Source organism: Roseateles sp. P1_C6, assembly GCF_056406315.1.
Genome location: NZ_JBFUAK010000003.1, coordinates 1 through 115111, shown reverse-complemented (window position 1 = coordinate 115111; position 115111 = coordinate 1). Strand labels below are relative to the sequence as shown.

The window sequence follows — 115111 nt, the reverse complement described above, 5'->3', positions numbered from 1 at the left end:
GAGTCGACATTGGCTTCCAGCTCGGCCAGGCCGGCGTCGGCCGCCTTGGCCCGGCGGCCGCCTTCGAATTCGAAGGGTTTGGTGACGACGCCAACGGTCAGGATGCCCATTTCCTTGGCCACCCGAGCAATCACCGGCGCGGCACCCGTGCCGGTACCGCCGCCCATGCCGGCGGTGATGAACAACATATTGGCGCCGGCAATGGATTCGCGAATGCGGCTTTCCGCTTCTTCAGCAGCCGAGCGACCCATTTCGGGTTTGGCACCGGCGCCGAGACCGGAGGTGCCGAGTTGCAGCAATTGATCCGCCTTGGAGCGGTTCAGCGCCTGCGCGTCGGTATTGGCGCAGATGAATTCCACGCCTTGAACGCCCTGGGCGATCATGTGGTCCACGGCGTTGCCGCCGCCACCACCGACCCCGATCACCTTGATTTGGGTGCCTTGGTCAAACTCTTCGATCATCTCGATGGGCATATCAACCTCCTAACTGCTGCAATTGTGCCTTGGCACTGAATGAATGACTAGTTGCTGAAACAAAAAAATCGTGGTTTAGGGGGTCAAAAATTCCCCATGAACCAATCTTTGACCCGGCCCAGCAGGGTTTGCACCGAGCCGGCCTGCTGTGCGGCCTTGAAACCCCGGCTGCGCGACAGCCGGGCCTCCTCCAGCAAGCCCATCACGGTGGCCGAGCGCGGATTGGCAACCATGTCGTAAAGAGCCCCCGAATAGGTGGGCAGGCCGCGCCGGACAGGTTTCAGGAAAATATCCTCGGCGAGTTCCACCATGCCCGGCATGACGGCCGAGCCGCCAGTCAGCACGATGCCGGAGGACAGCAATTCCTCATACCCGCTCTCGCGAATGACCTGGTGCACCAGCGAAAAGATTTCCTCGACGCGCGGCTCGATGACGCCGGCCAGCGCCTGCTTGGACAGCATCCTGGGGCTGCGGTCGCCCAGGCCTGGCACTTCCACCTGGTCGGACGGGTCGGCCAGCAGCTGCTTGGCGACGCCATATTCGACCTTGATTTCCTCGGCGTCCTTGGTGGGCGTGCGCAGCGCCATCGCGATATCGCTGGTGATCAGGTCGCCGGCGATCGGAATGACGGCGGTATGGCGGATGGAACCGCCCGTGAATATCGCCACGTCGGTCGTGCCGGCGCCGATATCCACCAGCGCCACCCCCAGGTCGCGCTCGTCCGCGGTCAGCGCGGCATGGCTGGAGGCGCTGGGATTCAAAACCAGCTGGTCGACCTCCAGGCCGCAGCGGCGCACGCATTTGACGATGTTTTCTGCCGCACTTTGCGCGCCGGTCACGATATGGACCTTGACTTCCAGCCGGCCGCCGCTCATGCCGATGGGCTCTTTGACCTCATGGCCGTCGATGACAAATTCCTGCGGCTCGACCAGCAACAGGCGCTGGTCGTTGGGGATATTGATGGCCTTGGCGGTTTCAACGACGCGGGTCACATCGACCGGCGTGACCTCCTTGTCGCGCACGATGACCATGCCAGTGGAGTTCTGGCCGCGGATATGGCTGCCGGTGATCCCCGTATAAACCCGGGAGATTTTGCAGTCGGCCATCATTTCGGCCTCTTTCAAGGCCTGCTGAATGGACTGCACGGTCGCGTCGATATTGACGACGACACCACGCTTCAGGCCATGCGACGGCGCCACACCCAGGCCGGCAATGCGCAAATCTCCCCCCGGCAAAACCTCGGCCACGACGGCCATGATCTTGGCGGTTCCAATATCCAGCCCGACGACCAAATCCTTGTATTCCTTGGCCATGTCCGTCCTCAACGTTTTCTATTTACGGGTTTACCCGGAGTTTGTGTCGTCACGCCGCGCAGCTTGACCGCGTAGCCGTCGGCGTGGCGCAGGTCGGCCGACAGCAGCGGGCTGCGGTAGGTCGTCGTGACCTGCGTGATGGAATGGGTGAACCGGCCGAAGCGCTCGACGACCTCGGCCTCGCTGCCGCGGCCCAGTTCGACGACGGCGCCGCTGCCCAAGGTGGCACGCCACGAGCCGCGGCCGGACAGATCCAGGCGGTCGATGCTTTCGCCCAGCTTCTCGGCGGCGGGCGACAGCGACCGCCACATCTGCAGCATCGGACCCGCGGCCGCCGCGGGGCCGGCGAGCACGGGCAAGGTCTCGTCCTCGACGTCACCGAGGTTGGCCTGGAAGACTTCGCCGAAGCTGTTGACCAGTGCCCGCTCGGCCGTGGCCTCGGTGGCCGAGTCGGCGCCGTCGGTGCGAGCCTCCCAATACGCGGTGGCGCGGTGCTCCTCCAGATTGACCTTGAGCCGCATCGGCCAGATGCGCTGCAGCTGCGCGTGCCGCACCCAGGGCACGGCCTCGAAAGCGGCGCGGCCATCCTTCAGATTCATGCTGAGGAAGGAGCCGTGCAGGTGCGGCAGCGCATTGGCGCGCAGCGACGCAACGCTGTTGCGGCTGACATCCCCCTCGACCTGGATGGCGCGGAAGTTGAACACCGGCAGGCGCACCACCCAGCGGATCAGCCCCCAGGCCGCCGTCACCAGCAACGCCGCGACGAGCAGCGCCGATACCGCATTCATCAGGCGGATGTCGGGCGGCAGCGCGGCGGTGGCGGCAGCGGAATTCACTGGCTATCCAGCCTCGCTTGGGAAAGCAGCCACAGGCACAGATGCGGGTAATCGACGCCCACGGCCCGCGCGGCCTTGGGCACCAGCGAGTGCGAGGTCATGCCCGGGCAGGTGTTCATCTCTAGCAGGAAGGGCTTCATGTCGGACTGGCGCAGCATCAGATCGGCGCGGCCCCAGCCGCGGCAGCCCAGCAGCCGGTAGGCGTGCAGCACCAGTTGCTGGATCTCCGCCTCCAGCGCGGCGGGCAGCGAGCCGAACAGGTACTGCGTCGTGTCCGTCTCGTACTTGTTCGCGAAGTCGTAGTTGCCGGCCTCGGCGCGGATCTCGATGACCGGCAGCGCGACGGCACCCGCGCCTTCACCGAGCACGGCGCAGGTCAGCTCGGGGCCTTCGATGCACTGCTCGAACAGCAGTTCGTCGTCGAAGCCCAGCGCCAGTTCGACCGCGCCCTGCATCTCCGAGTAGCCGGCCGCCTTGGTGATGCCGATGCTGCTGCCCTCGTGCGGCGGCTTGACGACGACCGGCAGGCCCAGCTCGTCGGGAATCGTGCGGATGCGCTCGCGCGTCAGCTCGGCGCGCGTGAGTGCCAGGTATTGCGGTGTCGGCAGCGCATCGACAGACCACAGCCGCTTGGTCATGGTCTTGTCCATCGCGACGCCGGAGGCCGTCACGCCGGAGCCGGTGTAGGGCAGGCCCAGCCATTCGAGCGCGCCCTGGATCGTGCCGTCCTCGCCGCCGCGGCCATGCAGCGCGATGAAGGCGCGCGCGAAGCCCTCGTCCTTGAGCGCCTGCAGCGGCCGCTCGGCGGGGTCGAAGGCATGGGCGTCGACGCCGATGGACTGCAGCGCGGCGAGCACGCCGTTGCCGCTCATCAGCGACACCGGCCGCTCGGCACTGGTGCCGCCGAACAGCACAGCGACCTTGCCAAGCGACTTGGCGTCAATGTTCAGGTCGATCGGCGTGTTCATGCCGAAGCTCCTTTGAAATGCGCGGCCACCAGCCGCGGCAGAGAACTCATCGAGCCCGCGCCCATGCCGATGACGACATCGCCGTCTCGCGTCAATGCAGCCAGCGCGGCCGGCATGTCGGCCACCGTGGCGACGAAGTTGGGCGTGGCGACGGCCTGCGCCAGCGCGCCGCCGGTGGCACCTTCGATGCGCGCCTCGCCGGCCGAATACACCTCGGTCAGCAGCACGACATCGGCACCACCCATCACACGCACGAAGTCGGCAAAGCAGTCCCGCGTGCGCGTGTAGCGGTGCGGCTGGAAAGCCAACACCAGGCGGCGGCCCGGGTAGGCGCCGCGCGCGGCCGCCAGAACCGCGGCCATCTCGACCGGGTGGTGGCCGTAGTCGTCGACCAGCTCGAACCGGCCGCCATCCGCCGCCGGCCATTCACCATGCTTCTCGAAGCGGCGGCCTACGCCGGAAAAGTTGGCCAGCGCCTTCAGAATGTCGGCTTCGGCGCAGTCCAGCTCGGTCGCGATCGCGATGGCGGCCAACGCGTTGCGCACATTGTGCTCACCGGCCAGGTTGAGCAGCACGTCCATGTCCTGCGCGCCCTCGCGCTGGCAGGTGAAGCGCATCTGCGCGCCGGCCAGCGCCTGCACGTCGACCGCGCGCACGCTGACGCCGGCCGACAGGCCGTAACTGACGACCGGTCGCTCGATGCGACCGAGCACGGCCTGCACGCCGGGGTCGTCCGCGCAGACCACCGCCGCGCCGTAGAAGGGCATGCGGTGCAGGAACTCGATGAAGGCCTCGTGCAGACGCTCGACCGAGTGGCCATAGGTGTCCATGTGGTCTTCGTCGATGTTGGTGACGACGGCCAGCACGGGGCTGAGCTTCAGGAAGGAGGCGTCACTCTCGTCCGCCTCGACGACGATGAACTCGCCCTGGCCCAGGCGCGAGTTGGCACCGGCGGCATTGAGCTTGCCACCGATGACGAAGGTCGGGTCCAGCCCGGCCTCGACGAGGATGGCCGTGACCAGCGAGGTCGTCGTCGTCTTGCCATGCGTGCCGGCGATGGCGATGCCGCGGCGCAGCCGCATCAGCTCGGCCAGCATGACGGCGCGCGGCACGATGGGGATCTGGCGGCCGCGCGCGGCCTGCACCTCGGGGTTGTCGGCGGCCACTGCCGTGCTCGTGACCAGCGCCTGGGCTTCGCCGATGTTGGGCGCCGCATGGCCGATCTCGACGCGCAGACCCAGGGCGCGCAGCCGCTCGGTCGTCGCGCTCTCAACGGCGTCCGAGCCACTGACCGTGAAGCCCAGGTTGTGCAGGATCTCGGCGATGCCGCTCATGCCGGCGCCGCCGATGCCGACGAAATGCAAACGCTGTACCGCGTGCTTCACTTGACCATTCCTTCGATTTCGTCGGCCACGCGCGCCGCGGCGCGCGGGCGGGCCAGCCCGTGGGCTTTCTCGCCCATCGCAAGCAAAGCCGCACGGTCAAAGCCGCTGAGCAACTCATGCAGGCGTTCCGGCGTCAGCTCCGTCTGCGGCAGGTGGATGGCTGCGCCGTGCTGGGCCATGAAGACGGCGTTGTCGCGTTGGTGCGAGGTGGTGCTGACGACCAGCGGCACCAGCACCGCCGCGCAGCCGGCCGCGCACAGCTCGCTGACCGTGATGGCGCCGGCGCGGCACACGACCACGTCGGCCCAGGCCAGCGCCGTGGCCATGTCGTCGATGAAGGGGCGCACCTCCGCCGTCAGGCCGGCGTCGGTATAGGCCTGCCAGACGGCGCCGAGGTGGTCCTGGCCCGACTGGTGCAGCACCTGCGGGCGCTGCTCCTCAGGCCACAGCGCCAGCGCCTGCGGCAGCGCCTGGTTCAGCGCCCGCGCGCCCAGCGAGCCGCCCAGCACCAGCAGGCGCAGCGGCCCGATGCGGTTGGCCATGCGCTCGGCCGGCAGCGGCAGTTCTTCGATCTCGGCGCGCACCGGGTTGCCGCTGACGACGGCACCGGACGTCGAAGCCGCCGCCGCACCGTCGAAGCCGAACGCAATCCGGCGCGCAAAAGGTTTCAACGCGAGGTTGCTCTTCAGCATCGCCGCGTCGGCATTGACCAGCATCAGCGGCCGGCCGGTGAAGGCGGCCATCAGCCCGCCGGGCAGGCAGACATAGCCGCCCATGCCCAGCACCGCGGTGGCGTGCCGTTGTTCATAGACGCGCTTGGCCTGGCCCAGCGACTTGAAGAAGCCGACGATGCCGCGCAGCGCGTGCTTCAGGCCCTTGCCGCGCATGCCGGTGAAGGGCAGCGCGTCCAGCTCAATGCCGCGCGCCGGCACCAGGCGGTTTTCCATGCCGGCCGGCGTGCCTATCCACGACACGGTCCAGCCGCGGCGCTGCATCTCCTCGGCAACGGCCAGGCCGGGAATGACGTGGCCGCCGGTGCCGGCGGCCATCACGACGAGGTGCCTGTTCGTCATGAACGGCCTCCTCTCATCATTTGCCGGTTTTCCAGATCGATGCGGAGCACGACCGCCAACGCCACACAGTTCATGAGGATGGCCGAGCCGCCGAAGCTCAGCAGCGGCAGCGTCAGCCCCTTGGTCGGCAGCGCACCCAGGTTCACGCCCATGTTGATGAAGGCCTGGCCGCCCATCCAGATGCCGATGCCTTGCGCGTACAGGCCCGCGAACACGCGGTCCAGCGCGATGGCCTGGCGGCCGATCAGGAAGCAGCGGCGGGTCAGCCAGAAGAACGCGAGGATCACCACGGCCACTCCCGCAAAGCCCAGCTCCTCGCCGATGACGGCGAGCAGGAAGTCGGTGTGCGCCTCGGGCAGGTAGTGCAGCTTCTCGACGCTGCCGCCCAGGCCCTGGCCGAACCACTCGCCGCGACCGAAGGCGATCAAGCTGTGCGTCAGTTGGTAGGCCTTGCCCTGCGCGTACTTCTCGTCCCAGGGGTTGAGGTAGGCGAAGATGCGCTCGCGGCGGAAGTCGCTGAGGCTGATCATCAGCACGAAGGCACCCATCAGTACCGCGACGATCAGGAAGAACATGCGGCCGTTGACGCCGCCCAGGAACAGGATGCCCATCGCGATGGCTGCGATGACCATGAAGGCGCCCATGTCCGGCTCGGCCAGCAGCAGCAGGCCCACGAAGGCCAGCGAGATCGCCATTGGCGTGACGGCCTGGAAGAAGTTCTCCCGGGCGTCCATCTTGCGCATCATGTAGTTGGCCGCGTACAGCGCGATGCCGAACTTCGCCAGCTCGCTCGGCTGGAAGTTCATGACGCCGAGCGGGATCCAGCGGCGCGCGCCGTAGACGACCTTGCCGATGCCCGGGATCAGCACGCCCACCAGCAGCACCAGCGCGACGACGAAGACCCAGGGCGCCCAGCGCTCCCAGACGGCGACGGGGATCTGCACGGTGACCAGGCCGGCAACCAGCGCAAAGCCGATGGCGACCATGTGGCGCGTCAGGAAATGCGTGGGCAAATACTTGGCGAAGCGCGGGTTGTCCGGCATCGCGATGGACGCCGAATAGACCATCAGCAGGCCGAAGGCCATCAGCGCCAGCACGACCCAGACGAGCGTGATGTCGAAACCCTGCAGCTGCGTGGGCCGGCCGGCCGACGTGGACACCCAGTCGCGCACCGGCACCGGACCGCCGGACTCGTCGCCGTCGCGCTTCCACAGCGATTGCAGCTTGGCGGCGAACCCGGTCAGCACGGCGTTCACAGCGTCACCCTGCGCTCATCGGCCAGCGCCTGCACCGCGGCCACGAAGACCTCGGCGCGGTGGGCGTAGTTGCGGAACATGTCCAGGCTGGCGCAGGCCGGGGACAGCAGCACGCTGTCGCCGGACTGGGCCTGCTGCAGGCACCAGGCGGTCGCGGCTTCCAGCGTCGCGTGGTGTTGCTGCGGCACGCTGGTGTTGGCGAGCGCGGCTGCTATCTGCGCCGCATCGCGGCCGATCAGCGCGACGGCGCGGGCGTGGCGGGCGACACCCTCGGCCAGCGGCGCGAAATCCTGGCCCTTGCCGTCGCCGCCCAGGATGAGCACCAGCTTGGCCGGCGCGCGGTCCGCGCCCAGGCCCGAGATCGCGGCGACCGTCGCGCCGACGTTGGTGCCCTTGCTGTCGTCGAAGAACTCGACGCCGTCGATGCTGCCGATGGGTTCCACGCGGTGCGGCTCGCCGCGGTACTCGCGCAGGCCGTGCAGCATGGGCGCCAGCTCGCAGCCGGCGGCGGTCGCGAGCGCCAGCGCCGCCAGCGCGTTGGCGGCGTTGTGGCGGCCGCGCACGCGCAGCGCGTCGGCAGGCATCAGGCGCTGGATGATCAGCGGTTCAGCGTCATCGCCCTTCTTGCGCTTGATCGTCGGGTCCAGCTCAAGGGCGCGCACCAGCCAGGTCAGGCCGCCCTCGTCGACCAGGCCGAAGTCTCCCGGCGCCTTGGGCGGGTTCAGGCCGAAGCGCACCACCTGGCGCGACACCGTGCGGCCTGGCTTGCCGCGGCTGCCCTTGACGAACACCGGCGCGGGCACCAGGCCTTCGACCTCGGCGTCGTCGCGGTTCGCGACGATGACGCTGTCGCGGCCAAAGATGCGCGCCTTGGCACGACCATAGGCGGCCATGTCGCCGTGCCAGTCGAGGTGGTCCTGCGTCAGGTTCAGCACGGCGCCAGCCGTGGGCTCGAAGCCGGTGACGCCTTCCAGCTGGAAGCTGGACAGCTCCAGCACCCAGACCTCGGGCAGCGTCTCGAACACCGGGCCGCGCGGCGGCGGCGGGTCGATGGGCAGCGGCGTTTCCTCGTCGAGCACTACCTCGGCCACCACCTCGGGCAGCGCCTCGGCTTCTTCGCGGGTCTCTTCGGCCGGCGCGTCTTCGATTTCGGCCGCAACGACCTCGGCCGGCTTCTCCACCGGCGCGGGATCGGGCTCCCTGGCGAGCGCCTCGGTCAGCGTGTCCAGCAGCGTCGGGCCGATGTTGCCGGCGATGGCCACGCGTTTGCCGGCCCGTTCGACCAGCAGGCCGGTCATGCAGGTCGTCGTCGTCTTGCCGTTGGTGCCGGTGATGGCCAGCACGGCGGGTGCATAGCCGTGCTGGGCCTTCGCCGCCGCGAGCGCGTCGGCGAACAGGTCCAGCTCGCCGCGCACGGCCGGGCCGCGGGCGTAGACGGCCGCGAGCCGCGCGTCCAGCGGCGACAGGCCGGGGCTCTTCAGCACCGCGTTGAAGTCGGCCACACCATCTGCCGTCAGCTCACCCGTGATGAACGTGGCCATGTCGCCCAGCGCCGCCAACTGCGGCGGCTGCGCGCGCGAATCCCACACGGTGACCTGCGCACCGAAGCTCGCGCACCAGCGGGCCATCGCGAGACCGGAGTCCCCGAGTCCCAGCACGAGCACGCGCTGTTCGTTGAGTTGCGGCAGGTCCAGCTTCATGCGTTTACCGCAGCTTCAGGCTGGCCAGGCCCACGAGGCACAGCAGCATGGTGATGATCCAGAAGCGGATGACCACCTGGGTCTCGTTCCAGCCGCTCTTCTCGAAGTGGTGGTGCAGCGGCGCCATCTTGAAGATGCGCCGGCCCGTGCCGAACTTCTTCTTCGTGAACTTGAACCAGCTGACCTGCAGCATCACGGAGAGCACTTCGGCCACGAAGATGCCGCCCATGATGCCCAGCAAGATCTCCTGGCGTGTGATGACGGCCAGCGTCCCCAGGCCACCGCCCAGCGACAGCGCGCCCACGTCGCCCATGAAGACCTGCGCCGGGTGGGCGTTGAACCACAGGAACGCCAGGCCCGCGCCGGCCATCGCGGCGCAGAAGATCAACAGCTCGCCGGCGCCCGGGATGTAGGGCAGCAGCAGGTAGCGCGAGAACACCGACGAGCCGGTCACGTAGGCAAACACGCCCAGCGCCGAGCCCACCATGACGACGGGCATGATGGCCAGGCCGTCCAGGCCGTCGGTGAAGTTGACCGCGTTGCTGGTGCCGACGATGACGAAGTAGGCCAGCGCGACGAAACCCCAGACGCCCAGCGGCATGCTGACGGTCTTGAAGAACGGGATCAGCAGGTCGGCCTTGGGCGGCAGCTCGGTCGAGAAGCCGCTGGACACCCAGCGGAAGAACAGCTGCACGACGCCCAGGAACGACGTCTCCGACACGCTGAAGGCGAGGTACAGCGCCGCGACCAGGCCGATCAGCGACTGCCAGAAGAACTTCTCGCGGCTGCGCATGCCTTCCGGGTTCTTGTCGACGACTTTGCGCCAGTCGTCCACCCAGCCCACGGCGCCGAAGCCCATGGTCACCAGCATGACGACCCAGACAAAGCGGTTGCTCCAGTCGAACCACAGCAGCGTCGACACGCCGATGCCGATAAGGACGAGCACGCCGCCCATGGTGGGCGTGCCGCTCTTGGCCAGATGCGCCTGCACGCCATAGGCGCGCACCGGTTGGCCGATCTTCATCTCGGTCAGGCGGCGTATGACCCAAGGGCCAAATGCCAAGCCGATCAAAAGCGCCGTCATCGCGGCCATCACCGCGCGGAAGGTGATGTACTGGAAGACGCGCAGAAAGCCCAGGTCCGGGTAGAGGCCCTGCAACCACTGGGCGAGGCTAAGCAGCATGCGGGTCTCCGGGGTTGTCGTTCTTCTGCAGTGCGGCGACCACTTGTTCCATCTTCATGAAGCGCGAGCCCTTGACCAGGGTCTGGGCCACGCGGGGTTGTTCGTTCAGCGCCGCGATCAGTGCGGCCGTGGTGTCGAAGGCGCGGGCCGTCGGGCCGTAGGCCGTGGCCGTGTCGCGCGCGGCGCTGCCGGCCGTCCACAGGTGGGCGATGCCGCGCTCGGCCGCATAGGCGCCCACCTCGCGGTGGAAGGCCGGGCCGTCGTTGCCGACCTCGCCCATGTCGCCCAGGATCAGCCAGCCGTCGCCGGGCATGCCGGCCAGCACGTCGATGGCTGCGCGCACGCTGTCGGGGTTGGCGTTGTAGCTGTCGTCGATGAGCGTGCGGCCCTGGGCGTCGGTCTTCAGCTCCGAGCGGCCCTTGACCGCGCGAAAGGCTTCCAGGCCCTGCGCGATTGAACTCAGCGGCGCACCCGCCGCCAGCGCGCAGGCCGCGGCGGCCAGCGCGTTGCGCACGTTGTGCTCGCCGGCCATGTGCAGCGCCACCGGCGCGGTGCCGGCGGGCGTGTGCAACTCCAGCGCCCAATGGCTGCCCATCCAGACGGCTGCGCCGGTCACGTCGGCCTCGCCCTGCAAGGCGAAGCTCAGATGCGGACGCGAGCCGGCCAGCTCCAGCCAGATCGGCGCGCAAGCATCCTCGGCGGGGAAGACGGCGCAGCCGCTGGCACCCAGGGCCTCGATCACGGCGCCGTTCTCGCGCGCGACGGCCTCGACGGTGGCCATGAACTCCTGGTGCTCGCGCTGGGCGTTGTTGACCAGCGCGACCGTCGGCTGCGTCATCGCGGCCAGCGGCGCGATCTCGCCGGGGTGGTTCATGCCCAGCTCGACGACGGCCGCGCGGTGGCTGACGTCGTCGTCATGGCGCAGGCGCAGCAGCGTCAGCGGCACGCCAATGTCGTTGTTGTAGTTGCCTTCCGTCGCGAGGGCCGCATCGCCCAACCAGGCGCGCAGGATGCTGGCGATCATCTGCGTCGTGGTGGTCTTGCCATTGCTGCCGGTGACGGCGATGACGGGCAGCTGCTGCTGGCGGCGCCAGGCAGCGGCGAGCTGACCCAGCGCAGCCTTGGCATCGGGCACCAGCAGGCCCGGCAGACCCGCCTCAAGCAGGCCGCGCTCGGCCAGCGCCGCGACGGCGCCCGAGACCTTGGCCTGTGCCAGGAAGTCGTTGGCATCGAAGCGCTCGCCGCGCAGCGCGACGAACAGGTCGCCGGCACGCAGGGTGCGCGTGTCGCTGTGCACGCGGGCAAAGCCGGTCGCACCGTCGCCGACCAGCGTCGAGCCGGGCAGCAGGGCCTGGGCTTGCGCCAAGCTCATGAAGCTCACAGACCCGCCCTTTCCAGCAGCGCCGCGCGCGCCTCGCCGACGTCGGAGAACGGCCGGCGCACGCCGTGCACTTCCTGGTAGTCCTCGTGGCCCTTGCCGGCGATCAGCACGAGGTCGCGCGAACCGGCCTGCGCGATGGCCAGGCGGATGGCTTCCTCGCGCGTCTCGATGATGCTGGCGCTGGGCGCACCGGCGGCGATGTCGGCCAGGATCTGCGCCGGCGCCTCGGTGCGCGGGTTGTCGCTGGTCAGCACGACGCGGGTCGCCAGCCGAGCGGCAATGCTGCCCATCAGCGGCCGCTTGCCGCGGTCGCGGTCGCCGCCGCAACCGAACACGCAGACCAGCTCGCCACCGCGCGCGGCCGCCAGCGTCTGCAGCGCGGACAGCGCCTTGTCCAGCGCGTCGGGCGTGTGCGCGTAGTCGACGACCACCTGCGGCAGCTCGCGGCCATTGCCGACGCGCTGCATGCGCCCCGGCACCGGGGTCACGCGGGCCAGCACGCGCGCTACGTCGGCCAGCGCGTGGCCTTGGGCGCGCAATGCGCCGGCGACGCCCAGCAGGTTGGCGGCGTTGTAGTCGCCGATGAGGCCGGTCTGCACGTCAACCGCCTCAGCACCTTCGTGCAGCGTGAAGGCCAGGCCATCGCCGGTGTAGTGCAGGCCGCGGGCCGCGAGCCGCACGTCGCTGCGCTCGACGCCGGTGGTCCAGACGTCCAGCGCCGCCAGCTCGGCGGCGAGCGCCGCACCCTTGGCGTCGTCGAGGTTGACGACCGCCGCACGCAGGCCGGGGAAGTCGAACAGCGCGCGCTTGGCCAGCCAGTAGGCGTCCATGCTGCCGTGGTAGTCGAGATGGTCCTGCGTGAAGTTGGTGAACACGGCGACGCGGATGGCGCTGCCGGCCAGGCGGCCCTCGACGATGCCGATGCTGGACGCCTCGATGGCGCAGGCCGAGAAGTCCTGGTCGCGCATGCGGGCGAAGGCCGCCTGCAGCAGCACCGGGTCGGGCGTGGTCAGGCCGTTGTAGTCCAGCTTGGGCGGCTCGCCGATGCCCAGCGTGCCGACGACGCCGCAGCGCTTGCCCAGGGCCGCCGAGGCCTGTGCGATCCACCAGGCGGACGAGGTCTTGCCGTTGGTGCCGGTGACGGCGATGACGTCCAGCGCGTCGGTGGGCTTGCCGAAGAACGCTGCGGCGATCTCGCCGGTGCGCGCCTTCAGGCCCGGCAGCGATGCGACGCGCGCGTCGGTGAAGCCGAAGCGCTCGACATCGGCCTCTTCGACCAGGCAGGTGGACGCACCGGCCGCCAGCGCGGCGGCGACGTACTCGCGGCCATCGCGCGCATAGCCGGGCCAGGCGATGAAGGCGTCGCCGGGCTGGACCTGGCGGCTGTCGGTGCGCAGCGTGCCGGTGCACCACTCGGCAAGCCAGCGGGCGGCGGCGTCGGGGGATTTGAGGCGGGTCAGCATCAGAAGCTTTCTTCCACGGCCGTGGCTTTTTGATTCGCGACGATCTGGCTCTTCACATCGAGGTCCGGCGGCACGCCCAGCAGGCGCAGCGTCTGCGCCGTGACCTGGCTGAACACCGGGCCGGCGACCTTGCCGCCGTAGTACACGCCGGCGGTCGGGTCATCGACCATGACGGCGACGACGATGCGCGGCTTGCTGATGGGTGCGATGCCGACGAACCAGGAGCGGTACTTGTGGCTGGCGTAGCCCTTGCCTTCCTGCTTGTGCGCGGTGCCGCTCTTGCCGCCGATGCTGTAGCCGGGCACCTGCGCATCGGGCGCCGTGCCGCCGGGGCCGGCGGCGGCCTGCAGCATCAGCCGCAACTCTCGCGTGACCTCGGGCGAGAACACGCGGATGCCCGCGACCGGGTGGTCGTGCTGCTGGCGCAGCATGCTGACGGGGATGATCTCGCCGTCGCGCGCGAACACCGTGTAGGCGCGCGCCAGCTGGAACAGCGACGCCGACAGGCCGTAGCCGTAGCTCATCGTCGCCTGCTCGATGGGCCGCCAGGTCTTGTAGGGCCGCAGCTTGCCGCTGATCGCACCGGGGAAGCTGATCTGCGGCCGCTGGCCCAGGCCGATGGCCGTGAACATCTCGTGCATCTCGCGCGCCGGCATCTGCATCGCGAGCTTGGTGGCGCCGATGTTGCTGGAGAACTTGATCACCTCGCGCACGGGGATCAGGCCGTGCGGCTTGGTGTCGCTGATGACCGCGCCCTGGAAGGCGTACTTGCCGTTACCGGTGTCCACCAGCGTGTCGGGCGTGCTGCGGCCGCTCTCCATGGACAGGCCGGCGATGAAGGGCTTCATCGTCGAGCCGGGCTCGAAGACGTCGGTGAGCGCGCGGTTGCGCAGTTGCTCGCCGGACAGGTTCTGGCGGTTGCCCGGGTCGTAGCTGGGAAAGTTGGCCAGCGCCAGCACCTCGCCGCTCTGCACATCCAGCACCACGACCGAGCCGGCCTTGGCCTTGTTCTCCGCCACCGCGTCGCGGATGCGCTGGTAGGCGAAGAACTGCACCTTGGAGTCCACCGACAGGTCGATGTCGTGGCCGTTGGCCGCCGGCACGATGTCGCCGATGTCCTCGACGACGCGGCCCAGGCGGTCGCGCAGCACGGAGCGCGAGCCGTCACGGCCCTGCAGCTCCTTCTGGAAGGCCAGCTCGATGCCTTCCTGGCCGCGGTCCTCCACGTTGGTGAAGCCCACCACATGCGCCGCCGCCTCGCCCTCGGGATATTTGCGGCGGTACTCGCGGTCCTGGAAGATGCCCTTCAGGCCCAGCGCCTTGACCTTGGCCGCCGTGTCGTCGTCGGACAGGCGCTTGAGCCAGACGAAACGCGCCTCCGGGTTGAGCTTGGCCTCCAGCTCCTTGTTCGACAGGCCCAGCGCCTTGGCCAGATCCCGGCGCTTGGCCGGGTCGGCGTCCACTTCCTTGGGGATGGCCCAGATCGACGGCACGGCCACGCTGGCCGCCAGCGTCTGGCCCGTGCGGTCGTTGATGCGGCCGCGGCTGGCCGGCAGCTCCAGCGTGTGCGCGTAACGTGCCTCGCCCTGCTTCTGGAAGAAGTCGGTGTTGAGCACCTGCACGTAGACCGCGCGCGCCAGCAGCCCGGCGAAGGCCAGGCCGACGAGCGCGACGAGGAAGCGCGAGCGCCACGGCGGCGTCTTGGACGCCAGCAGCGGGCTGGTGGAATAGCTGACGCCGCGGCCCGAGCCGAGGGCGCGCGCGCCGGCTTTCGGTTTGGTCACGGCGCCACTCCCGACGCCACGACGGCCGGCGAGATCAGCCGCATGCCCAGCCGCTCGCGCGCGACCTGCTCCACGCGCAGGTTCGTGGCCTGAGCATGCCGCTCGGCCTTGAGCCGCTCGGCGTCGGCCGCCAGGCGCTGGCCCTCGGCCTTGGCCTTGTCACGGGCCGCGAACAGGCGGCGCGACTCGTAGGCGCTGTGCACGAGGACGATGCCGCTGGCCAGCACGGCCAGGATGAGCAGCAGGTTGAGCTTCGCCATCTCAGCCCCTGGGCGGCGGCAGCGGCGCATCGGTGCGCTCGGCCACGCGAAGCACCGCCGAGCGCGAGCGCGGGTTGGCCCGCACCTCGGTCTCGCTGGGCTTCATGCGGCCCAGCGACACCAGCGCCAGCTCGGGCGGCGGCGCGAACGGCGCGCGGCGGTCGACCTCGGCCTTGCTGTGGGCGGCGATGAACTGCTTCACGCGCCGGTCCTCCAGCGAATGGAAGCTGATGACCGAGAGCCGCCCGCCGGGGGTCAGCAGATGCAGCGCCGCGCTCAGCCCCTGCTCAAGCTCTTCAAGCTCACCATTGACATGAATCCGAAGGGCTTGAAAGGTACGCGTGGCCGGGTCCTGGCCGGGCTCGCGGGTCTTGACCGTGCGAGCCAGGAGTTCGCGCAGCTCGTCGGTGCGCGTGAGGGGCGCACCGGCTTCTCGGCGAGCAACAACCGCCTTTGCAATCTGGCCAGCAAACCGTTCTTCGCCATAGTCTCGAATCACCCGTGCAATCTCGCGCTCCTCGCCGCGCGCAAGGAAATCGGCCGCGCTTTCGCCGCGGGTCGTGTCCATGCGCATGTCCAGCGGGCCGTCGAAACGAAAGCTGAAGCCACGCGCCGGGTTGTCGATCTGCGGGCTGGACACACCCAGGTCCAGCAGCACCCCATCGACCTGGTGCACGCCGATGGCGGCGAGCTGGTCCGTCATGTCGGCGAAGGCGCTGTGCAGCATGGTGAAGCGCGGGTCGGTGATGGCCGCCGCCGCGGCAACGGCCTCGGGATCGCGGTCGATGCCGATCAGCCGGCCTTGCGGTCCCAGCCGCGCCAGCAACGCGCGCGAATGGCCACCGCGGCCGAAGGTGCCGTCCACGTAGACGCCGTCCGGGCGCGCGAGCACACCATCCACCGCCTCGTCCAGCAGCACGGTGGTGTGGCGGAACTCGGCGTTGTCATCCATCTCGGCGCCCATCAGAAGCTGAAGTCCTTGAGCGCGTCCGGTAGCGGCCCGGCCATGACTTCGGCCTCGTGGGCGGCATGGGTTTCGGCGTCCCAGAGCTCGAAGTGGCTGCCCATGCCCAGCAGCATCACATCGCTCTTCAGCCCGGCGCTCTTGCGCAGCTCGGGCGAGATCAGCACGCGCGCGGCGGAGTCGATGTCCACATCCAGCGCGTTGCCCAGGAAGACCCGCTTCCATCCGGCCGCGGCCATCGGCAGCGCGGCGACCTTGTCGCGGAACTGCTCCCACGTCGGCCGCGGGAACAGCATCAGGCAGCCATCGGGGTGCTTGGTGACCGTCAACCGGCCGCCACACAGCAGCTGCAACACCTCACGGTGGCGAGTAGGCACGCTCAGGCGGCCCTTGGCATCTAAGGCCAAGTTGGAGGCTCCCTGAAAGACGATTTCCGACACTTTTCACCACGAAAGGACACTTCTCCCCACTTTAAGCCCTGCAACCCCCGTGGTCAAGATTGCGCACAAGTTTTTGCAATGAAATCAAGCACTTAGCCATGACTGTGAAAATACCCAGCCCGCAAGAAAAATATCGTTCATAAATAAGGGCTTGCCAAGATATTGAGAAGTGAAGCTTGAGGTATATCCATTTTCGCTGTTGTTGTGCTGGACATCTGCTGGCGATGACAGCGAAAGTCGGATAGCGCGCGATGAACTTGGATAGCGAACCAAGAGTTGGATCGGGGAACTGCCTTCCGCGCTGCCCGACGCGCACTAAAAGCCGGATACAGCTTCCCCGCCCGGTTCCCGGGGTGCCCACGCGCCCAGCCATCTAGTCGGCGCAAAGCGGGTTACACGGTCGAACATGACCGATGAGGGTTGCTGCCTGAGTCATCGACGAGGTGCTCGACCGCGAAACCCGCAACATCGATGCACGGCTGGTCGGCTTCAGTGGCACAGGTGGTGGAGCTCTTCGTGGCAGTTCCTGCAGCGAGCTGCACTCCTCCGCGGCGCGCTTGGCGCCGCTCAACGTCAGCGGGAATCTCGGTTTGGTTCGAGCTTCACGATCGTCCCAATCGGCTCACTCCGAGCACTAGGTCTAGGAAAGAGCACACGCGCGTCGCCAGTTGGCGCTCCCGTTCCTCCATCGGAACCTTAGCGCGGCGCAATGCATCCATGTCGATAGCCAACTCCTGCAGGAAGTAGCCCGAGGCACGCTCGATCGCATCGCGCGCCAGGTCTGCCACCACCTTCGCGTCCGGCCTTGCAGCTTCGGCTTCGAGTTCACGTACGGTGTCCGCGTACCAGCGTTTGCGCAAGGTCAGCGACGGCTTGTCGTATCCGGTAGCGGGATGCAGAAGCAACTTCGAGTAGTACGCCACCTCGGACTTGAGGAAATTGATCCGATCCAGGACGTCCGCCTGCCGCGTGCCGTTCACCACATCGCCGACGTTGTTCTCGTATAAGCGCAGCGCCTCTTCAATGACCTCCGAGTCCGTCCTGGCGGCCAGCGCAGCTTCCTTCGTCAACACGCGCGCGCTCTTCAGAACGACCCGCGCCGGTTCGCTGAGATAAACGACGACCGGCGTGCGGCTGGGCTGATCAGCCATGGCACCGTCGGCATTGCGCATCTGGGCGTCCCAGCGCTGCCTCCGCTCTTTGGCCGTCATCTTGGCGTCTCCGATCGTCGGTCGCCCTCGCTTGGTCATGCGCGCTCCGTGACTTTCGTCCTATGAACTTAAATATTTTGCCTTCGGCGCGCCAAGGCGGGCTTCGCCGCATCGCCGGAATTAAGTTCTAGGAATTTAATAGAAAAGTGGTACCACTATCCAACATCGCGGGCATGCGCTGCCCTGCCTTTCAACTGTTGCCTTCCGACGCACACCTCGGCATGCCCGCGTGCAGGGGCGTGGACCGACCCAGCACACCAGCCGCAGACCGCAGCAGCCCATGGAGCGAGACGAAAAGGAAGCACTTGTGGCAGTGGGTCGACCACTGCCAACACGGTCTCGTCAAGGACAGTGCGCTGAGCGCGTCTGACGCCCAGCAGCCCGCACTCAGAGCAAGGAGGTGCCCCGGCCGCAGCGAACCGTGAGCGTCACGGTTCCAGAACCTCAACCACCCTCTCCAGGTTCTCGCCGTCTGAAAAGCGAAGGGGTCGGGCGCCGTCCTACCGGCGCCAGACCCCTCTTCTCGTCACCAAGTGCGTCACACCAGGTTGCGTGAAGTCTACGGCACCGCCCATCACCGCGAAAGGCTGCTTGGGTGGAGCGGCTCGTACCAACGATCTCGCGCCGCCAAAAACGCACGATCAGTACCAAGAGCCTGGATCTCTCACCGCTTCAAAGAACGGAAGGATCCATGAGTTCAATCACCACCCCCGCGGCACACCTGCCGGCAGCCCACGCCGCAGCCCGCGCACGCCCACTGCAGCCAGCGCTCGCTTGCTTCACCACCACCGGCGTCCCTCGCCTTGAACGGGCTGGAGGTCAGCGATGAGCCGCACGACCAGCAAGTACAGCACCATGTTCAGCCGCAAGCGGCACGAACGCTGGATCAAGGAGGGACGCGGCATGGGCACTGGAGCGGCCTATAAAGGCTGGCTGCAGTACGGCGACTTCCCATCGCTGGGCAATACCTTGCGGCACAAGGAAAGCCGCCATGGCCGCGGCGTCCTGGCGCTGTCGAAGCTCGAGCAGGACTTGCTCGCGGTCCTCGAATGCAACCCGAACGTCGTCGCCATCTACGACCAGGTACCGCTCAATCTCGACGATACGCAGGCCATCGCGACCGAGATCGGCGTCCCGCATCCGGTAGCGGACAGGTCACGCTACCCGTTCGTGATGACGTCGGATTTCCTTATCGACCTGAAGACGCCGGGCGGGATCATTCAGGTGCCCATTCAAGCGAAGTTCGTCGACGACCTTCGAAACCACACTGAGTACCGCAAGGTCGAAATCGAACGAAGGTACTGGCTCGATCGGGGACTGAAGCTGCGACTCGTCACCGAGACGCCGCGGTGCCTGCCAACCATCCTCGTTGCCAACGCCCGTTCGCTGATGGCGCACCGCTTCACAGAGGATCACGACGCTGAGTCCGGCGCGAAGTTGAGTTGGGCGCAGCGCTGCGCCATGGTTCTGCACGCTGTGCACAAGACGGAGCGCCCGACCACGCTCAACGAGCTCGCGCACGGATTGGCGCAACGCACGTCGTCAGCCATCGAGGACTTCACGACTCCGATCCAGCACCTGATATTCACCCACGAGCTTCCCTGCGACCTGAGCAAGCCGAGCCTCCTGCAGCACGACGTGCTCGAAGTTCAGCAACGCATTGAGGTCCGCCGATCGGGATCTGCGCAATGACCGCCGAACCGCTGTACCAAGAGCGTGACGTCCTCGCGTTGCCCGACGAGAGCATCAGCTGGCGCATCCTTCACTGCACGAATGAGCTGACTATCTGGTTCGAGCGCAATCACGAGCTCGCCTTCCCGCAGGGTGACTACACATCGCGGATCACTGCCGACCTCGTCGACGGCAAGCTGATCAAGCTAGAAACTGACGACGATTGCCTGGCCAACGTCAGCGATGCCTCTCGTGCGCATGCGCTGAAAAAGCTGGACGCGTTCAAGTCGATCCTCATGAACCGCAAACACGCGTGGGACGCGATGTTTGAATCAGGTCGAGGGAGCGTCATGGAAGCGCTGAGAGAGACCTACCCGAGGATCACGCACCGGGTGTTTCACAAGGCACTTCGCCAATGGTGGGGAGGCGACGGCACGGCGGCTTCCTTCATCCCGGACTGGCCCAACTGTGGCCGGACGAAGATCGACATCACCAAGCTTGACGAAGAACCGCTTAGCCCGGCCATCGCACACACCCGCGCGCTGGCCGTCGCCGCGGCGTCACAGGAGGTCGAGCCGGCCGACACCCTACCTGATCACAACAAGACAGGACACCGACGAAAGCGAGTTGCACCAGCCAGAGGCACGGCGTTCCCGGTCGACAGGCAAGTGCTGCGCGTGTTCCTCGACTACTACAAGCAGAAGGACGAGGGCAAATCGCTAACGAAGCTTCACACGAAGATGTCGGGGGAGGTATTCGTCAGGATCCACGACGATGGCAGCAAAGAAGCGCTGCCTGAGTCGGCCGTCCCCTCGATTCGATGCTTCCAGGCTTGGTACCAGACGCTGGTCGGCCACAAGCAGCGGCGTATCGCGAAGGTCGGAGAGATTGAGTTCGCGCAAACCGGGCGAGAGCTGCTGTCCAACGAGTACTCGTCGGTGGAGCGCGCCGGCGAGAAAGCCAGCGCCGACGCGACCATCTGGAACGTCGCGGTCATCAGCCGCTTTGCTGGACAACGTGTCGTCGGCCCTCCAGTGGTCTTCCGAATCCGGTGCAAGAAGTCAGGGCTCCTTCTAGGCCTGTCTGTGTCGCTTGAGAACGCCTCGTGGACGGGCGTGGGTGCGGCCATGGTGAACTGCCTTGAGGACAAGGTCGCCTTCTGCGCGAGGTATGGCGTCAAGATCCAGCCCGAGGACTGGCCGGTGCGCGGCTTGCCCGGCCACTGCGAACTCGATCGCGGCGAGTCAGACAACCATCACCCGCAGTCCTTCGTGGAAGAGACGGGCATCGGCATCGAGAACCTTCAAGGCCAGCGTCCTGACATGAAGCCCGGCGTCGAGTCCGACTTCCGCACGCTGCAGGTCTCCCTGAACGGATATACACCGTCCGCCATCGTTAAGACCTGGGCGAACCAGCAGAACACCGAGTGGAAGCTCGAAGCAAAGCTGACGCTGGACCAATTCATCGGACGGCTCCTGCGACACGAGTTGGACCGCATGAAGCAGCCGCGCGCCGGCTTTGAGATGTCCCCCGAGATGATCGACCAGGGGTACTCATCGTCGCCGCTCAATGTCTGGAACTTCTCGCGCCACAACCAGGGCGGCGGCTTGGTCAGCAAGTCGATCAACAAAGTCATGCTGGCAGTCATGCGGCGTGAGCCCGCTTCTTTGACCCCACACGGTCTTGAGTTCAGGGATTGCATCTATCTGGCCGAAGACGTCATCACCAACGAGGACTACTCGAAGGCGCGAGGTAACCACGGGACGATCGAAGTGGCCTTCGATACCCGCCTCGTTGACAAGGTTTACGTCGTCAAGATCGGTGGCAAAAAGGTGCAGCGACCTATTGAATGCACCCTCAGTCCCAAGCGCGCCCACCAACGCGGCTATACCGGAAAGTGCTTCGCTGAAGTGGCCGAACTCAAACGGCAGGAGGCCATCAACGCAGCGAATCACAGAGCTGTGCAGCATGCCTCAGCGCGCGAAACGATGCGGGCCGATCTCGAGGAGAACGCCGAGGTCAAGAGGACCGCAATCCCGGTCTCCGAGAAGGGCAGCAAGGCCAAACAGCTTCGCGAGATTCCGGTTGCACGCAAGGCCGAGATGTACGCCGACGCCCCTGGGCAGGCCTTCAAGCCGGACCTGGGATCTGCGCCAGTACGTGCAGCAGCGCCAGAGCCGGCTCCCCCTCCGCCCACGCCGGCACCGCAGCAGTCCGCGCCCTCACCTGCGGCGACGAAGGCACCGCCCCTGGCACCTGCACAAGAACAGCCGAGGCCGGCGTTTTTCCGTCGAGACGACACCGCCGCTTTCGCGGCTTACATGAACGGCGGCGCGCCCGATCAAGCCTGAGGAATTCAACATGCGACCACAAACCCGAGAGATCAGTTCCACCGTCGAGATCGTGGTCATCGATCGCGATGAGCACTACTACCCGTCCTCCACACCCGAACATCGCGGCAACCCTCTGATCGAAGTCTTCCCGCCGCTAGGCAAGCAACTGATCGCCACCCATTTGCTCACCTCCGACGTGGCCTGCACCGACGAGGATCGCGCTCAGCCACCAGAGGAGCGCATGCGCCGGCTGCGCCGTCTCTTCCACTTCTTCAGGCCGTTCCCTTGGCAAGTGGACTTCGCCATGCAGATGTGGGATGCAATCTGCGACGCCTACCAGCAGTGGAACCCCAAGAAGCCGGCGGCGAGCGTCGCCCTACGTGAACTGTTCGATGGGCTGTCGAGTCGACGGCTCCCGAAGGATGTGCCCCCCACGCTGTCGCAGCTTCCGCATTGCCTGACCTTGATTGGCACACCAGGCTGCGGCAAGACGGAGGTCCCCCTGCGCATCCTGCACAAGCTCTCCCAAGGCGCGGTTTTCAAGCACCTCAAGCACGGCCATATGTACCAGTGCCTCTACGTTTGGGTCGAGGCCCCGACGACGAAGACCGACAAGGCTCTGGCCCTGTCGGTGTACGACAAGCTGTATGAACGGCTGGCCGCGACGGGTACGGCGTATCCGCGTGTCCGAACAAACGCCAGCGCCACACAGCTCGGCATTGAGTGCGCCCTGATCGCACGAAAGTTGAACCTCGGCCTTCTCGGCATCGACGAGATCCAGCACTGGTTCAAGAAAAAGATCGGTCTCGACGAAGATGCCATCTCCTTCCTCACCACCCTGATCGCTCGGGCAAAGTGCGCCGTGCTCGTGGTGGGCACGTGGCAGGCGATACCCATCTTCACTGCGGCCTTGCGACTGGGACGCCGCAGTGTTGTGCCGGGATCGACCTACGCGTGGAAGCTCGAACCCGGCCCGAAGTTCGAGATGTTCCTCGCGCAGCTGTTCAAGAAGCAGTACACCCAGCAGCAGGCTGTGCTCGACTCAGATTTCGTGGCTGCCTTCTATAAGGGCTCACAAGGCATTCCCGACATCGCAATCAAGCTCATGGTGTTCGCCCAGATGGTCGCGATCGCTGACGGCTTCGAGATCATTTCCCCTGAAATCGTCACCTTCTGTGCTGAGGAGTACATGCAGCTCATCTCGCCAGCCCTCAAAGCGATGGCCGGCGGCGCCAAGGAGACGGATCCTGACATCTGGGACGCCGAGCCCGACGACCCCGCGGAATACGCGGATCGTCTGCTGACCGCCCTGGTGGGGAAGCACACTTTCTCGGCCAGCAAGGGCGAGCAGGGCCGGATAGCGCTGGATCTCAAGGCGGCCCAAGCCGCGCAGCACATGACGGACCTGGGCTTAGGCTCTCCGGCTCAGACCCAGAGCGTGGCCCAGTCGCTGGCAGAGGCTCATCCTGCCAAGAGCGTTGCCGAAATCGTTGCGATAGCCATTCAGAAGAGCAAAGCGAGGAATCCGACGCCCACGACGGCTCCGAAGAAGGTGCCCGGTGTGGACCGGTGGCATGAACTGCTCGACCCCGCCGACCTTCGCCGCATCATCTACCAGGCCAACCGCTCCGAACGTGATGTCGAGGCCGCGATCGACGATGCGGGCTACCTGTTCCACCCTGCTGAATTGGAGGCGCCATGAACGTTTCTGACATGGACAGGCTGCCGCGGCCTTATCCGGGTGAACTCTGGTACAGCCTGATCGCTCGCTCGTTGCGCGACTGGGCTGGTTTGCACCATCGTGCTCGCCTCGACCTTCTGCTCGGTCCATTGCCCTCAGTGGTGAACATCGCCTACCCGAACCGGATCTCCCGGCTCATGGCTTTCGCGCACATTGGATCCACGCAGACACCGACCGAATTCGCGCTGGAGCACACCCTGTTGCCCTACTACTTGGCGTTCGATGAGCCGGATGCGCTTGCCGCCGTCATTGATCGGTCGGGACGCGACGACATGCCGTTGGGTTCGCTGCTCGGGCACTTTCGGCCGCCTCACCTCCCCGACCGGCTGAAGTACTGCCGCGCATGCCGGGACTCCGACTCCGTCGAGCACGGCGAGGCCTACTGGCACACGAACCACCAGTTGCCGTACGTCATCAACTGCTATAGGCATGGAGAGCGCCTGTTCAATAGCTTCGTGCCCTACCGGCCGGGCCGCTTCGACTACTCGACCGCTCACCTGTCACGCTGCCCTGATCACGATCTGGCGGCCACCGGTCCGTCAATGTCCCATGCCCTGGCGAACGCTGTAGGCCAGATCAGCATGCGCGCCGCTCGCGACGGTTGGAATGACCGGCATCTGGACGCGGGTGGATATGTCTCGATGCTCCAAGCCTGCGGTTTCGGCACCGCCAAAGGACAGATCGCCAGTCAGGAAGTTGACTCCGCACTCGATGCCTTCTTGAGGACGCACGGCCGTGAGCTGCGAGACCCGCACCGCCGCTTCTGGGCCTGCCTGCTCTACAGACGCCGACACGGTCGGGTCTGGCCGATCCAGCACGTACTGATGCGCATCTTTCTTCGCGAGCGGCTCTGGCAAGTCAGCTCAGCACGACCCGCGCCAACCCAGCACCTGGAGAGACGGCTTGTAGGAGTCGCCGCATGAGCTGGTTTTCCCGCCTTTCCGACACCTGGCCGGGTTGCAGCGCTGCCTTTGAAGACAAGCGGTATCCGATCAGTCGCAACACCGACTTTGAGCGACGCCTTTCATGGCATTCGCGCTTGCATGTATCGAACCTTGCGGCGAGCAGGCTCGAATCGAGCTATGTGACATTAGGTGGTCAGGAGACAGTTTTGGAGCCACTACATCCTTTGACGAGATCGCGGCGTGGATTGGTCGGGCAGGAAGCATTTCGACCGCCGGCGAGGTTGCCCACCGGCTGGGTAGGCGTGTCCATCGTCGGGCTCCCGATAGCGCTTTCATCTTTTGCCCCTTACACGGGCACCACCTCAGCCTTCGCAGACCTTGGACTCCCTCAGGACTTTGGGTCCAACGGCTTGATCAGTGTCCCTATTTCTGGCAAGACGTTGATCGCCTCATCGCTCAATCTCCTGGCCTTCATCGCAATGCCGTCGGCTCTCACCTGGCTGCAGCTCCGCCATCCGCTGAATAGAACCGTGTTCTTGAATCGGCCTTCCGCTGAAGAGGTGCAGATCTGCCGCATCACGGGTTCGGGACGCACCGAATACACGCAGCGAGAACTCGATTGCCTGTCGTTTTGGTTGGAGGACGAGCGCTGTTCGTCTCTCTGGACGGCTATCGAGGGAATTGATCGCCCAGGTTGGACCCTGCAGCTACCTGACCGACAAGAGGTATTCGAGTTCGGAATCGATGCCTACATGCAAGGCGACTTGCTCGTCGTGATGCGCTTCATCATGCCGTTCGAAACGCCGTTCTGGCCGAGGAACGTGCAGCGTATCAGCTTCAGATCACGACGTATGGGCGGCGTCAAGCCAGGCGCAGATGGCACTACGGACTTGACATAGGTGAGGCAGCGCCGTGCCCCCTTAAAGCCCAATGTGGAACTTCGTGTAGTCGAACAGAAGTTCAAGGCTCTTTTGCTTCGAGTTCACTGCCGCCGCCGCCTCGATCTTCGCGGCTTACTTGGGGTCAATGTCTTCAGTCCGGCCCTCTGCACCCGAGGTATGAAGTCGCCGCGTCCACACTTTCAAAGCGCATCCCCAACTGGTATCCCAATAGCCCTTGGTAGCTGCTTCGCGTAGCCTCGCGATTTCGCCGCATGCCTCCGCATCGCCGGCCGACCTGGCCAAGCTCAAGAGCGCATCGATCTCGTCAATCAACTCGACATGCGGATCTATGGTGCGGGTCTTCTGCAGCACGGCGGACAGTGCCGGCGTCATGCATCCAAGGTCGCGCGCCGCAAGCCCCACCAACCCACGTACGCCGCGCGAGAGAGGGTCTCCCTCGACGGACTCTAGGTCGCCGAGGTGGGCCACCAGGTCCCAGTCGCTTTCGACGGCCGTGAAGTGGCATTCGGCCAAGCCCGGCATCTTCAGCAAATCAAAGGCTTCAACAGCCTTTGGATCACGCCAGGCCTTTGGACCCACGGTGAAGCCATCCTGACGCAACCAACGGTGGGCGGCGCCGCCGGCATTGAGGGGCATAGCGAGAAACTGGTGATCAGTGACTTCAACGTCATCCCCACGCAGTCTGTGCACCATATCGATGTCAACGGCATAGATCACGCAACGGCTGTCCGGCTTGGCACCGAGGAGCGCGAAGTACAGCGCGATTTCAGGGGTACCCGTCAGGTCAATCACCGGCGAGCGCAAGATGTAGTGCTGCAGGATCGCCAGGCGATCATGGACGCTACTCACCAGATAGCCTGTGAGCCCAAGTTGCGCCGCGTGCACGAAGCGCCTGCAAATCTCCCACAACGCGCCCCGCGTTTCTTCATCCACATCAGGACGGGTGATCGAAGGCCGAATATCTGGCCAGATCCTGGACTGGCCACGAAACAACACCTGACCGGAGCCGCCGCGACGTTCAAGCATCCACGTCAAGGCCCGTTCACCGCTTGCTACATGTTCTGGCTCGCTCACGTCGACAGTCCTCCTCCAGCCTGACTGTGACCGCGGATGCTGGTGCCGTCATCGACAGTTCAGTGGATGCCCCATCTACGGCGCCGCCGGGCCTGTCACCAGATCCGATAGCAAGCCTCCTGCCGTTCGCGACAAAATGTGCCAGAACATAAAACCAGATGAACCGCGAGGGATGAATGGGGAGCTTCCTGGCGAAGCTGGCAGGTGCCAGCAAGCATCATTCGCATGTCGGGCACCTGCTGTTGACGTCCCTGTTCGTGGCCAGTGCCGTCCATTTGGTCGAACACCAGTTGCCGCTGGACGTACCCGCCCGCAAGCTGGTGAGCCAGTGGGCCGCGGGCAGCATCTCTTCGGGATGGCCGCGCGACGCGGCTGCCGGCGGCGACCTGGCGGTGCTCAAGATCGACCGCGAGCGCTTCGTGTCCTTCTACGGCGGGCAGTCGCCTTTGAGCCGCTGCAAGCTGTATGCGGACATCAAAGACATCCTGGCCGCGGGGCCGCACCTGCGTGACCTTGCCCTCGACTTCGACCTCTCGCCTACGGGGCGGACTGCAGCGCTGAGCCCATCTCACGGCGTGGTCGTGCGAGCCCGCCTGTGTACACGTCGCGCCCACGTGTCATGGGGTCGGGATTGAACAGTTCCGCAGAATGGCGCGCAAGGAGCGAGACTGATGGATGAGTGGATCAAGAAGGGTCGGCGGTTCTTCAGGAGCCTGCGCGGAGACCAACCTGCCGCCCAGCTCGGCGCCGGGCACGTGTCGCTGACAAGCGAATGGCAAGACATCGAAGCTCGCGTCAACGAGTACGTCGACTTCGCCTTCCCGCCAGGCTTCGCGCTGATGATCGACGGCCCTTGGGGCTCAGGAAAAACCCATTTCCTCGATGAGTTCGTCAAGCGGCGCAAAAAGCGCAATCCAGACTTCGTTTGCGCGTACATCAGTCTGTACGGGCTGCAGAGCGCGGCCGACATCAACCGAGCGTTGCTCGGGGCCATTTACCCCATCTTCAAGAACAAGGGGGTGGACGTTGGGAGGAGGTTGTTTACGGGACTTGTCGGCCAGTTCGGAATCAAGAGCGACGTAGGTATTCAAGACATCATCGGCTCGAAGGCCGACCTGTTCGTTTTTGACGATCTCGAGCGCTGCGACATGCCACTGAACGTCGCCCTGGGCTGCATCAATGGCTTTGTCGAACACGCCAAGCAGAAAGTAATCCTCGTTGCCAACCAGAAGGAGATTCCTGACGAGCCGAAGTACGTCCGTATCCGCGAGAAGCTGATCGGCCAGACGATCCACCTGTCCCAGGATCTACCCGCGGCCTTCGCAGACTTCCTTAGCAAGGTGGCCACGCAGGAGGCGAGGGACTACCTGAGCTTCATGGCCGAGGATGTCCTGGACGTCTATCAGATGTCGAAGCTGAAGAACTTGCGCCTGCTTCGTCAGAGCATCTGGGACTTCGAGAAGTACTTCAGGCACGTGCCGGCTGGCCACCTGGAGGATTCCGAATCTATGGCGGCCGTCACCAGGTTCTTCTTCGCGGTGTCGCTTGAGTTGAGGGCCGGAAACATCGAGGAGAAGGACCTCACGACTCGCCAAGGGTGGGACGCCTACTTCCGTCGCAACGGTGAGGAGCGCTCACGATTGGATCTGGCTCAAGACAGGTATCCGACTGTCAACCTGGGCGACATGCGCCTGCCCGTCGAGCCCATGCTGGACCTCATCCTGCGTGGCCGAATCGGGGAGGACATCGCCAACAGTCTTCGCCAATGCACGCTCTTCTTGGAGGCGCCAAAGGAGTCATCCTGGCGGACAGTGTGGAGCACGTTGGAGAGAGAGGAGGAGGACGTACGCGACGCTGTCGTGTCGCTGGCGCAGGAATTCGCTGATCGCCAGTACACGTCCGTCGACGAGATGCGTCACGTGTTTGGTGTGTGGCTTTGGTTGGCCCGGCAGGGAATCTCGGACCGGACGTTGGAGCAGGCGATCGAGGACTGCAAGGCGTACGTCGCGGATGTCGCAGCCAAAGGACTTCTGGATGAAGAGAGCCCGCAATCGCATCGGTCACCGTTGGATGGGGCAAGTGGCTTCGGATTCATGGGGGCGGATACGCCAGAGTTCCAGACGGTCTCGCGAGAGATCAGTGAGGCCCAGGAGAAGCTCTTCACCTCGCGCCTTGCGGACAAGGCGCAGGCGCTCCTGGCGCTCTTGGCCGTGGACAACGAGGCATTCCTGCGGCAACTGGTTTTCGTGCAAGGCAGCGAGTCCTGCCCGTACGCAACCGTGCCGATCCTGCGCTACTTGAATCCGGAGAAGTTCTTGGACACGGTTTTCGCACGCCCTGCATCGACGCATCACTCGACGCTGCTTGTCTTGAAGATGCGCTATGAGAACTTGGTCCCGACGTCACCTCTGCGCGATGAGGTTCCGTGGGTTTCTGGAGTCGCCGAATCACTGCGCCGGCGCATCGCCAAAGCTGATCCCATCAGGGCATATCGCCTCGGCATGTTCTTGAACCACTATGTGTTGCCGCAGCTCAACTACCTGACGGGGCAACACGGCGCTGAGGCGTGAAGAGCGTTCGGCTCGCTTGTCTTCTTCGTGGCGCCAGTCGGCGTACTCAGCCGGCCTGCACCTCTACCGACGTTGCAGCAGCTCGGAGTAAGCGTTGACCGGGTGAGTACCACCCTCGTGTCGCTTTCCGATCTGGTCGGGCGTCACGTCCATGGTCGGCCAGACGTTGCCCACCATGAACGAGTCGGGGTTGAACTGCGCAAGTTCGTCAGAGCGAGATCTGCCGGCGGCTAGCCCGGCGAACGGCGCTCCGTACCGCGTGACGACGCCCGCCACGATGTCCGCAACCTGAATGGACGGCTCGTCTTCTGACGAACAGAAGATCAACTCGCGGATGGGCAGGCGGGCTGGATGCTTGCGGTTGTCATAGCCAATCTCGATGCCATCGAGATGCTCCGACATGAAGAGCTCAAGATCATCTCTCTTAAGCGCAAGCGTCTTTGCGTCGTCGGCCTTCAAAGTGAACCCGTTCGGGTACTGCTTACCCCAGTGATAAGCGAGCGAGAACACTGCGGGAATGATGGGGTCGAGCGACAACTTGTCGTTGCCGTGCAGGACGTCGGAGATGATGCTGCGGCTGGCGGCGATTGGCACCATGAAGTCTTCGAACAGGTGCCGCGTTTTCTCCGGCAGCTCTTGCATCGTCTGATCCACTACCGCGTAGAAGGCAGACACGGACTCTGCGGACGGCAGCTTCAACATCTGGACAAAAGAGTTCAGCAGCCTCGCCTGGCGCTGCGGGTCCAAGAAGGACTCGATCATCATCGTGGCGAGATTGCTCATCGCAATGTTGCCGCCGTCCTTGTACAGATCGATACCCGCCCGATGGGCCAAGTTTTCCACCAGCAGATCGATCATCTTGGACACGACCATGTGCTTCTTGTGGATGACGAACACCGCTATCCGCGCCGGCTGCACCGCAGGGTGCGAGAAGAACCGCGCGAGGCGTTCGATGCCGCCCTTCCGACGAAAAAGCGAAGTACTGTGGATCTCGGCCGCGTTCAATCCAAGGCATGCCAACGCGTCCTGGGCCTCGCCGGGTGAGAGATCAGTCATCGCGTAGGTGAAGATCGGCTGCTCGGGGTCGAGCAAGGCCGGGCCTGTATTGCCAGCCTCGTCACCATAGATCTGCTGTGGGACGGTTTCCATTTGCCCGCAGGGTGCCACGATATGTCGATTCTGCTGCCTTGCAGAAGGGATGACGGCTTCAGGCTCCGGGCTCCACGCGCGCCGAAAATCGAGCGCATTTGTCTACCTGTCCTCGAGCGGACTGGTGGCGGCCTTCGACCACCGGCTCGCTTAACCGAGCGGCTACCCCGTGTGCGAATATTCTTCTATGAACGGCCAGCGCCGCCATCTTCTGCTCTAGTTCAGTCACAGCTGGTAGCGAAGCCGAGCAAGACGCGTTAGCCGACGGACCCGAAGACGGGGAGGTGAATGGACTTCAAGCTCTATTTCGCGGGGAGCCGCGACTACGCACTTAAGCACGCGCCGACGATGTCGGTGGTGCTGTGGCCCGACGAGGATCGCTCACCTGACCTTGGCTATCGCATTCAGGCACGGATGCTCGTTCGAATGCACCTTGCGCCCCACGTCATTCGAACTCCCATTGCGTTCATCGCCCAGGACTTCAAGGACTGTGCAAAGGCCATGGAGCTCGAACTGAAGGGCGGTCAGTTCGTGGAAGTGACTGCCGAGTGGCTGGGTAGCAAGTTCTCCATAGACACACCGCCAAAAGATGGCGACAGCCGACATTGGTTTGCAACCCTCCAGGGCAACATCGACTCATACAGGGAACTGACTAGGGCGTTTGGCCCAGACAGCGCGATTGAGGCGTTGAACGCGGCTCATGATGTCGTCGCCCTGAATCCCAAGTATGTCTCCCCAGGCCTTGCACAACTAGCCATCTCGAGCGACGCGTTTAAGCTCGCAGTTCTGCGTTCTAACGAGAGATATTTTGCTTTTCGTCGGGCAGCTTCGGTGTTGCATGGCAACGAGGCTGAAGCGCTGGAGATGACGGAGGCCAGAGCCACCGTGCGGTTTCATCTCGCCGGCTTTAAAGGTCTTCATGAGGTCACCATCGACTTTCGGCGATCTCAGCTCTTCGACCGGCGCATCAACGTGCTCATCGGAGAGAACGGCGTTGGGAAATCGCAGACGCTCGCTCACATCGTGAGCAGCTTGGCCAAGATGAAGAACGGCGGCAGCATTGCGTCTACCGAGCCATTCAGCAGAGTCATCGCGTTCAGTGCGGTGCCAGGTCAGTCGTCACTTCCGAAGAAGCTGCGAAGCCAACGGACGCTTCTGTATCGCCACTTCGCTCTTTCACCAAGGTCTGATCGCCGCAGGGGCGACAACGAGCTCTCCACGGCATTGATTGATTTAGCGCGCGACGCTACGCGGATTGCCGGCCGTAGCCGCGTTCAGATATTCAAGGAGGCTTTGGAGTCTTGGCTTCCCCTTACACGAATTGGGTTGCGGGTGAAGGCTGAAGCTCAGCATGACGCGTGGCACTACGCGGCGGTCGATGGTCACTTCTACCTCCCGGTCGCTCGACTGCTTGAGCCGTTAGGGGATGGAGCTATTCATCTTTTTGCTGACCTAGACACCACGAAACCTCCGGCGTTCTTCGCGAGGAGGCGGAACTCTGAAGGAGAGTATGAAGATGATGTGGACGATGCGCTTCGGCCAGAGGCTCGCGCGAGCCATCCTCAGTCGTGGGGCCAGCGCCCCTCCGAGCCACGTGGGCTGCAGCCGCTTAGCAGCGGCCAAGAACTGTTTTTTCGGTTCTCGCTCAATCTAAGTACCTTCATTGAAGCCGGAACGCTTGTTCTCATTGACGAGCCAGAGAACCATCTCCATCCGACCTTCATCACACGCTTGATGAGCCTGCTGCGGCAGGTGCTCCAGTCCACTGGGTCCTTCGCCGTGATCGCGACTCATTCGCCATTTGTCGTCCGGGAGGTAACGCGAATGGATGTCTCGATCATGGGTCGGATGCAAGATGGGTCCGCGCTGGTCAGGCACCCGCGGCTCCAAACGCTGGGGGCGAGCGTTGCGGCAGTGTCGGGGTATGTCTTTGGAGATGAAACCATCCCGACCCTCGCGCGCCTGACCGTGGAGGCGATGGCGCAAGCCCGAGAAGGAACTGATCCCAATAGCGAGGAATGGCTGAAGCTGCTGAGTCGGGAGCTGAGTAATGAGGCTGTCGGATACATCCGTGCTGAGCTCATGCGCTCAGAGCGCGAGAGTGAGAACTAGGCATGAAGCGGATCGCCCCTCTGCCTGTCGATGATGTCGCAATCCTGACGCAACTGGCGCAGCGACCAGCCCTGAGTTCTTATCCGCTGCTTGCTGCCTTCCAGTACGACGTCGAGGCTGCGTACGCGGCATATGCGCTTGCCGGGTGGGCCATTCCGGGCCTGCATCCGATTCTGCCCGTCGGACTACAGGATTCGATGCGGAAGCACTACGACAACCAAGTGCGGTCGCTCGAATTCATCGACCAGATTCGACATCAGCTCTCGGCCGGCGTGTGCCCGACCTGCGGGTCGCAGGCGGCCTCAACGGCAGACCACGTGCTTCCAAAGGCAGCTTGGCCGGTCTATTCGTTCTTTTCAAAGAATCTCGTCCCAGCCTGCGACCAGTGCAATCGGAAGAAGAGTGACAAGTTCTTCGCGGAGGTTGACGGTGCTCGGCCAATACATCCGTATTACGACGACTTCCTCCTCGGACGCGTGGTGGTGGCGAAATTGAGCCCGCCTTACGCTAGCCCGCTCGTCGAGATCGTTGGCGTTCAAGGTCTCCCGCTGGAGATCTCAGCGGTTGTCGAGTGGCACCTGGCGGAAGTCGTACGCAAGACCAGCATCGCCGCGACTCTGCTCGAGCGTTGGCTGAACATCTGTCGGGCTCCCGAGATGTCCTATGCGAGCCTGGCCTATGGCGCGACGATGGAGGACGCGGTTCGGGGCGAGCTGCAGGCTAGCGACGTCAGGCATCAAACCCCCAATAACTGGGAATCCATGTTGCAGGCCGGAATCCTCGACGATCAGGGCGCGATTGAATACCTCATGGTGTGCCGCGTAGCTCCGCAGCCGAACCCTGGCTGAGAGCGACCTGATGGCGCGGTTCGTAGGGAGCGCCGCTCCACAGGTCGATTGATCAATCTGCGGCGGCCCACTTTGAAGTCGCGGTCGGAGGAAACCACATCCGCGCACGGGCGGCTCATCGCAGCGCGCTTCTTGTTGCAAGACTTTACATATGGCTAGCGGCCTACGATGATGGCGCGCGCCGAAGAAATCCTCCGCGTCAACGGAGGCGAAACGGGAGGGTGCGTTGAGCGGAATCATCGGTGCGGCGGAGGTCTTGTCCGTCGCGAACAATCCGAAATACTCAGAGAACGGTGGAGGACACGGAGCTAAGGGCGTGGACTTCGCGCGCTGGTGGGCTGTTGTCCGAATGGTGGAGATGGAGAAGGCCAACGAGCCTGACTTCCTGCTCCTCTTTGAGTCCGTTCAGGACGTTGCAGAACTCGATTCGGCAACGGCACCAACGCGAGCGAGGGTGTATCAAATCAAGAAGAAGGACGCCGGCACTTGGACCTGGTCCGTCCTCACCGGAACGGTGGCGCCAAAGGCAGCTTCGAATGGTCCAACTAAGCCGACTAAGCATGCATCCAAAACATTGAAGGCGCCAGACTTCAAGAAGGTTCCGGACTCGGCACTTGGCAAGCTACAACTTAGCTTAAACGCATTTACAGCTCTGCCAGTCGAGGGCGTGTTCATCTCGAACGCTGGATGCGATTTTCCTCTTGCGGGAGGCGGGTCAGCAGCAACTTCGTTGCCCTGCACTCTTGCAGACCTTGCCGCGGATCACGCCAAGCTACTTGCCGATGCTTTCGCCTCATTGTCGACAGGAGGCCCGCCGCCTGACCTGGCTCGTGTGAAGCTTCAGAAGGTGGCAATTCATCCTGACAATCTAAGCGCCCCGGCGATCGCAGCGGCCCTAGAGTTGTTGATTGAACGCAGCCCTTCACACGCGGGTCAGGTAAAAGCGTTCGTAGATTCCCTGGTGATGAAGATCTCACCGCTCACACGCGGAACCAACGCCTGCAAGTCTTTCGACGAGCTCGTCAAGGAGCGTGGTTTCTCTCGAGGCGCTTTCATGGGCGCGCTCGCTGCACTCGAGACCGTGCCTGATCGGGGTGCCTTGCTCAACAGTTTCTTGAGCCAGCTTCAGGCAGAAGGCATGGACTTCATAGCCATCTCGTCGATCCGCGTCGCTGCAGCGCGTGCACAGCAGGACCGACTCATAGGAGGAACTGATGCGTCCCGCGCAATAGACGACTTCAGCGATGCCTGGCTTGCGGCGAATCCGCCCACATCGAGTTTTCGGCCTTATGTCGAGGCCGCACTAGCCGTGCTCAAGGTCAAGTTCAGCGGTTACCGCGACAACGACCTGATGGGGCGGTTTGTCATGAGAGCCATTACGAAATGCGCGGCCCAGAACTGAGACTCCTCGTCAGAAGCCTGAGAACAAAAGACTATGCATCGCTTCCGATTCAAAAACATCTGGCTGCTCTCGCATCGCGAGAAGAGGGCTCGTCACCTGGCTTTCCACCCGAGCAAGAACTTGCTGGTGGGGAGGAACCACACAGGAAAGACGACACTGATCCGGAGCTTGTTTGAGACCTTGGGGGCAACGCCGCAAGGAAAGCTCGAGCAGTGGGACGAGAACGCTGCGTCTCTGGTCGAGTTTTCAGTCGACGGCCAAAGCTACTTCGCCCTACACCAAGATGGACGACGTGCGCTCTTTGATGCGGCGCTCAATTTGCTCATCTCAACGTCAAAATTCGGCGACTGGTCGAAACGCTTCTGCGAGGTAACCAACTTCAACTTGGTGTTCTCCGACAAAAAGGAGGCAGAGGTGGTCCCCGCGGATCCAGCATGCTTCTTTGCTCCGTTCTACGTTAACCAAGATGGAAGCTGGCAGGCTGAATGGAACACGTTCACCGGCATGAAGCGCTTCAGCGCTCCTTTCAAGCCAATCCTTGAATACTTCACCGGCGTCTGCCCGCCGGAGTACTACTCCGCGAGCGCCGAGAAGTCACAGCATTCGAAGGTGTTGGATGAGCACAGGCGGGAGTACCGCTTGCTTGAACGCGCCATCGAACGCTTCAACAAGTCCGTACCGCTGTCTGGACCGAAAGTAGATGCCGGCAACTTTGCTGCAGAGATTGACCAACTCACTAAGGAGGTCAATGAGCTAAATGCTCGACAAGAGGTGGTGCGCAGCATCTCCGTTCGCGAGCAGGAGCTGCTCAAGAGCTTGGATCACCAAATCCACTCGGCCGAGGCTGCTCTCGCCGCTCACGACAGCGATGCGAAGTACCTCATCAAAGAAGGGGCGGCGCCGCTCATCTGCCCAACGTGCAACGCGGAGCACGAAAAGCCATTCATGGATCTTCTGGAGTTTGCAGAAGATGCTCGCGTGCTTCGAGAGCTCGCAGCAAGACTACGGGAGGACGCAGCTGAAGTAAGGAGGCGCACTCAAAAGGCGTTCTCAGAACTCAGCGCCCTCAACGAGAACTACGTTCGCATTTCTCGCATTCTTGATACCCGCAAGGGTGAGCTCAAGTTCAAGGACGTTGTCGGGAGCCTCGGGGCGGAATCCGCGTTTGCGGCATTCGATGCGGAGCGCAAACAGGTTCAGGCAGCAATCGACTCTGTGGTCCTCAAGGTCGACAAGCTTGAAGCAAGGATGAATGACCTTCGCTCCGTAAAGCGTACGAAGGGGATCTTGAGCGAATTTCGCGAGCACTATGCGGCGAGCCGCGTCGCGCTACAACTCCACTCAGTCGCCACCAAGGCCATGCAGCTGCAGTCCCGTCCCTCACTATCGGGCAGCGGAGGGCCACGATCGATCCTGGCCTACTACGCCGCCATCTGGAAAACGGTTCAGGGCAAGGAAGGGACGTACGACATTCCGGTGGTCATCGACTCACCCAATCAGCAGGCCCAAGACGACTTCAATCTCCCGGCCGTGTTGAGCTTCATCGCCAAGGACCTGCCCGATGGCATGCAGCTTATCGTTGGGCTGGAGACGCCAGCGAATCTCGCCTTCGACCGAGAGACTGCTCTAACGGAGAAGTACAGCATGCTCGTCGAAGCTGACTGGCTGTCGACAGAGACGTTGTTGGAGCCGCTGCTTAAGAAGATGTACGACGCCACCCTTGTTAAGAACTAGCGGTCTGTCGCAAAGGTGACTTGACCAGGGCTAAGTGCACCTGTTTGATCAGCCCGCTTTCAGCCTTGATGATCTCAAGCTGATTTGGGCCTGTACCGATTACCGGAAATCTCGGCTCTTGGTCGCCAGACCGCCCAGCAGCGGGGTCCAGTCCTCCATGTGCTTGGCGATGATGTTGCACACGTTGCCGTCGCGCTGCCAGCGTCCCTTGACCGCCATCAGCCGCGACCCCAACACGACCGGCCGAAGGTGCTTCTTCTCCGAGACGGACGGGTAGACGATCAGCCGCACCTTGCCGTCCTCATCCTCCAGCGAGATGAAGATGATGCCCTTGGCCGTCTCGGGCCTCTGCCTCATGGTCACGAGGCCCACGGTCTGGACTTCGCGTCCGTCAGGAATGTCCATCAACTGCGTTGACGTCAGCAGCTTGCGCCTCGGCATCGCGAGGAACTCCGGGCGCAACAAGGCCAGCGGATGGGAGCGCAGCGTCAGGCGCAGCGCGGAGTAGTCGAAGACCACTTCCTCACCCTCTGGCGCTTGCGGCAGTTCCAGGTAGTCCTCGCACACCGGTGCGTCCTTCAGCAGGGGCGGCACCGCCTGCAGCGCAGATGCTGTCCAGACCTGTTGGCGTCGATGGCCGCTCAGGCTGGCCAGCGCATCGGCTGAGGCCAGCACGGTCAGTTGCTGCTGGTTGAGACCCGAGCGGCGTGCCAGGTCTTCGGTGTTCTGGAAAGGCGCCCCTTTTCTGGCAGCGCAGATAGCCTCAGCAGATTCCAGCTGCAGCCCCTTGACGATGGTCATGCCCAGCCGCACCGCTGTGCCACTGTCGCAGGGCTCCAGCACGCACTCCCAGTCGCTGTACATGACGTCCACCGGCAGCACAACGACGCCGTTGCGCCTGGCGTCCTGCAGCAGCTCGCTGACGCTGTAGCACCCGAGCGGTTGTGAGTTCACCATGGCGGCGAAGAATTCCATCGGGTGGTGGCACTTGAGCCAGCAGCTGGCATAGACCAACAGCGCGAACGAGGCCGCATGTGACTCTGGGAAGCCGTACTCACTGAAGCCCTCGATCTGCCTGAAGACCGACTCTGCGAAGTCCGGGTCGTAGCCACGCGCTGCCATGCCCTCGGTGATCTTCTTGTAGTGCTTCTTCAGCCCGCCCTTGCGCTTCCAGGCCGCCATGTCGCGACGCAACCCATCGGCCTCGCCGCCGGTGTAGCCCGCGGCGATCATGGCGATCTGCATGACCTGTTCCTGAAAGATCGGCACGCCCAGCGTCCTCTCCAGGGCGGCCAGCAATTCCTCGCTCGGAATCGTTACTGGCTCAAGGCCTTGGCGCCGCTTCAAGAAGGGATGCACCATGCCTCCGTGGATGGGGCCAGGCCTGACGATGGCCACTTCGATGACCAGGTCGTAGTAGGTCCGTGGCTGCATCCGCGGCAACATCGCCATCTGCGCCGGCGACTCGATCTGAAACACGCCGGTAGTCTCAGCCCGGCAGATCATGTCGTACGTCGCAGGATCCTCGGCCGGGATGTCCTGCATGACGAACTCGTGGCCCTTGGTCTGGCTGACCTTCTCCAAGGCCCTGCGTATCGCTGTCAGCATGCCCAGGCCGAGCACGTCGACCTTCATCAGCCCGACCGCGTCGATGTCATCCTTGTCCCACTGGATGATGGTGCGGTCCTCCATGCTCGCGTTCTCGACCGGCACCAGGCGCGTCAGCGGCCCGTTGCTCAGCACGAAGCCGCCCGGGTGCTGCGACATGTGGCGCGGCATGTTGAGGATCTGCCGCACGAGCCCGACGAGCTGCTTGACGGCGAGGTCGTTGACGTCGATGCCCACCTCCAGCAACCGCTGAGGCTCGACCTCCTCTTCCCACCAGGGGAAGTTGTCGTTGAGCTTCTGCAGAAGTTCCAGTTCGAAGCCCAGCGCCTTGCCAACGTCCTTCAGCGCGCTCTTGATGCGGTAGGAGATGACGACAGCCGTCAGCGCGGCGCGCTCGCGGCCGTACCGCTTGTAGAGGTACTGGATGACCTCTTCCCGGCGTTGATGCTCGAAGTCAATGTCGATGTCGGGCGGCTCATCGCGCTCACGGCTGATGAAGCGCTCAAGCAGCGTCGACAGCCGGGCCGGATCCACCTCGGTGACGCCCGTGCAGTAGCAGACGACCGAGTTCGCCGCCGAGCCCCGCCCCTGGCAGAGGATGTTCTGGCTCCTCGCGAACTGGACGATGTCCGCCACGGTGAGGAAGTAGTGCTCGTACTTCAGCTCGGTGATCAACTCGAGCTCGCGCTCGATCTGATCGTTTACGGAAGCGGGCACGCCGTCGGGCCATCGCCGGCCCGCGCCCTCGTAGGTGATGCGTCGCAGGTAGCCCGCCGGCGTCTCGCCCTCGGGCACCACCTCACGCGGGTAGTTGTAGCGAATCTCCTCAAGCGAGAAGTCGCAGCGGTTGGCGACCTGCATCGTCTCGGCGATCAGGTCTGCAGGGAATGTCCGAGCCAGGCGGCCTCGGGTGCGCAAGTGCCGCTCAGCGTTGATATCCAGGGCCTTGCCACACTGGGTCAGCGGCTTGCGCAAGCGAACCGCTGTCATGACGTCCATCAGCGCCTTGCGTCCGCGCGCGTGCATCGTCACGTCGCCCACGGCCACCAAGGGGATGGCGGTCTCGGCGCTGGCCGCCCGCATACGCTCAAGGCGGATCTCGTCGTCGCTGCGTCGAAGCTGATCCAGGCCGAACCAGACGCGGCCGATAAAGTGGGTCAGCAGCCAGCGCCCGAGCTGGACCAGGGCTTCAGGTTTTGCGTGGCGTTCTGGGCAGGCGATGACGACGCAGTCGTCGAGGGTGCCTGGCTGAACGTCATCGAGCGCCAGCTTGTACGTGCCCTTCTTGGCCGCGCGCCTGAGCTGGGAGATGAACTGGCAGAGGTTGCCGTAGCCGTTGATGTTGCAGGCCAGGACCACCATCGTGAATGGAAAGGCGCAGTTCACCGCGAACTGGCTGCCGATCAGGAGCTTCATGCCGCGCTCCTTGGCCTCCACATGAGCGCGGACCACGCCCGCCACGCTGCATTCGTCCGTGATGGCGATGGCCGAGTAGCCGAGTTGCTGGGCGCGCTCGATCAGCTCCTGTGGGTGGCTGGCCCCCTTCTGGAAGCTGAAGTTGCTGACGCAACGCAGCTCTGCGTACTCAGAAAGATCGGCCATCGCCTCACCATGCGATCAGGCGTAGGCGCCGTCGAGGAACCAGGCCAGCTCGCCGTCGTCCATCTGCGTGCAAAAGATCGACAGCGTGCCGGCGGTCTCCGAGACCGCGACCCAGTAGTCGCGCTGTTGGCTGCGAGTAATGGACGTGCCCGGGACGCGGTCCCACCAGCCGCACTCCACGAGCTCGGGGCCGGTCAGCAGCGTGAGGGGGCCCTGGTAATGCGGGCACCCCTCTCGCACTGCGAGGCGGATGGGTTCGTCCTGAAGGATGGTGGGCGCATTCAGCTCTGGCACCGGCTCAGGCTTGCGTGCCTTGCGTTTGGCGGCCGGCGACCAGTGCACGGCGTACTGGGTACGGTGGTCATCGGCGAGGTAGGGCTTCAGAACGCATTCGGGTCCGAAGCGAGCAGCCAGGCGCTCAGCCAGCAGGAATAACGATTCCCCGTCGCCGAGGCTTTGCGGCAGCAGCGACATCGACTGCTCGGTGACCCGTTCGACGCCAACCGCTTCGAGACGCAACTCACCCACCGGCGCAGCTAGTTCGAGCTTGGCCAAGTGCTCGGCCAGCAGCCGCGTGAAATGCTCCAAGTCGCGCATCGGCTCGGCCGAACGGATGGTGACCTCGCCGCCATCGCCGGCTTCCTTGGCACGCATTGAGTCGTGGACCCACCGCAGCGTGTAGCCCTCTGCGCCGGCATGGCGTGCCGACAGCCATCCACACATTTGCATCAGCATTGGCCGCGCATAAGCGAGGAGCGCAGGCGCGTTGTCTTCGCGGGCAGGCAGCTCGTACCTGATGGCGAAGGTCTCGGGGATCACCTCCCACTTGTGCGCCTGCGGCAGGCGCCCATAGGCTTGATCAAGTGCGGTGAGGACAGCGTCGCCCCAGCGCCGGCTGACACCGTCGCGAGGAAGTCGTCTGAGCTGGCCCAGCGTGTTCACGCCCATGCGGGACAGCACCTCGGCATGTCGGGCGGCCGCCGTCAGCTCGATCAGCGGCAACGGGTCGAGAACCGCCTGCAGGCCACGGTCGCCCAGATCCAGCACGCCACAGCGCGCGAGCAGCAGCGATGCCATGGCGTTGGGCGCCCAGCCGATGCCGATGACCCCGAGATCCGGGGCTTCGTCGCCGATGCGCGCCTTGAGGGTGGCCTCGCCCTTGAACAGCTTCAGGCTGGCTTGGACCTCCATGACGATGGCGCAGCCTTCGGCCTTGGCCACCCGCGGGGTGAACTGGAGGCACCAGAGGGCGAGGCCATCGAGCGGGTCAGGCGAGGCTGGCTGCTCGAGCGATGGCGTCGGCGGCGGTTCTGGCGGTGGCGTAGGCGAGGTGACGAGGGCGACCCAGAGCACGTTGGGCCTCCGTGAGAGCAATGAGTTGGCTGGGGCGGCGCATGCGATTGGTCAGCACGTGGTTGAGGCCGCCGGGGATGGAGTCGAGTTGCAGCGGCGCCTCAAGCGGCGCACCTCGTCGCTTGAAGATCTCGACGCGCAGCTGCCAGTCGACCAACAGGGACGCTGAGACGCGTAGAGGCGCTGGAGACGGGTCATGCCGTGCCTGGACGGGCCGGATGATGAAGACAGGGCCTTCGCAGCCCTGAGCGAGCACCTGCAGCCGGCGAAGCTGCTCGGGACGGGCCTGGGGCAGCCAGGTCAGGATCGCCGCGGCGGAGTTCGAGCGGATGGCCTGCTCGGTGGCCCACAGGCGGTGGGAAGGTGGATCGACCTTGACCCAGAGGAGGTTGTCCTCCTCGATGCCCAGATGGCGCAGGCCGACCAGGTTGGGCCGCTTGGGATGGCCGATGACGACCACTGAGCGCCCGCCTCTGACCAGCGCACGCAGGCTGGGGCCGATGAGGCGCCACTCCAGCAAGGAAGGCTGGGGCTGCAGAACTTCGATGAGGCAGCCCACGGGCCAGCCGCCGTCCACCAGCTCAGCATCCAACGCCGGAAAGCCGCTTGACACAAAGCCGGTACGGCCGCCGCCAAGCTGATTGCCTCGCCAGACCGTATCGGCGAGCTCGGGCGGCAGCGCGGCGCCTGCAGAGGCAGTGTTTTGCGCAGGCGCGATCAGGTCGACCTCGGCCGACGCCGGGGCCGCTGGGGCGGCACTGGACGGCTCAGGCGCGGAGGTCAGAATGAGCTCCGCTTGGGTGGTCGCAAGCATGGGGTGGCGTGGAATACTGTTTATTTATACAGTACACCATCCCGCAGCGAACCGTCCACCCGCACATGAACGTCACCGCCGCCTTCATGACCGATCCCACGCCGCGCGTACCTTTCGGCCCACCGGACCGCTGTCCGTACTGCTTTTCGGCGGTCGAACTGGTCACGGGCGCCGAGGTGTACCCGGAGCGGCCGGAGCTGGCCAACCGGAACATCTGGCGCTGCACGCTGTGCGATGCGTCTGTGGGCTGCCACAAGGTCGGCGCACGGGTTCGGAGGAGCGACGGCATCGAGCTGGTCAGCGACGGCACCCTGCCTATGGGCAGCCTGGCAGACGAAGAGCTGAGGGCTGCCAGGACGGAAACGCACCGGCTATTCGATGGGTTGTGGCTGGAGCCGGCGCGGATGACGCGCGCCGATGCCTATGCATGGATGGCCAATGTCCTCCGGATCCCGTATGAAGACGCCCATGTGGCAAGCCTCAGCTACGACGAGTGCGTGAAGGTGCAGCTTGCCGTGGAGGACCTGGTGCGCCCACCTGGTGAGAAGCCAGACCTGCCTGGCGCTGCGCACTGGCTGATGCGAGCCAATATCGAGTTCACGGTAGACCCGGCCGGGCATTACGTCATCCAGACAGGCACCGAGGTGGTCGACTACTGGCCGGACCGACAGACCTGGAAGGTGCGGGGCGAGCTGCTGGCCGAGGAGCAGGTAGGTCTCAACGAGCTGATCATGTTCTGCCGCAGGCGGGAGTAGACGGCCCCAGTATCGTGGGCTGCGTAAAGTAAGGCGACCACCCGGGAGAACCTCTGTATGACCTTCATCGCACGCAACCAAGGCTACCGCCGCAGGCAGGCCGAATTCGACGTCCGAGCTAATGCCGCTTGGACACGGTTTCAGCAGACCGGTTTTGGCGTGCCGGCCCAAGAGGTTGTCGCCGAAATGCGTAGGCAGTTGGAAGCACGCCGCCGGAAGCTGCAGGGCAAACATCGTCCTGCCGACGCAACAGTTCCAGCGCGCCCTCGCTGAGCCACCCATCAAGGCATCGGATTTCGGATGACGTCACAGCGCAAGCAACGAGGTAGGGTCTATCGCCTGATGCGTGAGCGGGGCGTGGACGGCGGACTCGAAGACCGCTTGTGGGATCGCATGCCCGCTGTCGGCCGTGAGTTCGGCAGCCCAGACTTCGAACGGCTGATGGAAGAGTATCACCGCCTTGGGGTTGGGGTTTTTGATCCCGCCGTACGTCGGGAGGTCGAGATCACGCAAGCCCAGCGCAATGAAGCGCTCGCGCCTGGCTCACCATCGCCCCAACCCAGCTGAGCCTGGTGTCACCCTTCCAAAGTTGAAAGCCCAGCTGCACGCTGAGCCACTATCCGGATGAATCGAGAAAAACGCATGCGCCGCACGGCTGGTCTTTGCGGCTATTGCTTGCGGAACTTGGCATTCCATCGTGCTTGGCACGACGTCCGACACCGATACGCCGGCGATGAGTTCTGGATCACCACGGGCAACAACTTCATCGACGTAGCAGTACTCGAGTGGTGCAAGCTGTTCGCTGACCACAAGGGCAAGTTTCATTGGAAGAAGATCGTCACAGACAAGTCTGCCTTCAAAGGCCGACTGCTGCATGTCATCGGGCAGTCGGAGGCGGAGTTCGCGATCTACATCGATGAAATGAAGACCTATCGAGACAAGTTCGTGGCGCACCTTGACTACGAAGAGTCGATGTTCATTCCCGAGACGAAGGTCATGGAGAAGACCTCCGTCTTTCTGTACGACCACTTGTTGGAAGTCGAGGACGAGGATCTGTCGCTTTTTGAAGCGCCTCAAAGCGGCCAGCAGTGGTACCAGCAAATGGTGGCCACAGGGCAGCAGATGTTTGCCAGTCAATAGAACTTGCGCGCGCAGGGCATCAGCGTTCAAGCTGGCCGAGAGCGCTGTGGATACGCTCAGCCAGGTCCACGATGAGATGGACGGCAGTGCGTGTGGTCGGATCGACCCGCGACCCTGCGAGCGCCGCCGCTGAGAGCCTGCAGACACAAGCCAAGTGCTCGGCCGCTTCCAGGATCTCGGCGTCTCGCCGCTCCATCGCCACGGTCAAACGCAGGACATGCAGTTGCTGATCGACATCCGCCAGATGTCCAGCGAGTTGGCGCTGCCAAGGTCTCGCACGCGTAAGCCCCCTCAGCAACAGCGTGATGAGCTGCTGCAGATCCTGAATGAGCTTTGCCAGGCTCTCTAGGACGTCCGGATTCGATGCCATTTCCCATCTCATGGTCATGAAGGCACAAGCCTACCGGGTGCGTGCGGGCCAGGCCTTGGACCTTTGGGAGTACGCGACCAGGGCGGTTCGCGTGCAGATAGTCTCCAACAACTAGATTTCAGCTCTACTGCCAGCCGATGACCGACGCCGTTCCCACCTCGAAAGACGACTACCTCCACCAGTACCTTGAAGACAGGCTGCTCATTCCATGCGTCAGCATCCGGCTCATTCAACTGGCGGTGCAGGACCCGACGGTCTACGAGGCGCCGGGGCCCCTCCATCGAGGACTTGTTCAGGCGGCTTTCTATGCCGGACGACTATGAGCTGGGGCAGCTCGTCAGGGAGGACCAATACTTCAAACTGGAGGCCGTGACCAGCGACGGGGTTCACTGGACTTGCCCGCGCGTAACGGTGTGGGATCGACCGGGCGAAGATGAAGTCGTCGTTCGCTTCGAGGCAAGCTATGTCGAGAACATGTGTCAAGCCGAGGAGACTGCCTACGCCGCGAGGCTGACGTACATCGAGAAGCTGCGTATGCCGGAGAACCACCTCGTCGACGAGGTGGGTCGTGACGGGAGCAGCTTCAGGGGCCGGGACGGGTCCCAAGGGAGGCTGGCGAACTTGGACGTCACCTACGTCCGCCGGTTTAGAGGCGACGCAGTGGAGCGCGGCGAGCTGAGCGTGCGGGCGGTGGATGGAGCTGTGCCACCGAGGCACTTCGATACGCGGGTTGAGGAGACGATGATGTTCTGCTCAGCGCTGTTGGCCCAGCCGGTTTGCACGGAGGTGGCTCACGGGACGCTGCGGTCTATCTCGTTCTTCAAGCATCGGCCAGCCCGGGGTAGCCTGGTCAAGCCGCCGTTAGAGGATCGCTTCACCGACCGGGACTTCTACAGCCTCGCGACGGCTTACTACGAGCACGCATGCAAGGATGGGGATATTCAACGAATGTCCCATCTGACGCGGAAGATCGGCAGCCTGTTCGACCTGAGTGGCGCCTCCATCGCGGCTATCGCTCTTGGCCTTGCGGTCGCGGTGGAGTCGTTGGCGCAGGTGGGTCAGCTTGCAAAGCGGTTCAAGGCCACGGCCCAGCATCGAGCGGTGGTCAAGTCCATCAATGCTGCCGTCCTACGGATACCCGAGCTAGACGACTTGGCAACGCAGTTCGAGAAAGCAAACACGCTGCCGGACAAGCGCGACTTACGGGACCGACTTGGGGCGCTAGTCAACCTGCTTTCCAGCGGCGGAAGAGCCATAGACACGCTTCGGCTCCTCCAGGATGTAGGTGCCGTGACCCAAGAGGAAGTCGACGCTTGGGATGAGCTGAGGAATCCCACCGCACATGGAAGCTGGGAGCCCGAGGACCACACCATGCAGGTTCACTTCGACGACCTCTACAAGCTAGTGACCCTGGTATACCGGCTGGCGTTTGTGCACATCGGCTATGACGGCAGGTTCGACGCAAGGAACGTGAAGGGCTGGCCTGTTCACGAGTTCAAGGGCAAGGAAGCTCAGGCGGCGCTGGGGTTCATGTAGTGGCGGCCAGGGCGCTGCCGCGCGAGCCTCGCAGGCCGGTCAGCCCTACGCACTTCCATCCGCAGGCGTCTGTCCGGCAGAATGCAGATCACCTGCAAGCGCTGTCCCGCCTTCATAAAACGCCATCGCCTGCTGGATCAGCATCTCCCGGGGCAGCTGCAGCTCCCAGTGCAAGGCCGCCAGCATCGGTATGAACGGGAAGTTGGCCTTGTACCAATCAGCGCTGGCGATGGGCTCGACGCCAGGCAATGCCTTAGCCATTCTGGAGAGGTACTCAGACGGCTTCTCAGGAACGTAAGCCAGGGTCTCGCCGACACCGTGTCTCGCCAAGCCTCGCGGGCTGGCAAGCAACGAGTCATACCCTGCATCCGGGCTCCAAAGATTCGGGGTGCTCCAGCGGGTCTCGGGAATCAGCTTCTCGCGTAGAAACTTGTAGCCCTCATCAATGCCCAGCAACGCCGTCCAGAGAAGCAGGATGGGTATGAGGGTCGAACACGACATCCCATCGTCGGTCGGCTCTTCAAAGTCGAAGCGAACCTGCAGCTGCTGTTCTAAGGTTTGCACCGTTGGCCAAAGCTCCCTCTTGGACCGCGCGACGCCAAGCCGTTGGCATAGCGCACTCACCCAGCCCTTGGCCTCGTCCCTGTGACCCGTGATGGTCAACAACAACAAGGCATGATGGATGTCCGTCGCCTGATGGTCGAAGGCAGGGAGCTGCAGGCCTGAATGGGTCTCCAGCAGCCAGATGAGCCGGCGCGCGTACGCCCAGTGCATGCCGACGTCCTCACGGCTAGATTTGCTGTGCCAAGCCCAAAAACAGCCCTGAAGCCCAAGCCGCCCCGCTTCTTCGAAGATGCGCTTGGAGACGAACAAGTGGTCAGGAAGCACGTATGCAAAAGCGTCCTGCGTCCTGTAGAACTCGTCGAGCCGCTCGTGATACCGCATGGCGACGCTCATGGTCTCGCCCAAGAGCATCCCGAACTCCTTGGCGCTGTCAGAAGCAGTCGCGCCTGCGAGCTCCCCATGGAGCTTGGACCACACAGCCAGGACGGCGTATTCAGCCAGCCTGTAGGGCGCCAACACGTTCTCTTCGGCGGCGCCTCGAAGCGTCAACGCCGACAGCACCGCGCGAACACCCCTCAATGCCAGCAGCGTGCGCTTCTTTCGGGAGCCCTTTGAACCCTCGGTGACGGGTAGGTCTGCTACCAATGCGTCGATGAGCTGCCTGCCAATGCTGATACAGAGGTCAGGTTGGTTCACGTTGGCCAGCACCCGTCGGAAGAGCATTCGGCGTTCGGCCGGAAGAATGTGCTCATCGAAGAGGTGATCTACCGTCCAGGCGGCCAGCAGTGAGCCGTTGACGGCGATGACCTCTATGCCGTGCCTTTCCTTCAAGGATTCAAAGTAGCCGGTCATGTTCGGCAGCACGTTCGACGAGAACTCGCCATTCGTGACGACCATGGCCTTCCTTGGCAGCTTCTTGTGCTCCGGAGGGATGTTGCCGCGCATGTACACGTCAACCAGGTCCTCCAGCGAGTGGCGAACCGACTGAGGTCCGACGTTCCACTCGTTGCGGCCGACATTGCCGCACTTGAGGACCCACATGAAGAGCGTCTTGCGTCCGTCGTGGGCCTTTCCAACAGACGCCATGTCAACGCCTTGCTCACGCACACCTCGTTGGGCGGTATGCAGGACCTGATGTCCCATACCGGAGATGAGGAGGGGCATGAAGGCGTCGAGCTCCCCCGACTCCTTCATCAAACTGAGGTAGTCGGCGACCAACAGCTGCAGCGCGTCTTTCATCTCGACGTCCCCCGCATCTGCATCCTTTGAAGAAGCCCACGCATGGGGTCAGACAGCTCTGAGGAAGGCAGCTCGACCGCATGGCTGAAGTGCCCCATGTCGCTGATGGGGGACGGCCCATCCTGCATGTGGCTTGTGACGCGATGGCCCTGAGCGATGTGAACCTTCGTCATCACGGAGGCGAAAACTGACATCGCTTCTGCTCCGCGGTGTATTTCTCGCTGCTGCTTCATGCGCGCGGTTCTGAACGCCATGGCGTCGGCATCACCAATATGGAGCTCCGGCCGATTAGGTAGCCGCTCCAGGTGCCGCTTCCAGGTCATGACGATGGCGTAGACCCCGCGGAAGACTTGGGCGCCCCGGTCACGCCTGAGTGCCGGCGCAGCGAGCGGCTTCAGAAACTCCTCCGTTGCGCGGGGAAACTCGTCCTTGAGCAGGTTGAACATCTGACTCGCGAGTTCGATGCCGGCGTCACGCAGGCTCACCATCCTGGCAATGTCGGCGGCGAACTCGCACAACGCTGCGCCATCGCCGAGTAGGCCAAGAAGTCGGCGAACGGCTTTGGTCCTGGCCAGCGGGGTAGCTCCTGCGAAGAGCGCTTCATCCAATCCCGCAGGCGCACGGTTTGACGCCACGAGGTTGAGTGTGGCGCTTATGACGTTGAAGGACGCAGTCGGACTGAGCAGCCAGCCGGTCAGGACTTCCTTGAACAACGCTGCATCTTCACTGAGCGCGTAAAAGGTCGAATCGAAGCGTTTGAGCACGTCGTCCGGCCCGCCTCCCAGCGCGCGTACGCATTTAATCGCAATCGGTCGTTGGCTCTGCCTCTTCAGGCAGGAGCTCAGGGCAAGGTCCACGTTGTCGCACACCGAGGCGTCGGCGCAGGCGAGACTCACGAGATGCTGAAGCACGTCCGCCAAGGGAACGTCGTTGACGGCGTAGGCTGTGCCATCCATCCTGAAAAGGGTGCGAGCAACGTGCTGGACGGCTGGCGAGACGCCTCGCTCTAGACCCTCGGCCACGAGTGCGTAGGCATCGGCATCAAACTGCCCAAACTCAACAAGGCAGTACCAAGCGTCGTCTGCGTTCGTTTCCAGCAAGCCTTTCAACCAGGTCAGCATGGCTTGCCGGTGTGACATCAGCAGGGTTCTGACCTCGGCTTCCCGCCAAGGGATAGCTACGACAAGTGCGCGGACGGCCCTTTGGTCGCTGGCTTGCGGCTCCAAACGGTCAACGACGAACTGGGCGGCCGCGACGGGGTGAGCCGCGGCAAAGCTCGACGCCCAAACCCGGCATGCCGTGTCGTTGATGGGGCAGCCGCTTTCGAAACACGCGGCAAGCTCTTGCGGGAGGGAGGGCTGGCTTGCAAATCGAACCTCGAGCGCTTCGGAGATGTAGTTCGCTCGCGGGTCGGTCCCGTCAGAAACCATGCGCAGAAGCCGTATCAAGCGCGGGACGTCGGCTCGGCTGGATAGGCCGAAGGCCGGTAAAACCGTGTGACATGCGGCGTACAGGTTGACCGGAACCCATCGCTCGAAGGAATCGAGTAAGTCCACCTCCCGAAGGTCCGCTTCAGCCAGGCGCTCATGCAGCTGTCGATCTTGCTGCTCATCTTGAGGCAGCGTCAGGGCTCGAAGCTCGGCAAATTGGCCAGACACCAGCAGCGCAAGCCGCTCCTCAACTGCTTCCTTGGACAGGGGGTCCACAGCGCCTCCACGTACGGCTGCATTGTTTCGAATTGCGGTGCTTCCGCGGTCCGACTTGGGCACGGGGCTGCCCGACTTTAGTGACAAATAGATCGCCAGGTGGACGGCTCAGAAGCATGTACGGTAGGTGCTTGTGGGTGTCGCCAACCCGCCCACCGCATACGCTGCGCCACTGCTTCGCCACCGACCTGCTGCTAACCGCCAGCGACATCCGCACGGTGCAGGAACTTCTAAGCCACGCCGACGTGGCCACGACGACGCAGAGCCGCCCCTCGCGACCGCACCGGCAGCCTCAGGCTGATTGCGGACGATCTACAACCACGTTCTTAAGGTGGTTGGTGCTGGCGTACGGAGTCCACTAGAGATTCTCTTGTCCAGACCGGCCTCCACAGAGCAGAAGCTGGCAGCGGGTGCCGTCGTTCACGACCGGCGTCGATGCGGCAGCAATGTGCCCGAAGCGGACGCTCACCGAGGTCCGCTTTTCGGAAAGCCTCCGCGCTGCGTTATCACTCTCAAGGTTCATTACCAACGTCGGCGGCTCGGCGCTGGACTCTTCTCGCGCTGCAAGGCCCGCCGATCAACCAGGAGCGATGCGCAGCGTACGGCTGGCGTCCAACAAGGCGAGCAGGTTCGGATCTCGCTCGCGAGTACGAAGGAAGCTCAACGAAATGGTCTGGCGGATCGCAAAACGTGGCTCGAGGGGAATCAACCGCACTGTCGGTGGCAGTGAGGTTCGGACCCGTCCCGGCAGCAGGGAGCAGCCCATTCCGCCGCCTACCAGGTGCATCAGCGAAAAGATGTCGTTGGTGGTCATCACCACCTGTGGCTCGAAGCCCGCGACCGCGAACGCATCTGCGAATCTGCTCTGGGTGGCGAACCCCTGCTGCAGGCTGACAAACTTCTCATCGGCGCAGCTGGCGAGGTCGACGGACGCTTGCAGCGCATATGGCGAGTCCGCCGGCGCGGCGAAGTACAGGTTGTCCTCGAACAGGGGTTCCGACCTCAGATCCTCTGCGCCCTCCGGCAGGCCAAACACTGCTGCATCGATGAATCCATTGCGTAGCTTCTGCACCAAGTCCACGTTGGAGCCGAGGATGAGTTCTGCCTGGAGCTCTGGCTGACGCACGTTGAGCGCCATGATGAGAGAAGGCACCGTGCCACTGGTCAGTGAATACAGCGAGCCAATGCGGATGCTCTGGGCCGTGTCGGTTGCAGAAGCTTGCGTCTCGAGAGTGCCTGGCTCCTTGGACGGGAGCACGGCGGCGCGATCGCGTCCGCCTTGCTTGGCTCTGTAGAGCGCCTGGTCGGCCCTCTGGAGCAGTGATCTCGGATCCTGGCCGACAGCCGGGTGGGCCTCTGCAATGCCAATACTGCAGGTCAACGAATGTGCATCCCCTCCTCTGTCGACACGCATGGCCCTGATTTGAGCCAGCAGTCGCTCTGCCATCACTTGGGCACCATGCAAGTTCGTCTTGGGCAGCAGGACGGCGAACTCTTCACCGCCGTACCGAAAAACTGCATCGCCAGACGTTCGCATGGAGCCGTTCAAGGTCTGCGCCACCGCCTTCAGGCACTGGTCTCCAAAGGGATGCCCGTGGGTGTCGTTGATCGACTTGAAGTGGTCGATATCCACCATCAGCAGCGACAGCGCGCTGCCGGCGCTCGCCGCCTGGTCCCACTCATTGACAAGCCGCCATTCGAAACTGCGCCTGTTCTGCACCTGGGTCAGTGCATCGGTCTTGCTCACCACCTCCATGGCCTGGGCCTTCTCCTCGGCACCGACCCGGCTCATCACAGTCGCCCAGTAGTCGTTGCTGACGACCGAGGAGGAGCGGATGAGGTAGAGGTAGACGATGGGAGCGAGACCCACCATCAGTTGATGGTGAAGCTGGTCGCCCAACAATCCCGCGACAAACATGGGCAGCAGGGCGATCGCCGGGTAGGCCAGCCGAAGCGCTGGATTKATTGCCATCACCATGGCGCCGGTGGTTGCAGCGGCAACTGCCGCCGTCACCAAGACCCACCAGACATCGCCTCCCCAACCTGCGAGCACGCCATGTGCGCCGATGCTGCCCCAGTAGCCACCGTTCAATAGGATGGCAAGCACCAGGTACATATTGGCCTTGATGGGGTCTTCATCCATCAGCCGTGGCAGGCGACGCACCAACACCACGCGCATCGCTGCGATGGCTGAGAGCAGCAGCGTATGCGCAAGCACGACGGTCGGGGCTTTGGACCAAAGGCCGCCGATGAGGCAGATCACCAGCCACACCGCGACGAAGATGACGATGCCGGCGTTGGTTCGGCTGCAAGTGTCGGCCACGCACTGGACGGCCAGGGCCTGATGGAGCGCTGCGCTCTTCAGCGCACGGTCTCGGGGTACCGGATCGAACATCCGCGAGCACGCCGCAGAAATCTTCGAGCCATTTCCTCCGCTATGCATGCCAACACGCTGCCGATGGCCGAGCATCGATCAGATCTGCAAACGGGGTTCGGGGACCGAGGAGCGTGAGGACGGTCATGGCTGTACAGCGCGAAAGCTGTGCTACCGATTCTGCGGCGGTCAAGCACCGCGCGACCTGGCGATGGAAGCCTTGTCGTGCATTCCTGTACGAGTAGGGTGCGCTCAAACAGGGCAGCGGCCGACGCGTCGCTGCAGTGCGCGCACCTCGAACATCGGCCCAGGTGGTAACCCTAGCTCGCTCCGCACGAAGTTGCGCAACAATTGCATCGTTTAATAAACGCCAAGCGAGTTTGAAATCTTGCTGAGCGCCTGCTGCGTCGGTAAACGCGCTGCAGCGGCCTGAAACCAACAACTAGAGGAGCAACGATGCAGCTGTCCGCCATCGATCTCAGCATCATTTTTGGCTACATCGTGCTGACCGTCGTCCTGGGTATGTGGGTCTCCAAGCTCGCCTCCAAGAGCCTGCGTAGCTACTTCCTGGCCGGCAACAAGCTGCCGTGGTGGGTGTTGGGGCTGTCGAACGCTTCGGGGATGTTCGATGTGGCGGGCACCATGTGGATGGTCGGCCTGATGGTCGTCTACGGCGTCAAAAGCCTGTTCATCCCCTGGGTCTGGCCGGTGTTCAACCAGATCTTCCTGATGATGTTCCTGGCCGTTTGGCTGCGGCGTTCCGCCAAGCTCACCGGAGCGGAATGGATCAACTTCAGGTTCGGCGAAGACGGCGGCGCCAAGGCCTCCCACTTCGTGAACGTCGCCTTTGCGCTGATTGCCGTGGTGGGCATGATTGCCTATGGCTTTCTCGGCATCGGCAAGCTGGCCGCCGAGTTCATCCCCTATCAGTTCAGCGCCGACCCGCTGCTGAACGACAAGATCTACGGCGTCATCATCGTGGCGCTGACCACCCTATATTCGGTCAAGGGCGGCATGTATGCCGTCGTGGTGACCGAGATCCTGCAGTTCTTCGTCAAGTTCTTCGTCTGCATCGGCGTCGCCATCCTCGCCATGCAGCTGGTCACGCCCGACATGCTCAAGGCGGTGGTGCCGGACGGCTGGCACAGCCTCGCGTTCGGCACGCACCTGAATCTAGACTGGGTCGGCCAAGCGAACACCGGCGCCGCAGCTAACCAGGTGGTCGCGCAGTCGGCGGCCAAGGCGGTCGAGACCGAGGGCTATGCCTTGTTCGCCGCCTTCCTGGGCCTGGTCTTCTTCCAGGGCTTCTTCAAGTCGCTGGCCGGCCCGGTGCCAAACTACGACATGCAGCGCCTGCTGTCGGCCAAATCGCCGTCCGACGCGGCCAAGATCAGCGCCTTCGTCAATGTCACGCTGCTGTTCCCCCGCTATCTGATGATCGCGGGCCTGGCCGTGCTGGCCCTGGCGTTCATCGGCCCCGAGTGGACCCGTCTGAAGGCCGAAGCCGCAGCGCAGGGCGTGGCCTTCAAGGGCGATTTCGACACCATCCTCCCCTTCGTCATCAGCCATCTGATGCCGCCGGGCTTCCTGGGGCTGGTGCTGGCTGGCATGTTGTCCGCCTTCATGGCGAGCTACTCGGCCTCGCTGAACGCCGCGCCCGCCTATATCGTCAACGACATCTACAAGAAGTACCTGAGGCCGGACGCCGAGCAGAAGGTCTATGTGCGCCTCAGCTACATCGTGTCGACCGCGTTCGCAGTGATCGGCACGGCCATCGGCTGGCAGTTGACCTCCATCAACGAGATCGTGGCCTGGATCGCCACTGGCCTGTTCGGTGGCTACACGGCGGCCAATGTCATCAAGTGGTACTGGTGGCGGTTCAACGGCACCGGCTACTTCGTCAGCATGGCCCTGGGCGTCGGCATTGCGCTGCTGCTGCCGGTCTTCAAGATCAACGAGCTGCAGGCCTTCCCGATCGCATTCGCGTTGTGCTGCGCCGCGGCCGTCGGGGCCTCGCTGCTGACGCCAGCCACGCCCATGCCGGTGCTGAAGGAGTTCTATCTCAAGACCCGACCCTGGGGCTTCTGGGGACCGGTCCATGAGGCGCTCAAGGCCGACCAGCCCGACGTCCAGCCCAATCGTGACTTCAAGCGCGACATGCTGAACGTCGCCATCGGCCTGGTCTGGCAGTCGGCCATCACCGCGGCCGGCATGTTCGTCATCCTGCGCGAATGGAAGCAACTGGCCGTCGCCACCGTGATCACCGTGGTGGCCTCCATCGTCCTGAAGTTCACCTGGTGGGACAGGCTCCGAGACGAGCCCTGACACCCTGCCGCTGACACCCGCATTCCCCGTACCATGAAGCAGACCCTTCTTCGCCTCTTTCCCATACTCCTGCTGGGCGGCGCCCTGAGCAGCAGCGTTCACGCGGCCACCGCTACGCTGTCCTCCCAGGACGTCAAGCAATACCAGCGGCTGGACTTCTCCTTCGACTTGGTCGCCGAATGGCGCAGCCCCTACGACGCGGACGACGTCAGCGTCGACCTGGCGATCACGACGCCGAGCGGCCGTCAGCTCGTGCTGCCGGCCTACTTCGTCGCCGGTGCCAGCCAGCAGGACTCGAGCTGGCGCGCGACGTTGGCGCCGAAGGAGGTGGGCGAATATCAATACAAGGTTGTCGTACAGGACGACGGCAAGCCGCGTCGCGCCGACATCGCAGGTCGCTTCACGGTCGGAAATGGAACGGCCAAAGGCTTCCTGCGCGTGCGTGACCCCTGGCTGCTGCAGTTCGACAACGGCGAGCTGTTCCGCGGCGTCGGCGAGAACCTCGCCTGGGAGAAACGCGACATCGACGATTCCAAGTTCTTCAAATCACTGCACGAGGATCGCCGCTTCAACTACGACCAGATGCTGGAGATGCTCGCCAAGCATGGCGGCAATTTCGCGCGCGTCTGGATGATCTACTGGAACCTGCCGCTGGACTGGCAATGGGTGGACAACAACGCCCGCTACCAGCCAAGTTCATCGCGCTTCAATGAAAGCGGCATCCGGCGCATGGACGAACTGCTGCGCATTGCCGAGGCGCAGGGCGTGTATCTGATGGTGGCCCTGGACAGCCATGTGGGCCTGATCGAGACCGGCTGGGAGCGCAGCAGCTACAACCGCAAGAACGGTGGCGCAGCGGCGACCCCGGCGGAGTTCTTCAGTTCACCAGCGGCCAAAAAGCGCTACAAGGACAAGCTGCGATTTCTGGTGGCGAAGTGGAGCCACAGCTCGCACATCGCCGCCTGGGAGTTCTTCAACGAGGTGGACAACGCGATCTATGCGGACAAGGCCGACCCCATCCCGGACCGGCTGGTCACGGCGTGGCACCGCGAGATGAGCGACTACCTCGCCAAGATCGATCCGCACGGCCACATCATCACAACCAGCATCTCGCACCGCGAGGTGGTGGGCCTGAACGACCTGCCGCACATCGACATCAACCAGAAGCACATCTACAAAGGCCTGGAGTCCATCCCGGCCACGCTGCAGCAGCTCAGCGCTCGCCATGGCAAACCTTTCGTCATCGGCGAGGCAGGCTATGAATGGGACTGGAAGAAGAACTTCGACGACTTCGCCGACGGCATGAAGGGCGACTTCAAGCGCCAGCTCTGGTATGGCCTCTTCAATCCGACCCCCATCCTGCCGATGTCCTGGTGGTGGGAGTACTTCGATGAACGAGGCCTGGTGCCCTACTTCCGCGGCGTGCAGGAGATCAACCAGCGCATGCTCAAGGCCGTGGGCGGCGGTAAGTTGCAACCCGTCGCCATGACGGCGAGCGGCGCCGGCGTCAGGCACTTCGCCGTCGCCGCCGGGTCGTCTACTTTCGTCTACCTCTATAACCCCGGCCACACCGCAGTTACGACGGCGCTGACCTTCTCGGGGCATCGGCTCGCGAAGGGCGCCGTGACGGCGTACAACCCGGAACGCCAGTCCGCGCAGCCCTTCACCGGCAGCCTGGACGCCATCGAGTTGCAGGCTCATCAGGACCTGATTCTCATCCTCGATGCGCAGCCCTGACGCTGAGGAACCTCGGCGCGTGCGGCTGTCGGGCCTGTGGATCTATCCCGTCAAATCCTGCGGCGGCTACGAAGTGGCGGCGTCGCAGGTGTCGCCGCGCACCGGCTTGGTCGGTGACCGGGAGTGGGTGATGCTCACCCCCGATGGGCGTCAGGCCTGGATGGGGGAGTTCCATCGCATGGCACTCATCCAGGCTCGCAATGACTGCGACGGCCTGGTGCTCAGCGCGCCAGGCGTGGCCAACCTTCTCGTGCCCTTCGACAGCCCCAGCCGGGCTTGCACAGTCCAGATGTGGAGCGACATCGACAAGCGGACCGAAGCCTTCGCCGCCAACGATGCCGGCACGGCGGTCAGTGAGTGGATTCAGGCCGCTATCGGCCAGCCCTTCCGGCTGGCCCGGCTGGGGCGCGAGGGCGTCGAGCGCCAGGCCCTGCTGCCCCTGCACATTGTCTCGCTGGCTTCATGGCGCGAGCTGAACCGGCGTCTGGCATTGATAGGGCAGCCGCCCGTGGAGATCGAAAGATTTCGCGCCAACCTCGTCGTCGACGGGGACGACACGCAGTTGCTGCCGTTCGCTGAAGAGGCTATTGCAAGCATCAGCTGGCTGCACAGCAGGTTGGGCGAACCGCTCATCACGACGCGGGAAAGCCTGTGTGTTCGCTGCGTCATACCCAACATCGATTTGAAGACAGCGGATGCGGGGAAGCAACCGCTGGCGCTGCTTGCCGCCATGAGTCGTGAGCGCGACCTGCGCGCACCGACCTTCGGCTTCAATGGCGCGGCGCGAGCAGCAGGCAGGCTCGAACGCGGCATGATTGGGTGCGCTACATACTGAAACTGCCGAACTCGCACGAACGAAGAGAGCCGCGCCTGGCTATGAGCGGGCGGACGCGGGCGGGCTGTCGCCGGCTCACTCGGATACGCGAGCGACCCGGCGCTCGTCCTAGCTAGCGAGCAGAGCCATCCAGGCGGAACTGCTCCACAGCCCCAGTCAACAACTGCAGCTGCTGGCGCAGACTATCGGCCGCGGCGGCGGACTCTTCAACGAGCGCTGCGTTCTGCTGGGTCATGTGATCCAACTGCGCCACGGCACCATTGATTTGACCGATTCGCGCGCTCTGGTCGGAGGCGCCGGCGGCGACCTCGCCGATCATGTCGCTGACCTTCTGCACCTGCTGGACGATCTCCTGCATCGTCGCGCCCGCATGCTGCACGAGGCGTGAACCGGCCTCGGCGCGTTCCGTGCTGGCGGCGATCAGCGACTTGATCTCGCGCGCCGCGCCCGCCGAGCGCTGGGCCAGGGCGCGCACCTCGCTGGCGACGACGGCGAAGCCGCGCCCCTGCTCGCCCGCTCGCGCGGCTTCCACGGCCGCGTTCAAGGCCAGGATGTTGGTCTGGAAGGCGATGCTGTCGATCAGGCCGACGATGTCGCCGATGCGGCGCGAGCTGTCGTTGATCTGGTCCATCGTCGCGACCACCTCAGCCACCTCCTGGCCACCGCGGCGCGCCACCTCGGCGGCGCCCTCGGCCAGTTGGCGGGCCTTGCCGGCCGCATCGGCGCCCAGGCGCACGCCGCTTGTCAGGTCTTCCATCGAGCTCGTCGTCTCCTCCAGGCTGGCCGCTGCCTGCTCGGTGCGGTGGCTCAGGTCCTGGTTGCCCGAGGCGACCTCGCCGCTGGCCGTCTCGATGCTCTGGGCTGAGGTCTTCACCTGGCGCACCAGCTCGCGCAGGCTGGCCTGCATGGCGTCCAGCGCGCGCAGCAGCTCCGAGGCTTCGTCGCTGCCCTCGATGCGGATGGCATTGTTCAGGTCGCCGCTGGCGATGGACTGGGCCACTGTGCCGGCATAGCGCATGGGGCCGATGATGGTGGACGAGTTGATCAAGGTCAGCGGCACGACCAGCAGGATGATGACAATGAGAACCGCCAGTGAGCGCCAGGCAATGCGGCGCATCTCGGCGGCGAACTCGGTCTCACTGGCTTTGGCCTGCTGGTCGATCAGCGTGGCGATGGTCTCGACGCGCTTCTCCATCTCACCCATCGCGGCCTTGGGTCGATTGAGCATGCGATCGGCCACGCGGGCCGTGTCGAAGCCGCCGGCCTCGATTTGCTTGAGCACGTGCTCCGCGCCGGTGCGGTAGTCCTGAAGAAATTTGATCGCTTCCGTTGCGGCGGCCTTGTTGTCCTCCTGCTTGGCTTGCTGCAGGCCCTGCAAGGCCGTAGCGAGGCGTTCTGCGGCGGCATTCCAGCCCTGGCGGCGCTGCTTGACCTGGTCTGGCTCCTCATACGCGATGACCATCTCCTTCTCGAGCAGCCGCACCTCGGCAAGGGCCTGGCGGATGGTGCTGAGGAGTTGGAGATCGTGCATCGCGTGCGTTGTCACGTCGGTGTTCAGCGCCATCAGCTGACGCCCGCCTATCAGTCCCATGAGACCCAAGGCCACGAACGCCAGCAGCACCAACACGATCGTGCCATTCATGCGGGCACGGATCGAGAAACTGCGCATCCAAGTCGTTAGGTGCATGCTGATGTCTCCAAGTCTGATCGGCGACCATGCTAGTGAAGCGCCCGTCAATGGCAAGGACCTCCGTCACATGGAAGCGGAATGGGACGGAATGATTGAGAGCGCAGGCGCAGACGTTCAGACCGTTGCTCAAATCAGCATGCGGCCGCAACGGCCCATTGGACGACTTCACCTCTACCGCAGTCCGGCTGGCGGGCAACTAATCGGCGCCTCATCGGACTCACACAAGACAAGTCAACCCGGTTCAGGCTTCACCCGGCGATGACCGCCTCTGGTGACTTGCCTAAGTCACGGGCTGCACGCGATTGCGCAGTTTCTGAACTGCCTCGCACCACCAACTCGACGGGCAACAGGGTGTCGCCCGGCTCGATATCGCCTTCGATCAAGGCCATGGCGGCGGTATAGCCCAGGGCTTCCTTGTCGAGCTTGACCGTCGAGAGGCTGGGCTCACTGTGGCTTGCAGCCTCGATGTCGTCATAGCCGACGAAGCGGATGTCTTCCGGTACGCGGATACCGGCCTCCCGGCAGGTTTCTATAGCGTGCAACGCCGTCAGGTCGTTGTAGCAAAAGACAGCGTCGGGCCGCTCGGGCAGTGCAAGCAGGCGCCGCATCGCGTCACGCGCGGCTTCGTCGTAAGCCAGCTCGGGGTCCAACGTGATCTCGAGCTCGGGATCGGCCAGGATGCGTGCCTCGAACAGGGCACGCCGGAATCCCTTGGCGCGCAGCGCGATGGAGTGGTGCACCGGCGGGCCGAAGATCGCCGCCACGCGCTTGGCGCCGCCGTCGATCAAATGGCGCGTGGCGAGCAGCGCCCCCTGCAGGTTGTCATCGTTGACGCATCTCAGACCCGGCACGAAATGATCCGCCAACACCAGGGGCAGCTCGCAGGCACGCAGAGCCTCCAGACATTCCGTGTCGAAGTAGCCCACGCTGAGCAGCCCATCGGGCTCGTGCCGCTTGATGCGGGCCACGATGTCGTCGCTGGGCGCCACCGAGAGGACGCTCAACACGACCTCATCGCCTTCGCGGCAAGCCGTCTCGACACCGTGCAACACATAGGAATAGAAGAGATTGGCGGTCATTGAACCCACCAAGCTGCGGTTGTAGACCAGCACGACGCGGCGCGGCCGGCCGCTGCGCAGACGCCCAAGGTCGTAGCCATGCTCCTCGGCAACGCGCATGACTTCCGCACGGGTGCTGGCCGAGGGGCCCGGCTGCCCCTTTAGAGCTCGAGACACGGTGCCAATCGAGACGCCCGCCAGACGCGCCAACTCGCGGATCGTCAAATTGGGCTTCACAGTCATGCCGACATCCCTGCTTGTTTGATAAACATTAGGCATCCATTGTGGCACCGGAACCCTGTTTCATGGAGCCGGTCAAGAATGATTTGCGAAATGTTTATTTGATTACTAAAACAACAGCGGCTGAAGATGTCAGGCCAAGGCAGCGTCCAACTCTGCGCGGGTTGGGGCCGCAGCACCTGCGCGGCTGCAGGCCAGGGCGGCCGCAGCGAGTGCATGGGCCAGTTGCTGCGGCGGGGACAGTTGCAAATCCAGCGCGAGCAGCAAGCCGGCCATGCTGGCATCGCCGGCGCCCACGGTGTCGACAACCTGGACCGGCAGTGGCGGGCGACTGATGGGTTCCTGCCCGGGAGCGAAGAGCGTCATGCCGCCCGCCCCCTGGGTGTAGAGCCAGGTAGCCTGTGGATTGGCCTCGCGAAGGGCGGTGAGCGACGCCTGCGGTGCCTGGCCGGGAAAGTAGCCGGTCAGGTCCTCATCGCTGAGTTTGACCACCGCGGCGCGGCGCACGAAGCGCTCCAGGCGCGGCAGATCCTGGCGCGTCATGATGGCGCGGTGGTTGGGGTCGAAGGCCAGGCGCGCCGTGGGCGGGAGGGACTGCGCGATGTGCTCCAGAACTTCCCCCAGCGGCTCGCGCACCAGGCTGATGCCGCCAAACAAGACCCAGCGCGCCTGCGCATCCCAGTCGGAGGGCAGCAGAGCGGGGTCGAAAGCGAGGTCGGCACTGCGCTCACCGATGAAGAAGTAGTGCGGCGGGTCAAGCCGGTCGACGACGGCCACCAGCGGCGGACGGCCCTTGATACGCTGGATGAATCGCACATCGAGGCCAGCTGCCCGGCTGGCCTCGTGCAAGGCGTCACCAAAGCTGTCGACGCTGATGGCACCGGCCCAGGCGGACGGCAGGCCCAGAGCGCTGCAAGCGCGCGCGACATTCCAAGGCGCTCCGCCGCACAAGGCGCGAAAGCCCTCCGCGCCGTCGGTCACGAGGTCGGTCAGCGCCTCGCCAAAGCTGATCAGTACAGGAGCGGTCATGCGGCAAGTGGGGCGACGGCTGGCGAAACACGGAGGGCTGCCATCACGTCCTGGCAGGCGCCCATGGTGTGGTAATCGGTCTTGCCGGCGGGGCTCTTCTCGTCGGTGAGCTTGGCGTTGTTGGGCGCGAGGATGCGATACCAGGCGCCGTGCTCGTGGTCGACGAAATGTTGCCAGGCATAGGCCCACAGGCGGTCGTACCACTGCCAGTAGCTGTCGTCACCGGTTCGCACGGCCAGCCAGGCAGCCGCGGCCAGGCTTTCCGCCTGCACCCAGAAGTACTTGTCCGCATCGCAGACCTCACCACCCGGCGCGAAGCCGTAGACCAGGCCGCCGTGGGTGGCGTCCCAGCCATGACGCATGGCCGTGTCGAAGAAGTGCCGGGCCGTGTGCACCAGCCAGTCCGGCGCCGAAGCACCGAGGCGGCGCTCCAGCATCAGCAGCAGCTTGGCCCACTCGGTCAGGTGACCTGTCTGGAAGCCCCAGGGCCGGAAGATATTGGTCTTGTCGTCGCGGTTGTAGTCCCAGTCAGGCGTCCAGTCGGGCTTGTAGTGCTCCCAGACCAGGCCGCCGGCAAGGGCCGCCTGGCGCTGGGCAATGGACGTCGCGAGGGTCAACGCACGGTCGAGGTAGCGTTGCTCGCCGGTCGCCGCGTGGGCGGCCAGCATGGCCTCGCAAGCGTGCATGTTGGCGTTCTGGCCGCGGTAGGAGCCGACCTGCCAGTCCGCCGTGGCCTCGTCCGCGTAGAGGCCATGGTCAGGCTCCCAGAAGTGCCGCTCCATCAGCTCAAAGGTGGCGGCAATGCCCTCGCGAGCGCCAGGCGCGCCGGCTTCGGCGGCGTGCGAATTGGCCAGCAGGACGAAGGCCAGACCGTAGCAGTGGTTGGTGCTGTCGGTGACACGGGCCCGGCCTTCGTGCCAATCCAGCACCCAGGCGTAGCCGCCCTGAGGCTGCGCATGAGCATCGTTGACGAAGGCCAGCGCGTGCGCCACATCGCCCACCGAGCCGCCGAACCAGCGCCAGGCCAGCGCGTGGTTGAAGACGAAGCGCGTGCTGCTGACGAGGTGGCGGGTGCGGCGGTCGTAGACGCTGCCGTCGTCCTTGAAGAACTGGAAGCAACCGCCGGTCGCGTCTTTCACGCGCGGTGCATAGAAGGCCAGCGTGTGGCGCATATGGCCCTGCAGGAACTGCGGGTCACGGAACTTGGGCAGAGGCGACATCATGCTGGCTTCCATCTCAATGCGAACCGCTCACTTCCATCCCGGCATCTTGTCCAGGGTCACTGCGTTCGGCGAGGCGTAGAGGCCTGGCAGTGCCGCCTTGTTGCGGGCGTCGTCGATGAAGTCGGGCCACAACATCTGGAAGACCCACTTCGGCTGCGCCTCCAGTTGGGCGGCCGTCGGCACGTACTGGTTCTCGCCGATAGCGATCGGCTTGCCGGCCGCAGCGCGCAGCATGGTCTGGTAGTTGAAGTCGGTGTAGCCCTTCATGTAGATGTCCAGCGACGCGATGTCGAAGTACTCGTTGCCAGGGTTGTAGGTGTCGACGTCGGTGCCGAGCGTGTCGAAGTCCTGCACGTTCCAGACCCAGATGATGTTGTCCAACCCCTTGGTCTTGGTCAGGTAGTCGTGCGTCATGCGGTACAGCGCCGGCGTGCTGTAGGTGCCGGTGTGGCATGCCCACCAGAAGACGCATTGGTTCATCTCGTGGAAGGGGCGGAACATGACGACGACGCCGGCATCCTCCAGCTGCTGGAAGTAGGTGGCCAAGGTGTCCAGGCGGCCGATCCAGTTCTTGTGCAGCGTCGTGCCCGGCGTCAGCAGGTCCTTGAACTGGGCCTCGCTCAGTTTTTCCGGGTTGGCGCCGCCGATGTCGTCCCAACTGCACATCTCGTCGCGGGTGGGGGCGCAGGCGTGATAGAGCAGGTTGACAAGAGCGCCGCGCTCGAACTGCTTCTTCGCTTCGGCAATCATGGTGGGACGGGCGTTGACATAGTTGCTGCCGAACAGGAAGTCGCTGCTCCACAAGGCGGCCGGCTTACCGGTGATGGACTCCAACCGGGCCGAGTCGCTGTAGGGCGTGGGCGAGTTCTTGTTGTGCATGCCCATCAACGTCTTGGTGCCGGAGATGCTGGCGATGTAGTCCAGGATCTTCTTCTTGACGGGGGCCGCCGACGAAGGGCCCGGCGCGGGAGCCGGCGCGGGGGCGGGTGCAGGCGCCGGGGCCGGCGCTGCTACGAAGGGGGCCGAGGGCGTGGTCTGATTGCTGTCCAAGCCGCCGCCGCCGCAGGCAGCCAGTGATGCCGCTACCGCAAACGCGGCGGCAAGCGCGGGAATTCGCTCGTTCTTCATGGTGTTTCTCTTGAGGTTGTGATGCGAGGGGACGAACGCCGCCAGAACCGTCTCGCGGACGGCCCAGCAGCGTCTCTCGTGGCCTCGCGACAGGCCCCTGAAGGGCCGCAGGTGGTGGGGTTAGAACTTGGCGCGCACGCCGATCAAGTACTTGCGCTCGTAGACGTTGTTCCAAGCCTTCTGGTCGGCCCAGGTCACGTAGTAGCGGTCGTACTCGTTGGTCAGGTTGGAGACCTGGCCATAGACCGAGAACTTCGAGTTCACGTCATACGACACCGACGCGTCCACGTAGTTGGTGGCGGCTTGATACAGCGTCAGCCCCGTCCAGCCCTGGTAGTTGTTCTGGTCGGCGCGCTTGGAGCGGTGGTTGTGCGCCAGGCGCACCTGCAGGCCATTGCGCTCGTACCAGAGCACCAGGTTGGTCTGCAGCCGCGAGTTGTCGCCGAACAGCACCTTGTTGCCGGCCAGGTCGTTGCCTTGCGTGTCGGCCAGCGACAGCGTGGCGGTGGCCTCGACGCCCAGGCCGGACAGGAAGCCCGGCAGGAAATCCAGCCGCTGCTTGGTGCCGATCTCCATGCCCTTGAGCTTGGAGCCCTTCTGCTGGATCACGCTCTGCACCGTGGCGCCGCGGCGCACGACACCGTCCAGGTCGGGCAGGTCGGGCCGGTTGATCGAGCCGCTACCGATGGAGGTGGCGATGTCGATCTTGTAGAAGGCGAGGCTCACCAGACCGCCCGGGCGGTTGTACCACTCGAAGGACAGGTCCAGGTTCTTGGAGCGCCAGGGGTCGAGGTCGGGGTTGCCGTCCTGGTTACCGCTGAGCACGCGGAAGATGTTGGGCGTGACCGAGGTGTCGATGCCGTAGTTCAGCCGCAGGCCGCCGCCCCAGTTCTGCAGGTCCAGCAGAGACATGTTCTTGGCATACGCCAGGCGCACCTTGACGTCCTGCACTGGGTCGATGACGAAGTTGAAGGCCGGCAGCGTGTCGGAGAAGCTGCGTGATTTGACCGTCACGCCGAGGTCGGCGGCAGGTGCACCGTAGGGCCGGCTGGCGCCCACGTCGTGCTGCTGGACATCGAACCTGGTCTTGATGTGCTTGACCCCCAGGTTGGCGCTCCAGGGCATGTCGCCCAGATAGCCCTTGGTGTTGCCTTGCACGTAGAAGGAGTCCTGCTTGAACTCGATGTGGTACGACTGGCCGGGGTTGATGGCCTCGACCTCGCCCGGATAGAGGCGCTCGTGGAAGGCCGCCGGGTTGTCCATGGCCTTGGCGCTCAGGCCGTACACGGCCGGGGTGTTGCCAGGCATGTTCTGCAGCAGGCCGTACTGGCCGAGCAGGGTCGGGTCGTTCATCTTGCGCGTCAGGCCGGCGGTGAAGGCGCCGGCCGCATTGCCCGCCGTGCATGCGCTGTTGTCCAGGCGCACGTCGAAGGCCTTCCACTTGACCAGGCAGCCGTTGGGGTCGCTGGCGCCCTGGCCCTTGTAGACCGGCGCGAGGCGGTCGAAGGCGAAGTTGTCGACTTCGCGGCTGCCATGGCGCACGCCGAAGTCCACGCTGGTGTTGGTGCTGAAGGCATAGCTGCCGTCCAGGCGCAGCGCGCTGCTCTTCACGTTGGCGTGGTTGTTGTTCTCCGAAGAGATGGTCTTGAGCGCGTAGTTCGCCGGATCGCTGAAGCGGCTGGTGACCGATGCCGGCAGCGTCCATTGCGGATGCTCGCCTGTGTAGTCCACCGACGCGGGCACGGTCAGGGAGCGGATGCCGCCGGCATTGAACGCCAGCGTGCCTTGCGGGTAGTAGCCGATGCCCTTGGACCACTGGTTGCCATCGGTCAGCGAGAACTGGGCGTAGGAGTTGTCCAGGTCGCGATTGGCCTTGCCGTACAGGGCCCGGGCCTTGAGCTTGAGCGCGCCGCCATTGTCCCAGTCCAGCTCCAGGTTGGCATTGGTGGACTTGGCCTTGGTGACGGCGGTTTCGCTGAGGCTGTCGAGATTGGCGATCAGCACATCGTACTTCTGCACGGTGTTGAGCGTGTAGCCGCCGTTGCCGCCGCCATAGCCGGCGGGCAGTTGCACCTTGGGCGTGGACTTGCCCGGCGTGAACTGGGCGCCCGACCAGGAGGTGTTGCTCATCTCCAGACCCGCGCCACGGTCGTACTGGTCCTGCTTGGTGAAGAAGGCCTCGGCAGTCAGGCGCAGGTCGTCGGTGACGTCTGCCTGGAAAGCGGCATTCACGCCCGCACGCTTGCGTTGAATGTTGCGCTTGAAGGAGCGGTGCGCGTCGTCGTTGAAGTAGGCGTCGGTGGCGGTGCCGTTGCCGTTCACGTCATAGCCGATGACGGTGCCACCGGCATTGGTGACGGGCGTGCCGCGAGGCACGCCGTCGGCGCGGAAGGTCTCGCCGGACAGGCCCTCGTTGCGCACGCTGAAGGCGCCGCCGTACTTGCCTTCACGGGCGGTGTAGCCGTTGCTGTCGCTGACCGCCGCGCCGAGCAGGAAGCCCAGGCCGTTGCCGGTGTAGGCGACCAGTCCGTTCACCGAGGGCGAGGCGGCGTCCACCTTGTTGCCGTTGCCGTACTCGGCGGCGACCGAGGTCAACCAACCCTTGCGCAGGTCCAGCGGCCGGATGGTGCGCAGGTTGACCGTGCCCGAGATGCCGGCGCCCAGCAGCTTGCCGGTGGACGACTTGTAGACGTCGGCGCCCGCGAACAGCTGCGACGGGATGTCCGAGTAGTTGGGGCGCACGCTGGTGATGCTGCCGGCGGTGATGAACTCCTCGCCGTTGAGCAGGGTGCCGACCTGGGGCAGGCCGCGGATGTTGACCGCCGTGCCTTCGCCGGCCTCGCGGCGGATCTGCACGCCGCTGATGCGCTGCAGCGAGTCCGTGATGGTGGCGTCGGGCAGCTTGCCGATGTCCTGGGCGGTGATGGAGTCGACGATGGTCGCCGCATTGCGCTTCAGATCGATGTCGCGCTCCTGAGACTTGCGCAGGCCGGTGACGATGACGGTCTCGAGTTGCTCGGAGGACTTGCCAGAGTCCTGTGCGTGGGCGGTCGTGAGGCAGCATGCCAGTGCGCTGGCGACGGCGGTCGCTTTCAGCGCGGGGCGGATGCGGGATCGGTGGGTTCTCATGTGTGTCTCCTCGTGTTATCGGTGGTGGGAAGGGTGGGATGGGCGCTCAGCCCAGTTGCCAGGCGGCATGCGCCAGGGCGGTAGCGGTGATCGGCGTCATCGTGTTGCCTTGGAAATCCACGCGCACGGGCGCGCCAGGAACCAAGTCGATGAAGTTGTCTTCGAAACGCAAGCCTGGCGCGTCCAGCCACAGGCCCTTCAGCGGTCGCCGCACGCTGAGCCACAGGCTTGACGCGCCGCGCTCGGCCTGCAGCCCGGCAGCGGGCAGGTCATGGAAGCGGAAGGGCTCGGGCCAGGCGCAGTCGCGGGCCAGGTCCTGGTCGCCGGCCTGCAGCAATGCTGTGGCGATGACAGGGGTGGAAGGCAGCGCCAGCGTGAGCGACACCTCCGTCGTGCCGTTGGCAGCCGCCACCAGTTCGAGTCGTTGCTCGCCCTGGAGCTGGCCCTGCAGGTCATGCAGGCGCAGGGTCAGCGTGACGGGCGCGTCAGCCTGCCGCGACGACATCACCCAGGCGCGCAGGCCCTCGGCGCCCTGCCGCACAGCGACGCTGATCGGCGCCAGCGCGCGCCGGACGGCATGCCAGGCCGGCTTGACCGTGCCGCTGGAATCAATCAGGGCCCAGCTGGTGCTCGGCCAGCAGTCGTTCAGTTGCCAGACCAGCGCGCCGCCCACGCCACGCGCGCCCGGGCGTTGCCAGCGGCGACGATAGTCCTGGTAGGCATAGCGCATCGCCTCGGCCTGCACGAACTGCGTGGCATAGACCTGGTCGGCCAGCGTGGGGCCGACGCGCAGCGTGTCGGCCAGGTAGACGGCCAGGCGGCGGTGCCCGTCCATCATCTGCAGGCCGGCCTTGTTGTGCCAGGCCAGGCTTTCGCTGTGCGGATGCTGGTCGACGACGTTCAGCGTCTGCTGCAGCAGGGCCAGCGACGGGTGGGATTGCATGCCGAACTCGCTGACGAAGCGGCCTTCGAACTTGCAGTAGTCCGCATAGGGCGCCATCTGCCCGTGCCAGACCTCCCAGGTGTGGCGGTCTCCCACGCTCTGATCGCTGGACAGCTTGACCTCGCCCTCGGCCGGCGAATAGGGGCTCCCCGGCCAGTAGGGACGGTCCGGATCCAGCGCGGCGCACAGCTCGGGCAGCAAGTGCTCATAGATGCGGCGCGCGGGCATTTCGTCCGCCTTGCCGGGGCCGTAGCGGCCAAAGGTCTCGGCGATCGCATAGTCCTCGTTGTTGCCGCACCAGATCGCCAGGCTGGCGCGGTGGCGCAGCCGCTTGATGGCGGCGGTCGCCTCCTGCTTGACGCTCTCGACGAAGACGTCATGCGCCGGGTAGATGCCGCAGGCGAAAAGGAAGTCCTGCCAGACCAGCAGGCCGAGTTCGTCGCAGGCGTCGTAGAAGGCTTCGTCCTCGTAGATTCCGCCGGCCCACACGCGCAGCATCACCATGTTGGCGTCGCGCGCCTGCTGAACGCGCTCGCGGTAGCGCTCGGGCGTGATGCGATTGAGGAGGTTGTCGTCGGGGATCCAATTGGCGCCACCGGTGAAGAACTCGCGGCCGTTGACGCTGAAGTGGAAGGAGGATCCCTGCTCACCTTCGACAGGCTGCTGCAGAAGCGCCAGGCGACGCAGACCGAGCTTGCGCTCGCTGCGATCCAGCACGTCGCCATTGGAGGCGCGCAACTCAAGCACCAGGCGGTAGAGCGATTGCGCGCCCATCCCAGATGGCCACCACAGCTCTGGCTCGGCCACGGTGAGCTCGGTCACCACGGAGCGCACGGCATCAGCATTCACTGCGCGCCTTGCGACCTCACGCCCATCCGGTGCGAACAGGACATGGAGCAGCTCGCTAGCAGCCCGCGAACTCGACCCGCTCAAGTCGGTTTGCACGGACACCGTCGCTACGCTGTCGACATCACTCCACCGCACCGGCGTGTAGACGTCCGCAATGCGCTGGTTGTATGTCTGCAGCCGCACCGGCTTCCACGGGCCGCTGGTCAGCAGCACCGGACCCCAGTCCCAGCCATAGTGGTAGGGCGCCTTGCGCACATACAGGCGGCTGCTGTCGCCATTCCACAGCGGCAGCTTGGTGTGCTCGGCCTCCACTTCCCGACCGCGGCGCAGCGCCGAGTCGAAGGTCAGCACCAGGCGGTTGCGGCCCTCGCGCAGCCACGAGCGCACCGGCAGCCGATGCGGCACGAACATGTTGTCGCTTCGCAGCAGGCAATGGTCGTTCAGCCAGACCTGGGCAAAGGTGTCCAGACCTTCGCAGAGCAGGTCAAGCTCGCCAGTCGCAGGCAGTTCAGCCAGCTCGAAATCAAGGCGATAGACCCAGTTGCGCTGCGCCACCCACTGCACGTCGCGCTCGTTCATCGCGAGGTGGGGGTCGGGAATCAGACCAGCCTGCAGCAGGTCCTGATAGACGTTGCCCGGCACCTGGGCGAGGTGCCAGCCATCGGCGGCGTCCAGCACGGCGTCCAGGGGCTCGTTATCGTCGAACGCGCGGCAAACCCAATCGCTGGGCAGAGGAAGGTCGGTAAGGGCAAGGGTCGTCATGGCAAGGCCGGGCAGCAGGATCGGCGTTCGTTCTGGCTTTGTTAAAACAAAATAAACAACTCTTGTTGTTTACATGTATTGGAGTGTGTTCTTTCCGATCTTGCCTGGCAACTAGGGGGAAACATCGATTGAGCGCGTCCGTTTTGTTTTTGCAACAGTTATTTGTTGCGTAAACGAGCGGGGTAGCGCTGCGCAGAGGCCCCGATGCCTTAACGGGGCCCCTGCAGGCCGGCCTCAGAAGATCAGCAGGTCGTCCAGATAGCCGCGGAATGCCCCAGTGGCATCGGCGCGGTCGTAGCCGACGTTGATCTCAACGATGGTCTTGCCGGCCGCCACGGCGCCGACGTTGCTGCTGACGAGGTTCCACGCGCCCTGCACCAAGCGGCCGCCGGCACCTTGCTGCGATGGGCTGAGCCGCACGCCGTGCTGGTCCACGGCGGCGGTGTTGCGCAGCCAGGTTCCGTCGGAGAACAGCAGGTCGATGGAGACATGGCTGGCGTTGGTGCTGCTGCCCGACTCGACCGCCGGGAAGATCCAGTAAGACAGGTTCGTCGTCGCCGTCACCGGGATGTTGACGGCGAACAGGCGGTTGTAGGAGTAGCTCTGGCTGGCGCTGTTGTCGCGGCCCTGGAGCAGCAGCGATCCCGACCCCGCGTGCGCCGTCGCGCCGACGCGTGGCGACGACTCCATCGCGCTCTTGCCGCAGCAGTAGCCACCGACATTGGCGCTGGCACGCACCGTGTCGCTCCAGTTGGGCGGTGCATCGGTGGTCTCGAAGCCCGTGGTAAATGGCGTCTGGGTAATAGACAGTTCGTCTACCGATGCGCTGAACGACCCCGTCGCGCCAGGCTGGTCATAGCCGATGGCGATCCGCTGAATGGTCTTGCCAGCCGCCACCGCACCGATCCTGGAACTCACCTGATTCCACTGCCCCACCTGCAGCTGGCCGCCGGCACCCTGCGCATTGGGGTGCAGCGTGACGCCGCGCTGGTCGACAGCACCGAGGTTGCGCAGCCAGTTGCCGTCGGTGAACAGCACATCCACCGCGGTGGAGCGGCCGTTGAGGTTGTCCGGCCGAATCCAGTAGGACAGCACCGTGTTGGCCGCCACGGGCAGGGTCACGTCGTAGAGCCGGTTGTACGAGTAGGACTGCGCGGCGCTCAGGTCATTGCCGGCGATGCGCAGCGCGCGCGCACCCGCATGAGCGGCTGCGGTCGAAGTGCCGCTGTCCATGCCGCCCGCCATGCCGGCGCTATTGGTGACGTTGGCGCTGAACTCGACGGTGTTGCTGCGCGCCGCCGGCTCGCCCTGCTCGAAGCTGCTGAAGAAGCCCGTGACGGCGGGCTTGAGCAAGGGGCCCAGCAGCTTGGCGACCTTGGCGTGTCCGGCGTCGGTCGGGTGGGTGCCGTCGGTGAAGTCGGCCGGCACGAGCCAGTTGCTGGTGTCGACGAAGCGCACGCGCGCATCACCCGCCGCCACGCGGGCCTGCACGGCGGCCCGGGTCTGGTCGGCGTAGGCGCCGTTGAACAAGCGCATCGCGAAGATCTCGGCCGACGGGTACTTGGCGCGGATGCCCTGCAGGAAGGATGTGTAGGCCGCCTGGAAGGTCGCCGTCGACACATTGAAGGCACTGTCGTTGGTGCCCAGGTTGATGACCACCGCGCGCGGCTGGTAGGCGCCGAAGTCCCAGTCGAGCGCGCCGGGGAAGTCGACGGTCTTCTGCTTGAAGAACTGCCGACTCATGCCGATGGCATTGGGTGAGTAGCACTGGACCTGGTCCACCAGGCAGATGCCGGTGTAGGCCACCTGGGTGTGGTCGGCGCCCAGTTGCTCGCCAATCAGCCAGGCGTGGTCCGACAAGGCCTGCTTGGAGTTCAGATAGCCCGCGACGATGGAGCCGCCGACGAACTCGATGGTGTTGTGGCGCACGGCGGGCAGGGATGTCCATGCGCCGCTGTCCAGCGCCAGGCCCTGGAACTTCAGCACGTCGCTCTGGTACTTGGCCGCGATGCGCAGGCTGTGGGTGCCGTTGGCGAGCGGGCTGGGCGTCAGGTTGACCGTGCCGGACCGGCCCTCGTAGAGCACGTCAGGCCCGCCATTGATCGACGCGTAGAAATTGGCCGGCGCGGCCAGCTTCACCGACACGCGCGTGCCGTTGAAATTGACCCGTAAATAGGATCCGCCGTAGTAGCTGACGGCCTGGCTGGGCGAGGAGCGGTCCCAGCGCCCGACGTAGACGATGTTGGTGTCTGCCGGTGCGCCGTCGCCGGTACTGGCGGCGGCAGGCATTGGCGACAGGCCCTGGGCTGCAGCCACGCCAGCGGCTAGCAGCAGTTTTGCGAACGAATTCATTGCGGTGTCTCGATGATTGTTTTTGGGGTGCGCGCCGGCCACCGCATCGCGGTCGACCGGCGCACTCAAGCGGCGCCGGTGCGGCAGCGCACGCTGCCACACCGACCCGGGCTCAGCGCCAGCCCGGCATCTCGTCCAGCGTCAGCACGTTGCTGGCGCCATACAGACCCGGCAGCGCGGCGCGGTTGCGCGGGTCATCGATGAAGTCGGGCCACAGCATCTGGAAGATCCACTTCGGCTGGGCGGCCAGCTGCGAGGACGTCATGACGAACTGGTTCTCGGCAATGGCGATGGGCTTGCCGGCCGAGATGCGCTGCATGATGGTGTAGTTGGCCTCGGTGTAGCCGTTGATGTAGATGTCCAGCGAGGCGATGTCGAAGTAGTCGGGGCCCGGCGTGTAGGCGTCAACATCGGTGGCCAGGCTGTTGAAGTCCTGTACGTTCCAGACCCAGATGATGTTGTCCAGGCCTTTGGTGTTGGCGAGGTAGTTGCGCGTCAGGCGGAACAGCGCGGCGCTGCCGTACTGGCCGGTGTGGCAGGCCCACCAGAACACGCACTGGTTCATCTCGTGCAGCGGCCGGAACATCACGACGACGCCGGCGTCCTTGAGCTGCTGCAGGTAGCCAGCCAGCGTGTTGAGGCGACCGGTCCAGGTGTTGTAGAGGGCCGTGCCGGGCGTCAGCAGTTGCTGGAACTGCGCGGGGGTCAGCTTGGCCGGGCGGGAGCCGCCGATGTCGTCCCAGCTGCAGTACTCGTCCCGCGTCGGCGCGCAGGCGTGGTACGTCAGGCTGACGGCTGCACCCTTGCGAAACTGGTTCGCCGCCTCGGCAATCATCACGCTGCGGTAGTTCAGGAACTCGTTGCCGAATCCGAAGTCGCCGCCCCAGAACGACGATGGCCGCCCGGCGATGGCATCGACGCGCTGGGTGTCGCTCGTCGGCGTGGCCGAGTTCTTGTTATGGACACCCACCAACGTCTGCCGGCCGGAGATGCCGTAGAAGAAGTTCATCATGTTCTGCTTCAGCCGCGCCGTGGGCGAGCCCGCCGACACCGCCGTTGGGGTGAAGGTCCAGCGCTGGTTGGTCTGGCTGTTGCAGTTCCATTGCTGGACGTTGGCGCCGTCGGTCGTGTACTGGCCGGCGACATCCAGGCATTTGCCCGAGTGCTGGGCGACGACCTGGTAGCGGCCCGAACCGACGTCGTTAAGCGTGAAGCGCTGGTTGTTGGTGTTCGTGGCGCTCCACAACTGCACATTGGCGCCATCCGCCGTCGAGGCCGCGGCGACGTCGGCGAGCTTGCCGCTCAGGATGTTGGCGATCTGGTAATAGCCATTGGCGTCTCGCGTGATGTCGAAGGCCTGGGCTGCGCCGCCGTTGCATGCGTACTGCTGCAGGTTGGTGCCGTTGGCCGTACCCGAGGCGGCGGTGTCGAGGCATTTGCCGCTGTGCTGCGCCGTCAGCGTGTAGCGGCCGGGCGAGATCGTGGCGCCGATGGACTTGGCCACGAATCGAAAACGCTGCTGCGGATTGTTGTTGCAGGCCCATTGCTGGACGTTGGCGCCGTCGGCTGTCGAGCCGCTGGCGACATCGACGCACTTGCCACTGTTGCGGTTGATGAGAGTCCACTCGGTCGTGCTGCCGCTGACCTGCTGCACCGTCCAGCGCTGTGCTGTAGTGCCGTTGTCGGTCCAGATCTGCACATTGCCGCCGTCGTTGCGGGAGGCGCTGGCAACGTCCAGCGCCTTGCCGTTGATGGCCGTCAGCAGCTTGTGCTCGCCGGCGGCGGTCTGCACCAGGTCCCAGGCCTGGGCCAGCCCACCGTTGCAGGTGTACTGCTGGACATTGGTGCCGTCGGCCGTGCCGGCGGCGGCCACGTCCACGCATTTGCCGCTGTGCACAGACACGAGCTGGTAGCGCCCCTGGGCGGGCGGTGCGGCGACGGCGACCTGGGCAGCAGCCGACAAAAGGATGGCGAGCGGTAGGGCTCTGGGAGGGGCGAATGAAAGGGTGGGCATTGGTTGTCTCCGTGTTCTGGGCCTGCGGCGCGCGCTCCACCATCCACCGTTGGATGGCGGGACGTTTAACTTCGGCGTTGAATCTTTACGAAAGATGTAAACATTGATCAACAAAACTATGTTTACATCCGATTCCAGTGTGTGAGTCACACGGAACCCCAGCAAATAGGTGTAAACGCGGGCAAAGAAGGGCAAACTTGTGAATATTTGTTGTGGCAACATTTATATGTTCCATAAACAAACTCGCTGACCGGGGTCGATCAAGCTGCGCGCGCCGAGCGCCTCACCACCAGCTAACTCGCTTGAGCGCACGATGACTGAACGGGTACTGATCCTTGGAGGCGGCACCGCCGGCTGGATGACGGCGCTGGCCTTGGCCAGGCGCGCCCGTCCCGGGCGGCCGCTGGCCGTCACGCTGGTGGACTCCGCAGCCATCGGCAGCATCGGCGTCGGCGAAGCTACGGTGCCGGCCATCCTTGACTACCTCACCAGCGTGCAGGCCGACGTGCCGGCGCTGATCCGCGACAGCCGCGCCACGCTGAAAGCCGGCATTGCCTTCCAGGACTGGCGCGCCATGGGCCAGCGCTATTTCCACGGCTTCGGTCTGTATGGCGCCAGCGCCGGCGACGTCGGCTTCCACCAGGTCCTGGCCTGGCTGCGGGCCCAGGACGGCGGGCAGGACCTGCGGCTGGAGGACTTCAACCTGTGCGCGCAGATGGCGCTGCGCGGCCGGTTCGCGGCGCCGCCCGCCCAACCGCAGGCCGACCATGACATTTATCGCTGGGCCGTGCACCTGGACGCCGGCCTGTTCGCCCAGCACCTGCGTCGCCAGGCACTGGGCAGCGGCGTGCAGCACCTGGACGGCGTGTTCGAACATGCAGCCATCGACCCGGACAGCGGCGCCCTCACGGCTATCACGCTGACAGACGGCCGTCGCCTGGAGGCTGACCTCTTCATCGACTGCTCCGGCTTTCGCGGCCTGCTGATCCGCCAGGCCATGAAGCAGCCCTGGGTCAGCTGGCGCCACTGGCTGCCCTGCGACCGCGCCGTGGCCCAGCCCACCGCGGGCACCGGGCCGGCCACGCCCTACACGCTGGCCCAGGCACAGCCTGCCGGCTGGCGCTGGCGCATCCCGCTGCAGCATCGCATCGGCAACGGCCACGTCTATGCGTCGACCTTCATGAGCGACGAGCAGGCCCTGCAGTTGCTGCAGGGCCACCAGGACGGCGAAGCCCTGGCCGAGCCGAACTGGATTCGCTTCGACCCCGGCCACATCGCCCAGCCCTGGGTCAAGAACGTTGTGGCCATCGGCCTGTCGGCGGGCTTCCTGGAGCCGCTGGAGTCCACTGGCATCACCCTCATCCACTCGGCCATCGACAAGCTACTGGCGCTGTGGCCCGACAGCCCGCAGGTGCCAGCGCTGGCGGCCGAGTTCAACCGCGCCTCGCTGCTGGAGATGGAGCGCATCCGCGACTTCCTGGTGCTGCACTACGCGCTGAGCGAGCGCCGCGACAGCGAGTTCTGGCGCCACGTCACGGCCGCGCCACTGCCCGACACGCTGGCCCACAAGCTGGCGGTCTACCGCGCCAACGGCCACTTCGTGCGCCATGAGTGGGAGACCTTCCAGGACCACAGCTGGCTGGCGGTCTACGACGGCCTGGGCGTGCGGCCGCTGCAACTGGACGCGCGCTTGGCGCGCTTCCGGGCTGCGGACGTGCGCCGGAGCTGCGAGGCGATGCGGGCCGACATCCAGCGCCGCGCCGAACAAGCTCCTCTGCCCGATGCCGAGACCCTCGGCAGGGCCCTTCAGGTCACCTCATGAACACCACACCCGCCCCATCTGTGCAGCGCATCGTCATCCTGGGCGGCGGCAGCGCCGGCTGGATGGCAGCCGCTGCCCTGTCCCACGCCTTCCACGGCAAGCGCAGCATCCACGTCGTCGAGAGCGAAGCCATCGGCACGGTCGGTGTTGGGGAGGCCACCATCCCGCAGATGCGCGCCTTCAACCACGCGCTCGGGCTGAACGAGAGCGAGTTCCTGCGTAGCACCCAGGGCACTTTCAAGCTCGGCATCGAGTTCGTTGACTGGGGCCAGCGCGGCGAGCGCTACCTGCACACCTTCGGCGGCGTGGGCCGCGACCTGGGTCTGGCATCGTTTCACCACTTCTGGGTGCGCATGCACAACGAGGGCAAGGCGCAGCCGCTGGACGCCTATGCACTCAACAGTTTGATGGCCGAGGCCAACCGCTTCGCCCGCGAGGCCAGGCCTCTGCAGGGCGAGGGCTTGAGCGTGCCTGTGTCGTATGCCTATCACTTCGACGCCGGGCTGTACGCCGCCACGCTGCGTCAGATCAGCGAGGCCCGGGGCGTGCGCCGGACCGAAGGCAAGGTCGTGCGCGCGCTGCAGCGCCCATCGGACGGCTTCGTCACGGCGCTGCTGATGGAGAACGGCGAGCAGATCGAGGGTGACCTGTTCATCGACTGCAGCGGCTTTCGCGGCATGCTCATAGAGGACACCCTGCACACCGGCTACGAGGACTGGACGCACTGGCTGCCCTGCGACCGCGCCGTGGCCGTGCCCTGCGAAAGCGTGGCGCCGCTCACCCCGTTCACGCGCGCCGCGGCGCGCACCGCGGGCTGGCAGTGGCGCATTCCGCTGCAGCACCGCATCGGCAATGGCCATGTCTTCAGCAGCGCCCACATCAGCGAGGACGAAGCCACGGCGCAACTGCTGGCTCACCTGGACGGGCCCGCCCTGGCCGAGCCGCGCACGCTCCGCTTCAAGACCGGCAAGCGCAAGAAGATGTGGCACAAGAACGTCGTGGCCATGGGCCTGGCCAGCGGCTTCCTGGAGCCGCTCGAATCCACCAGCCTCTACCTCGTCCAATCCAGCCTGTCGCGCCTGATCAGGTTCTTTCCCGACGGCGACTTTCATCAGGCCGATATCGACGAGCACAACGCCCAGGCCGACGAGGAGTTCGAGCGGATCCGGGACTTCATCATCCTGCACTATCACCTGACGCGCCGCGACGACTCGCCGTTCTGGCAGCAAGTGCGGATGATGTCGATACCCGAATCACTGCATCGAAAGATGGCGGCCTTTGGGCGTGCCGGTCATCTGCATCCCGCCCACCTCGACCTGTTCTCGGACCCCAGTTGGCTGCAAGTCATGGTGGGTCAGGGTCTCGTTCCGCGACGCCACCATCCCCTGGCAGACCATCTGAGCGGAGCGGAATGCGAGTTCTTCCTCCAGCATGTGAGCAAGCAACTTCAGTCAATCGCCATGAAGTTGCCCGACCATGCCGACTACGTTCGGAACTACTGCACGGCCTAGCGACGTTGCGGCGAGCGCTGTTACCGATGCGATCTTGATCCACTGCGGGCACTGGCGTACGGTGACGGCGTGCCATCTCACGGCAGTTGCCCACTCGACCTGCTTGAGAGTTTGAGCCTGGCAACGTGACCACCAAGCTATAGGAGAACCACGATGAGACGCCGTACCTTCCTGCCAACGATGCTGGTCACCCCTTGGTTGGCTCAAGCCCAGGCCAACAAACCTGTGACCTGGATCGTCCCCTTCCCTGTGGGAGGCGGCACGGACGCGTTCGCGCGCCCGCTGACTGCAGCGTTGACAAAGCAGATGGGCCGTCAGGTGTTGATCGATAACAAGGGTGGCGCCGGAGGCACAGTGGGAGCCGGCATCGCCGCAAAGCTCGCACCGGACGGCAGCAATTTCTTTATGGGGGCCGTCCACCACACGATCGCGCCCTCGATGTACCCGCGACTCGACTATCGCCTGGAAGAAGACTTCATTCCCGTCGCGCTGCTCGCCAGCGTGCCTCAAGTCATCGTCGTTCATCCTGGCCAACTGCCGGTTGGCGACCTGAAGGGGCTGCTGGCGGCCGTGCGCGCCAAGCCTGGCAAGCTGAACTACGCTTCCGCTGGCAACGGTACGTCGCATCACCTCGCGGGTGAACTGTTCAAGCTGAATACCAAGACCTTCATCACCCACATCCCATACCGCGGCGCAGGCCCGGCATTGCAAGACCTGGTTGCCGGTCAGGCGGAGCTGATGTTTGACGGCTTGGGTTCCTCGGCGTCGCATATCAAGTCTGGCCGCATCAAGGCGCTCGCAGTCGCTGCAAGCAAACGTGCCGTTGGCTTCCCGGATGTACCAACCGCCGCCGAGGCCGGCGTGCCGGACTATGAAGTCTCGACTTGGTATGGGCTGTGGGCTCCGAAAGGCACTCCACGGGAAGCCATCACAGCAATGCAGGCCGAGCTGCGGACCGCGTTTGCAACTGACGAGGTTCGCAAAGTTTGGAACGGGCTTGGCGCCGACATACCCAACCTGTACGGCGATGCTTTCGGTCGAATGGTCAGCAGCGAAACCAAGCGTTGGGCGGAGGTGGTGAAACGGTCTGGAGCCAAGCTGGACTAATTGTTCTGCTGACCAGCAATCGCCTACACCGGATAGTTCCCGTTCTCGGACCTCGGAAGACCGCAGTTGATTGGGCGCATGGGATGGTTGGCTGCCGGCGCGCGCATTTATCAGCAGCCAACTTCGGCGCGCTCTGACTCTCGCTGAAGTCGTGACAGAAAGCCCGCCCCAGTTCGGACAGACGTCCGGTCATTGCAGCCGACCTGCGCCTGTTTCGCTGGCTGGGCGGCTGAACTTCGTTGAGCGACCGCTTCTTGGATCCCTGATAAGTCCGCGCGAGCTTCCGTTTTGGGCACATTGCTGCCCCATGACTGACGGATCCGAGCGGCAGCGGCCAGCCTGAAACGGGCGCCGCCTGCCTCGGATCCAGTTTGCAGCGGGATACAGACAGTCGAGCAATCAGATCCCTTGATGCGACAGCCTGAATACGCTGACGGCTGAGACGAGAGTCGCTGCTTGAGTCTTCAGGCTTTCAGCAGCGGCGGCGCTCTGTTCGACCAAGGCCGCGTTCTGCTGCGTAACCTGGTCGAGCTGATTGACCGCGTCGCCGATCTGGCTGATTCCTTGGGTCTGCTCGTGCGTCGCGGAGCTGATCTCGTTGATGAGGGCGTTGACACGCTTGACCTGCGCGACGATTTCATCCATGGCTCTGCCCGCCTCGCCGACCTGCTGGCTTCCAGTCTCGACCTTCTCCACGCTCTCGTTGATCAAGCTCTTGATCTCCTTGGCCGCCGAGGCGGAGCGCTGAGCCAGCGTGCGTACCTCAGTGGCCACCACAGCGAAGCCGCGACCCTGCTCGCCAGCCCGCGCCGCTTCAACTGCTGCATTGAGCGCGAGGATATTAGTTTGGAACGCGATGCTGTCGATGACTCCAATGATGTCGGCGATCTTGCGGCTCGACGCCGTGATGCCCTCCATTGTTGCCACCACCTGGCCGACGACGTTTCCGCCGTGTTGCGCCGCGTCAGCGGCCGATCCGGCGAGCTTCGTCGCGGTACGCGCCGTCTCAGCATTGGTTTGAACAGTCGCCGTTAGCTCTTCCATCGACGCTGCCGTTTCCTCGAGATTGGCTGCCTGCTCTTCCGTACGCTGACTGAGATCGGCGTTGCCTGTTGCGATCTGCGACGACCCCGTCGCGATGCTGTCACTGCTCAACCGAACCTTGCTGACAATCTCCGACAGCGACTGCTGCATCTGGCTCATCGCAGCAACCACGCTCCCTGGCTGCGCCCGAGAGGTGTCGATTCTTGTCGTCAGATCACCAGACGCCACTGCGTTCGCGATTTCCGCCACAGCACCCGGCTCCCCGCCCAGGGATCGCGTGATGCCGCGCGTCAGCAGGACGCCAATGGCAATGCCGCTCACTGCGCTCACTAGCGTCAGCGCAATCATGATGAGGCTTATCGTTCGGAACAGCTCCGTGCCGTCCTTCGACGCCGCAGATCCGTTCTCTTCCTTCAGCTTCGTCAACAGCGTGAGTTGGTCATCGACTGCCTTGTTCGTCTGCTTGACCGTGGCATCCAGACCAGCGATTTCTGGGTCTTTGGCTGGCATGTCCTTCTTACCTGCTGCTGCAAGATAGGCGTCGACAGCCGGCAACCAGACGCCAATCATGGTTTCGAGCTTCTCGAGCTCCGCGCGGCCGCGCGCGGCGTAGAACAGTGGCTTGGCTTTGTCGAGCCAATCTCGCATATCGGCCACCGACTGCTTGAATGTCCGAAGCGCCGCCTGGCGCTCCTCGTCGGAAGTCGCAAGTGCAAACTGCCCACGCGCGCGCGCTGCGTAGATGAGGTTGATGTTGGCCTCCTTCACATACGAGATCGCAAGCAGCTCCTTCTGATAAAGGGCGTCGTTGACGTTATTGAGCTTGAACAGGCCGCTGATGCCGAAAGCTGCGACAAGCGCACCGAGAAGGATAAGGGCCGAGAAGGCCAGCAAGAGACGAGCGCTGAGGCGAAGGTGAGCGAACATCATGTCTCCTTGTGCGAGGGTGTTGAACTAGGCAGAGGGCACGCCGCCGTTGCTCTCAGGTCCATACGGCGGGCGAGGACGGGCAAGCGGCGCTCCTGCTGAACGAAGCCGGCTAGGTTTGTGGATCGGCTCGTCGACGACGAGCCCGCCAGTTGATTCGTTTTGCGAAACTTTTCTTCGCAGCGCCGAGCCCGCCGGGGACAACGCGCCGCTGGCAGCCTGAAGCCGCTGCCGCGGACCTGGCGGCCACGCTGGGTGTCGCGGCGATCACATCGGGGAACCAAAGCAACTTTTGCGCGGTTGTCCGACATGCGCGTCGCGACGTTCGCACTACGGTTGGTGCTCTTGTAGGAGCACAACATGTCGGACGACAAATCCAAACCCGGTGGCCAAGACCGCAAGCGCATCAGCCTGTCTGGAGATTATGAAGTTCGCGACTGGTCCAAGAAATTCGGCGTCACCCCAGAGCAGTTGAAGGCAGCCGTTGCGGCCGTTGGCAATGACGCCGCTGGAGTGGAAGCGCACCTCAAGAGCACGAAGCGGTAGTCCCGTGCGGGTCGCCACTTGGAACAGCAACAATGTCACCAAGCGGCTTGATCTGCTGCTCGATTGGCTTGCTCGCACGCAACGCGACGCCGTCGAGTTGATGAGCTGAAGGCGACGACCGAAGCCTTCACAACGGAGGCACTTGCCGCTGCGGGCTACAAATGCCTGGTCCTCGGCCAGAAGACCTGGAACGGCGTGGCGTTGCTCAGCCACAGCGACTTCGTGCCGGTGATCACGGCTCTGCCTGGCGATGCCAAGGACAGGGAAGCGCGCTACGTCGAAGCAGCGATCGACGGTGTGCTGTTCGGATGTCTGTATGCGTCGCCAGCCCAGCCAATTCGGCCGACTGCAACGTATACAGCGGCCGGTCGCCATCCGCAAGGCGAATGGCCGCAATGGGTCGGGATGCGACTGCCGCGGCGGGCGAGAGCGGTCATTCGTGCCGCCACGATGCTTGCGCCGTGGTCGAGCGACCGGGCCCGTGGGTGAAGCTGACGGTCAGGCCCAGCAGCGCTCAATGACCGGTTTTCGTGGTTGCTGTAGCTCATGCATCGGCCTGCGAATGTCGCAGACCAGCCTGGACCCAGGCTTCCACCGAGGTCTGCTATGGGCACATTGCTGACAACCTGCTAGACATGCCGAGGGGCGGCAATCGCTGCAGAGCGGTCCTCCGATGAGTTGCCCAAACTGGTTGCGGATCATCGCCGAGCCACGCACGCTGTCCAACTTCGGGGGCAGCTCACGCCAACCTGCTGCGGCGCAGCTTGCTAGCAGCCCAGTGTGAGCCTAGGCTTCTTTCAGCAGCTTCAGAGCCTTGTTCAGGCTCTGCTTGCTTTTCCAGTACGCCGCCCACGGGTCTACCTGCTGGAACGTCAGGTACTCGCGCGCTGTGGCGATGGTCCATTGCGCACCGCTCTTGAGCTCAGGCAACTGTTCCCAGGACACCGGCATCGAGACGCCTAGGCCTGGCCTGGCGCGCGCTGAGAAAGCGGCTGCCGTGGTCTGGCCGTGGCCGTTGCGCAGGTAGTCGATGAAGATTTTCCCGATGCGATTGCTGCCACCGCTCTTGGCCACAGATCGCTGCGGAATCACTTTGGCCATGTGCTGAACGACGGCCTGAGAAAACGCCTTCACATCGTCGTAGCCGAGCTTTGGCGCCAAGGGCACGACAACGTGCAGGCCCTTGCCGCCAGACGTCTTGAGCCAGGCCTGCAAGCCGAGCTGCTCCAAGAATCCCTTCGTAAGCATCGCCGCCTCTTGCAGGTGAGCCCACGTCACGCCTTCGCCCGGGTCCAAGTCGAATATCACCCTGTCTGGCTGGTCGATCCGGCTCGCCTTGGAATTCCAGGTGTGGAACTCGACCGTGTTGAACTGGGCGGCATTGACCAAGGCCTCGGCCGAGTTCACCGCGAGCAACGCGTCGTGCCCTGGCCAGAGCTCTGGGTCCAGCTCGGTCATCCCTGGCATCTTGGCTTCCGAATGCTTCTGGAAGAACAGCTGCCCCTGGATACCTTGGGGCGCTCGCACCAGCGAGACGGGCCTGTCCTTCAGGTGGGGAAGCATCCATTCAGCGATGCTTTCGTAGTACCGGACCAGCTCGACCTTGGTGACGCCGGTGGTCTTGTCGATGACGCGCTCTGGATGCGACACCTTGACGCTGAGCGCGGCGCCGCCCGCCGCCGGCTTTGACTTCTTCGCTGCAGCGCTCATTGCGGTGGCCTCTTCGCGTCTGATGCTCTCGGGCGGTTTGTCTGTCCGCTCGCCGCGAAAGGTGGCATGCCGTACTGAGCCATCGGGCGTCCACTCAGCAAAGGCTACCTCTACCACCATCTGCGGTTTGACCCATCGCTGTGAGCCGGCGGAGCGCTTGGACCAACGTCCTGGCTTGGCTGCGGCTGGGTGGACGGTGGGCGTCTTGACCTCAAGCTTCTTCAGCTTTGCATAGAGCTCGCGGCCGGTACTGGAACTCCACCCTGTCCCAACAGCACCGGCGTGCTTGAGTACGCCGTTGTCGTAGTACCCGAGAGTCAGGTTTCCGACTTCACTGGGCCTATTCGTGCGGTCCGTGAATCCGACCACGACAAACTCTTGCCGGTGCTGGCACTTCAGCTTCAACCAGGTCTGGGTTCGTCCTGACGAGTAGGGCGCGTCCTCGCGCTTGAGCATCACGCCCTCGAGGCCAATTTGGCAGGCTGCGGCCAAGAGCTGCGTGGGCGGAGCGTCGAACGTTTGACTGACCCGAACGCGGTCGGACGTGGGCTCCGCGAGCAGTGCCTGCAGTACCTTGCGGCGGCTGCTGAATGGCACTGCCCGAAGATCCTGATTACCCAGGTACGGCACGTCGAACAGGTAGTAGGCGATGCTCTCGCTTGCGGCCTTGTCGATGGCGTTTTGCAGGGCGTTGAAGTCGGGAACGCCTCGGTCATTCATCACAACGATTTCGCCGTCCAACCAGGCGGCGTCGATGCCGAGCGCCTCAACGGCTTCGGCGAGACCTCGCAGCTTGCTGGTCCAGTCGTTTCCGTTGCGGGTAAGCAGGCGCACTTTTCCTTTGTAGATGCGCGCGAGCATCCTGTATCCGTCCCACTTCGGCTCCGCGACCCAACCGCCGTCCGCCGGAGCGGCGCTGGCCAGCGTCGCGAGCTGGGGCTCGAATGCTTCCGGTAGGGCCGCCTTCTTTGCTTTCGACAGGTCTGGCTCGACGTCCGCGTTCTCCGTCCTGGGCTGCATCGGCGCTTCGCGTGGGTCACGTTCCTCAAGCAAGCCCAGCGGCTTGGCCACGACGCTATCCGGCAACGCAGTGATGACGTCGTAGTCGGCCAGCGGTTGGGCCCACGCGTCGCCGCGCTTCTTCAGCAGCAGCCACTGCTGCTTCTTCTCGCCTGGCTTGCCGATGCGCACCAGCTCCCACAGGCCGGCCAGCTTCTCGCCGTGCATCTTGAAAATGAGCTTGCCCTTGGCCAAGCCCTCCACCGGGTCGCCGACCGGCTCCCAGGTGCCCCTGTCCCAAATGATGACGGTGCCGCCGCCGTACTGGCCCTTGGGGATTTCGCCCTCAAAGGTGTTGTAGCTGATGGGGTGGTGTTCGACATGGATGGCCATGCGCTTGATGGCAGGGTCGAACGACGGCCCCTTGGGCACGGCCCAGCTGACCATCACGCCGTTGAGTTCGAGACGGAAGTCGTAGTGCAGGTGCGATGCCCAGTGCTTCTGGATCACGAACTGCAATCCATCCTTCGCCTTCGCCCTCTTGCGTGCCACCTTCCCGGCGGGCTCGGCCGTTATGTCGAAGTTCCGCTTGGCGTTGTACCGCTGCAATGGGGCGGTTTCAGGCGCTGGGGCAGGCGCCGCTTTCGTTGTCTTGTTGGAGGCCGCCTTGGCGGCCGGTTTGCTGGTCTTGGCGGCTTCCTTCTTGGGCGTCGCCTTTGGCGACCTCGGCGACTTGGTCATCTTCAGCTCGGCCCAGACCGGCGCGTGGTCGCTCGGGCCTTCTTTGCCGCGTTCTTCCTTGTCGACGCCGGCGCCAACGACGCGGAGCTTGGAACTCACCAGGATGTGGTCGATGCGCAGGCCGGCATCTCGCTCCCACCTCTTGCGCATGTAGTCCCAAAACGTATACGGCGTGTTGGTTGGGATGGCGGTCTTCAGCGCATCGGTCCAGCCCTGCGCCAGGATGCTCGCGAATGCCGCGCGCGGCTCAGGCTGCAGCAGCGCGTTGTCGCGCCACGACTCGGAGGGGTAGATGTCCGAATCGGTCGGCACCACGTTCCAGTCGCCAAGCAGCACGACCGGCTCGCCGGACGCCCACAGCGCCTCGGCACGCTTGCGAAGGCGTTCAAACCAGCGAAGCTTGTAGTCGAACTTGGGGCCGGGCTGTGGGTTTCCATTCGGCAGGTACAGGCAGCCGAACAGGACGCCGTTGATTGCTGCCTCGACGTAGCGCGCCTCTTTGTCCTTGGCATCGCCGGGCAGCGCCGTGGCCACCTCGACGATTTCATGTCCACGAGAAAGCAGGGCCACGCCGTTCCAGGTCTTCTGGCCGACGACCAGCGAGTCATAGCCAACCTCGCGGAGCGCGGCAGCGGGGAACAGTTCGGTCGTTGTCTTCAGCTCTTGCAGCGCAACCACATCGGGCTGCGTGCGCGCCAGCCAGTCCAGAAGCAAGTCCAGACGTCGGACGACGTTGTTAATGTTCCATGTCGCGACGCGCATCGTGCAGCGCCTCTACCTGGTTGCATCGGCACTCGAGGCGTCTTGGTGAGCATCTATCCAAATCTCACCCGCCTCGCGGCCCCTGGCAAACGCTGCAGTAGCGGTCTCGCAGGTCATGTCGAGCAGGTCGCTGTGCATCGGCTCTGCATCGGCTCGCTCGGCCACAGCGAAAGCGGGCCGGTAGAGCTCAGCCCCTTCGGGCCGCGCCTCAGTCAGAATCACCAGGCCCCTGTAGGGGTGCTGCTGAATCACCGCTTGCCTTTCAGGTGTGCTTCGACGGCTGCAGCGTCGTTTCCAACTGCCTTGACTGCGGCCTTGAGTTCGTCGGGCGTGACGCCAAACTTCTTCGACCAATCGCGGACTTCGTAGTCTTCGCTGAGACTGATGAGTTTGCGGTCCTGGCCACCGCTTTTGGACTTGTCGTCAGACATGTGCGTCTCCTTCGATGGAAAGCTCCAACGCTAGGCGCGCCACAGCGGCGCGCGTGTCGGACGAAGGCGCAACGTACTCCGGAGCAGTGCTCCGGCTAGGAGTGCCATCTGCCGCCAGAAGCGAAATCGCGACAGCCCAAGGAGACGGCTCGACCTTCTGAGACGGGGCCTTTGAGGACCTTCAGCGGCGCTTCGCTGCCTTGAGCTTGCCCTGACAGATTGCGCGTACCAGTAAATACGTACACATGATCCCGACCGCGCCGCCCATAGCAAGGGGAAGGAGGGAGCCAGTCGCGCTGGTCAGGCCAGCGCCGATGGCGATGCTGGCAATGCCCAGAACGTAATTGAGCAGGAAGCGGTTTCGGAGCATCAGCGCGGCCGTCGAGTGGACAAGGCCGTGCCAGTATGGACGCCAGATGAGCCTCCAATTACACCCACTCGCTGGAGCCGTTGGGGTTGCTGTGCATTAGGTCGCGCGGAGGTTTAAGAAGGCAGCTGCCCTCGGGCAGCTTGCCTTTTCTGGGGAGGAGATCAGCGATAGACGTGATGGCCGTTGTTGCTGGTCCAGTGACGTTCAAAGTGCTCGGCGTCTTCGTCGGACTTCGTGCGAAGGCCCATCAGGATCCCGCCCTTCTTGATGCCCTCTTCGTAGTGCTTCACGCGTTCCTCGGGAATACTCCAGCCGATAAGGGCTCCAACCAGACCGCCGCTGGCAGCCCCGGCACCGGCACCTGCCAAGGCAGCGGCGAGCGGGCCAGCAACGACAAGGCCCAGGCCCGGGATGGCGATGCTCGTGCCGATAGCGGCGACAGCGGCAGCGATAGCGCCCAAGGTGCCGCCGATGGCTCCACCGATGCCCGCGCCTTCAGCTGCCTTGTTGCCCAGCTCCGTCTCGGTCCCCGCGTTGACAAAGTGACGGTTGCGGGTCTCGTCGGACATGATGACGTCCACATCATTCCTGCCATAGCCGCGCTCGCTGGCAGAGGTGTAGGCAGCTTCGGCGCTTGCTCGGTCGGGAAACAAGCCGGTCACGAGGCGACGGTCATTGGCGGTTGTGGGCATATTGACTCCTGTCTGAAGTTGGAAGGTACTGGCCGATCAATTGCGGTCCGCGCGGGGCGCTCCGCGCATCGCTAGTGGCAACTTTCATGCCTCCTGAGGGTCATGTCGGCGATCTGCCTGCGACCCTATCGCCAGACTGGCGTGTGCGCCCCCGCGCACCAACGCTCATCACTCAGTCTGTGGGCCGGCTGAACCGAGCACCCAACGCACGGTTGGAATCAGCCCCGCCCGTCGCTCGTTTTGGACGGGGGACGCGTGCCCCGAACCTTGATAGGTGATGCGTCAATTGATCGAGCAACTTTGCTGACACAACCCACCGTCGACAAACCGTACTGCGCCAACGCCTGAATCCACTGCTGTCCGCAAGAAACGCTGGCCACGGCATCGAGCACATCCTTTGCCCGTTCGCCGTCTGCCATCCGAACGAGCACCCGACGGACGATCATCTGCGGCTGCGGAAATGCCATTGGCCTGAACGGTTCTTGGCATGACACATTTGGGCGCGTTCCCGCGAGCTCGGACCTGCTGATGACGACAAAATCTACCCGACCGAGGCACAACTTTCGCAAGTTGCTGACGTGATCTGGCGCGTCTTCCCGATGAATCCTTCCATCGTCGATCGCTGGCGCTAAAAGGCCGTAGATGTGGCCGGCGATGCCTCCCAGTTTCAGGCCATGCAGATCCTGCAGCGACGACACCTTCAGAGCTCGCAGACTGACGATCAGGTTTTCATCGACCATCACTGGCTCAGACCACGCCGCCCCTTGCTGTGCCGCGGGCGCCAGGAATTCTGGGGCGAGAAATAGTGCTACTCCCGCGAACGACCGGGAAGCCAAGGTGACCTCCAACCGGCGTCTGGGGAGATGGTCGAGTTGGAACTCAGGCTGGCCGCCCGTCGCCTTGTTGACGAGGTCGACAAAGATCGTTGCTAGCCCCTGCGCTCGCCCCCCACCCACCGGAACGAACGGCGGCTGGCCGTAGCTATTCATCGCCGGCAACGGCGGGTCAGCACTTGCCATCTGCACACCACTAAACAGGGCCAAGCCAACCCAAAAGGCCATCGCATGAACGAGGTGGCCGTTCATTGCCAAGGACGGTTGGCGTGTCATCTCAAGGTCCGGTTGCCCCTTGGTTGATCTTCAACCTGGCCCGCGGTTCGCGATGCAAGAGCTGATGAATCGTGATCGTAGGCCGTCATCGCGTCGAGCGCGAATGAGTCCAAATCTCTCGACGTCGAGGCCAAGTGATCGCAGCGGCGGTCGCATACCAAGCCGGTTGGTGGACAGCTGTTGGCGCACTTGAGAGCTGCGTCAGGTCTTGAAAGCGGATACCAGTTTGACCAGTTCCTCGGCCTGGAGCTTCAGGCTTTCGGCCGCCGCAGCGCTCTCCTCGACAAGGGCGGCGTTCTGTTGCGTGGCCTCATCCATTTGTGAGATGGCCTGACCAATCTGGCTGACGCCGGTGCTCTGCTCGCGACTGGCCGAGCTGATCTCCCGCACGACCTGAGTGACGCGGTCAATGGCGGACACCACCTGGTCCATCGTCTGCCCGGCGCGATTGACAAGGGCGGCCCCTTGCTCGACGCGACCAACGCTGTCGGCAATCAAAACCTTGATCTGTTTTGCGGCGTCGGCACTGCGCTTGGCCAGCATGCGGACCTCGCCGGCGACCACAGCAAAGCCCCGCCCTTGCTCGCCAGCGCGCGCTGCTTCTACTGCGGCGTTCAGAGCGAGGATATTGGTTTGGAAGGCGATGGAATCGATCGTGCCGATGATGTCGGCAATCTTGCGCGAGCTTTCCTCGATGCCCTGCATGCGCTGCACGGCCTCGCCCACCACTTCGCCGCCCTGGCGCGCGATGTCGCTGGCCGCATGCGCGAGCTGGTCGGCCTGCTCGGCGTTGTCCGCATTGAGCTTCACGGTGGCCGACAGCTCCTCCATCGACGCGGCCGTCTGCTGGATGGCGCTCGCTTGCTGCTCGGTACGCGCTGATAGGTCATTGCTGCCAAGTGCGATCTCCGAGCTTGCCGTGGCCACACCATCGGCGTTGTATCGCACCGAGCCGACGAGTTGCCTCAGAGACGATTGCATGCTCGCCAGTGCCTGAGCCAGCTGAGCGGTCTCGTCCGTGCCGACAGCGCGAATCTCGCGCGTCAGATCTCCCAGCCCCACCTCTTTCGCTTCGTGGATAGCGGCACGCAGTGGGAACACGACAGATCGAGTGATAAGCCACGCGACGGCGACCCCGATGACCAAGCACACGGCCACCAACACCATCATGAGGATTTGTGTATGGCGTGCCGCTTGCAGGATCTCGCGGGTTTCCTCACGCACCCGCGCTCCTTGGGAGTCAGCCATGCGGCTGATGGCGGCGACGTAGGCATCCGCCGCTGGGCGCATCTTGCCTTCGAGCGTCTGCAGCGCTGCGGCGGCTTCAGTTGCTTTAAGCTGAGCGAAGACCTGCGTTCGCACATCAACGTAAGCCTTGCGCGCCGCGCTTATGTCGTCGAGCGTGGCCTTGGCCTGCGGCGTGTCGGCCACCTTTGTGAGCGCGTCTTGCAGCTCGCTGATCTTGGCGCTAGTGGTCTTAATCACGGGCGCGAAAAAGTCGGCCACGGGACCTGATCCACCCGCCCGCGCTACTGCGTCAGTACGGGTGACATTGAGCTGGGTCAGGGCACGCCAGTCCTGCGCCAAGTCCTGTTGACGCTGTAATTCCATGAGCAGATCGATGTGGGGGGCGACCGCTGCGATTTGACGGTAGCTCAGACCTACAGCGAGCGCGAGGAGTACGAGGACCAAGCCGAAGCCAGCCGCGAGCCTCATTCCAATCTTCAAGGACTGCATGTTCACGACTGCCTCCTGGCCATGTTCGGCAGATCACCGAGGACGGAGCAGATGACTTGACCTTCCGAAGGGTCTCGTTGAGCTACGAGTCTCAGTACCCCGGCGGCTGCAGCTGTTCTGAGGGCGGAGTAGCTATGTGCGGGTGCAGGCGCGCAACCTCAAAGCCGAACTCGTCGATGAGCTGTCGGAGTCGCGTCGTTGCGATAGCCCTCAGAGATTGCAGGCTAGACAGGTCTTCCGCCGTCAACTGGTGCCCGCTGCGAAAAATCTCTCTTTCGCATTGGCTCACCAGTTCCTGGGCCTTGGCCCACCGCCGATAGGACGCACTGAAGGCGTTCTTGCTGGTCATCATCACCGTCACTACGTCAAACGAGGGTCCATCCTCAAGCGGGCTTGCCCACGTAAACCCACCAACTACGGTCGTCTGGACCCGTAGCTCTTGATTTCGCGAAAGGCTAGCGGCCAAGCCACTGCCGCTGCGTAGGACGGCGCCGTAAAGCATCCTTATGGCTTGCGCCAAACTGTCTTTCGCACAGTCTTCGCTACAGCCCCATCAACTCGCTGGAGGTGCAGTCGCGCCCACGCTCCTTGGACAGATAGAGCGCCCGGTCCGCGCGTTCTAGCACCGCGTCCAGCTTTTCATCGGGACGGGCCTGCGCAACGCCAGCGGAGAACGTGTACGTGATGTCAGCATGTGGCTCCAGTGTGTGGCGCACGCGTTCAAGCGCCGTGCATGCATCGGCTAGCTCGGTGCCCGGCAGCAGCAGCAGGAATTCCTCACCGCCCATGCGGCCCATGGCCTGACCGGTGCGCAGATGCGCCTGGGTGTGACGGCAAAAATGACGCAGCACCGCATCGCCGCCGGCGTGGCCATGCTTGTCGTTGATCTTTTTAAAGTGGTCTAGGTCAAGCAGTGCGAAGCTGACCGGCTGCGAATGCCGCCGCGGGTCGGCGAGCGCGCTTTCGGCCAGCTTCAAGATGTGCCGGCGGTTGGGCACGCCTGTCAAATCGTCTGTAAAAGCTGCTTGTACGGCCAGCTCGTGCGCGCGCTGTAGTTCAGCCGCCATGCGCTGGTTGGCCCGAAGCAATCTTTCACAGTCGTCCTTTTGATCGCGCAACGACTTGCGCTGCAGATACAGCGCAACGAAGGCGCTGACCTTGCTTTCCAAAACCATCGGATGGACTGGCTTCTCAAGGAAGTCAATGGCGCCGGCCTCGTAACCGCGGAACGACCTTCCCGCGTCCCCACCTGATCCGGTGAGGAAAATGATAGGAATCTCTTTGGTGCGGTCGTCCTCACGCATCAACTCGGCGAGCTGAAAGCCGTTCATCCCTGGCATGTTCACGTCGACTAGTGCGAGCGCGAAGTCGCCTTCATGAAGCTTCTCGAGTGCCAGCGCAGCAGAAGGCGCGCACACCATCTCAACGCCGGGCCTATCGAGGATCAACTTCGTTGACGTCAAGTTGTCCAAGCTGTCATCGACGTGGAGGATGCGAGCGGTCTCGTTGGGCAGCTGAAGCTCCGGATGTCACGGATTCGTCTGCGGGGCAAGAAGCGCTCCCACTACTAGACGGTCAGTGCCAGCGGATGGTCCATGGGGACTTCATTTGGCGCTCGGTACGAGGACATTGGCCTTCAGGTCCTTCATCGTCTTGAAGAGCGTCCGCCCGTTGCGCTGAGCCTGGTCTTCCTTGTTGTTGTTCATCACCACATGGACATCGAGACCCGGCCGGTCCAGCAGCTGAATCTGATGACCAAGGCCCTCCAGTTCCGCTTCGTCGTAGTCGTAGTTGAACCGTCCGCCGGAGTGCCCGGAGCGGTCGTTCCATGCCGCGGCATTGCGACCGTGCATGCGTACCAAGGCGTAGTCGTCGCGTGTCGTCTCCCAGATCGCTGGGACGGTGTTGCTCAAGCCGGCAGGCTCGTCGACGATGGTGTGAACCACACCCAGCTCCCGCTGGAACGCGATGGTCTCGGCCGCATGCGGGCCCTCGAACCATTTGTCGCTGCGGAACTCGACGCTCAACGTGTGGCCGTCCATGCGCTCCACACAATGGGCGACGTGGGCATGGCCCGCCCGATTGCGAACGAGCCATGGCGGGAACTGGAAGTGCACCAAGCCGAGCCGACCGGCTTCGCGCAGCGGCTGCAGCGCTTCCCTAAACCGCCCCCACAGCTCGTTGGCGAGTTCGCCGGGGACGTCGCGGTAGTAGATGACGCTCTTGAGCTTCAGCTCGCTGGGAAGCGCGTCTCGAAGGTCTGACGGCAAGACGGCCGGCGAGGTCTGGTGGTCCGTGAACAGTCGGAAGGCCTTCACGTTCATCACGAATCCATCGGGGGTTCGCTGCGCCCACAGGCGGGCGGCGTCGACGCTTGGCACGGCGTAGTAGCTCGAGTCGACCTCCACCAGTGGGAACTGGGTTGCGTAGTAGCGCAGCCTGCTCTCAGCCGTCGTGGCGTCGGGCGGGTAGAAGCGACCGGTGTCGATGAGGCTGTTGTCGGCCCAGGAGGCGGTGCCAATCCGGATGGTCATGAGGCAGCTGGCGTCGTTACATTTACTGTGAATGCATCCAGTATATTGATGCCTTGCGCGGTGGCTCTCGCTGCTGCGCGGCTTCAGTTCTCCTGCCATGGGCCCACGCATGAAAGAGCCCAGCTCCTCGCCACCTCAATCTCCCCGCCAGGAGCCGCTGCCCTTCGCCGACCTCAACGACCGACAGCGTGAGGCCGTCGAGCACGGGCTGACGGCTGGCGACCAGGGCCCACTTCTGGTCATTGCGGGAGCCGGGTCAGGCAAGACCAAAACGCTTGCATCCCGGGTGGCGCGGCTGGTTCAAGGGGGCGCGGATCCCAGCCGCATCCTGCTGCTTACTTTTTCTCGACGCGCCGCGGGCGAGATGGAGCAACGGGTCGGCCGCGTGCTTCACAAGGTGCTGGGCTATTCGTCGAGCCAGGCACCGCCGACCTTCCCCTGGGCGGGAACGTTCCACGGTGTCGGTGCACGGTTGCTTCGTGACTACGCCGACCGCATCGGGCTCGCTCCCAACTTCACCATCTTGGACCGTGCGGATGCGGAAGACCTGATGGGCATGCAGCGTCAGGCACTCGGGCTGGCGGAGAAGGTCGAGCGCTTCCCGCAGAAGGGAAGCTGCCTGGCCATCTACTCACGTGTCATCAATTCGCAGCTCCGTCTTGACCAGGTGCTGCAGCAGTTCTATCCATGGTGCTTCGGCGCGCTGGATGAGCTGAAACTGCTCTTCAAGTCGTACGCCGACGCGAAACACCAGCAGCACTGCCTGGACTACGACGACCTCTTGCTGTTCTGGTCGCACATGGCAGCCGATCCCGCGATCGCTGCAGACCTTGGGCAGCGATTCGACCATGTGCTGGTCGACGAATACCAGGACACCAACAAGCTGCAGGCGGCCATCCTTCGCGGGCTCAAGCCGACGGGCCAGAACCTCACGGTCGTGGGCGATGACGCCCAGGCCATCTATTCGTTCCGAGCGGCCGAGGTCCGAAACATCTTGGACTTCCCCAACGAGTTCGACCCGCCGGCGCGCATCGTTGCGCTCGAACAGAACTACCGTTCGACCAAGCCCATCCTCGATGCATCGAACGCTGTCATCGCGATGGCCAAGAACAGGCACGCGAAGACGCTATGGTCCGACAAAGATTCCAGCGAACGGCCCCGGCTTGTGGCGCTGCAGGACGAGGCGGCACAAGCCACCTGGGTTGCTGATGATGTGCTCAGGCGGCGAGAAGAAGGCATCAAGCTGATCCGGCAGGCGGTACTGTTTCGCACCGCTAGCCACAGCGCGCCGCTGGAGCTGGAACTGACCCGTAGGAACATCCCGTTCAAGAAGTTCGGCGGGCTGAAGTTCCTGGAATCCACCCACGTCAAGGACGTGATGAGCGTTCTTCGATGGGCTGAGAACCTGCGAGGCCGGCTCGCTGGCTTTCGGGTGTCGCAGCTGCTTGCAGGCTTCGGCCAGGCCAGCGCTCGCAAGCTGCTTGACGCCATCGAGGCGAGTCAGGACCCCTCCACCGCGTTGCAGGAGTTCAAGCCGCCGCCTGCGGCGTCGGGCGATTGGGACCTGCTGCGAGACCTGATTGTCGGGTTGTCGAAAAACAGCGAATGGCCATTCGACCTTGAGCGCGCGGTCGAGTGGTATCAGCCGCACCTTGAGCGCCTGCACGACGACGCGCCGATTCGGATGGCAGACCTGGACCAGATTTGCCGCATCGCCCAGGGCTACGGCACCCGGGAGCGGTTCCTCACGGAGCTGACGCTCGACCCACCCAGTGCAAGCAGCGACGAGTCTGGCGTGCCGTCCCTCGATGAGGACTACCTCATCCTCTCGACCATCCATTCTGCAAAGGGCCAGGAGTGGCAGGCCGTCCACGTGCTCAACGTGGTCGACGGCTGCATACCTTCCGACATGGCCACCGGCAGTGAGGAAGAGGTCGAAGAAGAGCGCCGGCTACTCTACGTTGCGATGACGCGTGCCAAGCAACATCTGTCGCTCATCGCGCCGCAGCGGTACTACGTACGCCAGCAGCATCGCAGTGGCGACACGCACGTCTACGCCACCTTGACCCGGTTCATCCCTGGAAGGGTCGCACGCCTTTTCGAGCACATCGGTCCGACGCCAAAGCCGCGCGATGCCAAGCCAGCGCCGGTGGCCGCTGTCGTGGACGTCGGAGCCAAGATTCGTGGGATGTGGGACTGAGTCCTCGAGGGCACCGCAAATCTGGTCACCATCTTCTCGATGACCTCGCCACCACCTGGGCGACGGCGGCGTTGGGGGACGCCATCTGCGCGGCTTCCTGTGTATTCGCCTCACCTGGTGAGCCTGCGCCAATTCACGACGGTGGTACGACTGAACCACTCGACCACGGCGCGGCGCAACGATCCAACTATGCTCACAACGGCATGCTGGCCCGAGTGCCTGGCCGATACGTCGCGCTGGCTAGCAAATCGCTGCCGAACGCAGCCTGTGCGCTCGACGACAAGATGAGCGTGGAAATAGAACCGCCTGGGTGGGGCGCGTGCGGCTGACCTTCCGCAAGCAGCGCTACAGCAGGCCCAAAGGAAAAACGTCCTATGCGAGGCGAGGTGTCCTAAGTGAGGCCCATCTCCTGTATCGCCCGCACCAGCGCAGAAAACTCCACCGGTTTGCGGAAATGCATTAGGAAGCCCGCGTCGATCGACCTGCGCTGGTCGGCTTCGCGAGCGAACGCCGTCAGCGCGATGGCGCGGATATTCCCGCCCTGATTGGCCGGTAACGCTCTGACGCGTTCCAGCAGCTCGAAGCCTGTCATCTCAGGCATGCCAAGGTCGGAAACGAGCAGATTTGCTCGGGAGCCGGGCAGCAAGGCAAGGGCCTCGGCGCCGGTGGCCGCAGTTACCACCTGCGCTCCTTGCAGCTCCAAAGCGCGGGCAACCATGTCGCGCACCGTGTCGTCGTCGTCCACCACCAGAATTCGCGCACCGGCGAGCGAGGTTCGATCAACCGCGCCAGGATCGGGCGACGCGCTGGCGAGACTTCGCGCCTTGATCAGCGGCAACCGCACAGAAAAGCGCGCACCGCGGTCGGGTCCATCGCTATGGGCGCCAACTTGGCCGCCATGCAGCTCAACCAGGTTGCGCACGATCGACAAGCCAAGGCCCAGCCCGCCGTGTCGGCGCGCCATTGACCCGTCGGCTTGGCGAAAGCGTTCAAAGACGAACGGCAGGAATTCGGGCGAAATGCCGATGCCGGTGTCTTCCACCACGATCTCCGCGACCTCAGCCGTGCAACGCAGCGTCACATGAACCTCGCCGCCCCGGGGAGTGAACTTGATCGCGTTGGAGACGAGGTTCATCAGCACTTGCTGCAACCTCACAGCGTCGCCCATGACGGCGGCCCCCTCGCTCATGGCGACATCTGTCCCGAGCCGCACGCCTGCACGGTCCGCCGCCGGCAGAAGTAGCTCGACTGCCGCGAGTGTGAAGCTGGCCGCAGACACCGGCGCGATATTCAGGACCAGCTTGCCGGTGGTGATGCGGCTCATGTCGAGGAGGTCCTCGATGAGCTGCACCTGCGCCTTGGCGCTGCGCTCGATGACGTCAATGCCCTTCTTGAAATCGGCGTCCAGATCGGCGGCCTTGCGATGCAGGATGTGTACCCAGCCGGTGATGGCACTCAGCGGCGTGCGCAGCTCGTGGGAAAGCGTCGCCAGGAACTCGTCCTTCACCAGGCCGGCTTGTTCCGCCGCCAGGCGCGCCGTGCGTTCGCTCTCCAGCAACTGGGTCCGCTCGCGCATCGCGTCGCGCGAGGCGGCATAAAGCCGCGCGTTGTCGATGGCGATGGCAGCCTGGCTGGCAATACCTTCGGCAATCCGCTCACTTCGCTCGGTGAAGACGCCGACGTTGGCATGACCGAAGAACAAGCCGCCCAGCACTTCGCCCGAGCGGCTGGTCACGGGTACCGCAAGATAGCTGCGAACCGGCAGGTGGCCAGCAGGCATGCCGCGGCGCGGTCCCCATTGCCCGTAGCGCGGGTCGGCCATTACGTCGTCAAGCCGGATCGTCGGCTCGCCGCGGAAGGTCGGGCCAAACATGGGCGTCGGGCGAGGATGCCCAAAGTTCTCGAACTGCTTGCGGTCTGCGCCGGACAGCGTGTACAGCAGGTATGCCTCACCGTCATCGTGGACGCCGTTGTAGAAAAAGGCGCCGAACTGCGCGCCTGTCAGGGATGTCGCCGCGTCTGTGACGCGCTGCAGCAGGGTGCCGATGTCCAGCTCTGCCGCCAGCGCCGCGCCCGTGCGGTTCAAGGTCTCCAGCGTGCGCGCCTCTTCGCGCAGTGCGGCCTCGGCCCGGATGCGCTCCAGCGCCTCCCAGCACCGGGAGACAACGACCTTGACGAGTGAAATCTCTTCGTCGCTCCAGTGGCGCGGAACGCACTGATGGACCGCCATTGCGGCCACGAAACGGCCGTTCTTGTGCAAGGGCACGCAGATGACGGACTGGATACTGGTACGCACATAGGCGGTGCGATCGGTGCTGGCCGTAGCGGCGTCCCGATCCACGTCGTGATTGACGTATGCCTGGTCGGCACGCATCAGCCGCAGCACCTCTTGGCCGAAGTCAGCGAAGCGGTAAGTGCCCACGATGCTGGGCACGCCGTCGTTGAAATCGCCGATCAGGTCGAAGGTGTCCTGGTCCTCGCGCACCGTGGCATACGCGCAGCGATTGGCGCCGAGGTGGCGTCCGAGCATCTCGGCGGTGATGTGCATCACGTCGGCCGGTTCCGTGAGCTCGCGCGTGGCCTGCGCCAGCGCATCAAGGAAAGCCAGGCGGCGCGAGGTCAGCACCTTCTCCGTGGTCTCCGCAAAAGTCACCAGCACACCGCGGGCTTGGCCAAGCTCGTCTCGCACGGCGCTGTACGAGAAATTGAAGTAGACGTCCTCGGGGTATCCGAAACGATCAATCGTCAACTTGAAGTCGTCAAAACCGACGGGCTCGCCTTGGAGCACCCGCCGCCACATCGGGCCGATCCTTGGCCAGATTTCCGCCCAGGTGTCCGGCGCCCGCCCGCCGAGCGCTAGGCCGGCCTTGGCGCCCAGAATCGGACGATAGGCATCGTTGAAGATCTGGATGAACTCGTCGCCCCACGCCAGGTACATCGGCAACTGGCATTCGAGCATCGTCGCAACGGTGATGCGCAGCGACAAAGACCACCGGTCCGCGGCGCCGAGGGCTGTGGTCTCCCATGGAAACGCTTTGACGCGTGCGGCCATGTTGCCGCTGATGTAGTCCAGCGCTAAAGGGGCGGAAGACGAGTCCATAGCGCTCCAACGATTGCAGGCTGGCCTATCGGTGAGGTCAAGCAGCGAACGAGTTTAGTGCCGCCGAGCAATGGCTGTCGCGCTGCGGCCGGTGCGGCGCGGCAGCCTTGTATAGGCACCGGATTTGCCCTTCAGCATCGCCCGGCATGTTCGCCGGGGAAACCTATTGGAGACCTTCATGAGCCAGCAAAATCGTAACGACGGCCAGCGTCGTGACGCCAGCGAGATCAGTGGCCAGCAAGGCGGATCGCAGCGCCAGGACGATCAAGGCCAGCAAGAGCAGCAAGGCCGTAGCCAGAACCAGCAAGGCGGAACGCAGCGCCAGGACAGCCAGGGCCAGCAGCAGCAGGATCGCGGCGGTCGCGACCAGCAGCAAGGTGCCGGCCAGCAGCGTGACGGCAACCGAGGAAGCTAAGACGCGTCACGCCAGCAGGACGGCCGCAGCCAAACTCGAGAGTCTCAAGGATTGCCGCCGGCAACTGCATCGCTGCTACGCGTCCAGCTCGGGGTTGAAATGACGCCGCGTCGTGTGGATGTCGCGCGACCGCTGAGCTAGGTAAGGGCAGGACTTTGCGAATATCGACGGACGAGCCCATGAAACCAAAGCAACTGCTTCAAGCAATGGCGTTGGTGGCAATAGCGTCCGCTGTTCTGACGGCCTGCCAGAACGATGCGCAGGTGCCGCAAAGCGGGTTGGCCTCGTTGGGGCCGCCCGCAACCGCCACCTACTGGCGCTGAACGTCCTCGATCACGTCGACTCGGTCTCCTGGCAACAGCAGCTGAGGCACTTGCAAGAACGTCCACCCGTCGCCATCGCGTCGGATGGACCAAGTCAAATCGAACCGATCCGCTGGCCAGGTCTCAGGCACCCCCACGTCACGCAGGACCGCGCGTGCCAGCGCTGGCAGATAGTGGTGTCGCCAACACACCAACACCGGCACTTCGAAGTTCCTCAGCGTCTCGGCGAATCGTTCTGTCGAGTCTTCATCCGACCACGTCTCGTCAACGGCCAAGCCCAGAACTTCTGCCAATGCCTGAACGGTGTCCCGCGGTCGCGTCGATGGATGCATGGACGTCGCTCGCGCAGCAAGAATGTGTTCCGGCCTGCAGACGAGCCTGGCATGGATCCGGTCGGCGAGCGAAGCAAAGTACGGCGCCATTGCACCGGCGCGCCGCCAGCCCGCCACGCTGAGCGATCGGCTGTCCGGCTTTCCGGCATCGTCAACGCCGTCATGACCCTCATCGGGCTTCTCCGCGTGTCGAATGAGCATGATGCACTTGGACATCTGTTCTCCCGCTGCACCCGCGACCAGATGGATGCGCCCCTGCTAGGGCGCGCACACGGCGATCAACGTTCGGCCGACCCTGGTTCGGTGATCTTGCGATGCTGCTCGGCGAGCACGGGTGCCGGCGTCACGTTGGCAAGGATGGCCTGAAGCTTGTTCTTCCAACCCGCGACGACATCAGCATCTCCGTCCAGCATCGCCTCATAGCCCGCCCGGGCCACGTCGGCAGGATCGGCCTTCTTGCCGGTTCCCACCTTGGTGTCCATCAGGTCCGCTCGCTCGAAGAACTCCGTATCGGTGACGCCTGGCATCAAGCAGGTCACGGTCACACCTGAATCCTTCAGCTCGTTGCGTAGGGCGTAGCAGAAGGAATCGATGAACGCCTTGGTGCCGTTGTAGACGGCCTGGAAGCTGCCTGGCATCAAGCCGGCGATGGAGCCCGTCACCAGGATGCGCCCCGCTCGCCGTTGGACCATCCCGCGCCCGATCTGCTGGATCAGATCGATGGTGCCCGTGATGTTGGTGTCCACCACATGTCGAACCTGCTGAAAATCCTGCTGTAGAAATGCATGGCCCAGCCCGTGCCCGGCGTTGGCCATCAGCACCTGCACGGGACGATTGCCGATGGCAGCCACCAGTTGGGCCACGCCGTCAGCTGTGGCCAGGTCGGCCTGCACCACCTCGACATGGCCGCCATGCGTTCGCATGTGGGCCGCGACTTCCTCTAGCGGCCCCTGGTCGGCCGCCAGGAAGAGGTCGTAGCCATCCTTTGCACACAAATGGGCCAGCTCGCGGCCGATGCCTGAAGACGCGCCGGTGATGACGGCAATCGGACGATGGGGAACGGTGGACATGTTTTCTCCTGCTGAATGGGTCGATGAGCGGGGTCCACTCAGACGGCACCTGGCCGGAGGATGACCTTGCGGCAGTCCTCCTGCTTCTCGTTGAAGATCTCGTAGCCTCGCGCCGCATCCTGAAGCGGCAGCGTGTGCGTCACGATGGCGTCGGGCTGCAGATCCCCGGCGGAGATGCGGTCCAGCAGCTCTGGCATGAAACGCTGGGCATGCGTCTGTCCACCCTTGAAGGTCAGGCCCTTCTCAAAGGCATCGCCAAACAGGAAGCCGTGGATGAAGCCGGCATAGACGCCCGGCACGCTGACGACACCGCCACGGCGCGTGGCCGCGATGGCCTGGCGCAGCGCAGCACCACTGGAGCCTTCGAGCTTCATCGTCGTCAGCACTGTCTCGGTCGTGCTGCCCTTGGCTTCGAAGCCGACCGCGTCGATGGAGGCATCCACGCCGTGATGGCCGGTCGCATCGACGATGTAGGCGGCGGGGTCGTCGATCTGGTCGAAGTTAATCGGCGCGACGCCGTAGGTGGCTACGGCGAAGTCCAGCCTGTACTGATGGTGATCGACCATGAAGATCTGCTCGGCACCCAACATGCGGCAGCTTGCCGCGGCCATGAGGCCCACCGGGCCGGCGCCGAAGATCGCAACCTTGGAACCCGGCCCGACTTCCGCATTGACGGCGGCCTGGTAGCCAGTGGGCAGGATGTCCGACAGGAACAGCACCTGCTCGTCACGCAGCGTCGAATCGGGGATCACCAACGGACCGACGTTGGCCTTGGGCACGCGGACAAACTCGGCCTGGCCGCCGGGATAGCCGCCGTACAGATGGCTGTAGCCAAACAGGCCGGCGCCGGGTCGGATGTCCTTCTTGTTCAGAATCGCGCCGCGCCCAGGGTTGGTGGTCTCGCAGGCCGCGAACAGCTTGCGGTTGCAGAACATGCAGTCTCCGCAGGAGATCGTGAACGGCACGACGACGCGGTCACCCTTGCGGAGCTTGGTCACGCTCGGGCCGACGTCTTCGACGATGCCCATGAACTCGTGGCCGAGGATGTCCCCGGTCTTCATGTCGGGGATCTTGCCGCGAAAGATGTGCAGATCCGAGCCGCAGATGGCCGTCGCCGTGACGCGCAGGATGATGTCGTCGTCGGCATAGCGAACCGGGTCAGGCACGGATTCGACGCGGACATCCTTGGAGCCGTGATAGGTCAGCGCTTTCATGGGTGAGCCTCAGTGATGGGCGCTGCGGGCGGCGGCATTGCGCTTGCGTGTTGCCGCCGCCTTCTTGGCGGACGCCGAGCGTTCGGCAGCAGTGCGGCTGGCTGAAGCGGCGCCACCCGTGCGGCCGCCCTTGCGTGAAGGCTCGTGGTTCTCGGGCTTTCCGCGGCCCGCGCCCGACTTCTTGCCGCCACCCGTTTCCTTGTTGACGGTTGCCCAGGCGCGGCGCTCGGCCTCGTCCTTGGGCACGCCGCGGTGTTCATAGCCGCTCTCGACGTGTTCGGCCTGACGTTTTTGCTTGTCTGTGTAGGAGGATTTGTCGCCTCTGGGCATGGTCATCTCCACGAGTTGATGCTCTGCGCTGAAAAGGGCAAACGCCATGCCGCTTCTGCGAAGCAGCATGGCGTCTGACGAGTCACGCGTCGTCGCGCGGGCCTGGTGGCCAGGCCGTCACAGCTCAGCTGTTCTTGTGACTTTGCTTGCCAGCGTTGACGTGCTGCTCATGCGAGCCGCCGCGCGTCGAGCCTTGCGTGCCGCCATGCTGGTTGCCGCCGCTGCGCGAGCTCTGCTCTTGTTCCCGGTGACGACATGAGCAAGATCAGGACTGACGCCCTGCAGCCGAGCAGAACGGTTCTGCTGCTGGTGGGGATGGCCTCAAAGTGGCGTGCCTTTACTTGCCGAACGGCAATCCAGCGCCTGGGCCCAAGTTTGACTACAAGCTGCGCTGGATGGAGCAGTTCAACCTTCACGCCGCCGCTCTCCTGGCGGGCAAGATCCCGGTCGTGTTGGCCGGCGACTACAACGTGATTCCGACCGCCCATGATGTGTACAAGCCTGAGCGCTGGGTAGATGACGCGCTGTTTCGCACAGAGACCCGCGAAGTGTTCGAGCGCTTGATGTCGCAAGGCTGGACGGATGCGATCAGGAAGTTCCATCCGGCGGCGACGATCTACACCTACTTCGATTACTTCAGGAACGCGTTCCAGCGCAACGCCGGGTTGCGCATCGACCATCTGCTGCTATCGCCATCGCTTGTTCCAAGACTGCGGGCTGCAGCCGTCGACCTTGAAGTGCGCGGCTGGGAGAAGTCCAGCGACCACGCCCCGGTGTGGATCGAACTGGATTGAAAGCGTTGCACTGGGTGTTGGCGCGGCGAACGCCGTTGGCAGGTGGTCTTCTCTAATTGAACCGCCGACTGAGGAAGGGGGATCCGGCCAAGCCGAATCGCCAGGGCAGATCAGCCGCCTTGGTGATGCCGATGCGAACGCCGACCATCAGCGCGGCGGGCTCGGCGGGCTCAAGCAATTCGAACGGCGGCTGGTCTAGCGCTTTGCCATCAAGTGCGCGGTTGACGCCCAAGGCCTGGCCGACGCGGCCGGGCCCTGAGGCTAGCAAGTGGATACGCTCGATGCCACGGCGCTCGCGCATGACATCCACGCCTTGCGTGGGCTCCAGGGCGCGAATCAGCACGGCAGCGCCATGGCCTGCATCGCGGCACACGATATTGAGGCACCAGTGCAGGCCGTAGCTCAGATAGACATATGCCACAAGCCCGGCGGGCCGAACATTGCCGCGTTGCGTGGCGTCTGGCCCTTGAAGCTGTGGGAGACCTCGTCATCCACGTCGTAGGCCTCGGTCTCAACGATCACGCCACCCACGCCATCCACCAAAAGCGTCCAGCCGATCAGCTGACGCGCAACGGTCTCAGGGCTCTGCGCGAAGTCCACGGACCGCGAACTAGCTCCGCTTGCCCTTCAGATGTTGCTCCACTTCGGCGGCCCGGTCACCGACCTGGGCGACGGCCTGCTTGAGCTGTTCGCTGGTGACGTCGAACTTGGCGGCCCAATCGCGAAGCTCATACGCCTCGTTGACGTTGATGCGCTGGCGGTCCCGGCCGCCAGTCTTCGACTTGTCGTCTGCCATGCTCGTGCTCCAGGGTGATGGCCAATCGATGGTTTGAACAAGGCCCGGCTCGACGGGCCTCGTTCTGACCGGTCAGTGCGGTTCGCTGACTTGGCCCATCAGTTCGGCCTTGCGGGCGGCGATCTCTTCGCCGATGCCGTCCAGGTCGAGGTCGGACTTGCGGATCTTGGGGAACATCTCGCCTTCCTCTTCCTTGACGTGATGGTCGATGTACTCGCCGAGCACCTTGACCTTGGCGTCGTAAAGCGGATCGTCCGGAGAGCCTGATTCGATTTGGGCGATCAGTTCCTTGGCGCTGGCGTGTTCGACATCGGCCTCGTCGACCAGGTCCTCGTCTTCACCCAGCACCCCACGGGCGCGGGGATAGAACAGTTCTTCTTCGGCCGTTGCGTGTGCCGTAAGCATCACGCAGATCTGTGCCGCGACGACTTGCTTTTCGCCTGCGTCGGCCTCGGCCTTAACGAGCTTGTCGTACTCCTTGAACAGCGCCTTGACCTCACGGTGGTCATTGATGAGCAGGTCGATCGCGTCCGGAGCTTCGCTGCGGCGGCTCTTGGAACCTGTGGCGGGTTTGACAGATGCGCCCTTGGACGCCTTGGCTGAGGTTTTCGTTGCGGTTGGCATGTGATTTCCTACTGGCTAGTGGCAAAGACACCGCCCAACGCCCATGGGCGGCGCGGGATTTACACGGCGCTTTCGTGCCGGAGTTCTGCGTCCTCGTTGTCGGTTTCTCCCTGCTGCTGCTCGCGCACTTCCTGTTCAGCGGGCCGGCGGGACGTGTCGCCTTGCTGCTGCTGAGGATGTTGCGGCAGCCGTGTGGCGGGCGGTTCCCCAGCCAACGCTGAGGCGGCCTGCGGGCCTTCGCCTTGACTTTGGGATTGGTCGTTTTGATCCTGCCGCTGCACCTGGTCGTTCACCTCGGGACGTGCCGTCTGACCGACGTGGGATAGAGGGTTGCTCATGGCTGAATTCCTTTCCAAGTCTGTGCAACAGCAAGCGTCGTGCCGGGGTGAGTGCGTTGCCGGCGTAGTCACACGAGGCAGGCCATGAAGATTTATCGAACAAGCGTGACGCTGCTGTCGGACAAGGCCGCACTTACGCGAGGGCGTGCAAAAAGGAAGGGCCTGACATGCACTTGTCAGGCCCGTCTCCCTCCTGCGGGCTTCCTACGAGCCGATTGCTTGAAGCAAGCACCTCTCGCGCTTCGCCGCCAAGTCATTGACGGATACCGTATGCCGCGTCTTACGCATTCATCAGACGGTTTGCACAGGCGAGCTTCCCGCTGCTCGGCTAGATTTGTGACGTCGCGAGCCAGGACAGATGCCCGACGGCAATGGAACGGCGCACCGACAAAGGCCCGATGCTTTCAAGCATTGGGCCTTTTCTATGGAAGGGTTACGGCAGGGGACAGGACGTACTCACCGGGACGCAACGTGCGTGACGTTGAGGTGTTCGACCTGCAGTTCGTTCAAGGCATCCAGCTCTGCGGCCAGCCAAAACGCGTTCTCTTCCGCGCGTGTCAATTCGGTTTGCAGCTGAACCAATTCCGTCCCAGAGACGCACTCTCTACCTTCAGCGTCCAACGCGGCCTTGCGGGCTGCGCGCACCATGATCTGTGCGTTTTCCAGCTCGAGACGTTTCTCTTCAATGCGCTGCTGATACATCGTTCAGCTCCCAACAGACTCCCGCTTTTCTGGCGGGTACTGACCTAGACCGGCGCCCGCCAGAAAATTTACATCACCGCCGCCTGGGATTTCAACGAGGCCGGGGTGCGGAAGTTGCAACTGATCAGATCAGGCGACGGCTGACATCCCGAATCGTTTGAACGGTGTAGAAATTTCCTGACTCCACGTCCGGCCCTTTCCCATGACGCAGCAGCATCCTTACCGCGGCAAGATGATCCTGATCCAGGCGCGTCCGGAGGGTCCCGATCTGTACCGACCTGCCTATGCCATCGCTGACACGGCCGATGCCGACCCTGAGCACAGCGAACTGATTGACCAGCTTTGTGAGACGGCGACCATGGCGTTCGCTCGCGGACGAGAGGCCGGCGAGGCCTGGATCGACGCGCACGCGACGCCCAGCAAATAGGTGGCCGGCAGGTGCGAAGTTCGCCACGATGCGGCGATGCAGCTATGACCCTGACGACCTGACTGGACGTTGCGGTGCTTCGTAAGGCCTCCAACGATTGCTGGGTTGTGCAAGCCGATCCGCGATTACCCCGAGCACCGTCGGGTTCCAGCCGAGTCCGCAATGGCTACCTTCGACCTCCACGTTCTGGATGTCGCGGCGCTGCTCGGGCTGGATGCACGCCTGCCATGCAACCACGCCGTCAGTCCGGCTGTAGATGGACGTAGTGGGCACATCGGGTGGGGTCAACAATTGCTTGCGCATCGCGCTATCCAGCATCGGTTTTTGTCCGCTGAGGATCCGATAGACGAGGCCGGCGTGCGTATCGTCGCCTCCGCTGGCGAATGGTGTGCCGATGGTGATGACCTGACGGACCCGTGGCCGCAGGCGCTTGGCAACCTCGCGGGCGTAGATGCCACCGAGGCTCCAGCCGATCAGACTGAGATCTTGCGTTCGGTCGGGGGCCAGCGCGCAAACATGCTCGGCCAGTTCATCCAGCCAGCCGTTGGGCTCGCCCCTCGGGCCGGTGTTGAAACCGCGTCCCCAGTCGTAGGCCTCGTATCCGAGGCCCTCGCAGAACGACGTGAGCGGCGCGGTGGCATGCTTGTCCGAAGCCAATCCCGGAAACACCACCACGGTATGGCCATCCCCTCGTGGAAAGCCCGAGGCGTCTAGCAAGCGCATGTGCGCGTATTCCCAGGCGGCTCGGAGCGGCTCTAAGCCGAGCAGGCTCAATGGGGGGGCACCGGCAGAAGCTGGGTCAGGGATGCTGGTCATTGCGGACTCCATGTTGCATTGCAGCAATGTGCCGTTGCAACATGGGCCGCATCGTGCGTTGAGACGCCTTTTGAGGGTCGGACGAGGCTTACACGGCGTCCGAAGTCACTTCTTCGGTGCGACGCTGAGTGCCTGGGCCATCTCCAGGTGGTGCTTGAGGCCTGGCAAGGTCTTCTCGGCCCACGCCTTGACCTCGGGGTCCTTGGCGTTCTTGGCCGCGTCTTCGAACAGCTTGATCGTGTCCTTGTGGGCGTTGACGCCGAAGTGCTTGGCATAGCGCTCGTCGAACTTGTCGTTGTCGCCGGCGTCGATCAACTTCAGCTCGGCCTTCTGCGTGACCGACGGACCATCGGGCAGCTTGACGTTCTTCTTGGCAGCCAATGCCTTGAGTTCGTCCGCCACCTTGGTGTGGTCGGCGATCATGGAATCGGCGAACGCCTTTACGTCGGCATTTTTCGCCTTGGTCTGAGCCAGCTTGCTGGCCTCTATCTCGGCGGCGCCCGCATGGGCGGCGTCTTTCATGAACGACTCGTCAGACTTCGCGTGGGCGGGGGCAGCGGCCAGCGCAGCGGTCGCGACAAGGGTAGACAGGACAGCAGTGAGACGACGCATTGTTAACTCCGTTTGTTAAGGGTGGTTGCGCGCCGAGCGCGACGCCGGAAGCGGCAATTTGCGTACCCATCCGAATCGTTGACGTATCCCTAACGCGCGGCTGAAAGGCGACCTCGTCCTACAACAAAGGCGATTCAGGGTGCAGATGCTCTGGTTGTGTTGGGCTCTGCCGCTAAAAGCAACGCCGCATGCAAGCTTGTGCAGAGCAGTCTCAGCGCCTCGAGCGCACGAAAGGCAGCCATGACAGACAGCGTGATCGACGTACATAACGGAATTCGTTTCAAGGTCGAAACCTTTCCGAAAGGCGACCTGTTCGTCGGGCGCTTCACCATCCTCGACCCAACTGCCGCTGCAGGCAGCGGCACTGACGACAGCTATCGGCCGGCGACAGACAACGCCTGGGCAACGCCAGAGGAGGCGCTGACCTACGCCACCGAAGCAGCCCATCACGCAATCGAAGGCATTCCCCCATTCACGGAAGGCCAACCGCAATAGGCATGCGGCCCACGAAGTGACGGCGAACCGCCCACCATGCCCGACAGCGCTGAACTCGTTCGCATGTTGCTCGCCTTCATCTGGGTGCCGCTGCTCATGCTGGCGGGCCTCCTCGACTGGGCCTGCCATCGCCAATTGCGGATTGAACACACGGCCGGGCTGCCAGAGTCGCTGCTGCATCTAGTGATGGTGGCCCTGCTGGGCACCGCAATCCTGGCGGCGCTTTACATGGAACCTACGGCCGGACTGCTGTGCCTGTTGCTAGGGGCTCTGGTCCTGCACGACCTCGCCTACGCGGCCGACTTGAAGGTGGCGCTGGCGCGCCGCACCATCCCTGCGCTTGAGCAATGGGTGCATGGATTTCAGCACCTGCTACCTTGGGCCGGCCTTGCAGGGATCATGGCGATGACGCCCGGCCAAACGCTGGCTCTCCTAGGACTGTCTGACGCGCGGCCTGATTGGGGCATCCGGCTAAAGGCAGCTTTGCCGCCCGTGGCCTACTCTGCAACGTTGATCGGGTCAGCGCTCGTACTGAATGTGCTGCCCTTTCTACAGGAGGCCTGGCGCAGTGTGCGGGCCAAAGCCCGTGAGCCCCAGGATGGCCATGCCTGATCTGATGGTTCGATAGCCCTCTGCCTGAGTCGGTCTGTCGACGGACCGCTTCCAGCCTCCTGCTGCCAACCTATCAATTTCGGCTTTGGGCACATTCCTGAAGCTCGACGCAGCGACCCGGAGGGCGACTTCGTGCCCAAAGCGGAAGGTCGAGATCGACGCCGAAGGGCGGCACCGCCGCGGTTGCCGTCATCGGCGAGCAGCCCCCGAGTTCACTCTGCCTGGCATGAAGCATCCGCCGTCACCCGCCAGGGTGACGGCTTCAACGATCGGTGTTAATGGTGCTCAGGTCATCCATGCTGGCTCCCTCGGCTGTCGTCGTCAACTCACGCTGGAATGTCTACTGCTTATCGGGCGGGAATGGCGCTATCGACTCAAAGTAGACATCTGCGCGACGAATTGACACTCTTCCGGTTGGTCGCGGGCTACGCCTTACCTAGGCCTCCCCGAGCAAATTAAGCAAAGTACGAGCCACTCTCGGTGAGTGGGTTCCTTCTACCGTCAAATAAGAGACATCGCCCAACTAGCCGCGGCTTGAAGTGTTGCCAGAGCTATTTACAGAAAACCTGTTTAGGCGGCTCGCCGTAATCGCTGACTTTTCCCAAAGGCGGAATTCCAGCCTTAGTCATTGCTCGTTCCAAATACTGGACGCACACGGAATACTCTTGGAATCGAATTGGTCCTTGATATTCGCCAATGCAGCCAACACGCGGCCAAGCTTTGGCAAGTTCAGCGAGGTCTTTGTCTTTCCCTCTAGCTACCATCACTCGATTGGATGCGCTGAACGCAACTGACACATCCTTTTCGCCCAAATAGGTCTGAGCAAGATGTCGAGTGTTCCTCTGGAACGCTTCAACTTCCGAGGGACTAAGGGGCTCCCGCCAACTGCATATGGGATAGGTCCTTGAACTCGTAGTGCAGCACGCAGTAACACCCAAGGCCATGGCAAGAATCAAGAGTCTCGCGGGCCGCATACGAAAATCTGCCATTTCGCCAGACCAGTTGTTAAGGCTTCTTGGCAAAAGACAGACTTTCAACTGGCGCGCCTAAACTCAACTGAGTTGCAGCGACCCCGCTTTTCATTAATTTCTGACCCAGTTCGGTCTGGTCCCAGTAGTTGCTCATGAAAGCATGGGCTTTCTTGTCCGTTCCAGGAATTGCTTCCACTGTCCGGAAGGCGAGCAGCCTCGCATGCTGCGGGCCGTCGGTAAATTCGACCCATTTTTCCGCAATGCTGTAGCTCATGTCGTAGCTCGTGCTGCCGCCACCGCCACCGCCACCGAAACTTATCCCGCAGAACGAGAATCCGCCAGACCCCCCTGCAGAAAAGCGACGCCATGTTTCGACCTGGCTCTCATCCTTCAAATAAACGCGAAGCGTCAACCCGCGCGCAATAACCATCGATGCGGTTACGTAGGCCAGTCTCGCGGCGAGCTTGGGGTCTTTCTTAAGCTCCTCAGCAACTTGCGGGATCGTAAAAATGCCGCTCGAGTACCAAGGACCACGCCGTACCCAGACCTCAGCTATGTTTTCGAACTTCACAGAGAATTCAGTGACCTGAGAGGCGATCGATGCAACAGTCTCGCCACCCGACGCCGAAGCGCTTGCAGAGAAGAACAAATAGCTTCCAGAGGCGTGGACATTCCAATCGGTGTCATGATTGTGCTTCTGCACAGCTGAGTCTTTAATTTCAAAACGGCGCACGCCAGGATTCTTCAAAAATCCTACAAGGGAAATTGCGGGCGTGATGTCTTGTCCTTCGTCAAACAGAGAAAGCCCCCCGATAGAGTTCAGTCGAGCCAAATCCATTTCAGAATAACCTCGATCAATCTCAAGTGTTGCATTCTTTGGTCGGGGCATCTTGTTTTCCACGAGGGTCGTAAAATCAAAACGCTTAAGTAATTCTTGAGTATCGGGCGGAAATGCTGCCAACCGAATCTGCGCAATGTCCCTGAGCTCCGAATCAATGCTGGATCGGAGATCGCGCAAGGTGCTTGGAATTCGCTGGATCTCGAAAAAACTAATCTGCTCTTCCAGATAATGAGGATCGCTTTCTTTAAGACCCCGCTTTGTGGCTTCAGCACGCCAGGCATCATTGACCTCAGTGAAAAGATGCTGAATGTCCTTCCGATAATCGGCCATATTCCCGCGGTGGCCTTGAATTTGCTGAAGCGCCTTTGCGCTCAATTTCGAATCCAGCTTTGACATCACTCGGTTGAGCAAATTTTCATACTGCTCAGAGTAGAGATCTGCTGTAGAAGGGCTTCCCATCGCGTAACTTGTCGGCGAGGTCAGAACGACCCTGTCAGCAAATGAGCGAAAAACCTCTTCATCCCAAAGAGGAGATTTTTCGTACAAATCGATTGTAAGAAGCGTGTTGTTGACGGCGATCCGCTGACCGGGCGGCATGCTGTCCCCGGGAGGAAGAATCAACTCATGGAGGAAGTCGTAATACTGGTCGAGCGCGTTCTTAATAGCTGACTGAGCAGCCGTCAAATCATGAGCCATGATCTTCTCCCTGTTTAGAAAAAGGTTTCTACAATTTGCGAAGGTACGTTCGAGAACGCGCGTACAGACGGAGCATCATTGCGTGCTAGTACGGTTAAGGAAACATCAACTTTAATGATGTGCCGTGCCTAACGCGAAAGGCGGGGCCTGATCCGTCGGGCACCGCCGACCGTCTATGGCCAAGAATCAAGACCAATATCACGGTCAATTCACGTCACCCAAGCCGGGCCCGCGCCCGCGGCACGGCGAACCCGCCGGTACCCCTTGGGGATCGCCGGGAGGTGTTTCGCGCCCTTCGGGAGGTTCGCGTTAATCGCCTGTGATTGTTCTGATGTCGTCCCTTGCGGAATCAGCACCGGCGATTGGTACGGGCGGGGGCGATCTGAACAGGCGGAATCGCACTTTGGTCAAAAACCCTCGCGGGTTCGTAATTCTCATCCTCCGGCAGCGGCCATCGAACAAGCAAAGCTGGAAGTGGACCCCGTTGCTCGACCGAGGGCTGCTTTGGGCACTTTGCTGACCCTCAGGCGCCGACTGCTAGCGACGGCACCCAGCCTGAAGCGGCCGGCATCTCCGCACTAGACGCTGAACCGAGCCATCAAGTCGCCGGACACGCTGCCCTGCACGACACCTCCGGACAAGGTGCTCATCAGGCGCAGGATTCCGTGCTCAGAAGACGCTGGACCAAGTGCTCCGGTCGCGTCGGAATATGCACCTGGTGCGGCGCACTGGCTGATGCGGGCCAACATCGAGTTCACCGTGGACCCAGAGGGGCACTACGTCATAGAGACCGGGACAGAGCCCGAAGGACGTTGAGTAGAGCTAGCGGCCCATAAATGTGAGCGATTACTCACATGGTTGTTAAAAATTATTACTGACGACTAATTAGCCTCCAGGAATAATTCTCTCTAAACCGGGCTCTTACGCTCAGCGGCGAGCCCGGCTGCTTCCGCCCGCGGTAGGTTTGCCAGTACCCTAGGTTGCGGGCGTGCCAGGCCCACTGCGGGCCGACATCGCGTTCACGGTGCATCCGGACGGGCAATGCATCATGGAAGCCGGTACCGATTTGGTCGACCATTCGCCGGACCAGCAGACCTGGAAGGTGCGTGGCGCTTCTGGCGGAAGAGCAGGAAGGCCTGAACGAGCTGATCACGTTCTGCCGCTGGCGCGAATAGCTTACGGACTGGCCGTTGTCGCCACTGAAAGCGTGTCCCACGACAGAGCCAACACAAGGGTTAACCCGCGAATCCGCTCTACACTGGCGTGAGCTGGAATGGGCCGAAAGCCCGCTTCTTTTTTTGGCTGACCGCCAACCACTCCGACGAAATCGGAGCAACAACCATGGCCAATCGCGCCTACTCGACCCTCTTTTCCTGTCTGCACGACGAGGCTGAGCCTGTTGGCAATCTCGGAAATGGCACCCACCACTCGGTGTGCCGCGCGGTGGCGTGGCAAGACAAGGATCTCTCCCCCTTGCGAAAGGCCAAGGCCCACGACTTCGCCATCATCTGGGACGAAGACCACGACGATCGCGTCGTGCCCGTCGTGGAGGGCCTATTGATGGCCGGCTTGCTGGCACCGACGCTCTTTATCGGGGAGCGCAAAGGCAATCTGACTGTGGTCGTCGACGCTGCGCTGTTTGACGGCACCCAAATCAACCCTGACAAGTACACCGAGGACGTCGAGCACGTCTGCCAAGTCAGCACCGATGCCGACTACTGGCCTGTCGAAGTCGTGGCGCTGGAGCGCACGCCTGAAGGCTTGGACGGCGAAGGCCTGGGTGGCCTCATCAACGACCGGTCGCACCGCGTGCTGAGCTACTTGCGTGGCATCGACGTGTTGTGGAACCTGGGTTTGAAGGAGATCGGGCGCAAGGTTCCGCTCGACTGACCTGGCTGTCCCGGACATCCCAACGACACGGCCGCGCCGCGTTGGAAAGGAAAGGCCCCGCACCGCGGGGCCTCTTAGAACTGGGGGCGCGAGCCTTCAGGATTGAGCAGTCGACTGCCGCAGCCCTCCGGGTCTTGCCCCGCTAGACGGTGGGCCAACACTGTTGACCATTGCCGAAATCATATCCCGCTGCCACGGCAATGGATGCGATCACGAATCCGCTGTGACCGGCTCCAGCGCGCCTTCCGCGGCGCGTACGACCTTCCAAGCCGGCACCCCTAGCGTCTGCGCAATCCGCAGGATGAGGCCGAACGTCGGCTGTCGCTCGCCGCGTTCGAGCTTGCCGTAGTACGAACGGTCGACGCCTGCTGCAAACGCAAAGGCGTCTTGCACCCACCCTTTCTCTTCACGCAACCGCCGCACCGCCGAGCCAAACGCCTTCGCTGCCGCCGGATCGAACGAGGTCGACCGTGGGGCGGGCTTTCGACGTGGAGTTGCAGGCTTGGCAGTGGGCACGAGCGAAGCGTGCCAAGCGTGCTATCTTGTTGACCACGGCATATAAGCCGTATTCAAACGACCGCGAATCAAAGAGTTGCTGAAATGAAGCGATTGCTGGGAGGGATGCTGTGGATCGCCGTCGGCGTTGCACAGAGCGCGGGCGCCGAGCCCGCGTCCAACCTCGGCGACCTTTACAAGCAGTACGTCGACGTCGGACTTGGCGACGGGACTTACAAGGCCTGGCGACCGCCCGAGGTCTCGATGAAGCTCTCGGCAATGCGTACGGATGCACGCTACCGCGTGCCCGGTTCCATCGCCTTCACATTCCCTCAGCCGTTCGTTGAACAGAGCGCGGCTGTGGCCATCATGGAGACAGTCGCTGGTGACCTGGCCCGCGTCTGCGCTGCCGGGGCAGGCGAACTCAAGTTCGAGGCCCGGCCTGGCATTGACGAGCCGAAGGCAGAGCGCGACATTAAGCGCCTGCAGCAGCGAAAGCTCTACGGCCGCTACGCGTGCGCTTCCGAAACTGCTCCGTTCGACATCGAAGTCCAGGCAGGCCGGGTCGTGACAGAACGCCAACTGCCCCCCACGCTGTCATGGACCATCGTCCTGGCCACGGCCACGCCTGAGCAGATCCTCAAGCTTCGTGACCAGTCTCGCCGACGGGATGAAGAGGCCAATGCCTTCCGAAAAAGCCTGAAGCCCGGCACCGTCGTCGCAGTCAGCGCGGGCGACGTCCCTTCTCAGCACCTGGGGCTCGAGTACAAGAGGTACGAGAGCCAACTCCGAGGCAGAAAATTCTCCGTCTGCGGCATGGTCGTAGAAGTGCGAGAGCAGCTTGTGCAGTTGCAGGTGGGCGGCGGGCTCTTCTTCGTCACGCCGGCCAGCGTTCGCCCCGTCAAGGACCAAATGCCCTTCGGCGCGTCGGTGCCGCTGGACGACCTCGAGAGCTGGTGCTTGAAGGTCAGCTGAGCCAAGGTAGGCGCGCTCGTCCTAGCCGTGCTGGCGATCTATGCGGTGGCTGCGGGCTGGTCGTGGCGGCGATGAGGCCGCTGGGTACGACTTCCGCGAATGCAGTCGAAACGCCTAGACGTGTGCGTGCATGGTTCGGCCGCCGACTTGGCCTCGAAGATCCAAGCTGGGCTGGCCGATCCGGCCAAGTCTGGCGCTAGGGTAGAGCCGGTGCTCGTCCTGCACACGCAACGCGACCTACGCCAGGCAGCTACCGAGCACGGACACTTCGCGGCCCGGATCGATTGCTTGGCCGACCTCCTGGAAATGGGCTTCCAGCGCGAAGCCACAGAGTTTGCTCATCACCTCGTAAGAAGCGCAAAGAGCGCAGCCGTCGTGACTTGATAGCCATGTCGTAAGTGGTTGGCGGAGAAGCCTGAATCGACGGATTCCCGGCCTTCCCGCTCTTTGCGGAACTGCGGGTTTACCCCGACGCCTACGCTGCCAGCAGCTGATGCTCGTAGTAAGGCCGTTCACGATCCTCCAGCATCTGATCCAAGTCATCCAGGCTGTGTCCCTGCGGGGTTAGCCAAGGCATCACGTTATCGGGGCGGAGGGGGACGATGCAGCGGTCGTGGCCTGCCGCGCGGACTTCTTCCGGCGGCTCGTCGGTGATGAAGGCGAAGGAATCAAGAGCCTCCTCGCCTTCTCGCTCCCAGTGCGAGATCAAGCACGCGACGTACATGTCCTGGTCGTTGTTCGGGTTGAACACGATCTCAGTTTTCGTGACCTCTTCACCGGGCCGCAGCGCCCGGCCTTCGGCCTCATGCCTGTTCACCCATTCGTAGAAGGTCTGGGCAACGACCACGCCATGGGTCTTGCCGAACTCCCCGCGCCAGAAATCCCGTAGGCTGGTTCGGCGAGCGTTAAAGGTGCCGGGGTAGAGCTTGTCGTAGTTGGCCGGCGCACGTGCAGGGCGACATTGATAGCGCATGGGCTTGATGACCAGTTCGCCGTCTTCCATGAACATCACCGGCAGGTAGCTCATGGGGAAGATCCGGTCATCTGCCGGCCGATGTTCGATGCGGTTCATCTCGGCAATCTTCTGACGTGCACGCTCAATCTTGTTCGTCGCGATGCGTTGGCTTTCCTGGGCGCCCTTCGTGACCTTCTTTTCCAGCTTGCGCTGGGCCTCCGCTAGGCGGGTGCGCTGTTCGAACAGCTCAACCTCGAACTCGGTCGTCAACTGCCGCCGGTGTTCAAGCACCAGGTCCCAGATGGCCTGCTCTTCGTCGGTCTGCGGGTTGGCAAAGGCGTTCTCCATGCCACGCGGGAGGTGCAGCTTCGCCCCTTGCGATCGAGCGAAGAAGATCTTGAAGAACTCTTTGATGCGGATCTTGGCGCGGAACTCTCGTACGTACTTTCGGTAATCCGACCAGACCTGGGCCGAGTAGCACATCCCATTCCTCCAAGCGCTGACGCCTTGATGCTATCGGGCCTCTTGGGAGCATCGCCATGGGCTACTTCAAACGGACAGCCACCGATAGAGAAGCCAGCCTACGCCAACGCACATCAAACTGACCAAAGCGCAGACTGTAGCGAACTTCCGATTGAAGCGCCGTCCGCGGAAACGAGCGACCTCAGCAGGCACAACATCCGTCAGAACGAATGGCATCCACCGCTCTTCGAAGTTCAGGAGCGTGAAGTAGCTGGAGTGACTCCAGAACTGATTCTCACGTTGCGAGACCCTTCCATTTGCAAGACTCTCAAAACCGGCATAGCCAGACCCTCCGGCATCGTTCATCACCCACTCAGCGACTCGGGGCCAAATGTCCTTCTTGCCATAGTCGTTGAGCGCATGCTGGAACTGCCCGTTCTTGAATGCGGCATCCCAGTCGTAGTCCCGCGGAATGATCGAGCCGCACAGCACAATGTTGTTAAACCTGATCTGCGGGTACCGCATCATGGCCATTGCGACGATGTAGCTCCCATAGCTATGCGCGATGATTGACGGCAACGGCGCGTCAGCTGGCCTCTGGGCCCTGAAGGCCTCATACCGGCGGAGAAACCACTCAATCTTGGCGTCCCGGTCGCTCCCTGAAAGAAGCTTCCGCACACCCACGTAGCCGTAGGTCCACGGGACGTGGTCAACATACGACTTATTGAAGACGGGCTGGATATCTCTTTGCCAGTCGCCTCGCGTGTTGAACCCGTGAAGAGAAATGATGGTCGGTCGCCCGTCCTTCGTTGGCTCCGATTGCTTCGAAGAAGCGGCGGTGGCGGCCTTCATAAAGAATCGCTGCTCCCCGTCTTGAAATGACTCAGCATCTTTCATCGCTGCAGCCAACCTACGAAGAGTTCGCGCCACTTCCTGCCGGTCGGTGGAGAGAGGCACCTTGAAGTGAGCGTGGCCACTCTCGACCCACAGGCAAGGGACATCGTCGGCTTTTAGACCGGGAAAGCGGTCGCTGCTGACTGCAGAAGCCACATCACTTGAGGCACGTGCGGGCAACTTCCCCGCATGGAGGATCACCCTCATTTCGCCCGTGATCGCATCCACCTCGTCTCGATGATTCAGAAAGTAGTGCGCCGCCGCTTCGTCGGCCTCGAAGTAGATCGGAATGACTTGGACGTACATCGCTGGATCAGTCTCGCCCATGCGAGCACGAATCCCAAGCGATCTCGAACTCTGCCGGAGTCGGCGGGCGATCCTTAGGAAGGTGTCGCTCCATGCAAGATGGTCTAGGAATGCGAACCAACGGACCGCAATGCCCGTCTGAGACGATGTGCATCACGGAGCCAGGGTTAGTCGGGAAGTAGCCGTCTAGTGCAACTCTGAAGAGCTCATGGGCAATCCGCTCAACTTGGAGACGGGGCCGAGGCTCACCTACTTCAACGAGCACCATTCCAACAATTTGATCGACGACAGCTCGATAACTATGGGTCCAATTGGTCGAGCCGGAACGGTAGGTTGTCGCCAGAAGGTGACTGAAAAATACTCGTTCTAGATGCATCAGATTCCTCCCTGGGGATACCTCTTTTTCTAATTGTTGCCTCGAAAGGCATCCGCCGTGAAGGGGGATCGGCACCCAAGACTTGCGCAATCGCACCACGCCCAGCATCAGATGCTTGTGTGTCCTACATGCCGGCTGCTGCGGGTTACGGAGAGCGATGCAAGATTCCGAACTCAGTGAAAGGGCCGAAGTCTGGCGACGCGCCGTCGGCCTCTGCGAGATGTCCGGCCACACCGTCGACGCGCTCAAGGTACTGAACCGCCCCGGCAATCGCGGAGGCCTATTGGTTTAAGTCAGACGGTCGCGGCCTGACCAGCGCGTTGTCGATGGTAGTTGGCCTCGAACTCGGCCGGCGGGATGTAGCCCAGCGGCTCCATCAATCGGTGGTGGTTGAACCAGGCCACCCATTCCAGCGTGGCCAGCTCCACCGCCTGCTTGGTCTTCCACGGCCCGCGCCGATGGATCACCTCGGCCTTGTAGAGGCCGTTGATGGTCTCGGCCA

Annotated in this window: 93 protein-coding genes and 1 pseudogene (1 of these 94 cut by a window edge); 32 read left to right on the top strand and 62 right to left on the bottom strand. The window is 63.7% G+C overall.

Translation table 11 applies throughout. From position 1 onward, the window contains the following. The 16 genes from ftsZ to AC1D29_RS06380 all read right to left on the bottom strand — a co-directional run. Positions 1–473, bottom strand: the start of a protein-coding gene (gene ftsZ / locus AC1D29_RS06455) for a cell division protein FtsZ (protein ID WP_477895353.1). Its footprint begins 772 nt before the window's first position; 473 of the gene's 1245 nt are visible here — the first part of the coding sequence; the start codon lies at positions 471–473; its stop codon lies off the left edge, out of view. Positions 474–556: 83 nt separating this feature from the next. Beyond that, complete coding sequence (gene ftsA, locus AC1D29_RS06450) at positions 557–1786, bottom strand: cell division protein FtsA (RefSeq protein WP_057296799.1); 1230 nt, start codon at positions 1784–1786, stop codon at positions 557–559. A gap of 8 nt (positions 1787–1794) precedes the next feature. Then, a complete protein-coding gene (locus AC1D29_RS06445; protein WP_477895351.1) occupies positions 1795–2622 on the bottom strand; it encodes a cell division protein FtsQ/DivIB in 828 nt (275 codons plus the stop codon). Continuing rightward, positions 2619–3590: a D-alanine--D-alanine ligase gene (locus AC1D29_RS06440; RefSeq protein WP_477895349.1), complete on the bottom strand. Its 972-nt coding sequence runs from the start codon at positions 3588–3590 to the stop codon at positions 2619–2621. The genes AC1D29_RS06445 and AC1D29_RS06440 overlap by 4 nt, the downstream gene beginning before the upstream one ends. Further along, a complete protein-coding gene (murC, locus tag AC1D29_RS06435) occupies positions 3587–4975 on the bottom strand; it encodes a UDP-N-acetylmuramate--L-alanine ligase (RefSeq protein ID WP_477895347.1) in 1389 nt (462 codons plus the stop codon). The genes AC1D29_RS06440 and murC overlap by 4 nt, the downstream gene beginning before the upstream one ends. Then, a complete protein-coding gene (gene murG / locus AC1D29_RS06430; RefSeq protein ID WP_477895345.1) occupies positions 4972–6048 on the bottom strand; it encodes an undecaprenyldiphospho-muramoylpentapeptide beta-N-acetylglucosaminyltransferase in 1077 nt (358 codons plus the stop codon). Before murG ends, murC begins: the two co-directional genes overlap by 4 nt. Next, complete coding sequence (gene ftsW, locus AC1D29_RS06425; RefSeq protein ID WP_477895343.1) at positions 6045–7304, bottom strand: putative lipid II flippase FtsW; 1260 nt, start codon at positions 7302–7304, stop codon at positions 6045–6047. The genes murG and ftsW overlap by 4 nt, the downstream gene beginning before the upstream one ends. Then, entirely contained in the window at positions 7301–9004 is a 1704-nt protein-coding gene (murD, locus tag AC1D29_RS06420) for a UDP-N-acetylmuramoyl-L-alanine--D-glutamate ligase (protein ID WP_477895341.1), read from the bottom strand. Before murD ends, ftsW begins: the two co-directional genes overlap by 4 nt. A gap of 4 nt (positions 9005–9008) precedes the next feature. Further along, positions 9009–10187 (bottom strand): phospho-N-acetylmuramoyl-pentapeptide-transferase, encoded by a 1179-nt coding sequence (gene mraY, locus AC1D29_RS06415; protein WP_477895339.1) that lies wholly within the window; start codon positions 10185–10187, stop codon positions 9009–9011. Then, entirely contained in the window at positions 10177–11559 is a 1383-nt protein-coding gene (locus AC1D29_RS06410; RefSeq protein WP_477895337.1) for a UDP-N-acetylmuramoyl-tripeptide--D-alanyl-D-alanine ligase, read from the bottom strand. The genes mraY and AC1D29_RS06410 overlap by 11 nt, the downstream gene beginning before the upstream one ends. Positions 11560–11564: 5 nt before the next feature. After that, a complete protein-coding gene (locus AC1D29_RS06405) occupies positions 11565–13031 on the bottom strand; it encodes a UDP-N-acetylmuramoyl-L-alanyl-D-glutamate--2,6-diaminopimelate ligase (RefSeq protein WP_477895335.1) in 1467 nt (488 codons plus the stop codon). Beyond that, a complete protein-coding gene (locus tag AC1D29_RS06400; protein WP_477895333.1) occupies positions 13031–14815 on the bottom strand; it encodes a peptidoglycan D,D-transpeptidase FtsI family protein in 1785 nt (594 codons plus the stop codon). The genes AC1D29_RS06405 and AC1D29_RS06400 overlap by 1 nt, the downstream gene beginning before the upstream one ends. After that, on the bottom strand, positions 14812–15075 hold the full coding sequence (gene ftsL / locus AC1D29_RS06395) for a cell division protein FtsL (RefSeq protein WP_477895331.1): 264 nt from the start codon (positions 15073–15075) through the stop codon (positions 14812–14814). Before ftsL ends, AC1D29_RS06400 begins: the two co-directional genes overlap by 4 nt. Position 15076: 1 nt before the next feature. Then, on the bottom strand, positions 15077–16027 hold the full coding sequence (gene rsmH, locus AC1D29_RS06390; protein ID WP_477895329.1) for a 16S rRNA (cytosine(1402)-N(4))-methyltransferase RsmH: 951 nt from the start codon (positions 16025–16027) through the stop codon (positions 15077–15079). 11 nt (positions 16028–16038) lie between these two features. After that, the gene (mraZ, locus tag AC1D29_RS06385; protein WP_477896185.1) at positions 16039–16470 is read right to left on the bottom strand and encodes a division/cell wall cluster transcriptional repressor MraZ; all 432 of its coding nucleotides are present in this window, start codon (positions 16468–16470) and stop codon (positions 16039–16041) included. Positions 16471–17081: 611 nt separating this feature from the next. After that, a complete protein-coding gene (locus tag AC1D29_RS06380) occupies positions 17082–17729 on the bottom strand; it encodes a hypothetical protein (RefSeq protein WP_477895328.1) in 648 nt (215 codons plus the stop codon). Positions 17730–18515: 786 nt separating this feature from the next. On the opposite strand from AC1D29_RS06380, the gene AC1D29_RS06375 reads away from it, so the two are divergent. Genes AC1D29_RS06375 through AC1D29_RS06355 form a run of 5 tightly spaced genes read left to right on the top strand, consistent with a single transcriptional unit; the run spans position 18516 to position 25239 of the window. Then, the gene (locus AC1D29_RS06375; protein WP_477895326.1) at positions 18516–19382 is read left to right on the top strand and encodes a TnsA endonuclease N-terminal domain-containing protein; all 867 of its coding nucleotides are present in this window, start codon (positions 18516–18518) and stop codon (positions 19380–19382) included. Next, entirely contained in the window at positions 19379–21712 is a 2334-nt protein-coding gene (locus tag AC1D29_RS06370; RefSeq protein WP_477895324.1) for a hypothetical protein, read from the top strand. Before AC1D29_RS06375 ends, AC1D29_RS06370 begins: the two co-directional genes overlap by 4 nt. Before the next feature lie 10 nt (positions 21713–21722). Next, on the top strand, positions 21723–23396 hold the full coding sequence (locus AC1D29_RS06365; RefSeq protein WP_477895322.1) for an AAA family ATPase: 1674 nt from the start codon (positions 21723–21725) through the stop codon (positions 23394–23396). Further along, a complete protein-coding gene (locus tag AC1D29_RS06360; RefSeq protein ID WP_477895320.1) occupies positions 23393–24358 on the top strand; it encodes a TniQ family protein in 966 nt (321 codons plus the stop codon). Before AC1D29_RS06365 ends, AC1D29_RS06360 begins: the two co-directional genes overlap by 4 nt. Next, positions 24355–25239, top strand: coding sequence for a hypothetical protein (locus AC1D29_RS06355; RefSeq protein WP_477895318.1), 885 nt, complete (start codon positions 24355–24357; stop codon positions 25237–25239). The genes AC1D29_RS06360 and AC1D29_RS06355 overlap by 4 nt, the downstream gene beginning before the upstream one ends. Before the next feature lie 114 nt (positions 25240–25353). Here AC1D29_RS06355 and AC1D29_RS06350 read toward each other — a convergent pair whose 3' ends face one another. Then, complete coding sequence (locus AC1D29_RS06350) at positions 25354–26316, bottom strand: FRG domain-containing protein (protein ID WP_477895316.1); 963 nt, start codon at positions 26314–26316, stop codon at positions 25354–25356. A gap of 176 nt (positions 26317–26492) precedes the next feature. On the opposite strand from AC1D29_RS06350, the gene AC1D29_RS06345 reads away from it, so the two are divergent. Both AC1D29_RS06345 and AC1D29_RS06340 read left to right on the top strand, forming a co-directional pair. Continuing rightward, entirely contained in the window at positions 26493–26951 is a 459-nt protein-coding gene (locus AC1D29_RS06345; protein WP_477895314.1) for a hypothetical protein, read from the top strand. A 36-nt stretch (positions 26952–26987) separates the two neighbouring features. Then, positions 26988–28886 (top strand): P-loop NTPase fold protein, encoded by a 1899-nt coding sequence (locus tag AC1D29_RS06340; protein ID WP_477895312.1) that lies wholly within the window; start codon positions 26988–26990, stop codon positions 28884–28886. A 63-nt stretch (positions 28887–28949) separates the two neighbouring features. Here AC1D29_RS06340 and AC1D29_RS06335 read toward each other — a convergent pair whose 3' ends face one another. Continuing rightward, positions 28950–30035, bottom strand: coding sequence for a DUF3800 domain-containing protein (locus AC1D29_RS06335; protein ID WP_477895310.1), 1086 nt, complete (start codon positions 30033–30035; stop codon positions 28950–28952). A gap of 288 nt (positions 30036–30323) precedes the next feature. Here AC1D29_RS06335 and AC1D29_RS06330 point away from each other — a divergent pair, with 288 nt between their 5' ends. The 4 genes from AC1D29_RS06330 (at position 30324) to AC1D29_RS06315 (ending at position 36131) form a co-directional block, all read left to right on the top strand. Further along, positions 30324–32147: an AAA family ATPase gene (locus AC1D29_RS06330; protein ID WP_477895308.1), complete on the top strand. Its 1824-nt coding sequence runs from the start codon at positions 30324–30326 to the stop codon at positions 32145–32147. 2 nt (positions 32148–32149) lie between these two features. Further along, the gene (locus AC1D29_RS06325) at positions 32150–32995 is read left to right on the top strand and encodes an HNH endonuclease (protein ID WP_477895306.1); all 846 of its coding nucleotides are present in this window, start codon (positions 32150–32152) and stop codon (positions 32993–32995) included. Positions 32996–33221: 226 nt separating this feature from the next. Then, positions 33222–34397 (top strand): dsDNA nuclease domain-containing protein, encoded by a 1176-nt coding sequence (locus tag AC1D29_RS06320; protein WP_477895304.1) that lies wholly within the window; start codon positions 33222–33224, stop codon positions 34395–34397. A 33-nt stretch (positions 34398–34430) separates the two neighbouring features. Then, entirely contained in the window at positions 34431–36131 is a 1701-nt protein-coding gene (locus AC1D29_RS06315) for a hypothetical protein (RefSeq protein ID WP_477895302.1), read from the top strand. A 99-nt stretch (positions 36132–36230) separates the two neighbouring features. Here the strand turns inward: AC1D29_RS06315 and AC1D29_RS06310 are convergent, their stop codons facing one another. From AC1D29_RS06310 to imuA, 3 genes are read right to left on the bottom strand one after another with little or no spacing between them, the layout of a single operon-like run. Continuing rightward, the gene (locus tag AC1D29_RS06310; RefSeq protein WP_477895300.1) at positions 36231–39341 is read right to left on the bottom strand and encodes an error-prone DNA polymerase; all 3111 of its coding nucleotides are present in this window, start codon (positions 39339–39341) and stop codon (positions 36231–36233) included. Between the two features lie 15 nt (positions 39342–39356). Beyond that, the gene (locus tag AC1D29_RS06305) at positions 39357–40694 is read right to left on the bottom strand and encodes a Y-family DNA polymerase (RefSeq protein WP_477895298.1); all 1338 of its coding nucleotides are present in this window, start codon (positions 40692–40694) and stop codon (positions 39357–39359) included. Next, positions 40609–41508: a translesion DNA synthesis-associated protein ImuA gene (imuA, locus tag AC1D29_RS06300; protein WP_477895296.1), complete on the bottom strand. Its 900-nt coding sequence runs from the start codon at positions 41506–41508 to the stop codon at positions 40609–40611. The genes AC1D29_RS06305 and imuA overlap by 86 nt, the downstream gene beginning before the upstream one ends. Positions 41509–41573: 65 nt before the next feature. On the opposite strand from imuA, the gene AC1D29_RS06295 reads away from it, so the two are divergent. Continuing rightward, positions 41574–42263, top strand: a complete 690-nt coding sequence (locus AC1D29_RS06295; protein ID WP_477895294.1) for a zinc-finger-containing protein — start codon at positions 41574–41576, stop codon at positions 42261–42263. Between the two features lie 306 nt (positions 42264–42569). Here the strand turns inward: AC1D29_RS06295 and AC1D29_RS06290 are convergent, their stop codons facing one another. Beyond that, positions 42570–42776, bottom strand: coding sequence for a hypothetical protein (locus tag AC1D29_RS06290; RefSeq protein WP_477895292.1), 207 nt, complete (start codon positions 42774–42776; stop codon positions 42570–42572). A 129-nt stretch (positions 42777–42905) separates the two neighbouring features. Between AC1D29_RS06290 and AC1D29_RS06285 the strand changes: the two genes are divergently transcribed. Beyond that, positions 42906–43403 carry a hypothetical protein gene (locus AC1D29_RS06285; protein WP_477895290.1) on the top strand — a complete coding sequence of 166 codons (498 nt, stop codon included), beginning with the start codon at positions 42906–42908 and terminating at the stop codon, positions 43401–43403. Between the two features lie 19 nt (positions 43404–43422). Here the strand turns inward: AC1D29_RS06285 and AC1D29_RS06280 are convergent, their stop codons facing one another. Next, positions 43423–43773 (bottom strand): hypothetical protein, encoded by a 351-nt coding sequence (locus AC1D29_RS06280; RefSeq protein WP_477895288.1) that lies wholly within the window; start codon positions 43771–43773, stop codon positions 43423–43425. Positions 43774–43910: 137 nt separating this feature from the next. On the opposite strand from AC1D29_RS06280, the gene AC1D29_RS06275 reads away from it, so the two are divergent. After that, complete coding sequence (locus AC1D29_RS06275; protein WP_477895286.1) at positions 43911–44096, top strand: hypothetical protein; 186 nt, start codon at positions 43911–43913, stop codon at positions 44094–44096. Next, positions 44080–45309 (top strand): hypothetical protein, encoded by a 1230-nt coding sequence (locus tag AC1D29_RS06270; RefSeq protein ID WP_477895284.1) that lies wholly within the window; start codon positions 44080–44082, stop codon positions 45307–45309. Before AC1D29_RS06275 ends, AC1D29_RS06270 begins: the two co-directional genes overlap by 17 nt. Positions 45310–45354: 45 nt before the next feature. Here the strand turns inward: AC1D29_RS06270 and AC1D29_RS06265 are convergent, their stop codons facing one another. Both AC1D29_RS06265 and AC1D29_RS06260 read right to left on the bottom strand, forming a co-directional pair. Beyond that, positions 45355–47112 (bottom strand): hypothetical protein, encoded by a 1758-nt coding sequence (locus AC1D29_RS06265; RefSeq protein ID WP_477895282.1) that lies wholly within the window; start codon positions 47110–47112, stop codon positions 45355–45357. Then, positions 47109–48818, bottom strand: coding sequence for a hypothetical protein (locus AC1D29_RS06260; protein WP_477895280.1), 1710 nt, complete (start codon positions 48816–48818; stop codon positions 47109–47111). The genes AC1D29_RS06265 and AC1D29_RS06260 overlap by 4 nt, the downstream gene beginning before the upstream one ends. A gap of 116 nt (positions 48819–48934) precedes the next feature. Here AC1D29_RS06260 and AC1D29_RS06255 point away from each other — a divergent pair, with 116 nt between their 5' ends. After that, the gene (locus tag AC1D29_RS06255; protein ID WP_477895278.1) at positions 48935–49180 is read left to right on the top strand and encodes a tyrosine-type recombinase/integrase; all 246 of its coding nucleotides are present in this window, start codon (positions 48935–48937) and stop codon (positions 49178–49180) included. 215 nt (positions 49181–49395) lie between these two features. On the opposite strand, the gene AC1D29_RS06250 is transcribed toward AC1D29_RS06255, so the two are convergent. After that, the gene (locus tag AC1D29_RS06250; RefSeq protein WP_477895277.1) at positions 49396–51288 is read right to left on the bottom strand and encodes a diguanylate cyclase domain-containing protein; all 1893 of its coding nucleotides are present in this window, start codon (positions 51286–51288) and stop codon (positions 49396–49398) included. A 360-nt stretch (positions 51289–51648) separates the two neighbouring features. Here AC1D29_RS06250 and AC1D29_RS06245 point away from each other — a divergent pair, with 360 nt between their 5' ends. From AC1D29_RS06245 to AC1D29_RS06235, 3 genes are read left to right on the top strand one after another with little or no spacing between them, the layout of a single operon-like run. Next, the gene (locus AC1D29_RS06245) at positions 51649–53517 is read left to right on the top strand and encodes a sodium:solute symporter family protein (protein WP_477895276.1); all 1869 of its coding nucleotides are present in this window, start codon (positions 51649–51651) and stop codon (positions 53515–53517) included. Positions 53518–53550: 33 nt separating this feature from the next. Next, positions 53551–55254 (top strand): DUF5060 domain-containing protein, encoded by a 1704-nt coding sequence (locus AC1D29_RS06240; RefSeq protein WP_477895274.1) that lies wholly within the window; start codon positions 53551–53553, stop codon positions 55252–55254. After that, positions 55241–56089, top strand: coding sequence for an MOSC domain-containing protein (locus tag AC1D29_RS06235; RefSeq protein ID WP_477895272.1), 849 nt, complete (start codon positions 55241–55243; stop codon positions 56087–56089). The genes AC1D29_RS06240 and AC1D29_RS06235 overlap by 14 nt, the downstream gene beginning before the upstream one ends. A 112-nt stretch (positions 56090–56201) precedes the next feature. On the opposite strand, the gene AC1D29_RS06230 is transcribed toward AC1D29_RS06235, so the two are convergent. From AC1D29_RS06230 to AC1D29_RS06190, 9 genes are all read right to left on the bottom strand, one after another. After that, positions 56202–57758: a methyl-accepting chemotaxis protein gene (locus AC1D29_RS06230; protein WP_477896183.1), complete on the bottom strand. Its 1557-nt coding sequence runs from the start codon at positions 57756–57758 to the stop codon at positions 56202–56204. A gap of 269 nt (positions 57759–58027) precedes the next feature. After that, positions 58028–59080: a LacI family DNA-binding transcriptional regulator gene (locus tag AC1D29_RS06225; RefSeq protein ID WP_477895270.1), complete on the bottom strand. Its 1053-nt coding sequence runs from the start codon at positions 59078–59080 to the stop codon at positions 58028–58030. 129 nt (positions 59081–59209) lie between these two features. After that, positions 59210–60106: a carbohydrate kinase family protein gene (locus AC1D29_RS06220; RefSeq protein ID WP_477895268.1), complete on the bottom strand. Its 897-nt coding sequence runs from the start codon at positions 60104–60106 to the stop codon at positions 59210–59212. Beyond that, entirely contained in the window at positions 60103–61329 is a 1227-nt protein-coding gene (locus tag AC1D29_RS06215) for an AGE family epimerase/isomerase (protein ID WP_477895266.1), read from the bottom strand. The genes AC1D29_RS06220 and AC1D29_RS06215 overlap by 4 nt, the downstream gene beginning before the upstream one ends. Before the next feature lie 27 nt (positions 61330–61356). Further along, entirely contained in the window at positions 61357–62457 is a 1101-nt protein-coding gene (locus AC1D29_RS06210; RefSeq protein ID WP_477895264.1) for a glycoside hydrolase family 26 protein, read from the bottom strand. Positions 62458–62577: 120 nt separating this feature from the next. After that, positions 62578–65586, bottom strand: a complete 3009-nt coding sequence (locus tag AC1D29_RS06205) for a TonB-dependent receptor (protein ID WP_477895262.1) — start codon at positions 65584–65586, stop codon at positions 62578–62580. A gap of 46 nt (positions 65587–65632) precedes the next feature. Continuing rightward, the gene (locus AC1D29_RS06200) at positions 65633–68140 is read right to left on the bottom strand and encodes a beta-mannosidase (protein WP_477895260.1); all 2508 of its coding nucleotides are present in this window, start codon (positions 68138–68140) and stop codon (positions 65633–65635) included. A 234-nt stretch (positions 68141–68374) separates the two neighbouring features. Beyond that, positions 68375–70492 carry a GDSL-type esterase/lipase family protein gene (locus AC1D29_RS06195; protein WP_477895258.1) on the bottom strand — a complete coding sequence of 706 codons (2118 nt, stop codon included), beginning with the start codon at positions 70490–70492 and terminating at the stop codon, positions 68375–68377. Between the two features lie 112 nt (positions 70493–70604). Continuing rightward, a complete protein-coding gene (locus AC1D29_RS06190; RefSeq protein ID WP_477895256.1) occupies positions 70605–72506 on the bottom strand; it encodes an RICIN domain-containing protein in 1902 nt (633 codons plus the stop codon). Positions 72507–72819: 313 nt separating this feature from the next. On the opposite strand from AC1D29_RS06190, the gene AC1D29_RS06185 reads away from it, so the two are divergent. The 3 genes from AC1D29_RS06185 (at position 72820) to AC1D29_RS06175 (ending at position 76946) form a co-directional block, all read left to right on the top strand. Then, positions 72820–74328: a tryptophan halogenase family protein gene (locus tag AC1D29_RS06185; protein WP_477895254.1), complete on the top strand. Its 1509-nt coding sequence runs from the start codon at positions 72820–72822 to the stop codon at positions 74326–74328. Continuing rightward, entirely contained in the window at positions 74325–75839 is a 1515-nt protein-coding gene (locus AC1D29_RS06180; protein ID WP_477895252.1) for a tryptophan halogenase family protein, read from the top strand. The genes AC1D29_RS06185 and AC1D29_RS06180 overlap by 4 nt, the downstream gene beginning before the upstream one ends. A gap of 153 nt (positions 75840–75992) precedes the next feature. Further along, entirely contained in the window at positions 75993–76946 is a 954-nt protein-coding gene (locus AC1D29_RS06175; protein ID WP_477895250.1) for a Bug family tripartite tricarboxylate transporter substrate binding protein, read from the top strand. A 399-nt stretch (positions 76947–77345) separates the two neighbouring features. On the opposite strand, the gene AC1D29_RS06170 is transcribed toward AC1D29_RS06175, so the two are convergent. Beyond that, entirely contained in the window at positions 77346–78917 is a 1572-nt protein-coding gene (locus AC1D29_RS06170) for a methyl-accepting chemotaxis protein (protein ID WP_477895248.1), read from the bottom strand. Between the two features lie 360 nt (positions 78918–79277). On the opposite strand from AC1D29_RS06170, the gene AC1D29_RS06165 reads away from it, so the two are divergent. After that, positions 79278–79463 (top strand): DUF3606 domain-containing protein, encoded by a 186-nt coding sequence (locus AC1D29_RS06165; protein ID WP_477895246.1) that lies wholly within the window; start codon positions 79278–79280, stop codon positions 79461–79463. Positions 79464–79526: 63 nt separating this feature from the next. Next, on the top strand, positions 79527–79952 hold the full coding sequence (locus tag AC1D29_RS06160; protein WP_477895244.1) for a hypothetical protein: 426 nt from the start codon (positions 79527–79529) through the stop codon (positions 79950–79952). 297 nt (positions 79953–80249) lie between these two features. Here AC1D29_RS06160 and ligD read toward each other — a convergent pair whose 3' ends face one another. The 9 genes from ligD to AC1D29_RS06115 all read right to left on the bottom strand — a co-directional run bounded on the left by ligD (position 80250) and on the right by AC1D29_RS06115 (position 90548). Next, complete coding sequence (ligD, locus tag AC1D29_RS06155) at positions 80250–83675, bottom strand: DNA ligase D (protein ID WP_477895242.1); 3426 nt, start codon at positions 83673–83675, stop codon at positions 80250–80252. 248 nt (positions 83676–83923) lie between these two features. Further along, positions 83924–84106: a DUF3606 domain-containing protein gene (locus tag AC1D29_RS06150; RefSeq protein ID WP_477895240.1), complete on the bottom strand. Its 183-nt coding sequence runs from the start codon at positions 84104–84106 to the stop codon at positions 83924–83926. Positions 84107–84287: 181 nt separating this feature from the next. Continuing rightward, on the bottom strand, positions 84288–84476 hold the full coding sequence (locus AC1D29_RS06145; protein WP_477895237.1) for a hypothetical protein: 189 nt from the start codon (positions 84474–84476) through the stop codon (positions 84288–84290). A 161-nt stretch (positions 84477–84637) separates the two neighbouring features. Then, positions 84638–85168 carry a hypothetical protein gene (locus tag AC1D29_RS06140; RefSeq protein WP_477895235.1) on the bottom strand — a complete coding sequence of 177 codons (531 nt, stop codon included), beginning with the start codon at positions 85166–85168 and terminating at the stop codon, positions 84638–84640. Between the two features lie 218 nt (positions 85169–85386). Next, positions 85387–86253, bottom strand: a complete 867-nt coding sequence (locus AC1D29_RS06135; protein ID WP_477895233.1) for a hypothetical protein — start codon at positions 86251–86253, stop codon at positions 85387–85389. Positions 86254–86478: 225 nt separating this feature from the next. Further along, entirely contained in the window at positions 86479–88014 is a 1536-nt protein-coding gene (locus AC1D29_RS06130) for a methyl-accepting chemotaxis protein (RefSeq protein ID WP_477896180.1), read from the bottom strand. A 91-nt stretch (positions 88015–88105) separates the two neighbouring features. Then, a complete protein-coding gene (locus AC1D29_RS06125; protein WP_477895231.1) occupies positions 88106–88366 on the bottom strand; it encodes a hypothetical protein in 261 nt (86 codons plus the stop codon). A gap of 190 nt (positions 88367–88556) precedes the next feature. Then, complete coding sequence (locus AC1D29_RS06120; RefSeq protein ID WP_477896178.1) at positions 88557–89507, bottom strand: GGDEF domain-containing response regulator; 951 nt, start codon at positions 89505–89507, stop codon at positions 88557–88559. A gap of 111 nt (positions 89508–89618) precedes the next feature. Further along, positions 89619–90548, bottom strand: coding sequence for a DUF72 domain-containing protein (locus tag AC1D29_RS06115; RefSeq protein WP_477895229.1), 930 nt, complete (start codon positions 90546–90548; stop codon positions 89619–89621). A gap of 109 nt (positions 90549–90657) precedes the next feature. Here AC1D29_RS06115 and AC1D29_RS06110 point away from each other — a divergent pair, with 109 nt between their 5' ends. Next, the gene (locus tag AC1D29_RS06110; protein ID WP_477895227.1) at positions 90658–92748 is read left to right on the top strand and encodes an ATP-dependent helicase; all 2091 of its coding nucleotides are present in this window, start codon (positions 90658–90660) and stop codon (positions 92746–92748) included. Between the two features lie 391 nt (positions 92749–93139). Here AC1D29_RS06110 and AC1D29_RS06105 read toward each other — a convergent pair whose 3' ends face one another. After that, complete coding sequence (locus AC1D29_RS06105; protein WP_477895225.1) at positions 93140–95848, bottom strand: ATP-binding protein; 2709 nt, start codon at positions 95846–95848, stop codon at positions 93140–93142. A 178-nt stretch (positions 95849–96026) separates the two neighbouring features. Between AC1D29_RS06105 and AC1D29_RS06100 the strand changes: the two genes are divergently transcribed. Further along, a complete protein-coding gene (locus AC1D29_RS06100; RefSeq protein ID WP_477895223.1) occupies positions 96027–96263 on the top strand; it encodes a hypothetical protein in 237 nt (78 codons plus the stop codon). A 310-nt stretch (positions 96264–96573) separates the two neighbouring features. On the opposite strand, the gene AC1D29_RS06095 is transcribed toward AC1D29_RS06100, so the two are convergent. From AC1D29_RS06095 to AC1D29_RS06080, 4 genes are all read right to left on the bottom strand, one after another. After that, complete coding sequence (locus AC1D29_RS06095) at positions 96574–97134, bottom strand: hypothetical protein (RefSeq protein ID WP_477895221.1); 561 nt, start codon at positions 97132–97134, stop codon at positions 96574–96576. A gap of 62 nt (positions 97135–97196) precedes the next feature. Further along, positions 97197–97988, bottom strand: a complete 792-nt coding sequence (locus AC1D29_RS06090; protein WP_477895219.1) for an SDR family NAD(P)-dependent oxidoreductase — start codon at positions 97986–97988, stop codon at positions 97197–97199. 38 nt (positions 97989–98026) lie between these two features. After that, the gene (locus AC1D29_RS06085) at positions 98027–99202 is read right to left on the bottom strand and encodes a zinc-dependent alcohol dehydrogenase (protein WP_477895217.1); all 1176 of its coding nucleotides are present in this window, start codon (positions 99200–99202) and stop codon (positions 98027–98029) included. Between the two features lie 9 nt (positions 99203–99211). Further along, positions 99212–99532 carry a plasmid stabilization protein gene (locus AC1D29_RS06080; protein WP_477896176.1) on the bottom strand — a complete coding sequence of 107 codons (321 nt, stop codon included), beginning with the start codon at positions 99530–99532 and terminating at the stop codon, positions 99212–99214. Between the two features lie 326 nt (positions 99533–99858). On the opposite strand from AC1D29_RS06080, the gene AC1D29_RS06075 reads away from it, so the two are divergent. Beyond that, positions 99859–100326 (top strand): exodeoxyribonuclease III, encoded by a 468-nt coding sequence (locus tag AC1D29_RS06075; RefSeq protein WP_477895215.1) that lies wholly within the window; start codon positions 99859–99861, stop codon positions 100324–100326. 52 nt (positions 100327–100378) lie between these two features. Here the strand turns inward: AC1D29_RS06075 and AC1D29_RS06070 are convergent. From AC1D29_RS06070 to AC1D29_RS06050, 5 genes and pseudogenes are all read right to left on the bottom strand, one after another. Beyond that, a pseudogene (locus AC1D29_RS06070) lies at positions 100379–100926 on the bottom strand (DNA-3-methyladenine glycosylase). A 10-nt stretch (positions 100927–100936) separates the two neighbouring features. After that, on the bottom strand, positions 100937–101122 hold the full coding sequence (locus AC1D29_RS06065; protein WP_477895213.1) for a DUF3606 domain-containing protein: 186 nt from the start codon (positions 101120–101122) through the stop codon (positions 100937–100939). Positions 101123–101194: 72 nt separating this feature from the next. After that, positions 101195–101746 (bottom strand): hemerythrin domain-containing protein, encoded by a 552-nt coding sequence (locus tag AC1D29_RS06060; RefSeq protein ID WP_477895211.1) that lies wholly within the window; start codon positions 101744–101746, stop codon positions 101195–101197. Positions 101747–101805: 59 nt separating this feature from the next. Further along, positions 101806–102084 (bottom strand): hypothetical protein, encoded by a 279-nt coding sequence (locus AC1D29_RS06055; protein WP_477895209.1) that lies wholly within the window; start codon positions 102082–102084, stop codon positions 101806–101808. Positions 102085–102540: 456 nt separating this feature from the next. After that, positions 102541–102786: a hypothetical protein gene (locus tag AC1D29_RS06050; RefSeq protein WP_477895207.1), complete on the bottom strand. Its 246-nt coding sequence runs from the start codon at positions 102784–102786 to the stop codon at positions 102541–102543. Between the two features lie 202 nt (positions 102787–102988). Between AC1D29_RS06050 and AC1D29_RS06045 the strand changes: the two genes are divergently transcribed. After that, the gene (locus tag AC1D29_RS06045) at positions 102989–103213 is read left to right on the top strand and encodes a hypothetical protein (RefSeq protein ID WP_477895205.1); all 225 of its coding nucleotides are present in this window, start codon (positions 102989–102991) and stop codon (positions 103211–103213) included. Positions 103214–103255: 42 nt separating this feature from the next. Here AC1D29_RS06045 and AC1D29_RS06040 read toward each other — a convergent pair whose 3' ends face one another. Beyond that, positions 103256–104029: an alpha/beta fold hydrolase gene (locus AC1D29_RS06040; RefSeq protein WP_477895203.1), complete on the bottom strand. Its 774-nt coding sequence runs from the start codon at positions 104027–104029 to the stop codon at positions 103256–103258. A gap of 105 nt (positions 104030–104134) precedes the next feature. Continuing rightward, complete coding sequence (locus AC1D29_RS06035) at positions 104135–104641, bottom strand: DUF4142 domain-containing protein (RefSeq protein WP_477895201.1); 507 nt, start codon at positions 104639–104641, stop codon at positions 104135–104137. Between the two features lie 240 nt (positions 104642–104881). On the opposite strand from AC1D29_RS06035, the gene AC1D29_RS06030 reads away from it, so the two are divergent. Together AC1D29_RS06030 and AC1D29_RS06025 are read left to right on the top strand one after the other, a co-directional pair. Beyond that, positions 104882–105136, top strand: coding sequence for a hypothetical protein (locus AC1D29_RS06030; RefSeq protein ID WP_477895199.1), 255 nt, complete (start codon positions 104882–104884; stop codon positions 105134–105136). A 36-nt stretch (positions 105137–105172) separates the two neighbouring features. After that, complete coding sequence (locus AC1D29_RS06025) at positions 105173–105748, top strand: hypothetical protein (RefSeq protein ID WP_477895197.1); 576 nt, start codon at positions 105173–105175, stop codon at positions 105746–105748. A 1005-nt stretch (positions 105749–106753) separates the two neighbouring features. Here the strand turns inward: AC1D29_RS06025 and AC1D29_RS06020 are convergent. Further along, entirely contained in the window at positions 106754–108256 is a 1503-nt protein-coding gene (locus AC1D29_RS06020) for a hypothetical protein (RefSeq protein ID WP_477895195.1), read from the bottom strand. Positions 108257–109597: 1341 nt separating this feature from the next. On the opposite strand from AC1D29_RS06020, the gene AC1D29_RS06015 reads away from it, so the two are divergent. Next, entirely contained in the window at positions 109598–110146 is a 549-nt protein-coding gene (locus AC1D29_RS06015) for a hypothetical protein (protein ID WP_477895193.1), read from the top strand. A 210-nt stretch (positions 110147–110356) separates the two neighbouring features. Here AC1D29_RS06015 and AC1D29_RS06010 read toward each other — a convergent pair whose 3' ends face one another. After that, positions 110357–110662, bottom strand: coding sequence for a helix-turn-helix domain-containing protein (locus tag AC1D29_RS06010; RefSeq protein WP_477895191.1), 306 nt, complete (start codon positions 110660–110662; stop codon positions 110357–110359). 84 nt (positions 110663–110746) lie between these two features. On the opposite strand from AC1D29_RS06010, the gene AC1D29_RS06005 reads away from it, so the two are divergent. Next, complete coding sequence (locus AC1D29_RS06005) at positions 110747–111616, top strand: hypothetical protein (RefSeq protein WP_477895189.1); 870 nt, start codon at positions 110747–110749, stop codon at positions 111614–111616. Positions 111617–112091: 475 nt separating this feature from the next. On the opposite strand, the gene AC1D29_RS06000 is transcribed toward AC1D29_RS06005, so the two are convergent. The 3 genes from AC1D29_RS06000 to AC1D29_RS05990 all read right to left on the bottom strand — a co-directional run. Continuing rightward, on the bottom strand, positions 112092–113054 hold the full coding sequence (locus tag AC1D29_RS06000) for an SOS response-associated peptidase family protein (protein WP_477895187.1): 963 nt from the start codon (positions 113052–113054) through the stop codon (positions 112092–112094). 66 nt (positions 113055–113120) lie between these two features. Then, positions 113121–114254, bottom strand: coding sequence for a hypothetical protein (locus tag AC1D29_RS05995; RefSeq protein WP_477895185.1), 1134 nt, complete (start codon positions 114252–114254; stop codon positions 113121–113123). A 648-nt stretch (positions 114255–114902) separates the two neighbouring features. Further along, the coding region (locus AC1D29_RS05990) for an IS3 family transposase (protein WP_477895183.1) at positions 114903–115111 on the bottom strand (209 nt) is incomplete at its 5' end.

What these genes read in the sequence shown, in the direction of transcription:
- AC1D29_RS06325 (WP_477895306.1), top strand. Translation starts at nt 32,150, where the DNA reads ATGAAGCGGATCGCCCCTCTGCCTGTCGATGATGTCGCAATCCTGACG.
- AC1D29_RS06270 (WP_477895284.1), top strand. Translation starts at nt 44,080, where the DNA reads ATGCCGGACGACTATGAGCTGGGGCAGCTCGTCAGGGAGGACCAATAC.
- AC1D29_RS06015 (WP_477895193.1), top strand. Translation starts at nt 109,598, where the DNA reads ATGGCCAATCGCGCCTACTCGACCCTCTTTTCCTGTCTGCACGACGAG.
- AC1D29_RS06215 (WP_477895266.1), bottom strand. Translation starts at nt 61,329, where the DNA reads ATGATGTCGCCTCTGCCCAAGTTCCGTGACCCGCAGTTCCTGCAGGGC.
- AC1D29_RS06080 (WP_477896176.1), bottom strand. Translation starts at nt 99,532, where the DNA reads ATGCCCAGAGGCGACAAATCCTCCTACACAGACAAGCAAAAACGTCAG.
- AC1D29_RS06060 (WP_477895211.1), bottom strand. Translation starts at nt 101,746, where the DNA reads ATGCCAACCGCAACGAAAACCTCAGCCAAGGCGTCCAAGGGCGCATCT.
- AC1D29_RS05995 (WP_477895185.1), bottom strand. Translation starts at nt 114,254, where the DNA reads ATGGGCGAGACTGATCCAGCGATGTACGTCCAAGTCATTCCGATCTAC.
- AC1D29_RS06175 (WP_477895250.1), top strand. Translation starts at nt 75,993, where the DNA reads ATGAGACGCCGTACCTTCCTGCCAACGATGCTGGTCACCCCTTGGTTG.
- AC1D29_RS06365 (WP_477895322.1), top strand. Translation starts at nt 21,723, where the DNA reads ATGCGACCACAAACCCGAGAGATCAGTTCCACCGTCGAGATCGTGGTC.
- AC1D29_RS06150 (WP_477895240.1), bottom strand. Translation starts at nt 84,106, where the DNA reads ATGTCTGACGACAAGTCCAAAAGCGGTGGCCAGGACCGCAAACTCATC.
- rsmH (WP_477895329.1), bottom strand. Translation starts at nt 16,027, where the DNA reads ATGGATGACAACGCCGAGTTCCGCCACACCACCGTGCTGCTGGACGAG.
- AC1D29_RS06205 (WP_477895262.1), bottom strand. Translation starts at nt 65,586, where the DNA reads ATGAGAACCCACCGATCCCGCATCCGCCCCGCGCTGAAAGCGACCGCC.
- AC1D29_RS06050 (WP_477895207.1), bottom strand. Translation starts at nt 102,786, where the DNA reads ATGTATCAGCAGCGCATTGAAGAGAAACGTCTCGAGCTGGAAAACGCA.
- AC1D29_RS06295 (WP_477895294.1), top strand. Translation starts at nt 41,574, where the DNA reads ATGAACGTCACCGCCGCCTTCATGACCGATCCCACGCCGCGCGTACCT.
- AC1D29_RS06165 (WP_477895246.1), top strand. Translation starts at nt 79,278, where the DNA reads ATGTCGGACGACAAATCCAAACCCGGTGGCCAAGACCGCAAGCGCATC.
- AC1D29_RS06135 (WP_477895233.1), bottom strand. Translation starts at nt 86,253, where the DNA reads ATGAACGGCCACCTCGTTCATGCGATGGCCTTTTGGGTTGGCTTGGCC.
- AC1D29_RS06020 (WP_477895195.1), bottom strand. Translation starts at nt 108,256, where the DNA reads ATGGCTCATGATTTGACGGCTGCTCAGTCAGCTATTAAGAACGCGCTC.
- AC1D29_RS06040 (WP_477895203.1), bottom strand. Translation starts at nt 104,029, where the DNA reads ATGACCAGCATCCCTGACCCAGCTTCTGCCGGTGCCCCCCCATTGAGC.
- AC1D29_RS06370 (WP_477895324.1), top strand. Translation starts at nt 19,379, where the DNA reads ATGACCGCCGAACCGCTGTACCAAGAGCGTGACGTCCTCGCGTTGCCC.
- AC1D29_RS06180 (WP_477895252.1), top strand. Translation starts at nt 74,325, where the DNA reads ATGAACACCACACCCGCCCCATCTGTGCAGCGCATCGTCATCCTGGGC.
- AC1D29_RS06030 (WP_477895199.1), top strand. Translation starts at nt 104,882, where the DNA reads ATGACAGACAGCGTGATCGACGTACATAACGGAATTCGTTTCAAGGTC.
- AC1D29_RS06440 (WP_477895349.1), bottom strand. Translation starts at nt 3,590, where the DNA reads ATGAACACGCCGATCGACCTGAACATTGACGCCAAGTCGCTTGGCAAG.
- AC1D29_RS06330 (WP_477895308.1), top strand. Translation starts at nt 30,324, where the DNA reads ATGGACTTCAAGCTCTATTTCGCGGGGAGCCGCGACTACGCACTTAAG.
- AC1D29_RS06085 (WP_477895217.1), bottom strand. Translation starts at nt 99,202, where the DNA reads ATGAAAGCGCTGACCTATCACGGCTCCAAGGATGTCCGCGTCGAATCC.
- mraY (WP_477895339.1), bottom strand. Translation starts at nt 10,187, where the DNA reads ATGCTGCTTAGCCTCGCCCAGTGGTTGCAGGGCCTCTACCCGGACCTG.
- AC1D29_RS06115 (WP_477895229.1), bottom strand. Translation starts at nt 90,548, where the DNA reads ATGACCATCCGGATTGGCACCGCCTCCTGGGCCGACAACAGCCTCATC.
- AC1D29_RS06265 (WP_477895282.1), bottom strand. Translation starts at nt 47,112, where the DNA reads ATGAAAGACGCGCTGCAGCTGTTGGTCGCCGACTACCTCAGTTTGATG.
- murG (WP_477895345.1), bottom strand. Translation starts at nt 6,048, where the DNA reads ATGACGAACAGGCACCTCGTCGTGATGGCCGCCGGCACCGGCGGCCAC.
- AC1D29_RS06225 (WP_477895270.1), bottom strand. Translation starts at nt 59,080, where the DNA reads ATGACTGTGAAGCCCAATTTGACGATCCGCGAGTTGGCGCGTCTGGCG.
- AC1D29_RS06285 (WP_477895290.1), top strand. Translation starts at nt 42,906, where the DNA reads ATGCGCCGCACGGCTGGTCTTTGCGGCTATTGCTTGCGGAACTTGGCA.
- AC1D29_RS06200 (WP_477895260.1), bottom strand. Translation starts at nt 68,140, where the DNA reads ATGACGACCCTTGCCCTTACCGACCTTCCTCTGCCCAGCGATTGGGTT.
- AC1D29_RS06335 (WP_477895310.1), bottom strand. Translation starts at nt 30,035, where the DNA reads ATGGAAACCGTCCCACAGCAGATCTATGGTGACGAGGCTGGCAATACA.
- AC1D29_RS06065 (WP_477895213.1), bottom strand. Translation starts at nt 101,122, where the DNA reads ATGGCAGACGACAAGTCGAAGACTGGCGGCCGGGACCGCCAGCGCATC.
- AC1D29_RS06095 (WP_477895221.1), bottom strand. Translation starts at nt 97,134, where the DNA reads ATGTCCAAGTGCATCATGCTCATTCGACACGCGGAGAAGCCCGATGAG.
- AC1D29_RS06275 (WP_477895286.1), top strand. Translation starts at nt 43,911, where the DNA reads ATGACCGACGCCGTTCCCACCTCGAAAGACGACTACCTCCACCAGTAC.
- AC1D29_RS06235 (WP_477895272.1), top strand. Translation starts at nt 55,241, where the DNA reads ATGCGCAGCCCTGACGCTGAGGAACCTCGGCGCGTGCGGCTGTCGGGC.
- AC1D29_RS06230 (WP_477896183.1), bottom strand. Translation starts at nt 57,758, where the DNA reads ATGCGCAGTTTCTCGATCCGTGCCCGCATGAATGGCACGATCGTGTTG.
- AC1D29_RS06405 (WP_477895335.1), bottom strand. Translation starts at nt 13,031, where the DNA reads ATGCTGACCCGCCTCAAATCCCCCGACGCCGCCGCCCGCTGGCTTGCC.
- AC1D29_RS06185 (WP_477895254.1), top strand. Translation starts at nt 72,820, where the DNA reads ATGACTGAACGGGTACTGATCCTTGGAGGCGGCACCGCCGGCTGGATG.
- AC1D29_RS06105 (WP_477895225.1), bottom strand. Translation starts at nt 95,848, where the DNA reads ATGGACTCGTCTTCCGCCCCTTTAGCGCTGGACTACATCAGCGGCAAC.
- AC1D29_RS06190 (WP_477895256.1), bottom strand. Translation starts at nt 72,506, where the DNA reads ATGCCCACCCTTTCATTCGCCCCTCCCAGAGCCCTACCGCTCGCCATC.
- ftsL (WP_477895331.1), bottom strand. Translation starts at nt 15,075, where the DNA reads ATGGCGAAGCTCAACCTGCTGCTCATCCTGGCCGTGCTGGCCAGCGGC.
- AC1D29_RS06145 (WP_477895237.1), bottom strand. Translation starts at nt 84,476, where the DNA reads ATGCTCCGAAACCGCTTCCTGCTCAATTACGTTCTGGGCATTGCCAGC.
- AC1D29_RS06090 (WP_477895219.1), bottom strand. Translation starts at nt 97,988, where the DNA reads ATGTCCACCGTTCCCCATCGTCCGATTGCCGTCATCACCGGCGCGTCT.
- murD (WP_477895341.1), bottom strand. Translation starts at nt 9,004, where the DNA reads ATGAAGCTGGACCTGCCGCAACTCAACGAACAGCGCGTGCTCGTGCTG.
- AC1D29_RS06340 (WP_477895312.1), top strand. Translation starts at nt 26,988, where the DNA reads ATGGATGAGTGGATCAAGAAGGGTCGGCGGTTCTTCAGGAGCCTGCGC.
- AC1D29_RS06130 (WP_477896180.1), bottom strand. Translation starts at nt 88,014, where the DNA reads ATGCAGTCCTTGAAGATTGGAATGAGGCTCGCGGCTGGCTTCGGCTTG.
- AC1D29_RS06000 (WP_477895187.1), bottom strand. Translation starts at nt 113,054, where the DNA reads ATGTGCTACTCGGCCCAGGTCTGGTCGGATTACCGAAAGTACGTACGA.
- AC1D29_RS06195 (WP_477895258.1), bottom strand. Translation starts at nt 70,492, where the DNA reads ATGAATTCGTTCGCAAAACTGCTGCTAGCCGCTGGCGTGGCTGCAGCC.
- AC1D29_RS06345 (WP_477895314.1), top strand. Translation starts at nt 26,493, where the DNA reads ATGGGGAGCTTCCTGGCGAAGCTGGCAGGTGCCAGCAAGCATCATTCG.
- ftsA (WP_057296799.1), bottom strand. Translation starts at nt 1,786, where the DNA reads ATGGCCAAGGAATACAAGGATTTGGTCGTCGGGCTGGATATTGGAACC.
- AC1D29_RS06380 (WP_477895328.1), bottom strand. Translation starts at nt 17,729, where the DNA reads ATGACCAAGCGAGGGCGACCGACGATCGGAGACGCCAAGATGACGGCC.
- AC1D29_RS06360 (WP_477895320.1), top strand. Translation starts at nt 23,393, where the DNA reads ATGAACGTTTCTGACATGGACAGGCTGCCGCGGCCTTATCCGGGTGAA.
- AC1D29_RS06210 (WP_477895264.1), bottom strand. Translation starts at nt 62,457, where the DNA reads ATGAAGAACGAGCGAATTCCCGCGCTTGCCGCCGCGTTTGCGGTAGCG.
- AC1D29_RS06280 (WP_477895288.1), bottom strand. Translation starts at nt 43,773, where the DNA reads ATGGCATCGAATCCGGACGTCCTAGAGAGCCTGGCAAAGCTCATTCAG.
- ligD (WP_477895242.1), bottom strand. Translation starts at nt 83,675, where the DNA reads ATGCGCGTCGCGACATGGAACATTAACAACGTCGTCCGACGTCTGGAC.
- AC1D29_RS06310 (WP_477895300.1), bottom strand. Translation starts at nt 39,341, where the DNA reads ATGGCCGATCTTTCTGAGTACGCAGAGCTGCGTTGCGTCAGCAACTTC.
- AC1D29_RS06355 (WP_477895318.1), top strand. Translation starts at nt 24,355, where the DNA reads ATGAGCTGGTTTTCCCGCCTTTCCGACACCTGGCCGGGTTGCAGCGCT.
- AC1D29_RS06100 (WP_477895223.1), top strand. Translation starts at nt 96,027, where the DNA reads ATGAGCCAGCAAAATCGTAACGACGGCCAGCGTCGTGACGCCAGCGAG.
- AC1D29_RS06255 (WP_477895278.1), top strand. Translation starts at nt 48,935, where the DNA reads ATGTACGGTAGGTGCTTGTGGGTGTCGCCAACCCGCCCACCGCATACG.
- imuA (WP_477895296.1), bottom strand. Translation starts at nt 41,508, where the DNA reads ATGCTTGCGACCACCCAAGCGGAGCTCATTCTGACCTCCGCGCCTGAG.
- AC1D29_RS06110 (WP_477895227.1), top strand. Translation starts at nt 90,658, where the DNA reads ATGAAAGAGCCCAGCTCCTCGCCACCTCAATCTCCCCGCCAGGAGCCG.
- AC1D29_RS06055 (WP_477895209.1), bottom strand. Translation starts at nt 102,084, where the DNA reads ATGAGCAACCCTCTATCCCACGTCGGTCAGACGGCACGTCCCGAGGTG.
- AC1D29_RS06125 (WP_477895231.1), bottom strand. Translation starts at nt 88,366, where the DNA reads ATGATGACCAGCAAGAACGCCTTCAGTGCGTCCTATCGGCGGTGGGCC.
- AC1D29_RS06170 (WP_477895248.1), bottom strand. Translation starts at nt 78,917, where the DNA reads ATGTTCGCTCACCTTCGCCTCAGCGCTCGTCTCTTGCTGGCCTTCTCG.
- AC1D29_RS06375 (WP_477895326.1), top strand. Translation starts at nt 18,516, where the DNA reads ATGAGCCGCACGACCAGCAAGTACAGCACCATGTTCAGCCGCAAGCGG.
- AC1D29_RS06025 (WP_477895197.1), top strand. Translation starts at nt 105,173, where the DNA reads ATGCCCGACAGCGCTGAACTCGTTCGCATGTTGCTCGCCTTCATCTGG.
- AC1D29_RS06140 (WP_477895235.1), bottom strand. Translation starts at nt 85,168, where the DNA reads ATGCCCACAACCGCCAATGACCGTCGCCTCGTGACCGGCTTGTTTCCC.
- AC1D29_RS06245 (WP_477895276.1), top strand. Translation starts at nt 51,649, where the DNA reads ATGCAGCTGTCCGCCATCGATCTCAGCATCATTTTTGGCTACATCGTG.
- AC1D29_RS06005 (WP_477895189.1), top strand. Translation starts at nt 110,747, where the DNA reads ATGAAGCGATTGCTGGGAGGGATGCTGTGGATCGCCGTCGGCGTTGCA.
- AC1D29_RS06240 (WP_477895274.1), top strand. Translation starts at nt 53,551, where the DNA reads ATGAAGCAGACCCTTCTTCGCCTCTTTCCCATACTCCTGCTGGGCGGC.
- AC1D29_RS06220 (WP_477895268.1), bottom strand. Translation starts at nt 60,106, where the DNA reads ATGACCGCTCCTGTACTGATCAGCTTTGGCGAGGCGCTGACCGACCTC.
- AC1D29_RS06410 (WP_477895337.1), bottom strand. Translation starts at nt 11,559, where the DNA reads ATGAGCTTGGCGCAAGCCCAGGCCCTGCTGCCCGGCTCGACGCTGGTC.
- AC1D29_RS06315 (WP_477895302.1), top strand. Translation starts at nt 34,431, where the DNA reads ATGCATCGCTTCCGATTCAAAAACATCTGGCTGCTCTCGCATCGCGAG.
- AC1D29_RS06045 (WP_477895205.1), top strand. Translation starts at nt 102,989, where the DNA reads ATGACGCAGCAGCATCCTTACCGCGGCAAGATGATCCTGATCCAGGCG.
- AC1D29_RS06035 (WP_477895201.1), bottom strand. Translation starts at nt 104,641, where the DNA reads ATGCGTCGTCTCACTGCTGTCCTGTCTACCCTTGTCGCGACCGCTGCG.